75 protein-coding genes, 1 tRNA gene and 1 pseudogene are annotated in these 84,613 nt (G+C 31.4%); 13 read left to right on the plus strand and 64 right to left on the minus strand.

Going from position 1 to position 84,613, the window contains the following annotated elements:
- Position 1 precedes the first annotated feature (1 nt).
- From ccoO to CKA54_RS02385, 9 genes are all read right to left on the minus strand, one after another.
- On the minus strand, positions 2-667 hold the full coding sequence (gene ccoO / locus CKA54_RS02345; RefSeq protein WP_120759659.1) for a cytochrome-c oxidase, cbb3-type subunit II: 666 nt from the start codon (positions 665-667) through the stop codon (positions 2-4).
- 11 nt (positions 668-678) lie between these two features.
- Complete coding sequence (gene ccoN, locus CKA54_RS02350) at positions 679-2,145, minus strand: cytochrome-c oxidase, cbb3-type subunit I (protein WP_120759661.1); 1,467 nt, start codon at positions 2,143-2,145, stop codon at positions 679-681.
- Positions 2,146-2,250: 105 nt separating this feature from the next.
- The gene (locus tag CKA54_RS02355; protein ID WP_120759663.1) at positions 2,251-2,913 is read right to left on the minus strand and encodes a sulfite exporter TauE/SafE family protein; all 663 of its coding nucleotides are present in this window, start codon (positions 2,911-2,913) and stop codon (positions 2,251-2,253) included.
- Positions 2,910-4,028 carry a glutamine-hydrolyzing carbamoyl-phosphate synthase small subunit gene (gene carA, locus CKA54_RS02360; protein ID WP_120759665.1) on the minus strand — a complete coding sequence of 373 codons (1,119 nt, stop codon included), beginning with the start codon at positions 4,026-4,028 and terminating at the stop codon, positions 2,910-2,912. Before carA ends, CKA54_RS02355 begins: the two co-directional genes overlap by 4 nt.
- Complete coding sequence (locus CKA54_RS02365; RefSeq protein ID WP_120759667.1) at positions 4,025-4,576, minus strand: DUF507 family protein; 552 nt, start codon at positions 4,574-4,576, stop codon at positions 4,025-4,027. The genes carA and CKA54_RS02365 overlap by 4 nt, the downstream gene beginning before the upstream one ends.
- Before the next feature lie 61 nt (positions 4,577-4,637).
- Positions 4,638-5,153, minus strand: a complete 516-nt coding sequence (locus CKA54_RS02370) for a MotE family protein (protein WP_120759668.1) — start codon at positions 5,151-5,153, stop codon at positions 4,638-4,640.
- Positions 5,150-5,572 (minus strand): flagellar FliJ family protein, encoded by a 423-nt coding sequence (locus CKA54_RS02375; protein ID WP_120759670.1) that lies wholly within the window; start codon positions 5,570-5,572, stop codon positions 5,150-5,152. Before CKA54_RS02375 ends, CKA54_RS02370 begins: the two co-directional genes overlap by 4 nt.
- Entirely contained in the window at positions 5,569-6,819 is a 1,251-nt protein-coding gene (locus CKA54_RS02380; protein ID WP_120759672.1) for an adenylosuccinate synthase, read from the minus strand. Before CKA54_RS02380 ends, CKA54_RS02375 begins: the two co-directional genes overlap by 4 nt.
- 25 nt (positions 6,820-6,844) lie before the next feature.
- A tRNA-Sec gene (locus tag CKA54_RS02385) sits at positions 6,845-6,942 on the minus strand.
- Between the two features lie 165 nt (positions 6,943-7,107).
- On the opposite strand from CKA54_RS02385, the gene yedE reads away from it, so the two are divergent.
- Positions 7,108-8,319, plus strand: coding sequence for a selenium metabolism membrane protein YedE/FdhT (yedE, locus tag CKA54_RS02390; protein WP_120759674.1), 1,212 nt, complete (start codon positions 7,108-7,110; stop codon positions 8,317-8,319).
- Positions 8,316-8,543 carry a sulfurtransferase-like selenium metabolism protein YedF gene (gene yedF / locus CKA54_RS02395; protein ID WP_120759676.1) on the plus strand — a complete coding sequence of 76 codons (228 nt, stop codon included), beginning with the start codon at positions 8,316-8,318 and terminating at the stop codon, positions 8,541-8,543. The genes yedE and yedF (CKA54_RS02395) overlap by 4 nt, the downstream gene beginning before the upstream one ends.
- A gap of 16 nt (positions 8,544-8,559) precedes the next feature.
- On the opposite strand, the gene CKA54_RS02400 is transcribed toward yedF (CKA54_RS02395), so the two are convergent.
- Both CKA54_RS02400 and CKA54_RS02405 read right to left on the minus strand, forming a co-directional pair.
- Positions 8,560-9,687 carry a mandelate racemase/muconate lactonizing enzyme family protein gene (locus tag CKA54_RS02400; protein WP_120759678.1) on the minus strand — a complete coding sequence of 376 codons (1,128 nt, stop codon included), beginning with the start codon at positions 9,685-9,687 and terminating at the stop codon, positions 8,560-8,562.
- Positions 9,668-11,185: a BCCT family transporter gene (locus CKA54_RS02405; RefSeq protein ID WP_120759679.1), complete on the minus strand. Its 1,518-nt coding sequence runs from the start codon at positions 11,183-11,185 to the stop codon at positions 9,668-9,670. Before CKA54_RS02405 ends, CKA54_RS02400 begins: the two co-directional genes overlap by 20 nt.
- A gap of 253 nt (positions 11,186-11,438) precedes the next feature.
- Between CKA54_RS02405 and CKA54_RS02410 the strand changes: the two genes are divergently transcribed.
- Positions 11,439-12,311, plus strand: coding sequence for a formimidoylglutamase (locus CKA54_RS02410; RefSeq protein WP_120759681.1), 873 nt, complete (start codon positions 11,439-11,441; stop codon positions 12,309-12,311).
- Positions 12,308-13,498, plus strand: coding sequence for a sodium/glutamate symporter (gene gltS / locus CKA54_RS02415; RefSeq protein ID WP_120759683.1), 1,191 nt, complete (start codon positions 12,308-12,310; stop codon positions 13,496-13,498). Before CKA54_RS02410 ends, gltS begins: the two co-directional genes overlap by 4 nt.
- A 28-nt stretch (positions 13,499-13,526) precedes the next feature.
- On the opposite strand, the gene putP is transcribed toward gltS, so the two are convergent.
- The 11 genes from putP to nspC form a co-directional block, all read right to left on the minus strand.
- Positions 13,527-15,008, minus strand: coding sequence for a sodium/proline symporter PutP (putP, locus tag CKA54_RS02420; protein WP_120759685.1), 1,482 nt, complete (start codon positions 15,006-15,008; stop codon positions 13,527-13,529).
- 12 nt (positions 15,009-15,020) lie between these two features.
- Positions 15,021-18,518, minus strand: coding sequence for a proline dehydrogenase family protein (locus tag CKA54_RS02425; protein ID WP_120759687.1), 3,498 nt, complete (start codon positions 18,516-18,518; stop codon positions 15,021-15,023).
- Positions 18,519-18,657: 139 nt separating this feature from the next.
- The gene (selD, locus tag CKA54_RS02430) at positions 18,658-19,689 is read right to left on the minus strand and encodes a selenide, water dikinase SelD (protein ID WP_120759689.1); all 1,032 of its coding nucleotides are present in this window, start codon (positions 19,687-19,689) and stop codon (positions 18,658-18,660) included.
- On the minus strand, positions 19,686-20,264 hold the full coding sequence (gene yedF, locus CKA54_RS02435) for a sulfurtransferase-like selenium metabolism protein YedF (protein ID WP_120759691.1): 579 nt from the start codon (positions 20,262-20,264) through the stop codon (positions 19,686-19,688). The genes selD and yedF (CKA54_RS02435) overlap by 4 nt, the downstream gene beginning before the upstream one ends.
- Positions 20,265-20,312: 48 nt before the next feature.
- On the minus strand, positions 20,313-21,038 hold the full coding sequence (locus CKA54_RS02440) for a winged helix-turn-helix domain-containing protein (RefSeq protein WP_120759693.1): 726 nt from the start codon (positions 21,036-21,038) through the stop codon (positions 20,313-20,315).
- Between the two features lie 53 nt (positions 21,039-21,091).
- Positions 21,092-21,661, minus strand: coding sequence for a formate dehydrogenase FDH3 subunit beta (gene fdh3B / locus CKA54_RS02445; RefSeq protein ID WP_012661101.1), 570 nt, complete (start codon positions 21,659-21,661; stop codon positions 21,092-21,094).
- 10 nt (positions 21,662-21,671) lie between these two features.
- Positions 21,672-24,494, minus strand: a complete 2,823-nt coding sequence (locus CKA54_RS02450) for a formate dehydrogenase subunit alpha (RefSeq protein ID WP_120759695.1) — start codon at positions 24,492-24,494, stop codon at positions 21,672-21,674.
- Between the two features lie 15 nt (positions 24,495-24,509).
- The gene (locus CKA54_RS02455; RefSeq protein ID WP_012661099.1) at positions 24,510-24,713 is read right to left on the minus strand and encodes a twin-arginine translocation signal domain-containing protein; all 204 of its coding nucleotides are present in this window, start codon (positions 24,711-24,713) and stop codon (positions 24,510-24,512) included.
- 175 nt (positions 24,714-24,888) lie between these two features.
- Complete coding sequence (locus tag CKA54_RS02460) at positions 24,889-25,569, minus strand: molecular chaperone TorD family protein (RefSeq protein ID WP_120759697.1); 681 nt, start codon at positions 25,567-25,569, stop codon at positions 24,889-24,891.
- Positions 25,570-25,631: 62 nt separating this feature from the next.
- Positions 25,632-26,561: a formate dehydrogenase subunit gamma gene (locus tag CKA54_RS02465; RefSeq protein ID WP_120759699.1), complete on the minus strand. Its 930-nt coding sequence runs from the start codon at positions 26,559-26,561 to the stop codon at positions 25,632-25,634.
- Positions 26,562-26,687: 126 nt separating this feature from the next.
- Positions 26,688-27,851 (minus strand): carboxynorspermidine decarboxylase, encoded by a 1,164-nt coding sequence (nspC, locus tag CKA54_RS02470; protein ID WP_120759701.1) that lies wholly within the window; start codon positions 27,849-27,851, stop codon positions 26,688-26,690.
- A gap of 136 nt (positions 27,852-27,987) precedes the next feature.
- Here nspC and CKA54_RS02475 point away from each other — a divergent pair, with 136 nt between their 5' ends.
- Genes CKA54_RS02475 through CKA54_RS02490 form a run of 4 tightly spaced genes read left to right on the plus strand, consistent with a single transcriptional unit; the run spans position 27,988 to position 31,399 of the window.
- Complete coding sequence (locus CKA54_RS02475; protein WP_120759703.1) at positions 27,988-29,532, plus strand: multicopper oxidase family protein; 1,545 nt, start codon at positions 27,988-27,990, stop codon at positions 29,530-29,532.
- A gap of 11 nt (positions 29,533-29,543) precedes the next feature.
- The gene (locus CKA54_RS02480; protein ID WP_039662900.1) at positions 29,544-29,765 is read left to right on the plus strand and encodes a molybdopterin synthase, small subunit; all 222 of its coding nucleotides are present in this window, start codon (positions 29,544-29,546) and stop codon (positions 29,763-29,765) included.
- A gap of 3 nt (positions 29,766-29,768) precedes the next feature.
- Entirely contained in the window at positions 29,769-30,215 is a 447-nt protein-coding gene (locus tag CKA54_RS02485) for a molybdenum cofactor biosynthesis protein MoaE (protein WP_039662899.1), read from the plus strand.
- A gap of 2 nt (positions 30,216-30,217) precedes the next feature.
- Complete coding sequence (locus CKA54_RS02490) at positions 30,218-31,399, plus strand: molybdopterin molybdotransferase MoeA (RefSeq protein ID WP_039662896.1); 1,182 nt, start codon at positions 30,218-30,220, stop codon at positions 31,397-31,399.
- Here the strand turns inward: CKA54_RS02490 and CKA54_RS02495 are convergent.
- The 6 genes from CKA54_RS02495 to hsdR form a co-directional block, all read right to left on the minus strand.
- Positions 31,396-32,889, minus strand: coding sequence for an N-6 DNA methylase (locus tag CKA54_RS02495; RefSeq protein WP_120759704.1), 1,494 nt, complete (start codon positions 32,887-32,889; stop codon positions 31,396-31,398). The two genes, CKA54_RS02490 and CKA54_RS02495, sit on opposite strands and share 4 nt — an antisense overlap.
- Positions 32,890-33,960, minus strand: a complete 1,071-nt coding sequence (locus tag CKA54_RS02500; protein ID WP_120759706.1) for a Fic family protein — start codon at positions 33,958-33,960, stop codon at positions 32,890-32,892.
- 120 nt (positions 33,961-34,080) lie between these two features.
- Entirely contained in the window at positions 34,081-35,292 is a 1,212-nt protein-coding gene (locus CKA54_RS02505) for a restriction endonuclease subunit S (protein ID WP_120759708.1), read from the minus strand.
- Positions 35,289-35,921, minus strand: coding sequence for an RloB family protein (locus CKA54_RS02510; RefSeq protein ID WP_120759710.1), 633 nt, complete (start codon positions 35,919-35,921; stop codon positions 35,289-35,291). Before CKA54_RS02510 ends, CKA54_RS02505 begins: the two co-directional genes overlap by 4 nt.
- Complete coding sequence (locus tag CKA54_RS02515) at positions 35,911-37,233, minus strand: ATP/GTP-binding protein (protein ID WP_120759712.1); 1,323 nt, start codon at positions 37,231-37,233, stop codon at positions 35,911-35,913. The genes CKA54_RS02510 and CKA54_RS02515 overlap by 11 nt, the downstream gene beginning before the upstream one ends.
- 78 nt (positions 37,234-37,311) lie before the next feature.
- Positions 37,312-39,624, minus strand: coding sequence for an EcoAI/FtnUII family type I restriction enzme subunit R (hsdR, locus tag CKA54_RS02520; protein WP_120759714.1), 2,313 nt, complete (start codon positions 39,622-39,624; stop codon positions 37,312-37,314).
- Positions 39,625-39,779: 155 nt separating this feature from the next.
- Between hsdR and CKA54_RS02525 the strand changes: the two are divergent.
- A pseudogene (locus CKA54_RS02525) lies at positions 39,780-40,861 on the plus strand (NAD(P)-dependent alcohol dehydrogenase).
- Here CKA54_RS02525 and CKA54_RS02530 read toward each other — a convergent pair.
- From CKA54_RS02530 to CKA54_RS02545, 4 genes are all read right to left on the minus strand, one after another.
- Positions 40,858-41,310: a lipocalin family protein gene (locus CKA54_RS02530; RefSeq protein WP_039627978.1), complete on the minus strand. Its 453-nt coding sequence runs from the start codon at positions 41,308-41,310 to the stop codon at positions 40,858-40,860. The pseudogene CKA54_RS02525 and the gene CKA54_RS02530 sit on opposite strands and share 4 nt — an antisense overlap.
- Positions 41,307-41,636: a helix-turn-helix domain-containing protein gene (locus CKA54_RS02535; RefSeq protein ID WP_120759716.1), complete on the minus strand. Its 330-nt coding sequence runs from the start codon at positions 41,634-41,636 to the stop codon at positions 41,307-41,309. The genes CKA54_RS02530 and CKA54_RS02535 overlap by 4 nt, the downstream gene beginning before the upstream one ends.
- Positions 41,637-41,857: 221 nt before the next feature.
- Positions 41,858-43,579 carry a GMC family oxidoreductase gene (locus tag CKA54_RS02540; protein WP_120759718.1) on the minus strand — a complete coding sequence of 574 codons (1,722 nt, stop codon included), beginning with the start codon at positions 43,577-43,579 and terminating at the stop codon, positions 41,858-41,860.
- A 3-nt stretch (positions 43,580-43,582) separates the two neighbouring features.
- Entirely contained in the window at positions 43,583-44,311 is a 729-nt protein-coding gene (locus tag CKA54_RS02545; RefSeq protein WP_120759720.1) for a gluconate 2-dehydrogenase subunit 3 family protein, read from the minus strand.
- 242 nt (positions 44,312-44,553) lie between these two features.
- Here CKA54_RS02545 and CKA54_RS02550 point away from each other — a divergent pair, with 242 nt between their 5' ends.
- The gene (locus CKA54_RS02550; RefSeq protein WP_120759721.1) at positions 44,554-45,138 is read left to right on the plus strand and encodes an NAD(P)H-dependent oxidoreductase; all 585 of its coding nucleotides are present in this window, start codon (positions 44,554-44,556) and stop codon (positions 45,136-45,138) included.
- Here CKA54_RS02550 and CKA54_RS02555 read toward each other — a convergent pair.
- The 6 genes from CKA54_RS02555 to lgt form a co-directional block, all read right to left on the minus strand.
- Complete coding sequence (locus CKA54_RS02555) at positions 45,128-46,945, minus strand: dynamin family protein (protein ID WP_120759723.1); 1,818 nt, start codon at positions 46,943-46,945, stop codon at positions 45,128-45,130. The genes CKA54_RS02550 and CKA54_RS02555 overlap by 11 nt on opposite strands.
- The gene (locus CKA54_RS02560) at positions 46,935-49,160 is read right to left on the minus strand and encodes a dynamin family protein (RefSeq protein ID WP_120759725.1); all 2,226 of its coding nucleotides are present in this window, start codon (positions 49,158-49,160) and stop codon (positions 46,935-46,937) included. The genes CKA54_RS02555 and CKA54_RS02560 overlap by 11 nt, the downstream gene beginning before the upstream one ends.
- A complete protein-coding gene (locus CKA54_RS02565; RefSeq protein WP_120759727.1) occupies positions 49,138-49,863 on the minus strand; it encodes a fumarate reductase iron-sulfur subunit in 726 nt (241 codons plus the stop codon). Before CKA54_RS02565 ends, CKA54_RS02560 begins: the two co-directional genes overlap by 23 nt.
- Positions 49,856-51,847, minus strand: a complete 1,992-nt coding sequence (locus tag CKA54_RS02570) for a fumarate reductase flavoprotein subunit (RefSeq protein ID WP_120759729.1) — start codon at positions 51,845-51,847, stop codon at positions 49,856-49,858. The genes CKA54_RS02565 and CKA54_RS02570 overlap by 8 nt, the downstream gene beginning before the upstream one ends.
- Positions 51,831-52,610 carry a fumarate reductase cytochrome b subunit gene (locus CKA54_RS02575; RefSeq protein WP_120759731.1) on the minus strand — a complete coding sequence of 260 codons (780 nt, stop codon included), beginning with the start codon at positions 52,608-52,610 and terminating at the stop codon, positions 51,831-51,833. The genes CKA54_RS02570 and CKA54_RS02575 overlap by 17 nt, the downstream gene beginning before the upstream one ends.
- Before the next feature lie 77 nt (positions 52,611-52,687).
- Positions 52,688-53,503 carry a prolipoprotein diacylglyceryl transferase gene (gene lgt, locus CKA54_RS02580; protein ID WP_120759732.1) on the minus strand — a complete coding sequence of 272 codons (816 nt, stop codon included), beginning with the start codon at positions 53,501-53,503 and terminating at the stop codon, positions 52,688-52,690.
- Positions 53,504-53,577: 74 nt separating this feature from the next.
- Between lgt and CKA54_RS02585 the strand changes: the two genes are divergently transcribed.
- Positions 53,578-54,372: a hypothetical protein gene (locus CKA54_RS02585; RefSeq protein WP_120759734.1), complete on the plus strand. Its 795-nt coding sequence runs from the start codon at positions 53,578-53,580 to the stop codon at positions 54,370-54,372.
- Here CKA54_RS02585 and CKA54_RS02590 read toward each other — a convergent pair.
- From CKA54_RS02590 to CKA54_RS02615, 6 genes are read right to left on the minus strand one after another with little or no spacing between them, the layout of a single operon-like run.
- The gene (locus CKA54_RS02590) at positions 54,359-54,898 is read right to left on the minus strand and encodes a hypothetical protein (RefSeq protein ID WP_120759736.1); all 540 of its coding nucleotides are present in this window, start codon (positions 54,896-54,898) and stop codon (positions 54,359-54,361) included. The genes CKA54_RS02585 and CKA54_RS02590 overlap by 14 nt on opposite strands.
- The gene (locus CKA54_RS02595) at positions 54,885-55,436 is read right to left on the minus strand and encodes a hypothetical protein (protein ID WP_120759738.1); all 552 of its coding nucleotides are present in this window, start codon (positions 55,434-55,436) and stop codon (positions 54,885-54,887) included. Before CKA54_RS02595 ends, CKA54_RS02590 begins: the two co-directional genes overlap by 14 nt.
- Entirely contained in the window at positions 55,433-56,398 is a 966-nt protein-coding gene (locus tag CKA54_RS02600; protein WP_120759740.1) for a hypothetical protein, read from the minus strand. Before CKA54_RS02600 ends, CKA54_RS02595 begins: the two co-directional genes overlap by 4 nt.
- Positions 56,399-56,403: 5 nt before the next feature.
- Complete coding sequence (locus CKA54_RS02605) at positions 56,404-57,027, minus strand: lysophospholipid acyltransferase family protein (protein WP_120759742.1); 624 nt, start codon at positions 57,025-57,027, stop codon at positions 56,404-56,406.
- Complete coding sequence (miaB, locus tag CKA54_RS02610) at positions 57,011-58,309, minus strand: tRNA (N6-isopentenyl adenosine(37)-C2)-methylthiotransferase MiaB (RefSeq protein WP_120759744.1); 1,299 nt, start codon at positions 58,307-58,309, stop codon at positions 57,011-57,013. The genes CKA54_RS02605 and miaB overlap by 17 nt, the downstream gene beginning before the upstream one ends.
- Positions 58,306-58,548 carry an HP0268 family nuclease gene (locus tag CKA54_RS02615; RefSeq protein WP_120759746.1) on the minus strand — a complete coding sequence of 81 codons (243 nt, stop codon included), beginning with the start codon at positions 58,546-58,548 and terminating at the stop codon, positions 58,306-58,308. Before CKA54_RS02615 ends, miaB begins: the two co-directional genes overlap by 4 nt.
- A gap of 123 nt (positions 58,549-58,671) precedes the next feature.
- Between CKA54_RS02615 and nusA the strand changes: the two genes are divergently transcribed.
- Complete coding sequence (nusA, locus tag CKA54_RS02620) at positions 58,672-59,763, plus strand: transcription termination factor NusA (RefSeq protein WP_120759748.1); 1,092 nt, start codon at positions 58,672-58,674, stop codon at positions 59,761-59,763.
- Here nusA and CKA54_RS02625 read toward each other — a convergent pair.
- The 3 genes from CKA54_RS02625 to CKA54_RS02635 are packed head-to-tail and all read right to left on the minus strand — an operon-like array spanning position 59,760 to position 62,628.
- Positions 59,760-60,113: a hypothetical protein gene (locus CKA54_RS02625; protein WP_232087566.1), complete on the minus strand. Its 354-nt coding sequence runs from the start codon at positions 60,111-60,113 to the stop codon at positions 59,760-59,762. The genes nusA and CKA54_RS02625 overlap by 4 nt on opposite strands.
- A complete protein-coding gene (locus tag CKA54_RS02630) occupies positions 60,110-61,483 on the minus strand; it encodes a cytochrome P450 (RefSeq protein ID WP_120759752.1) in 1,374 nt (457 codons plus the stop codon). The genes CKA54_RS02625 and CKA54_RS02630 overlap by 4 nt, the downstream gene beginning before the upstream one ends.
- 8 nt (positions 61,484-61,491) lie before the next feature.
- On the minus strand, positions 61,492-62,628 hold the full coding sequence (locus CKA54_RS02635; protein WP_120759754.1) for a DUF829 domain-containing protein: 1,137 nt from the start codon (positions 62,626-62,628) through the stop codon (positions 61,492-61,494).
- Positions 62,629-62,793: 165 nt separating this feature from the next.
- Between CKA54_RS02635 and CKA54_RS07720 the strand changes: the two genes are divergently transcribed.
- Positions 62,794-64,302 carry an SGNH/GDSL hydrolase family protein gene (locus tag CKA54_RS07720; RefSeq protein ID WP_120759756.1) on the plus strand — a complete coding sequence of 503 codons (1,509 nt, stop codon included), beginning with the start codon at positions 62,794-62,796 and terminating at the stop codon, positions 64,300-64,302.
- On the opposite strand, the gene CKA54_RS02645 is transcribed toward CKA54_RS07720, so the two are convergent.
- The 17 genes from CKA54_RS02645 to CKA54_RS02725 are packed head-to-tail and all read right to left on the minus strand — an operon-like array spanning position 64,299 to position 84,425.
- Complete coding sequence (locus CKA54_RS02645; RefSeq protein ID WP_120759758.1) at positions 64,299-65,477, minus strand: capsule biosynthesis protein; 1,179 nt, start codon at positions 65,475-65,477, stop codon at positions 64,299-64,301. The two genes, CKA54_RS07720 and CKA54_RS02645, sit on opposite strands and share 4 nt — an antisense overlap.
- The gene (locus tag CKA54_RS02650; protein ID WP_120759760.1) at positions 65,474-67,501 is read right to left on the minus strand and encodes a capsular polysaccharide biosynthesis protein; all 2,028 of its coding nucleotides are present in this window, start codon (positions 67,499-67,501) and stop codon (positions 65,474-65,476) included. Before CKA54_RS02650 ends, CKA54_RS02645 begins: the two co-directional genes overlap by 4 nt.
- A gap of 32 nt (positions 67,502-67,533) precedes the next feature.
- Positions 67,534-68,787 (minus strand): cation:proton antiporter, encoded by a 1,254-nt coding sequence (locus tag CKA54_RS02655; protein ID WP_120759762.1) that lies wholly within the window; start codon positions 68,785-68,787, stop codon positions 67,534-67,536.
- 11 nt (positions 68,788-68,798) lie between these two features.
- Positions 68,799-69,758: a pyruvate kinase gene (locus CKA54_RS02660; RefSeq protein ID WP_120759764.1), complete on the minus strand. Its 960-nt coding sequence runs from the start codon at positions 69,756-69,758 to the stop codon at positions 68,799-68,801.
- 1 nt (position 69,759) lies between these two features.
- Positions 69,760-70,818, minus strand: a complete 1,059-nt coding sequence (locus tag CKA54_RS02665; protein ID WP_120759766.1) for a sulfate adenylyltransferase — start codon at positions 70,816-70,818, stop codon at positions 69,760-69,762.
- 42 nt (positions 70,819-70,860) lie between these two features.
- On the minus strand, positions 70,861-72,693 hold the full coding sequence (locus CKA54_RS02670) for a DUF2972 domain-containing protein (RefSeq protein ID WP_120759768.1): 1,833 nt from the start codon (positions 72,691-72,693) through the stop codon (positions 70,861-70,863).
- On the minus strand, positions 72,686-73,201 hold the full coding sequence (locus tag CKA54_RS02675; protein WP_120759770.1) for an adenylyl-sulfate kinase: 516 nt from the start codon (positions 73,199-73,201) through the stop codon (positions 72,686-72,688). Before CKA54_RS02675 ends, CKA54_RS02670 begins: the two co-directional genes overlap by 8 nt.
- 1 nt (position 73,202) lies before the next feature.
- Positions 73,203-73,871 (minus strand): nucleotidyltransferase family protein, encoded by a 669-nt coding sequence (locus CKA54_RS02680; RefSeq protein ID WP_120759772.1) that lies wholly within the window; start codon positions 73,869-73,871, stop codon positions 73,203-73,205.
- A complete protein-coding gene (locus tag CKA54_RS02685) occupies positions 73,859-74,464 on the minus strand; it encodes a D-sedoheptulose 7-phosphate isomerase (protein WP_120759773.1) in 606 nt (201 codons plus the stop codon). Before CKA54_RS02685 ends, CKA54_RS02680 begins: the two co-directional genes overlap by 13 nt.
- Entirely contained in the window at positions 74,452-75,468 is a 1,017-nt protein-coding gene (locus tag CKA54_RS02690) for a dehydrogenase (protein WP_120759775.1), read from the minus strand. The genes CKA54_RS02685 and CKA54_RS02690 overlap by 13 nt, the downstream gene beginning before the upstream one ends.
- A gap of 5 nt (positions 75,469-75,473) precedes the next feature.
- On the minus strand, positions 75,474-76,505 hold the full coding sequence (locus CKA54_RS02695; RefSeq protein WP_120759777.1) for a GDP-mannose 4,6-dehydratase: 1,032 nt from the start codon (positions 76,503-76,505) through the stop codon (positions 75,474-75,476).
- Between the two features lie 12 nt (positions 76,506-76,517).
- The gene (locus CKA54_RS02700; protein ID WP_120759779.1) at positions 76,518-77,561 is read right to left on the minus strand and encodes an NAD-dependent epimerase/dehydratase family protein; all 1,044 of its coding nucleotides are present in this window, start codon (positions 77,559-77,561) and stop codon (positions 76,518-76,520) included.
- A 3-nt stretch (positions 77,562-77,564) separates the two neighbouring features.
- Complete coding sequence (locus CKA54_RS02705; RefSeq protein WP_120759781.1) at positions 77,565-78,107, minus strand: dTDP-4-dehydrorhamnose 3,5-epimerase family protein; 543 nt, start codon at positions 78,105-78,107, stop codon at positions 77,565-77,567.
- A complete protein-coding gene (locus CKA54_RS02710; RefSeq protein ID WP_120759783.1) occupies positions 78,107-79,357 on the minus strand; it encodes an NAD(P)-binding protein in 1,251 nt (416 codons plus the stop codon). The genes CKA54_RS02705 and CKA54_RS02710 overlap by 1 nt, the downstream gene beginning before the upstream one ends.
- On the minus strand, positions 79,354-81,171 hold the full coding sequence (locus tag CKA54_RS02715; RefSeq protein WP_120759785.1) for a hypothetical protein: 1,818 nt from the start codon (positions 81,169-81,171) through the stop codon (positions 79,354-79,356). Before CKA54_RS02715 ends, CKA54_RS02710 begins: the two co-directional genes overlap by 4 nt.
- A gap of 12 nt (positions 81,172-81,183) precedes the next feature.
- The gene (locus CKA54_RS02720) at positions 81,184-83,472 is read right to left on the minus strand and encodes a hypothetical protein (protein WP_120759786.1); all 2,289 of its coding nucleotides are present in this window, start codon (positions 83,470-83,472) and stop codon (positions 81,184-81,186) included.
- Complete coding sequence (locus CKA54_RS02725; protein WP_120759788.1) at positions 83,469-84,425, minus strand: glycosyltransferase family 2 protein; 957 nt, start codon at positions 84,423-84,425, stop codon at positions 83,469-83,471. The genes CKA54_RS02720 and CKA54_RS02725 overlap by 4 nt, the downstream gene beginning before the upstream one ends.
- Between the last annotated feature and the right edge of the window lie 188 nt (positions 84,426-84,613).

Consider the following 84,613-nt stretch of genomic DNA (forward strand, 5'->3'; position numbering starts at 1 on the left):
CCTATTTTAAGCTATTAAGATATGCGATTAAAGCTACGATTTCTCTAATTTCACCTCTAGCAAACGCATCTTTAACATCTTGATTTTTCATTTGATCTACTATCGCTTGAGCTTCTGCTTTAACTTCTGCTTGAGCTTCTTCCCATGTTCCAAGTTTTGTGCCATTTTCGGTATCATAAGGCACATTGAAAACTTTTTTCACAGTCAATGCTTCTGCATAAGCTGTTTCAATGTTTGCATTATTGCTAAACATATGTTTATAAGCTGGCATAATAGAACCAGGTACTACAGAAACTGGATCCCACATGTGGTTTTCATGCCAATCTGTAGTTCTAAAATTTCCTACACGTAATAAATCAGGTCCTGTTCTTTTAGAACCCCATAAGAATGGTCTATCATAAGCATACTCACCACTTACTGAATACATACCATAACGGTCTGTTTCTGATTTAAAAGGGCGAATTAATTGCGAGTGACATGCATTACAACTTTCTTTAATATAAGCATGGCGTCCTGCAAGCTGTAAAACTGTGTAAGGTTTTTTACCCTCGATTGGTCTTGCATTTTGCGCAAAATCAGGTAAAACTTCTACAATACCCGCATACGCAATCACGATAAATACGGCTACAGCAAAAAAGAATGGATTTTTTTCTAACCAACTAAACATATTTTTCCTCCTTATGCTGCCATAGGTGAAGCACTTTTTGGCTCTTTATCAAGCACTCTACCCACTGAAATTGATTTGTAAATATTATAAACAAACATGAAAAATCCTACCAAGTATAACAATCCACCTACAGCTCTAATCCAATAATAAGGAATAATCGCTTCTACAGTATCAATGAATGTGTAAAGTAAGTTACCATATTCATCTGTAGCTCTCCACATCATACCTTGAGTGATACCTGCTATCCACATAGAACTAAAGTATAGTACTATACCTGTAGTTTGGATCCAAAATTGAGCTTCCATTAATGATTTACTATAAAGCTCTCTTTTAAATACTCTAGGTACCATATGATAAAGTGCAGCCATAGTCATAAATCCAACCCAACCTAAAGTACCATCGTGAACGTGTCCTGGAATCCAATCTGTAAAGTGTGCTAAAGCGTTAACTGATTTAATAGAAAGAATTGGACCTTCTAAAGTAGAGAACATATAAAAAGTTGATGCTAAAATCATAAATTTAATCAACGGACTTTCTCTTAATTGACTCCATTCACCTTTCATAGTAAGCAAGATATTAATTGCTGAACCCCAAGAAGGCAAAATAAGAACAATTGAAAAAACAGAACCCATAGTTTGCATCCAATCAGGCACAGTTGAGTAAATCAAGTGGTGTCCACCTGCCCATAAATATACAAACATTAGTCCCCAAAACGCAAATAAAGATAATTTATAAGAGAAGATAGGCTGGCCGCTTTCTTTTGGTAAAAAGTAATAAATTTGAGCGATAATACCAACAGTAAATACAAATGCAACTGCATTATGTCCATACCACCATTGTACTAAAGCATCATTTGTTCCTGCATACATAGAAACACTATGCCACCAATCACCCATACCGCTTACAAAATAAGTAGGCACTGCCATATTATTGAATAAATAAAGCATTGCTATACCTAAAAATGTAGCTATATAATACCAAAGTGAAACATATAAAGTTTTTTCACGGCGAATTCCAATAAGACCAAAAATGCTTACACCCCATAAAACCCAAACCAAAACTACCATTATATCAAGTGGCCATTCAAGTTCAGCATACTCTTTTGAAGTGCTAATACCCGCAAACAAAGTAAAAATAGCTATAATCATAGTGATCATATAAAGCCAAAAGTGTAACTTTCCAATAAACATCAAAAAGCTTGACTCTGCCATACTAACTTTTAGCACACGCTGACCAATATAATACCAAGTTGCCCAAATTCCAGAGAGCATAAAACCAAAAATCACACCTGAAGTGTGTAGAGGTCTAAGTCTTGAAAAAGTACCGTACTCACCGGCTAAATAGTTTAAATCCGGATAAGCCATTTGAAAGGCAATAAGCGTTCCAATAGCCATACCAATAACACCAAACAATAAGGTAGCAAACATAAAGTATTTTGCAACCGTATAGTCATAGTTTAATGCATTTCCTGGGTGCATTTCCTCTCCTTAAGTTTTTTTCTGCAATATGCAATCATTATATTATACGACATTTAATATCTTTTTTAGCTTAAAAAAATTTATTATAAACTAATTGTAAATAAATTATCTTGTAAAGATAAATCCCAAATAAGAAAAATACAAGCCATAGCACAAAATCAACCCGTATGAAGCTAAACTAGCAAGCTTTTGAAACCTTTCATTTACAATTTTAGAAAAATAAGAAAAAAACATAAGTGCTGGTAAAGTAGATAATCCAAAAATCAACATGACCAATGCTGATAAATACAAATCTTGTGTACTCATACCAAAAGCGATATAAAAATACACTAAGCCGCAAGGCATAAAACCATTTAAAAAACCAAGCAACAGAGTGCTTGCGAATGATTTTTTTTGAATAAGTTTAGAAATATTTTTTTTAATCAAACTATCAAAAATAAGTGACTTTTCTAAAAATGCTAAAAGCTTTCCTTTAAAAATCAAAGCCAAAGCAAGTAAGATCATAAAATTACCGATTATAAAATACATGATCCCCTTTAAAAATTCACTTGGTGCGATTAAACTTCCAAACAATGCAAAAAGCACACCCAAACATACATAAGCTAAAATTCTTGAAATATGATAAGAAAAGATCAAAAGAAAAAAAGGAAGTTTAATTTGCTTTGAAAGTTGAGTATAAGCCAAAACAAAGCCTCCGCACATTCCATAACAATGTCCAAAGCTTGAAAGAAAAGCTATACTCGCCAAAGCAAAAAAATCTAAATTCACAAAAGCTCTAAAAATTCTTTAAAGATATATTTGCTCTCATGTGGACCCGAAGAGCTTTCAGGGTGATGTTGTACTGAAATGATAGGATAATTTTTGTATTTTACACCTTCTACATTATCACCAAACAAATTTCTATGAGTAATAATAGCAACCTCTGCAATTTCCTCAGGAACATTATAGTTGTGGTTTTGAGCTGTAATTTCTACAGTGTTATTGGTTAGATTAATCACTGGGTGATTTGCTCCATGCTGACCAAATTTCATTTTATATGTTTCATAGCCAAAAGCATTGCTTAGAAGCTGATGCCCCAAACAAATGCCAAGCATAGGAATTTTCGCTTCGGCTAATTTCCTAATCTCTGCAATTTCCTCTTGTAAAATTTTTGGCTCACCTGGACCATTTGACAAAAATACTCCATGAATACCACCTTTTTGATACAAATCAATCAAATCTTTTGCTTTGGTATTGTATGGAAAGACTTCTACTTCTAAACCAACACTAACAAGCTCATTTAAGATGTTTTCCTTTACTCCATAGTCTAGTACAGCTATTTTTTTACCACATGACTTTACCTCTTCATAACTTTTTTTGTTATGATCCCATGCGCCTTTGGTGTGTTGATATTTAGCTTTAGTACTAACTTGAGCTACATAATTAACCTCATCAATCTTAGCACTTGATAAAAGCATTTTTTTAAGCTCTTCTTTGTCTTTGATTTCTGTAGATACAACTGCTCTTAAATTTCCATGATCTCTAATCATTTTGACTAAAAATCTTGTATCAACTTCACAAAGTCCTATTTTTCCATGTTTTTTTAGATAAGCACTCAAAGAATCATTTGCTCTAAAATTTGAATAATCTTCGTTTAATTCTCTTATAATCATTCCACTAGCAAAAACTTCTTTGCTTTCATTATCTTCATCATTAACACCTACTACACCGATCTCTGGCATTGAAAAAACCACAAATTGTCCTGCATAAGAAGGATCTGATAGTATTTCTTGATAACCCGTTAAAGAAGTGTTAAAAACAAGTTCTCCAAAAAAAGTTCCACTTTCTCCAAAAGCTTTAGCACTTAAAAAAACATCATTTTCTATATAAATATATGCTTTCATAAAAGTCCTTTTTTTCTAAGCTCTTCTTGATAAAGTTTTTCAAACACCAACTCATACTCCTCAGAACCTGGGATTAATTTTCTTTTGTAATTTGAAATTTTTTCATATACTAAATCTTCTAATTTTTCATACTCTCTTAAATAAGACATAATACTTGAAAAAATTAAATTTTTTACACGATTTTCTGATACATTGTAGTTGATCAAATCCTCATCAACCAAATTTTCTAAAATTTTATGAGAAAGGTTGTTGTATCGATCTTCGCTATCAAGTATAAATTTAAACTCATTAGCTAATTTTTTCTTGATCATCCAAAACATACTTTTTCTGTCAATTTGCATAAACTCAATCTCATCTTCTTGGCTTTCTAGAAGCTCTTTTGCTTTTTCATCTAGCTTACGCTCATTCAAAACATCTATTTCTATAATCTCTTTTGCAACTTTTAAAAGTTTTTGGCTATCATCTTTGATTTTTACAAAAGAAGAATGCATTAAATCAAGTATAATTTTATTTGCTATATAAGGTATGTGAGCTGGTTTGATACGCATTTATCCACCTTTTTATTTTTATTGAAATAATACTAAAAAAAAGGTAAAAACTGCTTAAAACTTATTGTGAACTTGCATTTTGATCTAAATTTTTCAAAAGCAAGGTTAAATCTGAAGCTTTTTTAGGATCCATCTTAGCCATAATAGATGAAATTTTTCTAGGATCTAGTGAAAGTAAAATTCTTGATGCCTCATCTGGCTCCATCTCGCTTAATATCCCAGCAACTGCTACATCTTTCATTTTTGCGTAAATTTCTGTAATACGACCCATAGTTTTATCATTAATCACTTGAAGATTTTTCTTTGTTGCTTCTAAAATACGCTCATTTTGTTCTTTTAAAGTTTTTATTTGTTCTAAACTTGCATTAATATCTGCTTCTTTTTGCACTAAAGCTTGCATTTTTTCTTTTTGCAAAGCTTCAAAAGAAGCCTTATAAGCTTCTAAACCTTGTCTAGCTTCATCGTATTCTCTGATTTGTTCTTGCATTTGCTCTTTTCTAGCTTCAAAATACTGCTCACAACTTTGTTGAGCATGCAAAACCCCTATAAAAACAAATAAATATATTATCTTTTTCATAATTTGTCCTTATTAAAATGTCTTGTTATAGCAAGTTCATCGATAAATTTTTCTTCTTCTTTTTGTAAAGCTTTTTGGATCTTTTTTAACTCTTCATTTTCTAATACTTTGATTTTTTCAAATTCCAAATGTGCTCTTTTATATAAATGCTGATGATGCGCAAATTCTTTTTTGGTTAAATCTAATTTTTGTTTTATTCTTTGCTTACCTTCTCTTGCGATTTCTTGCATTTTCAAAGAAGATCGCAAAAGCGCCACCGAACCTTTATCGGCTAAAGTTAAGCTCTCACAAGTTCTTGAAGCTTCTTTAAGTTCTTCTTCACATTGCAAAAGCTTCTGTCTTGTTTTAGTTAAATTTGCTTCTGCTTTGTCAAGCTGTTGCTTTCTAAGCTTAATCACAGAAGAGTATTTGCTTTTCATAAAATGATAGTATCATCTCTTTCAGGACTTGTAGAAATATAACCCACTTTTACTCCACTTAGCTCCTCTAAGCGTTTGATGTATTTTTTAGCATTTTCAGGCAATAAATCATAGTCTCTAATTCCTGCAACTTTATCCCAGCCTTCCATTACCTCATAAATAGGCTTAACATTTTCTAAATCACATGGAACATAATCTATCTCTTGCCCCTTATACTCATATGCTCTACAAATTTTTACACTATCAAAACCATCTAGCACATCTAGTTTCATCAACGATAACGAATCTAAACCATTTAATCTTGCAGTGTATTTTACCGCAACCGCATCAAACCAACCACATCTTCTTTTTCTACCTGTGCTTACACCGATTTCTTTTCCGATTAAGCCTATTCTTTCACCATCTTCACCTAAATCTTCACTTGGAAAAGCACCATTTCCTACTCTTGTTGTATAAGCTTTTACTATACCTATAACCTTACCTATTTCTTTTGGATTTAAACCCAAACCACTTAAGGCCCCAGCTGAAATAGTCGTAGAACTTGTAACATAAGGATAAGTCCCATGATCAATATCAAGCATTGATCCTTGTGCACCTTCTAAAAGCACTTTTTTATCCTCATCCAAAGCCTTCCAAAGCATTCTCGTTGTATCTGTGATATAAGGAGCTAGTATTTCTTTAAAACGTTTTAAATCTTTTAAAATTTCATCATAACTAGGCATTGCAATACCCAATGCATCAAAATATGTTTTTTTAAGCTCAAAATCTTTCATTAAGTTTTCGCAAAGTTTTTCAGGCTCTAACAACTCCCCTACTCTATGTCCATTACGACTTATTTTATCTTCATAGCTTGGCCCTATACCTTTGCCAGTTGTTCCTATAGCTTTATCGCCTTTAAGTCTTTCTCTTGCTTGATCAATCAAAGCATGGTGATTTAAATTCAAATGCGCCCTATCGCTTATAAATAATCTTCCTTCTAAATTTTCAAATTGGGCCATTTCGCTAATTAACACATCAGGATTAACTACAACGCCATTCCCTATGACATTAATACACTGTTTATTTAAAACACCTGATGGCATTAAATGTAAAGCATATCTTATACCATCAACCCATATAGTGTGACCTGCATTATGTCCACCTGCACTTCTGCAAACATAGTCATAATTTTCACATAGTTTATCAACTATCTTACCTTTACCTTCATCACCCCATTGGATTCCAACGACAATATCTGCTTTACTCATAACAACTCCATTTTGACTTAAAATTTGGCGAGAAGGTGAGAGAATCGAACTCCCCAAAAAGTAGTCAACTACCCTTTCATCTGATTTGAAGTCAGTGGCCATCACCAGATATGCTAACCTTCCAAAAGCGTATTATATCTTAATATTTTTAATTAAAACAAAAACTAAACGCTCAAAATCTCATTCCACTCTTACAACGGTGGTTTTATTTTTTTATCAAATTTCTTAGCTATAATACATACTTTATTTAGTGTCAAGTTTTGACAATTACAGTACAATGGATATCTTATGCAATCTTTCAAACAATATTTTCTTATTAATTTTTGGGATAATTCTAAAGGTATGATTATACTTGGAATTATAAGCGCTGTTTATTTTGGAATTTTTGGTAGTGTTTGGGCTGTTACAGGAGAGATGACACGCTGGGGTGGAGAACTTTTAGAGCTTTTTGGTATGGATTTAAGCACTTATTCTTACTATCAAAAGCAAAATTTAAACGGAACTCCCTTGACAAGAATTGATGGCATTATGCTAATAGGCATGCTTATAGGCTGTTTAGTAGCTGCATTTTTAGCAAACAAATTCAAATGGCGTCTTCCAGCAAGTAAAATTCGAATTTTTCAAGCTATAGTGGGTGGAATTTTATCTGGCTTTGGCGCAAGACTTGCATTTGGTTGCAACTTGGCGAATTTTTTTACGGGTTTACCTTATTTTTCTTTACATACTTGGGTTTTTACTTTTTTTATGATTTTAGGAATTTTTACAGCGGTTAAAGTATGCAATTTATCTTTCTTTAAGCCAAAAGCCAAACTAGAACGCGTATGCAAAGAATATCATAAACAAAAAACATATGATAACCGCGCAAAGATTTATTTTTATATAGGAATGCTTATATTCATCTTGTTTGTATATTATGTTATCTTCATGACACCTATACAAGATATTCATCTAAATGACAAAAAAAGCTTTCTTCCTTTAGCACTTATTTTTGGCTTTGTTTTTGGTTTTGTGATTTCAAGAGCACAAATTTGTTTTACTTCTTGCTTTAGAGATTTATTTTTATTTGGAAGAGATAATGCCATCAAAGGAGCTTTAATCGCAATGATAGTAGCTTGCTTGATTGTTTTTGCTTTTATCCTACAAGGTCATACTAGTAAAGTTGTAGAAATTTCTCCTGCACTGATGTTGGGATCTTTTTTATTTGGCTTTGGGATAGTTTTTGCAGGTGGATGCGAATGCGGTTGGATGTATAGAGCATGTGAGGGACAAAGCCATTTTATGATAGTTGGTATCGCAAATATCATTGGAACCATGATACTTGCTTTAAATTACGATCATTTTCCTAAAGCGCTTACAGAAGGCATTAAAGTTCATCTTTTAAATGATTTTGGTTATTTTAATGGACTTTTGATCAATCTCGCTTTGTTTGCAATTTTATTTTTACTCATTTTGCAATATAAAAAATTCTTCTTTTTACAATATAACAAAGGGAAAAAATGATCATTCACTATAGTTTAAATTTAGAAGGTGAGGCATGTCCATATCCTGCCATAGCAACTCTTGAAGCATTAAAAGAGCTAAAATCAGGAGAGATTTTAGAAATCTTATGTGATTGCCCACAAAGTATTAATTCTATACCTCATGATGCAACAAATCGTGGTTTTAAAGTTTTAGAAATTGATCAAAACGGCCCTAGTTTAAAATTTTTAATTCAAAAACCATAAAAGATTTGAGTTAAACTCAAATCTTAATATCAATGCGATATTGTTTTATCAACTCTTCATTTAGCTCTACTCCTATACCCACAACATCTTCAATTGCTATAATTCCATCTTTACAAGGAATTAAATTTTTCACCAAATGCGTGTAAAGTGCACTTGTAGATTGGGAGCATTCAATCAAATCGCAATGCTTGCTACTTGCTAAAAATTGCACTGTAGCAGCAAGTAAAATTCCCGTAGAAAAACCATGCGGAACTAAATCACAACCATATTTTAAAGATAATTTTTCAACCTCAACCATAGTATCAAATCCCCCGCACCTTGTAATATCTGGCTGGACTATAGAAACTTTTGATTTTTTTATAAAATTTTCAAATTCATTTTGCGTGTAAAAACCTTCTCCGCCTGTAATTTTACAAGGTAAATGCTCGCTAAGTCTTGCATAATCACAAACATTATTCATACCCACAGGTTCTTCTATCCACTCTAGATTATACTCTTTAATATCCAAAAATCTTTCTCTTGCATAAGAAAAATTTTTCCAAAGCCCAACCAAATCAATACTAAGCTTAACCTCATCTCCAACTGCTTCTCTTATACCTTGTATAATCTCTTTATCACTTAGCGCATTACTTCCAAAACCAGCACCACCAAATTTCAGTAGCTTAAATCCTTCACTTTTTAGATGCTTAGCCTTAACTGCATTTGCTTTTAAATCTTGGCTTGGAATAAAAGTAGCATAAGCATTTAAGTAATCTTTTCTTTTTCCACCAAGCAAAACAGCCACACTAACACCATAAATCTTTCCTAGTAAGTCATACAATGCGATATTAATGGCACTTAATGCACAAATTAGCGCTCCACTATATCCATAATATGCACTTCCTTCAAGTAAATCATCCATAATCTTCTTGATATTTCTTGGATCTTGCCCTAATAAAATTTCGCTTAAATTTCTACAAGATCCATGCGTACTAGGCTGCTCAAACATCATTTTTAACACTGCAGCAGCACTATCACTCTCCCCAATTCCATAAAGATTATTATCAGTATGAATTTTTAAAATAAATGCATCTTCACCCCATTCACAAGGCTCATTAAAAGGTTTTACTCTCAACCATATAGGTTCAACTTTTACAATTTTCATTTTTTATCCTTTTTATCCATTGAATAAGTCCATAAAAACTAATCGCTAGTATAATCAAAAACGGCGCAGCGCTTAAAACCACTGCTACTTTTAAAGTATTTAAATCTGCCTTGATGTAAAGCATTACCAAAGGAATCAACCCAAGCATAATACACCAAAAAACTTTTAGATATTTACTAGGATTTTCACTATTGATTTTAGTGCTTACACAAGAAATCGTAAAAGCAGTTGCATCCATATGCGAGGCTAAAAAAATCATCATAATCAAAAAATAAAAAAGAGCAAAAATACTTCCAAAAGGCAGTGTTTTAATCAACGCCACCACCCCTGCTTCACCTGCATTAGAGCTAATAAAACCAGGAACATCTAAAATTCCACTTTGAAAAACATCTATTGCATAAGAACTTAAAACTCCAAAGAAAAACCAAGTTCCAATGCATCCACCTACAATTAATCCAAAAATTACTTGGCGAATGGTTCTTCCTTTAGAAATTTTAGTTACGAAAATACTCACAGCAGGAGTATAGGTGATCCAATAAAGCCAGTAAAAAACTGTCCAATCTGCATTAAAACTACTTGCACCTGTGATATCATTATATAAACTCATAGAAACATAATTACTAAAAAACACTCCTATACTATTTATGATATTATTCAATATAAAGACACTATCGCCTAAAATAAATACCAATATCGCAAATACAAAACACAATACACAAGAAATTTTAGCAAGTATTGCCATACCCCGTGAAAGCCCTACAAAACTTGAAAAAGTAAACACAGCCGTAATACTAGCAAGAAGTATAAATTTTAAATAAAAATCATCACTAACACCAAAAATTCCAGAAATTCCCGCACTAATAGTTATAATAGACAAAGTAGTAGTAAGCACAAGCCCACCAAAAGTGCTAAATAAAAACACAACATCAATGATTTTATCAAGTACTGCGCTTTGCTTAATATGTAAAATATTTGCTATCAAGCTTGAAATTTTAAGATTTTTATTTTTTAAAATATAAAAATGAAAACACATTGCTATAGAACTTAAAGCATACACAGACCAAGGAGTAATCCCCCAATGCAAATAAACAAAAGAGGTTGCACTTCTTAAAGCTTCTGCTGATTGTGGTGTAATGTTTAAACCAGGTGCTAGATAATAATACGCCCACTCCATAAATGCCCAATACATAGTAGCAGAACCAAGACCTGCACAAATAAACATAAAAATCCAAGCTGTATTGGAGTAAGGATTTTCTCCATCGCCTAATTTGATATTACCTATTTTAGAAAAAGCCAAGTAAATTACAAATACCACACAAATAAACTCAAAAAGCTGTACAAAAGATCCAAAAGTATGAGTTAGTTTACTAAAAAGAAAATTTGCTACTTCTAAAGCTTTACTAGGATTTGCAAGCAATATAGCGATCACTAAAAATACGGCCAAAATAGATGTGATGATTAAAAATAAATCATAAGTTCTTTGATTATTTTTTTGCATGATTCTCCTTTTGGTTGTAAATTATATATATGGTAATTCCTTATCTTAAAAGCAAACTTAAAACTTTTTTTGACTCTATGTAAAACAAAAGCTGATTTTAAAGGCCTACCAAACATTTATTGTTACCAAAAGAATATTTAATAAAAAAATCAATGCTACCAAAATACACAAAAATACATACAAGTTTTTTAAAAAACAAATATATTTAAAAATTAGTCCTATATTAAAATAAACAAGCAAGAAAGGAGGATATATGTGGAAAGGTAGAGATGATGGCAATGAGTTAATACACCAAAGATTATTTAAGTGTTTAAACTCTCAATCTAACAACAAATTGCTAGGTTTTTGCTCCTCGTTAGGTGTAGAAAGAAATCATGGCAGGATTGGAAGTGAATTAGCTCCAAAAATCATAAGAAAAAATATGACAAATTTTGCCGTTCATGATGATTTTAACTTTGATGATTTGGGGGATATTGAAGGTTTTGACTGTCTTGAACTAGGCGATGATATGCTTTATAATAAGTGTTTAGAAATTTTACACAACCAACATTATGGCGTGATTTTAGGCGGTGGACATGAAACTTCTTTAGCGCCTATAAAAGCACTTTTAGATTATAAAAAGCAAGTAGGAGTTATCAACTTTGATGCACATTTTGATGTAAGAAAACAAAATTTACACACTTCAGGAAATTCTTTTTATAAAGCCTATGAATATGCAAAAGAAAATAATTATCATTTTTCCTATCTTTGTTTGGGTGCAAGTCAGCTATCCAATACAAAAGCACTTTTTCAAACCATGAAAAATATGCAAGCAGATTATATACTAGATCATGAATTTGAAAATTCTATAAAAGCTATAAAAGAGTTCTTAAAACAAAATGAAGTGATTTATCTCACAATAGACATGGATGTATTTTCACAAAGTATAGCACCTGCAGTAAGTGCTCCTGCTGTTTTTGGTATAAGTTTAAAAGAAATTTTACAACCACTGAAAGTAATTTTTGAAAGTAAAAAAGTTTTTCTAGCAGATATTTGTGAATTTAACCCTCACTTTGATATAGACAACCACACAGCAAAAGTTGCTGCGTATTTGGCATATTTACTACTAAGAAAGGATGTTGTATGAGTTTTGATAGTTTAAGTGTATTGGCTATTAGCATTGGGGTTTTATTGTTTGGAATGTATCTAAAAAAACATCTTTTAATTTTAGAAAAATTTTGCATTCCTGCACCGGTTATAGGTGGCTTTTTAGTAAGTTTGCTTATTTGGTTTTTGAGTTTTGCCAACATAGAAGTTAAATTTGATACAAGTTTACAAATACCATTAATGGTAGCTTTTTTTACCGTGATAGGACTAAGCGGTAGTTTTAAGCTTTTAAAAGTAGGTGGAAAAATTCTCTTGATCTATCTTGGGTGTTGTTGGTTTATGGCTTTAATGCAAAATTTTATTGGTATTTCTATGATGAGTTTGTTTGATTTAAACAAATTATATGGAATTTTATGCGGTGCTGTTTCTTTAGAAGGAGGTCATGGAAATGCCATAGCTTTTGGAGGTATGGTTGAAGAAATAAGCGATCTTAATAATGCCAAGGTTTTAGCAATAGCAGCAGCTACTTTTGGCTTGATTTCTGGCTCCTTACTTGGAGGCCCTGTGGCAAAATACCTCATCAGTAAACACCAACTAACCATCACAACCAATCAAGATATCAAAGATGTTGATCCTTTAAAACATGAAATTCGTATTGCTAGTTATAAAGATTTTTTAAAATCATTATTTTTGATCTTATGTATTATGTGCGTTGGGTTTTTCTTAAGCTCAAAATTTACACAATATAGCGGCTATTCTTTACCAAGTTATGTTGGTGCTATGCTTATTGCAATTATCACCAGAAATATCAATGATGTTTTTAATCTTTTCAAGCTAAATCAATACACCATAGACACTATAAGTGAACTTAGCCTTGGTATCTTTTTAACTATGGCTATGATGAGTTTAAAAATAAACGAACTTAGTACCGTTGCTATGCCTCTTTTTATCACTTTACTTGTACAGGTTTTAGCTTTATTGCTTTTTGCGGTTTTTGTAGTTTTTAGATTATGCGGGAAAAATTACGACAGTGCAATTATGTGTGCAGGATTGATGGGGCATGGTTTAGGTGCTACACCAAATGCGGTAGCAAATATGAATGCTGTTTGCTCTAGATACAATCTAGTTTCTAGACAAGCTTTTTTGATTGTTCCATTATGTGGTGCGGTTTTAATTGACATCGTTGCGATACCTTTAAATACTTATTTGATTAATCTTTTTTCATAAAGTATTCTCGCAAAATGCGAGAATACCATTAAAGATGTTTTAACATTGTTTCATAAGCTGCTTTAGTTCCTGGGCGTACCTTTGTGAATAAACTCACTAAGATAATCACAATAGAAGCAGCTAAAAATCCTGGGATAATTTCATAAATAGGAAAATCAAGCCACTCTGCTAAGAAATTTTTATATACCACTACCACAACTGCACCGGTAATCATACCTGCAATCGCAGCATATCTAGTCATTCTTGACCAAAACAAAGAAAAGACCATAACAGAACCAAAGCTTGCACCAAAACCCGCCCAAGCATAAGCTACTATACTCAATACACTTGAATTTTTATCTGTAGAGATGATAAAAGCTATCACAGCAACAGCCAAAACCCCAAATCTACCTAGATTCATTACAGTTTTATTTGATGCTTCTTTATTGAAAATTCTTTTATAAAAATCCTCTGCTATGGTTGAACTTGAAACAAGTAATTGCGAACTTGCTGTACTCATAATAGCTGCTAAAATAGCACTAAGTAAAATACCTGCTATCCAAGGATTAAAAAGCAATTGTGACATCACTATGAAAATCTTTTCAGGGTCTTGCAAACTAAGTTCAAACTTACTTACATAAGCTATGCCTAAAATACCTATAAAACAAGCCCCAAGCAAAGAAATAACCATCCAAGAAATTCCCACAAAAGTTGCAGTCGGAATATCTTTAGTTGATCTTATCGACATAAAGCGTACTAAAATATGAGGTTGACCAAAATATCCAAGCCCCCATGAAAGTGCTGATATAATTCCTAAAAAGCTTAACCCCTCACCCATAGAAAAGGTGTTTGGTTTGATTTGTCTTACTATATTCATAGCTTCTTCAATACCACCTAAATGATAAACCATCACAATAGGCACCACAATCAAAGCACCCATCATCAACAAACCTTGAATCAAATCCGTCCAGCAAACTGCTTTATATCCACCTAAAAATGTATATGCTACTATAATCACAGTTCCTGTAGTAAGTGCGTAATCATACTGAATTCCAAAGGTTGCTTCAAAAAGCTTTGCTCCTCCTACAAGTCCTGAAGAAACATAAAAGGTAAAAAACACCAAAATAACAATCGCACAAACCACCCTTAATATATGTTTATCATCATCAAATCTTGTTTCAAAATAATCAGGAATTGTAATAGAATTTGCAATCACACTTGTATAAATTCTAAGTCTTTTTGCCACAAAAGCCCAATTTAAAAAAGCCCCTATGCTAAGTCCTATTGCCACATAACTATCTGCCAATCCACTTACATATAAAGCCCCTGGCAAACCCATTAAAAGCCAACCACTCATATCAGAAGCTCCAGCACTCAGTGCTGAAACTACCGGCCCCATGGAACGACCACCTAAGAAATAATCTTCTGAATTTTTATTTTGCTTATAAAAATAAAATCCAATAAAAAGCATTAATGCTGAATACGCGACAAACATAATCGCAATTTGCGTATTAATGTGTACAACCTCCATTTTTTCTCCTTTTTATTTTAAAGCACGAATGCCTAAATTTCCATAGCGGTGGAAAGATATACTTAGAGCTTTTTCATTGTGATATAAAAGCAACTCAAAACGACCATTCATCAAAGGTTTAGCATTAGCGATGATTTTTGCACAACTAGCAGCTTTTATGAAAATTGCATCATTTACATCTTGAGGTCCAAAATAACGAATTCTTTCATAATTAGCCATTTTACTAATGAAATTTTCTCTACTTTCTTTAAGAAATAAAGTTTTTGAGCTGATTTTTTGATTAACCTTTTGCACAAGATCTATTTTTTCATGTTCATCATAACTAAAAATAAGATCAATATTTAACACACTTGCTGCTAAAATCACCCCTAGCATATCTTTTAAACTGTCATCTTTATGCACCCTATAGGCAATATTTTTTACTTTTGTATATGAGAAAAGATTATCCTCTCCTCTTATATTCACATAGTCTTTTACGCTTGCAAATTCATGTTTTGCATGATAAACATAACTTTTAGCCATAGCTTTGATGATTTCAAAATCTGCTTTGTCTTTTTCATTTAAATCAAGACTTAATGCGTTTATCTTTGAAACCAACTCATTCTCTAACACATTTTGATCAGCTTGACTTTGCTCTATATCCATAAACTGCGTAATATAGTTGTAAATTCCAACCTTTCTACCAAAACCAATAGCTGATTTTTTTATACCACCAAAAGGTTGTCTAAGAACTATAGCGCCTGTTGTTGGTTTGTTAATATAAATATTTCCCGCTTCTATATGAGTGTGAAAATACTCCCATTCTCTCTCATCTAAACTCTCAAATCCCGCCGTAAGGCCATAACCAGTTGAATTAACTATCTCAATAGCTTCTTTTAAATCTTTTGCTTTCATTACAGTTAAAATTGGCGCAAAAAGTTCATTCATATGTGTGAAATCACCTTTTTTGGTTCCATATTTAATCCCCGGAGTTAAAAGATAAGGATTATCATCTATAAATTTAGGTTTTAAAGCCCAACTTTCATATGGAGCTAACTCATCTAACGCTTTTTGTAGTTTCACATCTGGTTTATCTACTAAAGCACCGAGTTTATTTTTAAATACAAAAGGATTCCCTACTGCCATAGAGCTAGCAGCATCGACTAAAGTCTTTTTAAACTCTTCATCATTATAAACTTCTTCTTCTAAAACAAGCAGTGAAGTTGCAGAACATTTTTGACCCGAATTTGAAAATGCTGAATGAATGATGTTTTTAATCGCACTATCACGATCAGCAAATTTAGAAACAATAGTTGCATTTTTACCACCTGTTTCAGCGCTTAAAAGTAAAGTTGGATTTGCTTTAAGCATTGCATAAGCGGTTTCTTCTCCACCGGTTAATACTGAAAATTTCACGCTTTGATCAATAAGCAAGTATTTTGATATATCACTTCCTTTAGCAGGCAAGAAAATCAAAGCATCTTTTGGAATTCCTGCATCCCAAAAACACTTACAAAGCATATAACCTGTTAGCATTGATAAAGATGATGGCTTATAAATCACTCTATTTCCTGCAGCCAAAGGCGCTGCTATAGTTCCTACTGAAATACCCACCGGAAAATTCCATGGCGCAATCACCACACCTATGCCTTTTGCTTTAAAAGTTGTATTAGGGTTTTGCTCTTTTAGTTTTTCCAAAGAGTGTGGATAAAACTCTAAAAAGTCTATAGCCTCACTAACCTCAGGATCAATTTCTAAGAAAGTTTTTCCTACTTCTAAAGCTGCTATGCCTATCAAATCACCCCTACGGTCTCTAACAAGTTGGGCAGTTTTTGCTAGAATTTTATAAATTTCATCGTGACTTAATTCGCTAAAATTTGAACTCTTAGCTACATCTAAAGCGTATTTAATCTCTGCTTGGCCTGCAAGATGTGCTTTACCTATGGTGCGATTATTGATTTTATCTTTTACTTCTATCACTTGTAGTGTTTCATTTTTAATTTCATCTTTAGCAACTGGATAAACATCATAATTTTCTAAATTTTCATATCGAGTGCGTATTGCTTTAGCCCATTCTCTATTAGCTTTTAAGATAAAATCAGTGTCAGCTTCATTTTTAAATTCTTTGCTCTCATAAGAACTTATAGCCTTAACCTCGTTGTTTCTATCTTGAGTTCTATGAGTAGAATTATCTAAACTAGCAACACCCTCTAAAGACTTGATAAATAATTCTTTTTGTTTGTGCCAATTTGTATCATTAATCTTAAGATTGAAAAAATATCGCATGAAGTTATCTTCACTAGTATTTTCATCAAGTCTTCTTACCAAATATGCAATAGCATTATTAAAATGCGCTTCATCACAAACTGGCGCATAAAGTATAAGATCATGCATTTTAGAAAGCTCATAAGAGCATTGTAAGCTCATACCTTCTAGCATTTCAAAAGTAAACGATGATAAAGCTCCAGCTTGTGAAATTCGAGTATAAGCATAAGCTATTTCAAATAAATTGTGACTTGCTATACCTATATTAATGTATTTATAATTATCGCCATCTAGTACAAAATCAAGCATTTTTTTATAGTTACTATCAGTGTCGATTTTTTTATAAAAAGTAGGAAGTGCCCAACCTCTTTGCGAAGCTATGGTTTCTTCACTTTCCATATTTGCTCCTTTTACAAAGCGGATTTTTATAGGCTTCATACCCTTTAAAACCCTCTCTTTTGAAAAAGCAAAAAGTTTTTTCAAATACTCATAAGAATCAGGCAAATAAGCTTGCAAAACAATCCCAGCTTTAATATCGTATTTTGAAACACTTTCCATGAAAGCTTCTACTGTTAGCTCTAAATCTCTAAATTCTTCCATATCAAGGTTGATAAATTTAGATACACCTTGCTTTTTTTCTTCTTCTAAAGCTAATGCGTATAATTTGTCTAATCTTTTTACAATCTCATCTTTAGAGTATTCAAAGTCAATGATATTGATTTGAGAAAAAATAGTAGTAATCTTAATAGATATATAGGTAATATAACTAGTTTTTAAAGCTTCTTCGTATTTTTTCATTCTAAAAGCACTTTCGGCTTCACCTAAAACTTCTTCGCCGATTAAATTAACATTTAAAGTAATTTTATCTTCATCTTTTCTTTTACGCATATGAGGTTCTAAAACGCTAGGATTTGCATCTAAAACCATCGCTTTAGTATCTTCTCTTAAATGCTTGATGAAAAATGGCACACTAAGTGTTGGGGCAAATTTTCCAAAATTTAAAAATGAAAAAAGTAAAAATTTTTCAAAAGCACTGAAAAAATCTGCTATACCATATTTATTTAAAGTGTGTTCTATCAGCTCAAAACTAGCACTTTTGTCTTTACATCTAAAAGAACGATCTAAAAGTTCGATCAACATTACTTTGTTTTTAGGGTTATTTAAAAGTTTTTGCATTTTTGCGTGAAATTCTTTTTCACTTTGAGAGATATTACTTTCTATCTTTCTTTGTAATTCTTCAGCTAATTGCAAAGATTTTTGTACCATTCTTTCCTCCATTTGTTAGTTAACATAATTCTATGATACAAAAATACTCAAAAAATCTTTCGCTTATTTATAAATAATTTAATTATAAGTGTAAAAAAGTAACAATTATAAACAAAAAAATGATTTTTAAAATAAAATATTAGCGTAATAATAAATAATTATGGGTATTTTTTACACACTGTGCGATAATTTTTGCTGTTATACCGTGGTCTTTCAAGATTTTTAAAGCTTCATTGGCGTCTTTTTCACTCATAGCAGCCAAAAGTCCTCCTGAAGTTTGAGGATCAAAGTAAACGATATCCTCATCTTTTTCTTGTGAATTATCTACCCAGGTTTTTAAACTCTCTTTGTTTTTATAAGCACCTTCTGGGATAATACCCATATTTGCCATTGGCAAAACTCCTTCCATAAGTGGAATTTCGCTTTTGTATATTTTTATCATAATGGTTTTATTAAGCATTTCTTTTAAATGCCCTAAAAGCCCAAAACCTGTCACATCGCTCAAAGCACTAAGGCTTTTAAATTCTTTTAAAATACGACTTGCATATACATTTAAAAAACTCATATGCTCTACTGCTTTTAAAATCTTCTCATCTTCCAATAAACCAGCCTTTATAGCAGTGCTAATGATACCACTGCCCAAAGGCTTAGTTAACAAGATCACATCGCCATCTTTTGCACCATTATTGGCTATAAATTTTTTCGGATGCACTACTCCTGTTACACTTAAGCCAAAAATGAATTCATGATTTTCTATGGTGTGTCCACCTACTAATACCGCACCAGCTTCTTCAACCTTAGCTCTTGCACCTTCTAACACTTCCAACAATACATCATTGCTAAAATGACAAGTATCAAAACCTACAATATTTAAAGCATTAATCACTTCTGCACCCATGGCAAATACATCGCTTAAAGCATTTGCAGCAGCAATTGCGCCAAAATGATATGCACTATCTACCACAGGCGTGATAAAATCAAGTGTTTGAACTAATGCAAGCTCATCATTTAGTTTATAAATACTTGCATCTTCGTTATTAACGATACCACTTAAAACATTTTCATGCGGTTTTAGTATGCTAAGAATTTTGTCAAGACCCAACGAGTCTATTTTAGCAGCTCAACCTGCAGCTTTTACATATTGTGTTAGTTTTTGATTTTTATATATCATAAAGATATAATCTTTGCCTTTCCAAAAAGTTCATTTAAAATTTCATAGGCATTACCTATTTTCCCTATTTTTAGTGCATTGCTTTTACCAAAAAATTCTAAACATGCTCCACAGCTATAAATTTCAACCCCTAAATTCTCAAGTTCTCTCATCGCTTCAAATGCCAAATGCGAACTATCTACATTAATCAAAACACTTTCATTTACACATAAAATTTTTTGAGGTCTATTGGGTAAATCTTTTAGCGTTTTTAAAAAGCCTTGCATTAAATTTTTACCCAACTCTCCCTCGCCTACTTTATCACTTTTTAAAAATAAAACATTATATTCTTGAATACTCTCATCTTGTCCTTGTGTTGGCTCAAAACCATTCGCAACGCAAATAATACTCTCATCATTTAAATCTTTAACATCAAAATCCAAATTTAAAGATTTTAAAAATCTCATTACATTTTCTTTAGAAGCTTGGGAATTTAAAAGAATTTCTAAATTTTCATTTTCTTTTAGCTCTTCTAAGGCTTTTTTTGTTTCTATTACAGGGCGTGGGCACGCTAAATCTCTACAATCAATTTTCATTTTTTTACCTTTTTTACTAATAATATATTTTTATAACTTGCATTCAAATTAAGTTTTGTCTTTTTCTTGATTTTTCTTAAAAAATAGCTCTTTAAATCTTTTATTGGTATATTCTTCTACATCTTGTTGTAAAATCTTAAAATTTTGGATCAACTCATATGCCCTTGGAGTAAGTCTACTACCAGCCTCACTTCCTCTTCCTTTTTTTGCAATGAGTAATTCCTCTTTCATATTTTTTTCTAAATCCTGTATATAAAGCCATGCTTTTTTATAGTTAATCCCTAATTGTTTAGCTGCTTGAGAAATACTCCCACACTCTCCCACTAGCTCCAAAATATCTGTTTTGCCTTTACCAAAGAGCAATTCTCCATCTGGATTTTCTATCCATATTTTACTTTTGATATGAAATTTTTTTCCTTTTTTTTCTTCAAAACACCCAAGTTCGCAGTATTTTACATCAATTTTATATGTTTTTAGTGTGGCTCTAACATCAGCTATATTGAAATTTCTAGCACACTCTAAAGCATCTTTGCAAGATATTTTGCGTTTTTGGTCTAGTTTTGCTTCTAAGCATTCTAAAATTTCACTCTTAGCGATATTTTTATCAAGCTTTCCAAACTGCCCTAGCTCACAATCTGAAATTTTTACATTTAAATCTTTAATCGTATTTTGAAAATCTTCTTTAGGATAGCACTTTAAAAGCTCTAATGCTTTTTTGCAAGAAAGTTTATTGTTATCAAGATTTTTTTGAATTTGCAAAGTGAGTTCTTCCATGAATTAACCTTGAATAAGAAGTAGTAAAAAAGGGTGATTATACACCCTTTTTATTATTTTGCATCAAGTCCTAAATTTTGTCCTTTAAGCATTACTCTTTTTCTATACATTGCACTTACTTCAGCTGCATCACCAACTAAAAGTGCATTGGTAGAACAAACCGCAGCACACATAGGTACTTTACCTTCTGCTATACGGTTTTGTCCATAGAGTTCTCTTTCTTCATGAGAGTTTGTAGGCTCTGGACCACCTGCACACATCGTACATTTATCCATCTCTCCTTTAATACCAAATGCACCATCTCTTGGGAACTGTGGCGCACCAAAAGGACAAGCATAAAGACAATACCCACAACCTATGCAGGTTTTTTTATCATGTAAAACAATACCATCAGCTCTAATATAAAAGCATTTAACAGGACAAACTTGTTCACATGGTGCATCAGTACAGTGCTGACAAGCAAGAGTTGTTGAAAACTCTTTGCCTTCTATACCCTCATTTAAAGTGATAACCTTTCTTCTGTTGATCCCCACTGGTACCTCATGCGCACTTGAGCAAGCTACTTGGCAAGCAAAGCAAGAAATACAACGATTATTATCTACATAAAATTTCATTCTAGCCATGACTTACCCCTTACGCTTTCTCAAGTCTGCAAAGTCCTGCGTTAAATTCAGAAATTTGCGTGTTAATATCAAAACCATAGTTTGTAACTGTATTAGAACTTTCACCTATGGTATAAGGTTTAGTACCTTCTGGATAGTTATAACTTAAATCCACACCTTGCATAATACCTGCAAAGTTATAAGGCAAGCAAATTCTATCCGGTGTTACAGAGTGATTATGCACACATTTAACTTTGATCTTAGTGCCTTGTGGTGAATGGATCCACATCATATCTCCATCATTTATGCCGTATTTTAAAGCAAGTTCTGGGTGTACATTTGCAAACATTTCAGGAGTAATTGCTGCAAGATATTTGCTTGTTCTTTCAAGCATACCCGCACCACTTAAATTCACTAAACGCATACTTGAGATAATGGTTGGGAATTCTTTGCTCCAGTCTTTCTTTTGTTGTTCGCTAATAAATTTACTTTCAACCCTAAAGTTTTTCGCTTGATCACCCCAAGTAGGATATTTTTTAACCAAATCCCAGCGTGGTGAATGTAAAGGTTCTCTATGTAGTGGGATTGGATCGGCAAATTCCCAAACCTTCATTCTAGCTCTTGCATTACCTAAACAACAAGCACTTTTTTCTCTACATTTTTCTAAGATGATACCTGAAATGTCTGTACTCCAGCTAGCACCCATTAATTCTTTTTCACTATCACTTAATTTGATATTGAATACTTTTTCGATATTTTCTTTAGTAATTTGTGGATATCCACCTTTTACCTTACAACCTTTTGGTGTAAAGCTATCATCTGCAAGCTGAGAATGCCCATCATGCTCCAAACCAAAACGATTTCTAAAGCCCATCCCACCTTCCTCGTAAGGAATGTCAGTATTCCACATGATAGAAGTTCCTGGGTGTTGTTTATCCCAACAAGGCCAAGGTAAACCATAGTATTCACCTTTAACATCACCGCCAAGACCTCTTTGCGTATCAGGATCAAAATGCTCCCAATTTTGCTGATGTTTTCTTAAACGTTCAGCAGAAATACCTCTTAAACCTATACTCAAAAGACCATTACTCATCTCTCTTGTAGCATCATCAGGCCATACAAAATTATCATCATTATCATCTCTTGTTTGTACAAGCTTATGATCTTTTAATTCCATTTTCATACCACGAGTGTATTCTTTATAGAAGCCAAATTTCTTTGCAAATGCAAACATGATCTCTTGATCTTCTTTGCTTTCATAGATTGGTTTTACTACTTGAGAACGCCACTGCATAGCACGGTTAGTTGCTGTTACATAACCTTCTGTTTCAAACTGAGTTGAAGCAGGAATGATATAAATACCATCTGGACGATCTGCTAAAACCGCAACCTCATTAACAAAAGGTTCAGCGATTACGATCATATCAAGCTTTTTAAGCGCTTCTTGAATTTTTACGGTATGCGCCATAGAGGTGATACCTGTTCCTTGTACCCAAAGCACACGGATTGGAGAATTTGAGTAGGTTTTTTCTTCGTGTAAAACACCTTGCCACCATTTTGCAAGTGAGAAACCTTTTTCATGCATCCATTCTTTAGAATAAAATCTTGAATTTAAGTATTCTCTATCTACATTCCAAAAATTTGAAAAGTGATTCCACGCATCATCACCTAAACCATAATAAGCTGGTAAAGTATCTGCCAAACACCCCATATCAGTAGCACCTTGAACATTATCATGCCCTCTAATGATGTTAGTACCTGCACCAGGCTTACCTATATTACCAAGAACAAGTTGTAAAATAGCCAAAATTCTTGTATTAGAACTACCTACTGAGTGTTGAGTAATACCCAAAGCCCAAAATAATGTAGCCGGTTTGATTGTAGCTAGCATTTTTGTGATTTTTTCAAGTTGAGCCGCTGGAACACCTGTTACATCTTCAACCACATCTGGTGTCCACTTAGCAGCTTCTGCTTTAATTTCTTCAACACCATAAGTTCTAGTTTTGATTAATTCTTTATCTTCCCAACCATTTTTAAAGATCAAATGAAGCATACCATAAACTAAAGCTATATCTGTACCTGGACGAATTCTCACGTATTCATCAGCATGCACTGCTGTTTTTGTAAATACAGGATCTACAACTACTAATTTAGCATTATTGCGATCTTTAGCTTGCAATAAGTGTTTAAACCCGATAGGATTTGCCACTGCGGTATTTGCACCAAAAATAATCATCATTTTTGAGTGTTTAGTCACATCACCAAAATGATTTGTCATAGCGCCATAACCCCATGTATTCGCCACACCGGCGACTGTTGCGCTGTGTCAAATTCTAGCAACGTGGTCTATATTATTAGTACCCCAAAATGCTGCAAATTTTCTAAAATAATAAGCTTGTTGATTGTTAAACTTTGCCGAACCTAAGAACATAACGCTATCAGGTCCATTTTCTTTACGGATTTCAAGCATTTTATCACCGATTTCGTTGATCGCTTGCTCCCAAGTTAAACGCACCCATTTGCCGTTTTCTTTTTTCATAGGATATTTTATACGCTGTTTTGATTTAGTAAGATCGATTTGATCTATCCCTTTACAGCAGTGTGATCCTTGAGAAATAGGATGTTCTATAGCGTTTTCTTGACGCACCCAAACCCCATCTTGAACTTCAGCCTTAATCCCGCAGCCTGCACTACAGATACTACAGATTGTTCTTACAATCTTTGAATCTGGATAAGGATTTGCTACTTCTTGTTCGCTCGCATTTCTAATAGCTTTGTTATCACTACCAAAAGCTGCACTTCCAAGACCAGCAATACCAGCAAGCTTAAGAAAATTTCTTCTTGCTAATGCCATCTTCTTCCTTTCTTATTAATAAGCTATTTTGTAGTATTTTTCCCAATGCATAGTTTTTTTATAAAGCACTTCTTTTTTAGTGCTTTTTCCCAAAACTACTGTATTTTGCTCTTGGTAATCATCCTTAGCTAAAGCATTTACGCTCGCTCCGGCAACTACCCCTAAAGCACCAATTTTCAAAGATTTTTTAAGAAAATCTCTTCTTTGGTTAGCTTCCATGTTCTCTCCTTTGAAATAAAAGTAAAGAATAACTATAAATACTTATTTTTAAAGTATTTACACACTTAAACATCATAACTTTTGCATATTTTCACTTAAGATTTTATTTAATTTCCGTTTTCATAAAAAGATGATTTTGATAATATGTATTTTGGTAACAAAATACATATTAAAATTATAGCTTGCTTAATTCCTCGATATTAGTTTTGCTAAATTTAGTCGGAAGTCTTGGTTCATAAGGAAGTCTTTGTAGTGCTTCATCTGCGATACTTTTACCTTCTTTTTTTACAGGTGCTTGTACTTCTAAGTAAGCCCTTTCACTCACAAAAAATACTTTCATAATATTGGCAATAGCAATATAAAAATTTGAATTTTTATGAATTTGTAGTTTTTCTATAAATTCATCTACCACAGGATTGATCACAAAACGAAACAATTGTTGTGCAACTTTTAAGTCATGTTCAATAATACTTGCCATAAAAGCAAATAAAAATCCAAATTCATCTTCGCTTTGTCTGCATTCTTCTTTTTTTCTAAATTTTGTTTTTCTAATGATCTCACAGGCTTGAAGCTTCATTTTACCATCATCTCTACCCTCATCATAAAAGGAAGCACTAATAGGTACATTTACATAAGAAAAATCAAAAAACACGCTGTTTTGCTCTTCTTTAAAGCTTGCAAAATCACATGCACACAACTTTTCAAAATCAGGCTTTAAACTTTCATCTAAAGGACTTTGGGCTAAGGCTAAAACTTGCTTATGCCAAATTTCAAATTCTTCTTCATCGATAAAATTAAAAGCTTTGGAGAAAAATTCGTAAAAATACTTACGAGAAAGATCGATATCTTGTATCATATAATTTTCCTTGTTATTTTTATCTGATTATAACAAGGAAAATTTAAAAAAATCAAGAGATTTTAAATTTTTGTTTTAGAATCATAAGTAAAAGAAGGATTGATTTGTTTTTTATCGCTTAACTCTTTATACCAATAAGAATGCAAAATATAAACTTCTTCTTCTTCTTTATATCCACTAATCATCGAGTGAATACTTCCTTTGATCGCAAATACAGCCATATAAATATGAATAGCAAAAAACACTGCACATAAAATTCCCAAAATATTATGAATAATAGCAGAAGCTCTTAAAATATCTATATGAGAAATTCCAAAAATAGACTGCAACGAAGTAGAATTAAAATCAAGGAAAAACATAAAAGCACCCGTAGTGATCATCAAAAAGCCACCAAATACAGCGATATAATACCATGACTTTTGACCAAAGTTAAATTTACCCGCAGGTACAGGTTTTTTCTCTTTGCTTAAATACCCTCCAACTATCATCATCCATTTTAAATCATAACTTGCAGGAAGCATTCTTTTGATCCAGCATAAAAACATAGGAATGATAGAAATGATAAATAAAATCGTTGCGATACCATGTAAATTTTTACATAATCTTACAAAAAATCCTCCGCCAAAGTACGATCCAAAAATCATAATAAGACCCGTTGGCACAAGAATGATCCAAGAGATCGCTGCTACAAAGTGAAACAATCTTTCAAAGACCGAAAAAGCATAAATTTTCTTACCATCATGAGAGAATTTCTTAGGACCAATTACCATATAATGCAATGCAAAAGCCGAGATCACAGCAATGAGTATGATCAAAACAGCACTTGCGATGTATTCACCTTGTAGCTTAGTCCACAAAGCACCAAAATTTTGATAACTTTCTATATTCATCACTCTTTGCACATCCCAAATTTGAGTGTTTTTAACTTCAAAATTTTCTTGAGCAAATAGAAAGCTAAAACAGGCCAAAAGAGCTAGTATAACTCTATGCATAAATACTCCTAAATATTACAAACATTATCGTTGTAGTTTTGTTAAATTTCAGTTTCCGTTTTTATTTTAAAAAAAGTTTTATTTAAAAAACATAAATTTCTAAAAAACTACAAAAAAACTCATTTTTTAGTTTCTTTTTGAATAATTCTCATAGCCAAATTCTCTCACCATGGATAATTTTTCATTTTTATCCAAAAGCATTAAATTTGGAAGTCTTACTCCATTAAATGTAGTATTTTTCACTATAGAATAATGAATTTGATCCAAAAATACAATTTTTTGCCCTATTTTTAACTCTTGATCAAAAGCGTATTCGCCCATGATATCTCCTGCTAAGCAAGTATTGCCACCAAGCAAATAAGCAAATTCATTTTCTTTTAACTCGCTATATTTTTCCCCATCGCGACTTGATAAAATTCTAGCATTTAAAACTTCACTAGTATAAGGCATGATGATAGTATCTGGCATATGAGCTTCACTTGAAGTATCTAAAATAGCTATTTTTTTCTCATTTTCCACGATATCAACAACACTTGCAACTAAAGTCCCACACTGCCAACCTATAGCTTCACCTGGCTCAAGATACACTTGCACTCCGTATTTATCGCTAAATTTTTTACAAAGATCAATCAGCTTTTGCACATCATAACCCGCTTTTGTGATGTGATGTCCCCCGCCAAAGTTAATCCATTTCATATTTTTAATAAATTGTGAAAATTTAGCTTCAAAAGCATTTAACACAAGCTCTAAAGAATGCGCACTTTCTTCACACAAAGCATGAAAATGAAGCCCACTTAAAGCACTTAAGTCTTCATTTTCAAAATCAACTGCGCGAATTCCTAACCTTGAAAATCTACCACAAGGATTATAAAGTTCTTTTGGAGCCACTGAAAGCTCTGGATTACAACGCAAACCAAGAGACTTTTTACTTGCTTTATCTTTAAATTTTTTAAACTGATTAAAAGAATTAAATACAATATGGTGTGAAAGATTGATGATTTCATCTATTTCATCATCTTTAAAAGCAGGAGAGAAAGTATGAATTTCTTTATCCATGTATTCTTTAGCAAATTTAGCCTCCCAAAGCCCGCTACAAGTACAGCCTGATAAGTACTCGCCCACTATATCCATAGCACCTGAAAACGCAAATCCTTTGAGAGCAAGTAAAACTTTTGCGCCACTTTCTTCACTCACTTTAGCCAAAAGTTCACAATTTTTTCTAAGTTTGTCTTCTTCTAAAATATAAGCAGGAGTTTGAAAATTTTTATCTAGATGATTTTGGATTAACATTGTTTTTCCTTAATATAATTAAATTTACACATCAATTTTATATAAAATTATATCTAGTTTTTACAATTTACAATCATTAATCAAACAATAGCTATAATCAAAATCTAAACCCAAAAATTATTTAAGGCAAAATTTAATGAATAGAAGATTATTTTTAAAATGGAATGCTTTAGGTTTAGCAAGTATTAGCAGTGCCTATGCAATGGGTGATCACTCTCATCATGATATGCATTCACATCATACAGCAAAAAAAACTCACAAGGTCGATACTTCTTTTATCAAGCTAGAAGATCCAAACATTCAACTACTCGATGCAAAAGACTTTCCTAGCGAAGAAGCATTGGCAAAATTAAAACTTTTAAAAAACACAAGCACAAAGAAAAATTTCTTTAGATCTAGCATAGAAATCAAAGAAAGCCAAATAGAACTTGTCAAAGGTAAAAAAACCCAATGTTTTACCTATAATGGCTCCATACCAGGACCTAAAATCGAAGTTTATGAGGGTGATACAGTTGAAATTTTAGTAAAAAACAATCTAAAAGAGCCAACAACCATTCACTGGCATGGACTTGATATACCACCTGAACAAGATGGCAACCCACATGATCCCATCATGCCTGGTCGAGAAAAGATTTACCGTTTCAAACTTGGAGAAAATTCAGCAGGAACATACTGGTACCATCCTCATCCACACTACACCACAGCAAAGCAAGTTTATAAAGGCTTAGCAGGAGTTTTCGTGGTAAAAGCTAGAAAAGATGCATTGTCGCATTTACAAGAGCAAGACTGGGTGATTAGCGACCTACGCTTGGATAAAAACGCACAAATTCCTGATAATAATTTATTTGACTGGCTTAATGGTAGAGAAGGAAATTTAGTCTTAATCAATGGGCAATTAAAACCAAAAATCACCATCGATGATGCGCAAAGAATTCGCATATACAATCTATGTGCGGCAAGGTATTTAAATTTACGCATTCAAGGTGCTAAATTTATTTTAGTGGGAACTGATGGGGGACTTATAGAAAAAGGTATTGAATTAGATGAGTTGTTTTTAAGTCCTGCTTCAAGAGTAGAAGTGCTAATCCAAGCAAGCAAGGGTGATTTTAAACTTGAAAGCACCTACTATAACCGCGACAAAATGCTTGTCGAAGAAAAACCTTACACACTCACACTAGCTGATCTTAAAGTGGAAAAAACTTTAGAAAACATACCTGAAAAACTACGCGAATTTCCACCTTTAAAAGAAGCTACAAGCTTTAAAGAAGTAATCATGAGTGAAGACCATATGCAAATGCATGGCATTAGCAACAAAAGCGAAGAAGAAATCAAACAAAGTCTTGCCTCTATGTTTTTGATCAATGGTAAAACATTTGATATGAATAGAACGGATTTGACTTCAAAATTAAACGAGGTAGAAGAATGGGTGGTAAAAAACTCTTCTCACATGGATCATCCTTTTCATATACATGGAACACAATTTGAACTCATTTCTTCTCAATTTAAAGGTAAAATAACAAAAGCAAAATTCAGAGCATTGCAAGATACGATCAATGTAAGACCTGGTGAAGAACTAAGACTAAGAATGAGCCAAAATTTCACCGGCATTAGAATGTTTCACTGCCACATTTTAGAACACGAAGATCTTGGAATGATGGGAATTTTAAAAATCAAAGAATAAAGGTAAAAAAAATGGTAAAAGTTGAATTTCTAGGACCAATCAACAAAGAAAGTTTAGAACTAGAAGTAAAAAGCTTAAAAGAATTAAAAGTGATTTTAGGGCAAGATGAAAGCTTAAAAGAATGGCTTGAGCTTTGCGCAGTTGCTTTAAACGATGAAATGGTTTTTGATGATGAAACCACCCTAAAAGATGGGGATAAAATCTGCTTACTTCCGCCGGTTTGTGGAGGATAAGTTATGTTTGAATTACATCAAGGATCTTTGGAAATTCCTAGCATTTACGCTAGATGGTATGAATACGCTAAAGACAAAAACTGCGGAGCTTTGATCACATTTTGCGGTATAGTGAGAGCTGAAGATGGAATCGAAGCTTTAAGCTTTGATATATATGAGCCTTTATTGAAAACTTGGTTTGAAAAATGGTGTCAAAAACTTGCCAATGAAAACGTAAGCTTGATGTTTGCTCACTCTATCGGCGAGGTAAAAGTACATGAGAGTTCTTATTTTGCTGGGGTTTTAAGCAAACAAAGAAAACTAGGACTTAAGCTGATTAACGATTTTGTAGAAGATTTTAAAGCAAGTGCACCTATATGGAAATATGATATCATCAATGGTGAAAAAATTTATGCTAAAGAACGCTCTTTGAAACTTCAAGGAGCAGGAATTTTAAGCACTAAGGACTAAAAATGCTAACTTCTTATAATCAAAGTTTAAATATACTTCATTCGCATATAAAAGCATACGAAAAGATAGAAAACATCGCCTTAACACAGTGCTTAGATAGAATTTTAGCCATAGACATCAAAGCTTCTACCAATAACCCTCAATTTCCCACAGCTTCTATGGATGGCTATGCGATCAAATTTAGCGAGCAAGATGAGGCTTTGTCTATCATAGGCGAAGTACCTGCGGGAGTTTTTCCAAGCTTTAAAATACAAAGCAAAGAATGTGTTAAAACCTTTACAGGTTCTTTAATGAGTGAGGGTTGTGATACCTTAGTACCCGTGGAAAAAGTAGAAGTTAAAAACGGTGTGGTTTACATCAAAGAAAAAGTCCCTCAAGGCTTTGCTGTGAGAAAGGTGGGTGAGAGTTACACCGAGGGTGAAATTTTACTCACTAAAGGCACAAAACTAGGCTATAGCGAGATAGCACTTTTAGCCGAGCTTGGATACTTTCATATTTGCGTTTTTGCTAAACCTATCATAGGCGTGTTAAGCAGTGGAAGTGAGATCAAAGACTTAGGCGAAAGCTTAGAACACCCTGCACAAATTCGCTCATCAAACCATATAGCCATAGCTAATATGGCGAAAAAGCTTGGTGCTGAAGCTAGAATTTTTCCACTTTTAAAAGATGATATGCAAAAAACCCCAAGTGTTTTAAAACAAGCACTTAATGCATGTGATATTTTAGTTACCACCGGTGGGGTTTCCATGGGGGATTTTGACTTTTTAAAACAAGCTGTTAAAGAGTATGAAGTCATCATAGACAAAGTCGATGTAAAACCTGGCAAACACATCAAAATAGCCAAATTTGAAGACAAATTCATCTTTGCTCTACCGGGTTTTCCATACTCGGCTATGGTGATGTTTAACTTATATGTAAGAGAACTTTTAAATGCTTGGCTTTTACAAGAAAAAGACTATGTATTTAAAGCATTTGCAAATACTGACTATAAGAAAAAAAGTTCGCATTTAGAATTTGTAGCTTGTAATGTAGAATTTAAAGATGGAAAAATTTATGCCAATTTAAAAGGCAAAAAACAAGGCTCAAGTGCCATCATCAACAACCTTAACCATAAAGCTGCACTTATGATAGCACATGATGATATAAAAGAAAATGATTTGGTTGATATAATTTTTATGCCTTAAACAAGTGCTTTTTGAATTTTTTCAAAAAGCATTTTTGCTTGTTTTTGATTTTGCTCTAACTCGCTTAAAATTTCCTCTACTTCACGCAAAGTTTTTTCTTCTTTTACGTTTGGGTTTTTAGCACTTAAATCATAATTTCTTTCTTCAAGTTCTTTTTTACTTACCAAATAAGAATTAGCCGTGATTTTTCTTTCTTTATAGCATTTTAAAAATTCTTGCAAATGTGTGTATTCTAAAGGTTTGTTTTTGGTCAATTTAAAAGGAGGCACAAGCTCATAGTAATATACACTTTCATCATTTTCACCACAAATACTTCTTTGTCCTTTAGAGAAAAAAAGCACATTAGTTTTTACCGCACTATAAGGCAAAAACACCCCACTTGGCAAGCTTAAAACACATTCAAGATTAAAATTTTCTAGCAAGTCTTTTTTTACACTCACAAAGGCATTTGAATTTTGAAAAAGCACTCCTTCAGGCACTACTATGGCACATCTTCCATTGTTTTTCAAAGACTTTAAAATATGCTGTAAAAACAAAAGCTCGGTGGCATTTGATTTTACAGGAAAGTTATTTTGAATTTGATCTTTTTCTTTACCACCAAAAGGAGGATTTGCTAAAATCACTTCGTATTTTTCATTTTCAGTTATGTCTGTGATTTTTTTATTTAGAGTATTGGTTTTGATGATATTTGGGGACTTAACCTCATGCAAGATCATATTCATCACACCCATTGCATAACTTAGCGGAGTTTTTTCTTTACCAAACAAGGCATCATTTTGTAAAAATTCAAGTTCTTCCACACTCAAATTTGCTTTTTTCTTTTTTGTCCTATCTTCATAAAGAATATGCAAAAAACTCTCTACTAAAAACCCACAACTCCCACACGCAGGATCATAAATTCTCTCTTTTGCTTTAGGGTCTAGCACCTCCACCATAGCTCTAACCAAAGGTCTTGGGGTATAAAACTCCCCGCTATTTCCCCCATCGCTTCCCATGTCTTTTAAAAGCTTCTCATAAACCTCACCTAAAGCAAATACATCACTTTCTTTGCTAAAACTTAGCTCATCGACTAAATTTATAACTTCTCTTAAAGTATGGCCATTAGCTATGCGGTTGTCTATAAATTCAAAAATTCCGCCTATCTTATACTCTATGCTTTTGAAATTTTCATTATCTTTAAAACTTTTTAGATATGGAAAAAGCTCATCATTCACAAAGCTTAGCAAATCACTTCCACTTAAAGCATTTTTTACATCAAGCTTTCCTTCGCTTGTTTTAGGTGCTGCCCAAGCTCTCCAACTGAATTTTTCTTGCAAAATAGCCTTATAAGGCTTTTCATCTAACTCAGCTTCTAGCTTTAACTCTTCTTCATAATCATCTAAAAATTTCAAAAAAAGCACCCAACTAATCTGCTCACTATAATGCATAGCACCGCTTATGCCATCATCGCGTCTTAGAATATCTGTGATTTTATCGATTTTACCTTGCATTTAAAAAATTCCCTTTCTAAAAAGTCTTAAAAGTTCTATATTAATATAATAATTATTTCTACCCATTTTAATGCACTCTAGCACCCCTAAATTTTCACAAATTTTAAGGTATTTTGAGGCACTTTGCCTAGAAATATCTAATTTATTTATCAAAAAGTCTATCTTTGTATAAGGATGAGAAAACAAAAGCTCCACAAAGTCTTTGCTGTAAAAGTTCGTTTTATTTTGCAAAATTTCACCTACATCAGACATCATTTTTTCTATTATAGTAATGGTTTTTATCGTTTTTATAGCAGTTTGCTCTACACCTTTGAGTATGTATTCTATCCATTCTAAAATTGCACCTTCATCACATACTTTTTGTAAAAGATTGTAATACTCTTCTTTGTTATTTACTATATAAGCGCTTAAATACAAGATAGGCAAATCAAGCAAGCCTTTATAAACTAAATAAAGTATATTGATAATCCTGCCTGTTCTACCATTACCATCGTAAAATGGATGTATGCTTTCAAACTGATAATGAATGATTGCCATTTTTACCAAAAAATCAAGTTCATCTAAAGTATCATCGTTGATGTATCGCTCCAAATTTCCCATAAGTTCTTGTATATCACTAGGATTTTGCGGGGGTGTGTGTTTGATTTCTCCTGTGGTAGGATTTATCAGTGTAGTTCCGCTTTGTTTTCTAAAACCTGCATTATTTCTTTCTAGTCTTTTTTGAATTTCTAAAATATGCGCATTTCTTAATAATTGCTCTTTTTTTAAAAGCTCATATCCTTTTTTTAAAGCATTTTCATAGTCTTTCACTTCTTTTGCCGCTCTTGTAAGTTTACTTTCATCGATTTGAGATAAAAAAAGCTCATCGTGAGTGGTAATAATATTTTCTATCTCGCTAGAATCTTTAGCTTCTTGCAAGATCAAAGCATTGATTAATATATTTGGATTAGGCATGCTTTTGCTAAGTCCATTTAACTCCGCTAATTTTCTCGAAGCCCTAATGATGAGACCATAAATATTTGCATTTAATTCTATATCTAAAGGAAGTTTTGGTGGTATGAATTCTTTCATAATTTTTCCATATGTTAAAATTTTTTAAAATTTTTAACATTATAAAAAAATATGTTAAAAAAATCAAAAATTTTTAACATATCTAGCTAATGTGTTAAAATTTCTAAAAATTTTTAACATTTACAATCTTCCTTGAAAAGCTTTATCTAGCAAGGACTTTTTAAGCTCTTGTAGATTTTTTATCTGCATTTGATAGTTTTGCTTTAAATTTTTTACATGAGAAGAAAGCTCATCTAAATGCGAAGCGATTTGCTCTTGCTCTTGTAAAGGTGGTAGGGGGATTTTTAATTTAGAAAATTCTGTTTTATTTATAATTGGTAAAGTAGTTTGAGAAGCATTTTTTTTAAGAATTTCTTGAAAATAGTTACTTAAGCATACAAAAAATAAATACTTTGAAACAAAAGTAGAATTTGGAACAATGGCATTAATCTGTTGATTACAACTCCCATTAACTCCACTTAATCCTACTTTCCCAATAGAAGCACCTATACAAACTACCAAAATTGTATCTTTTGGTAAATTTCTTGCATTATCAAAGCCTACTTTTGATAAATTATCACTTGCAAATTTTATTATCATATCTCCATTTAAATCACTAGGCTTAAATAGTGGATACTCATTTCCATAAAAATTAGGATTATTTTTACTAGGTGTTGTTCCGGTAATTATTTCTCCAATTTCCCCTAAGCTTTTCCATTCCCAACCTTGTGGGAGTTTGTAGTTTTCCTTAGCATTATCTTTTAAGGGGTTAAAAGCTTTTTGCAAGGCACTTTGCATTAACTCATCTAAATTGAGCAAATCTTGCTCTAAAATTTTTATACTCTCATCTATCTTTGCAAAACTCTCATCTAAAATCCCCACTATCCTTTCTTGCTCTTTAAGTGATGGAAGTAGAATTTCGATTTGCTTAAGTTTTTGTTTATTTAATGTCTTGCCCTTTACTGCATTATCAACATATTTTTCTAAGTCTGCAAATTTTAAAGCATAATCTAAAAAATATTTATTAATATTTTTATCTTTAATAAAAATCGCTGCAATGGCTTCATTTGTATATAAATCACAATCAGCAAAAGCTGTTTTTCCTAGTGTTAATTTGAAGCTCATTAGTAGAGTTCCTTTAGGAACTATTTTCATATTTGTCTTTAAAATTGCATCATTTGAAATTTTTTCATTTGAAGAAGAAACAAATTTACTTTTTAAATCTCTAATACTTAGCCAAATATTTTTGCCTTGAAAAAAATCAATATTATTTCTAGATGGAGTTTTGCCTATTTGAATTTCAACAATATCACCAAGCTTTTTAACTTCCCAACCCTGCGGTAAATTTGTCATTGGTTTATTCTTGCGTTGTTTAATTCTTGAAATTTAAGTGCAAGTTTATCCATAAAAGTATATGAGCTTGTATAGTTATTTTTTTCTGCTTCTTCATTCGCTTTTTGAGCATTTGCAATAGCTGCATTAAGATTTTTTTGTATAATACTTGTAAAATCATAATTTTTAGTATAATCTTTGATATATTTTTTCAAGCAAGTATTGATTAATTCATTACAAGGACTATTTGTGCTAAATGATTTTGTAGTATATGTAAAATGCAAAAGTACCCAAAATTCAAAACAAGGAATTGAGACAATTGCTTCAAAATTACATTGATCGCATTTTTGCTTTGCATCGTTAAAACTTGAGTGCTTATCTTTATCAAATACACAATAAATTTTATCATAAAAATTTTCTTTGCTTTTTTTTTCAGCGAAGTTAACAATTTTTAAAGGATCTGAATCTTTACTTGAGATGATGTTTATACTTACATTAATTAATTCAAAGAAATCTTTTAATTGATTTAAATAGTTTTTTTCCGTTTTTTCACCTTCGCATACTATAAGTATAATTTCATTTTCTTTTCTTCTTGTTTTTCTGCCTCTTATTTTTGTGTTTCTTTTTTTGTGAAAATCATCAGTTCCCATTATCACTCCATGATGATAATATTTCTTTAAAATAAGGTAAAGCCCCAAAACGCCCTAAAAGATAATCATTTTCCAAATTTGTTTTATCTCTTCTCTCTTCACTCTCTTCAAAATCACTCAAAGGATAAAGTTTGGTTGCTTTATTTTGTTTTTCACAAAACCAAATTTGATCTCTTCTAAAGATATCTTGATTTAAAATAGAAGTATCATGAGTGGTAAAAATGAGCTGAGCATTTGATTTGTTTAAACCTTCATTATGAAAAAGATTTACTAAGAATTTTGTCATTAAAGGGTGTAAGTGAGTATTTAGCTCATCTATTATTAAAATATTTCCTCTTTTTAAAGACTTAATCCAAATGCCTATTAAATTAAAAAATTTTTGCGTTCCATCTGACTCATCTTTAAAATTTAAAAATTTTATTTGGTTATTTTGACTTAAGTGCATAAAAGATATATCTTCTAATATTTTTGCATTTTTTAATTCTTGGATATTTTTGATTTCTTTAATGATTTTTTCTTTGACTTCTTGCGCAAGAATTTGAAGATTTGGTAGTAATGAATTTTCATCAATATCGCTTGTTTTAATCTCCACACCTTCTATATCTAAATCGGCTATTTTAAAAAAACTATCAACTAATTCTTTGTCTTTTTTATATTCATTAATCGTGATACTTTTTCCGTTGCCCCAGCCATTTGAATTTGCTATTTGGAGCTTAAGATCAAAAAAATCAAACACAGGTTTTAATTGTTCATTATTCAACTGAATAACTACGGATAAAAATAAGGCATTATCTCTAGTACTATCTTTCCATAACTGTCTATAAATTTCATCAGCTAAAAATTTTTCTCCAAAGGAATAAACATATTTTTCTTCTTTTTTATTATAAATTCTTTCAAACCAATTTTGCTCAGCATCATTTTCATCAAAAGTTAAAAGCCATTCTTCTAAAATTTTTTCAGAATTTAAAATAAAACCATATTGATATTTTTTATTATCTTGTATAAAAATGATTTCAAATTTTGTGGGTTTATTATCTTCGTTTCCTAGCAAAAAAGGTGTTACCGACAATTCATCACCTCTTTGTTTTGTCGCACTAGAAATAACAATGGTTTTCATAGTTTTTAAAGCTTTTATAATATTTGATTTACCCGCAGCATTTGCTCCATAAACCACACTACTTTTTAATAATCTTAATTTTCCATTATTACTAACATGAGAATTTAAAAAAGTATTATCACTACTTGCAACCATACTCAAAACTTGTTCATCTTGAATAGATAAAAAATTCTCCACTCTAAATTCTATAAGCATATTTTTTCCTAAAATATATTAAATAATTATTTCTATAGATTATTTTAACAAAAATTCTCCAATTTAATATTAAAAATTTCACCTCGCATAAATCTCCCTTTGTAAATCATCAATGCATTGTTTTAAATTTTCCATACCTTCAAATTCACTCACTAGCTCTTTTACGCTACCTAAAGAGCTAAGATCTATAAGTGTTTTTAACCCACTATCAAAGTCTTTTATGCCATACTCTTGATACCTATCTAGTAAAAACTCCACAAGCTTTAAGGCTTTTTCTTTTTGGAAGCGTTTTAAAAATGTACTATTTTTTACATTTAGCACGCGTTCATGGCGTGTTTTTATCTCGCTGTTAAAGCTTAAGTGTGCTAGCACATCATACACATCGCAGTCTTTTTGCTCAAAAATCACTGTCAATTCTTCCAAAACCTGCTCGCTTATGCGGTCTTTTTCAAGTTTTTGTAAAAATTCTTTCCTGCTTGCTTGGTTACTCCAAATCTCGCGTAACCTTGTCTCATCGTTATAAAATTCTGCTAGCTTTCCTACTAAAAATTCCAAAAATTCTTTTGTGCTAAGTGGCTTGTCGCTATCTCCTATGTAGCTTGTCGTTATATCAAGCACTTTTAGTTTGGTACCTTTTAAATGCACAGTGACTTCTTTTTGCTTGGTTGCTTCTTTAGGGTTGCTTTGCTCTCTTTTGTTTTGTATAGTTTTTACCTCGGTTTTTTCTTCATCTTTGATCTGCTCGCCATCCCATTTAGGATCATAAAAAAGTCTTGTTACTCCGGTAAAATCTAGTATAGTAAAAAAGTCTTTTCCCTCATACACCCTAGTGCCTCTTCCGATGATTTGCTTAAATTCTATGATAGAACCTATATTTGCCAAAAGCACTATGTTGCGGACATTTCTAGCATCTACTCCTGTGGTTAGCATTTTAGAACTAGTGAGTATCACAGGGTAGCTTTTGTCATTATCTTGAAACTGCTTTAAGTACTCAAGCCCTATTTTACCCTCATCACTTGTAACCCTCGCGCAGTAGTCATCTCTTTTTACACTTTTAAATTTATCAATGGCTCTTTTTACTTCACTTGCATGGGCTTGGTTAGTACAAAAGATGATGGTTTTATCCATAGGGTTGATGAGCTTTAAAATTTCTTTAGCTAGAAAGTCGTTGTATTGAGGTAAGTGAATATTTCTTTCAAATTCATTGATCTTATAAAAGCCTTTTTCTAACTCACCTTCTATGATATCATCAGGGTTGTACACATAGCCTTCACTAAGCGTAGTCGTAACACGCTTAACTTTATAAGGGGTTAAAAAGCCATCTTCTATGCCATCTTTAAGACTATACTCATATATACTCTCACCAAAATACCTATAAGTATCTACATTATCGCTTTTTTTAGGAGTAGCAGTAAGCCCCAAATGCGTAGCCGATGAAAAGTACTCTAGCACCCCTGCCCAGCTACCTTCTTCATTCGCTCCACCTCTGTGGCATTCATCGATGATGATAAGATCAAAAAAGTCTTTGGGGTATTGTAAGTAGAATTTGCTTTCTTGTTCTTCATTAGCATTTTCTTGTTCTTTTGAATTTGAAGCTAGACTTTGATAAATTCCAAAAAACACATTTGCACTTGTAGGCACTCTGCCATTATTTTTTCTCAACTCTTGCGCACTCACTGTCACGCAATCGCCCTCTATAGGATTAAACTCTCCTAAAGCTTGATCTCTTAAACTCACCCTATCACATAAAAATAATATCTTAGGTTTTTTGTCTTGATTTGTTTTATTCCACCTAGCTTCAAGTAAACGATAACACAAAGCAAAAGCTATGGTGGTTTTACCTGTACCTGTAGCAAGAGTGAGTAAAATTCTATTTTTACCGTTGATCAAAGCTTCTATGACTTTATCAACTGCGATCTTTTGATAATATCTTAATTCTTTTTGGGGTATGTATAATTCTCGCTGCGATAAAAGCTTGTGTTGCCATTCTTTTAAATTTCCATAAATCCTAGCAAAAAGCTCACTTGGGGTTGGAAAATTTTCTATGTACTCACCGCTTGAAGTTTTTAAGTTGTATTCATAAATTTTATCGCCATTAGTGCTATATACAAATGCTACGTTTAAAATTCTGGCATATTCTATGCCTTGAGACAAGCCATCTAAAGGATCTTTGCTTTGTTTTTTAGCTTCTATGATAGCAAGATTATTGTTTTGAAATTTCAACAAATAATCTGCAAATTTTCTTTCGCCTCTTTTATTTCCTATAAGCTTACGCCCATCAGTAAAATAATAATTTCTTATGATATTTTCTTCACTCCAAGAGCTAGCGTGAAGTTTTACATCTATGAGTTTAACTCTAGTATCATCTTCTGAAAAATGCTTAAGTTCCATGGCTTCCTTATGGGTAAAAAATTTAAATAATTATACCATAAAAATCAAACCAAAACCCACAAACGTACCTTGAGTATAGTATCTTACTTTATTTTCCCTATTGCAATAAAAACCTAGCTTTATTATAATTAAAAAAACGCAAAGGAGAAAGAAAAATGGATTCAAAAATCTTTTTAGAAAATGGTCGTGTTAAAAGTAAAGGCTATGCTATGCTTAGCAAAGATTCTAAATTCACGCCTTTTGAATTTACACGCCACAAAGTAGGTAAAAACGACATCTTAATCGCTATCAAATACGCAGGAATTTGCCATAGTGACATTCACACCGCAAGAAGCGAATGGGGCGAGGCAACCTACCCTTGTGTACCTGGGCATGAAATAGCAGGAGAAGTCATCGCAGTGGGGAAAATGTAAGTAAATTTAAAGTAGGCGATTTTGCTGGGGTTGGGTGTATGGTCAACTCATGCGGAGAGTGTGAAGCATGCAAAAAATCTCAAGAGCAATTTTGTGAAAATGGTAAAACCATCTACACTTATAACTGTAAAGATGTATTTCATGATAATGAAAACACCTATGGAGGCTACTCAAACAACATCGTAGTAAGTGAAAAATTTGCTATCAATGTGCCACAAAATGCACCACTTGAAAAAGTAGCGCCTTTGCTTTGTGCGGGTATTACTACCTACTCACCGCTTAAATTTTCAAATATCAAAGAAGGCTCAAGTGTAGCCATAGCAGGTTTTGGTGGACTTGGTATGATGGCAGTTAAATACACTGTGAAAATGGGAGCAAAAGTAAGTGTTTTTGCAAGAAATGAAAACAAAAAAGCAGAAGCTCTAGCTATGGGAGTGAGTAATTTTTATACCAGTACCAATAAAAGCGTAGTAAAAGAAAGATTTGACCTCATCATCTCTACCATACCAACTCCTTATGATCCACTAGCTTATATGGACTTGTTAAAATTTGGCGGTGAGATGGCTATTGTAGGACTACCTCCGCATGAAGTAAGCCCTAGTATCAACATTGTTCATTTTGTACACAAAGCAGGTAAAAAAGTATATGGTTCGTTGATTGGAGGCATTAAAGAAACCCAAGAAATGCTTGATTTTTCTTTGGAGCATGGAATTTACCCTGAGATTGAACTCATCAAACCAAGTGAGATTGACAAAGCTTATGAAAACCTCACTTCAGGAAAAGCTAAATTCCGTTATGTAATCGATATGAATGAAGCACTTTAGTGCTTATCAAAAATCACATCACTAGTGTCAAAACCTCTTTGCTTGGCTATTTCAAGCAAAGAGTTTATCTGTTCTTTTTCTAAAATTTTTCTTGATAAAATCCAAAGGTATTTTTTATCAGGACTACCTACGATAGAAACTTGATAATTTGTATCAATGTAAACAATCTCATAATTTGGCTTGTTGAAGATATTCATAAATATACTAAACTTAACCGCTAAAGCTCTTGGAGATTTCACCCTTGCTTTGCCATTTGCTTGTGAAATTTCACCATTTTCTTTGGTGCATATATTTTTGACTTTTATTATAGGCGTAGTACCTTGATACTCTAGCTCGTATTCTGCTTTAGCGCTTTTACAAGTTTTTTGAAAAAAAGCAGGCTTTCTAGCCATTTCTAGCCATGTACCCATGTATTTTTCTAAATCAATACCATCTAATAATTCTATCATTTTTCTTCCTTTTGATTCACTTCGCCCCAACTACACATCGCTTGTAAGATAGGGATCAAACTTTGACCTTTTTTAGAAAGTCTGTATTCTACTTTTGGTGGAATTTGTGGGTATTCTTTACGAATGATCAAATCATCACTTTCAAGCTCTCTTAGAGTATGCGTTAAGGTCTTAAAAGAAATACTCCCAAGATATCTTTTTAACTCATTATATCTTACTACTTCATAACGAAATAAACAATACAAAACACTCATTTTATACTTTCCTGAAATCAAAGATAAAGTATAATTAAATCCGCATTCTGTAAAGTTGCATTTTTCTTTCATAAAATATTTTCCTTAGTTAACTCAAATTATGTCTTTATAAGTTATAATACAAAATTATTAGTTAATAAAACAAAAAAAAGGAAGTAAATAGATTTCATTACAAATCTTATCATTGCTGCTATCGTTGGTGGTGCATGTGGAGTTGCACTTCATTTATGGAAGAAGAAAAAAGAAAAAGATAACAGCGAAAACAAGTGAAGCCAAAAATGCTTCACTTGTTTTTACACTAATTGTCTGCCTATTTGGTGGTATTTTAAAATACCTTCAGCACAACGATAAGCCAAAGCCCCGACTGTATCAGTAGGGTTATATCCGCTATTATGCTGAAAATTTCCTGCACCCACAACAAAAAGATTATCCATATCCCAATGCTGCAAATAGGTATTAACAACGCTTGTTTGAGGATCATCACCCATGGTAGTACCACCTGTATTGTGCGTAGATTGATAAGGTACTATACTATAATCTTTCAAATACGCTCCTTTTTTGATCGACTTCACACCTTGCATTTTTTTAGCAACTTCAGCTGTTTTATCGGTCATAAATTTATGCAAAGCACGATCTTGATCTGTAAAGTTATAAGTAAGTCTTACTAGTGGCATACCAAAAGCATCTTTATAGGTTGGATCCAAACTTAAGTAGTTATTTTTATGTGGTAAAGATGCACCTTGTCCACCCACTGTAATAGCTCTTGTAAAATTATAATTTAAGGCTTTTTTAAATTCTACACCCCAACTTGGAGTTCCTTTTGGTATTGGAGCTGATTGGATAGGACGGTTTCCAAGTTGCACGCTATAAATCATCGCACCATGTAAAAATTTCTCTCTTGAATGGTCAAAATTATCCCCATTAAAATCATCACAAGTTGTACCCAAAGCACCTGAACCCATAAAAGTGTTAAATTGCTCATCAAAAAACGCTGTCGTACCCATGTTGATTTGATAACAATAATTTCTGCCTAAAGTTCCTCTACCTGTATTGGGGTCATATTGTTCGCCTATACCACTTACCATTAAAAGCTTAGCGTTGTTAAACATATAACTTGTAAGCACTACAATATCTGCTGGCTGAATATACTCTTTCATGGTTCTTGTATCCACGAATTTAACTCCGGTTGCTTTTCCATCTTTTTTAAGTATTTCTATAACATTACTATGTGTTCTTATGGTGTATTTTCCTGTGCTCATGGCTTTTGGTATAACTGTGTTAATAGGACTTGCTTTAGCACCATACTCACAGCCAAAACGCTCACAATAAGCACAGTATTGACATGGGGCTAGATCCTGACCATCTGGGTTAGTATAACCACCTTTTGAGTTGGCTGCAGGCAGTCTAAATGGATGCATTTTAAGATCTTTTGCTGCTTTTTCAAAACGCTTAAGCATTTTAGTATTTTCTAAAGGTGTTTGAGGATAAGGACTTGATCTAAAAACACCCATTTTCTCTGCTAGAGGATTTTCCTCTCCACAAATACCGCAAATTTTTTCAAATTTATCATAGTAAGGCTCCATATCTTTATAAGTTAAACCCCAATTTTGTAAAGTATAATCACTGCCTAATTTATTGCCGTATCTTTCAAAACTTTTTGTTTTGATTTCAAAATCATAAGGCAAAAATCTAAAAGTCCATCCATTCCAGTGCACTCCTGCACCGCCAACATTATTACCAAGTAAAAAAGAACCCATTTTTCTATATGGCAAAGCAAGATCTTTTATATGTTGGCGAAAAGTCACTGTGTCTTTTGAGCAATCTTGCATTAAGCCATAGTTAATACCATACCTCCACTCATCATGGATCATTGCAAAATTTTCCGTAGTTTGCATTGCACCACGTTCTAAACTTAACACATTCAAGCCTGCTTTAGTAAGCTCTGCTGCTACTATACCGCCTGTCCAACCTGCTCCTACTGTTACTACATCTACTTTTTTTAATATTTCAGCCATGCTTTATCCTTCCATATCTGCTAAGCCCATAGGCTCCATGTTAAAAAATTCATCACTTGCTATTTTGTCTATATAACTCATTTGTGCCCCTGGATATTGCATCATTCTCCAACCATTTTTATTATCATTACCACCATAAATTGGATCAGATAAAGCTCCAGCTATCGTCATTTCTCTTAAAAGCGTAAAAAATTCAGAAGATTTAAATCCTATGAAATCAATTTTATTTTTTTCCAAATCAATCAAAATTTTGTCCTGATCAGTTCCTTTTAAAGATGAAAAGCTTTTTTTATAACGCTTTTGAGAAATAACCTCTAAAGCTTTAACACCTTCTAAGAAAATATCATTGCGTTTCATAGGAGTTTGATAACCTTGTTCAGGCATACCTTCTATAAAAGGTCCTTGTAGATACTCTCTATCATTATAGCCATATGCTGAGGCTAATTGATTATCGATAAAATAAGGCACACCCAAACCTATAGCGCCCTCTCCTTGTTCATCTTTTGGGTATATTCTCTCGCATGCTGCGCTTAAATTATCAAAATCAGTTTGCACTTGAAAAAACATTCTTCCTCTTACTTTGTTAGATTTATCTTGAGTACTTTTATGTTCATGTGCTAACTCTGCAGCATGTAGTACAGTTCCACCTCCTATAGTGCTAGCAGCGATCACGCTACCTCCCAAAAGACTTAACTTGAAAAAATTTCTACGATCAATGACATTGTCTTGCATATTACCTCCTTTTTTTGTTGACATAATCAACTTATATTCATTCTATTCCTATCTGTTTTAATTTAATCTTAAATATAAAAAATAATACAAATTACGTATGATTTTTAAAAAACACTTCATAAAAAGTAACACTTTGTATTTTTATACTTTCTTTGAGTATAGTATCTTACATTAATTTCTGTATTGCATTTAAATGCTAGTTTATCTATAATTATACTTTCACGCTAGAAAAGGATATTACCATGAAAAATATTTTATTACTTAATGGATCAAAAGAGTTAAAATTTTCAAAAGGCAAGCTAAATACAACCTTACAAGAACTTGCAAAAGAAACACTAACATCACTAGGTTATCATATAAAAGAAACGATTATCGACAAGGGCTACACCATAGAAGAAGAACTTCAAAAGCTCATGTGGGCTGATGTATGGGTATATCAAATGCCTGGCTGGTGGATGGGAGAACCTTGGATAGTAAAAAAATACATCGATGAGGTCTATATACAAGGCAAGGATCAATTTTTCATCAATGATGGACGAACTAGTGCCAACCCTAGCTTAAATTATGGCACCGGAGGTTTGTTAAAAGAAAAAAAATACATGTTTTCTCTCACATGGAACGCACCTATTGAGGCTTTTAATTTAAAGGGTGAATTTTTCGATGGAGTGGGGGTTGATATGGTGTATTTGCATTTACACAAAACACACCAATACATGGGAATGAGTGCCTTACCTACTTTTATATGCAATGATGTATGTAAAAACCCACAAATACCAACATATTTAGAAAACTACAAAAAGCATTTAGAAGCAATATTTAAAGCTTAGCAATTTGTGATTTGATGCTAGAAATCATTGATTTTTTAGCTTCAAATTCATGATGTAAATTTTGTATAAAATGCTTTTTTGCTTCTATTAGTTTTGTAAAAGTTTGTATGTAATTTTGATAAATTTTTAAAACAACGGGCTTATTTAAAAGTAAATCTTCAAATTCATACACATTAAGTTCACTTAAAACCCTTTGATATACCTCACTAGCTTTTGGATAATACAAGCTAAACTCGGTGCTATCTAACTCATAAAATTCCTTACTCGCATTCATTTTAGTACTAAAAAATCCTAAAGCAAGCTTAGTAGCACTTTCATAATTTGCCAAAGCTTTGAGGTTTAATTTTTCCAAAAACAGGTCAAGTTCAAGTTGGCTTTTGAATAACAATTGCTTAAAGTCTTTCACAAAAAATTCTTCACTAGCACTTGCAAAACTTCTAAAACTAGCAAATTCTTCTTCGCTTTCTAATTCGTTTTCTTTTTGTAGATTAGAAAACTGTGCTTTAAATAGCAAAATAGGCTCTTCTAAGGTGCGAAAAAGTTGAAAAAATTCATCTTTGATTTGATTAAATTCCAAAGCAATCTCATTTTTCATTTTTTTAAATTCTTTATTCATCGTTTCAGAATGATAAAACATAGCCAAAAAAGCATCATCGCTTGAAAGATAAGGTGCTTTATAAGTAACCTTTTCATAAAGATTTTTTTTAAACAATCCCTTAGCTTCTTTATAGTAACAACTTTCTTTTTCTTTGATTGATTTTAAAATTTCTTGAGCGATTTTCTCGCCAACAAGCTTCAATTTGTCTAAACAATGATGATTTAAAATTTGGATTTTTCGCTCTAGTTCTTTAGTATAAAAAAACTCTAAAACCTCATCTAGTTTGAGTTTTAACTGTTCTAGTGTATCTTGAAAAAGATCATATTGATTCAGTAAAATTACACACAAAAGATCAAGTTTTTCTCTGATAAAATCTTTTTTAATATTTTCATAATCAAGCCCTTCTAAATACTCATACAATAACGGCAAATTAGATTTTTTTAAATCAGTTTTTGCCTCTTTACATGAAATAGCAATAAGCTTTTTGAAATATTTATCAAAAACTAAATGCGCATAGCTTAGTACATTGTCTAATTCTTCTTGATTTAGTTTATCTTTTTGATTTAGCACGCAAATTCCACCACGCTCTAAAAGCTTAGCATTGGCTTTTATAGCTTCTTCTTCACTTTTTTTACCTGCATTATCAATCAAACTAAGCCAAATCGCACTATGCATAAAAGAAAGTTCTTTATAAGTAGTAAGTGTATCGATATCATTTGCGTTAAGTCCTGGAGTGTCTATAAGCGTGATATTTTTTAAAAGTTCAACAGGCGCAAAAAGATGTAAGCTTTTAGTTTCTTTTAATTCATTTCTTTGATCGCTAAAATGCGAAAGCTTACTTATATCTACAATCTCATCACTTCCATCTTCATACTCTACTCTTAAAAAATACTCCTTAGCATAACGTAAAAAAGTCGGTTTAAAAGTCACTGGCACCACACCTGTTGGTAGACATTCTTTTTTTAAAATCAAATTTAAAAGCGTAGATTTTCCGCTTGAAAACTGCCCTATAATAGCTATATTAATCGGCTTTTTATAACTTGCTATAATCCCTTCAAGCTCTTTTAAAAAAACCCCATTTAAACGCAAACTTGGCTCTAAAAAGGCATTTTTAATCGAAAGAATTTTTCCCTCAAAACTATCATCGAAACTTTTGCAATAAGTCTTCTCATAAGCTTTTAAAAAATCTTCAATCAAATCATTTTGCATTTAAAAGCTCCATTTTCAAAGTCTTTAGTTGATTAAGTTTGATATTGTTTTTTTCTAGAAGTTCTTTGGTATTTTGCTCATTTTGCTCCATTTGTAAAATCAAGTCTTTTAAATCTTTAAGCTGTTCTTCTTGTTCTTTTTCATATAAATTTAAGCTAAGCTCCAAATGAGCAAAAAACTCTTGATTGTGTTTTAATTCATTTGCAATTTTTTCTATACCAAAATTTTGCAACTGCTGTAAAATTTGCTCTTCTAGTATAGTCTCTAGTTTATAAATATCCTTATTTTGCATAAGATTTTCTAAAAGATCTGATTTTAACTTAGCAAAGAGTTTACCACTGAAAATATTTTCGATTTTTGTCTCAACCTTATTTTTAAAATCATCACAATTTTGCGCTAAAACACCTTTTAAAAAGTCATACTTCATACTTAAAGTGTTTTTAATTTCGCTGATTTTACACTCGCTTTGGTATTTTAACTCCCTTAAAAGATCAAAAATTCCATCTTTTAAAGTTGTATCGATAATGGTGCTTAATCTTTGGAAGTTATTTTTGATTTTATTGTTTTGGTTGTACTTTAACTCATCTATGAGTTTTTCTTTTAGCTTCTTAGCTAGTAAATGCGAAAGCGTTGTAACTTCTTGTGTATTTTCATCTTTTGCATTAAAAAGAGTATTTAGCTCTATTTTTATCTGCTTTAATTTGTCCTTTTTTGCTTTAAAATCATCAATAATGAGTTTATTTTGTTGGTCTAATTCAAAATTTTCATAACTTAGCAATTTATTGGAAAGATTGGTTTTTTCTTCAAGTTTTTCTACATGCAAAAGCAATTCTTTTTTATAAGCATTTAGGGCGATTTTATTTTTATCATACAAACTTTTAGCTATAAGCTCTTCTAGAGCTAAAATATTACTTTGTTCTAAATTCCCACCTTTGTTTTGATAAAAATCATTTGCGAGTTTAGAAGAAATACATACAAACTCTACATTTTTTACTAGCTCTTGATCAAGCTGTCTTTGGGCTAAATTTTCTTTAACTTTCTTTTGAGTATAACTAATCACTTCTTGTAGATCTTTTTGATCAAGCAAATCTGCTTTGGTAAGTACAACCAAAAGCTTGCTTACTCTTGATGTTAATAAACATTCTATGATAAATTCCGTATCTTTTTGACTAAGACTTTGAGAAGCATTCATAAGATGGATCAAAAAGTCAGCTTTTTGGATATAACTTTTTGTTAAAAGCTCTCTTTGGATAATCACATCATCAAGACCTGGGGTATCAACGATGTAGACATTGTCTTTTAAAAAATCAAGCATAGAAAAGAGTTCTATTTTTTTAATGAGTGTAGAAATTTTATTTTTTGCACTAGTATAATCTTTAAGTGAATTAAAATCAACTTCTAAAGTTTTACCATCTTTTTCAATGTACTTAGATATATTAAAATTTTCTTCAAGTTGCGTGATAAGATCTTTCATATCTTGATTATCTCTAGAGCTTTTTAAGATCTCCTCCCATTCTTCCTTGTTCCAAAAATATATCTTTGCCTTATGTTCTTGACCATATTTTAAAACACTCAAATTTGCAGTCTCTGGCACATTTGATACCCCTAAAAAGTCTTGCTTTAAAAGCGCATTTAACATGCTTGATTTACCTGCATTTACAACACCTGTTACCGCGATAGAAAAATCAATACTACTAAATTTAAGCAAAGCCTCTTGCAAAAGCTTTTGGACTTTATCATCATCACAAATTTTTTGTATGCTTTGATTGATATCATCTAAAGCTTGATGAGAATTTTTACTTTCTTGTTTATAATCTTTTTTAATTGTCTTTTGTTTAGATATAAAGGTATAAATTAAAGTGTTATCTGTAATTTTTTGAAGTTTTTCTAAGTCTTTTAAAAGTTCGTTTTTATCCAAAATTCCTAAAATCAAAGCATTAATAAAACAAACTTGCGCATACTGTATGCCATAAAGATCTAAACGTAAATTCAAACTTTTCATCAAGTTTTTAAATTCACTTAAAGCACTAAATCTTTCATAATTACTAAGATCAGTACTTAAAATAATCGCAGCTTTTTGAGTATCCACCATACTCTCATCAAGCAATGCATGAGTATCAAGATAGACGCTGTGGTTTTTCCAAATTTGTTCTAGTAATGCTTTAATAGCCCCCTTTTCTTGGGGGCTAGGATTATTTATTTCTTTGGGCGACAAGCTGTCTTCTCATATAAGCGATTTTACTTTGTAAAGGAAGCTCTTTTGGACAATTATCCTCACACGCAAGCAAAGACATACACCCAAATACGCCATCATCATCACCCACTAACTCATAAAAATCTTCTATACTTCTGTGATCATGTGGATCTTGTAAGTATCTAGCTGTTCTTAAAAGTCCAGTAGCTGCGATAAAATCAGGTCTCATTAGTTTAGTTGCACACGAAGCAACACAAATTCCACACTCTATACAACGATCAAGCTCGAAAGTCTCATCAGCAACTTCTGGCTCAATACGCTCTTCAAGTTTAGAGATATCTGTTTCTTTTTCATTATGTACCCAGCTCTCAACACGCTTACACATACCATCAAACCACTCGCCTGTGTTAACACTTAAATCTTTAATATGTCTAAATGCAGGCAAAGGCATAAGCTCTATAACACCATCTGGATAATCTTTTGTCAAAGTTTTACAAGCTAATTTTGGCTTACCATTAATCATCATCGCACAACTTCCACAAATCCCTGCTCTACATACAAAGTCAAAGCTCAAATCTGCATCCATTTTTTCTCTAATTTGAGTTAAGCACACAAAAATTGTCATAAATGGAGTTTCTTCAAGCTCATAAGTAACAAAATGAGGCTTAGAAATTTTACTTAATGGGTTGTATTTAAATGCTCTTATTGTTAATTTTCTACTCATAATCAACTCCTATTCTTTGATTTGGTGCTTTAAATTTAGCTTGCAATTCATAAGGCATTAAAGCATGCTGAATTTCATATCTACCTTTGCCTTCTGCTTCCATTTTCTCGCGGATCGCATCAACTTCAGCTTGACGTTTTTCGCTGAGTGGATTTTCTATGATATTTCCTTTAGCACCATAACCTCTAAATGCTGGTGGAATTTCCATTTTCATAATGTCAAGATCTTCATACTCAACCCTAGGCATGCTTTCACCCTCTACCCAGTAAGTATTTGTTCTTTTCATCCAGTTTAAATCATCTCTTTTTGGATAATCTTCTCTATAATGAGCCCCACGACTTTCTGTTCTTAAAAGTGCTCCATAAGCAACACATAGAGCGATTTTTAGCATTCTTGGAACCCTGTAAGCTTCTTCTAGTTCTGGATTTGCACATTTTAATTCTTTATCATGTACTTTCAAATCAAGTGATTTATGATATAGCTCTTCGAGCTCTTTCACCGCTTCTTCAAGACCTTGACCTGTTCTAAAGATAGCTACTTTTTCCCACATGATATCTTTCATTCTATTTTTAATTTCAAATACATCATGTTTTCCTTCTTTACTTACAAGAGATTTTAAGTAATCATACTCTTTAGAAAGGAAAGATTTAACAATATTAGTATCAATCTCACTGCCATTTTCTTTGCAGTATTGTGCAAAATAATCCCCTATAATCATACCTGCAACAACAGTTTCAGAGCATGAATTTCCACCCAAACGGTTAAAACCATGCATATCCCAACAAGCTGCCTCACCACATGCAAAAAGACCGCTTAACCATTGGCTTTCACCGGTTGGCTTTGTTCTAATACCACCCATTGAATAGTGCTGCATTGGTAAAACTGGTGCCCAACCTTTTGGACCCTCATCAGCAGGATCAATACCATTAAATGTCTTACAAATATCTTGAACATCACGAAGATTTTTTTCAACATGAGCGCGACCAAGGATCGAAATATCAAGCCACAAATGATCTCCATAAGGACTTTTTACACCTTTTCCTTTTCTAATATGCTCCATCATTCTACGACTTACAACATCTCTACTTGCAAGTTCTTTTTTCTCAGGCTCATAATCAGGCATAAAACGGTAACCATCTACATCTCTTAAAATACCACCATCACCTCTACAACCTTCAGTTAGCAAGATACCACTTGGTACGATTGGAGTTGGGTGAAACTGCACTGCTTCCATATTTGAAAGTCTGCAAAGTCCGGTTTCTAAAGCAATTGCAGCTCCTGTACCTTCACAAATTACCGCATTAGTAGTTTGCTTATAAATTCTACCATAACCACCTGTTGCGATCATAGTTCCTCTAGCAACATAAGCAATCAACTCTCCATTGGTTAAATCTCTTGCTATAGCTCCTAAACATTTTTTACCATCGTGGATAATTCTAACCGCTTCCATTCTATCGATGATTTTAACCTGATGTTTAATCGCTTCATTTGCCACACCATATAGCATACAATGCCCTGTTGCATCAGCAATATAGCATGTTCTCCATTTTTTAGTACCACCAAAGTCTCTTGCATTGATTAAACCATGTGCTTCTTCTTTTTCTTCAATCGTTGTTTTTTGTGCATTGATAACAACGGTTCTAGGTCCTTTTGTAACTCTAGTCCAAGGCACACCCCAAGCAGCAAGCTCACGCACAGCTTTTGGTGCAGTTTGTGCAAACATTCTTGCAACTTCTTGATCACAACCCCAGTCAGATCCTTTTACAGTATCAGCAAAATGCACATCTTCATTATCGCCTTCGCCTTTAACACTATTACCCAAACTCGCTTGCATACCACCTTGTACAGCAGCTGAGTGAGATCTTTTAACTGGACAAATACTTAATAAAGTTACACTTTGACCACTTTTTGCAACTTCAATAGCAGCTCTTAAACCCGCAAGACCACCACCGATAACTAAGGCATCACTATATTGTATGTTCATATTTAGCTCCATCATAAGTTTTTACTATTTGTGCTATAGAATTATTTTGATTATTTTTTAAACCTATTTTTGCAAAAGCAGCTAAGCTTAGTAAACCTAAAACTAAGAAGAAAACACTAATAAACCATTTTGCTTTTTTCAGTTTTTTACGGCTTTCTTTTGCGTCTTTTCCTTCAAACCAACCCCATTTTACACACAATCTATAAAGACCGATACTTCCATGAAGTTCAACACAAATTAATAAAGCAAGGTAAAATAACCACATAAAATGGCTCACTACTCTATCACCTGACATATCAGCACTGATTTTATCTGCATTAGTTATTACAAAGATTAAGTGTGCAGAACCCAAGAAAAACATCACAAAACCTGTTGCAGCTTGAACCCACCATAAAGATGAATCACCATGATTCATATATTTTAAATGCGTTCTGCAAAGTTGATATTGTCTAAAGTTGATAGGAAATTTTCTCATAGCAAGAGCAGCATGCACAAAGAAAATCACCAAAACACAGGCAGCTAAGAAAGAAGTGATGTAGCTCATCATAGGGCTATCAATGATAAATTTTAGTTCTAAAAAATGAACCACTGAATCAAAAAAATCATCACTAACCAAAATGGTAGAAACGAAAAACATATGTGCCCACATAAACAAGCCCAAAAATAAGCCTGTTGCACTTTGAATATAGTCAAGCTTTGCTGGCATTTTGCTTTTTTTGCCATCAATACTCTTGCCTAGAAAACCTTCAATGAGTTGGCTCATACTTTACTCCTTTAAAAGTTGATAAGTTTTAATATCGGAGCAATTATAGAACTTTTATTCTTAAAATAAATAAAAATTTATAAACTTTTTTTAACAATTCTTAAATAAAAAGATAAAATAAGTCCCAATAACAACATCAATAAACTTAAAATTTGCCCCATGCTCAAACCAAGAGCAACAAAGCCTATACCATAATCAGGCTCTCTATAAAACTCGCAAATAAAACGAGCTATGGCATAAAAAATCGTATAATATGCGATCAACTCGCCGTTGTATTTTTTATATTTTTTTATCAATAATAAAAGAATAAAAACAACAAAACCTTCCAAAAACGCTTCATAAAGCTGAGAAGGATGACGCAATGCCCCGTCTACATAAATACCCCAAGCCACATCGGTGCTTCTACCGAATAATTCTTGATTTAAAAAATTTCCTATACGTCCAAAAATATAACCACAAGGAACACTAATAGCAACTAGATCAAGATATTTCCATAAATTTTGTTTATTTTTTTTACAAAAAGCATAAGTAGCGATCAAAAAACCCACAACCGCGCCATGATAACTCATACCTCTAATCCCTACAAATTCTCCATTATAAAAAGGATTAAAAATTTGCCAAGGGTGAGTAAGATACCAAAAAGTGTGCGCATCATAGATTAAAATATAACCCAATCTTGCACCCAAAATCACACCGATTTCAACCCAGATAAAATAACTATCAAGCATTGCTTTTGAAATTCCCATTTTATCTTTAATAGCATAGTATTTTGCCACCATTAAAGCAACTAGCAAAGCCAACACATACATAATGCCATACCAATGCACTTTTAAACCAAAAATTTCAAAAGCAACTACATCAAAATTTGCATAAATATTTTGCCAAAATTCCATAAACTTACCTCTATTATAAAACTTATAAATATAGCAAAAAATTGTTATAATTATAAAAATTACAAGGAGATAAAATGAAAAAAATACTACTATTTTTGATCATGACTTTGTTTTTTAGCGCATGTACAAGCAATCCAAAAACTTACTATATTTCTATGCCTCATTTTAATAGCTCTTATGAAGAACACAATAACACCGATCATCAAGGACCCAAAGTCAAGATTAATGATATTGAAATAATCAAAAACACTTTTTATAGTTCTTATTTTGAACAATCAACTCTCAATCAAAGAATCAATAAAAGCTTAGAACTATTAAAACAGCAACTCCTTAAAGATGCACAAGCACTGCTAATAAGCAAAGGCTACACAATAGACAATCAAAATCCAGACTATGCTTTTAACATTACCATTAGTGCTAACTTGTATGAAGATAAAGTAACAAGAAATTCAAATTTTGGTGGAAACAATGTTGAATCTTCTTTTATGATTATTCTAGAAGCTCAAAGCAATTTAAATCATTTACACCAAAGCGATACTTTTCAAACAGCAACAAGTTCAGCTAAGCTTAATGATCCCATCGTTTTAAATTATCCTACTAAAGGAGATACAGGTTTAGAAAGTTTTAGACAAGTTTATAGTGCCGTTCCTACACAAGTTAATGAAAGTATCGCGGCTAGTGCTTTAGAGGTTGACAAAGTTTTTATCGCTTTTTACAAAGAAATCACTTCGAGTTTAAAGACAAGTATACAAGAAGTCAAAGAAGAATCTAAACCCTTAGAAAATCCACCTGCACAAGAAGAACCCGTGCAAGAAAATGAAGAAAAATCAAATCCTTATCAAAATAACGAAGTAATCATTTTTGAATAGCATCAGCATAAAACACTTTGATCTTAAATTTAAGATTGATGTGTTTTTCCTCTGACTTAAATTCCACAGGTGTTGAAATTTCGATTAAATTTTTATACTTTTGTAAATCATTCAAAAAAGAATAAAACGCTTGTGGTTTTTTCATTTTTACATTTGCTTCAAATTGATATTTTAAGTATTTTTGTTCTTTTTTTATAGGAATGAGATTTATCTTTACATCATCAAAATAGTTCTTCATAAAACTTAATAAATCTTTTTGTGAAAACTCTGTATTAATTTGAGTAAGTTTTTTGGCATTAGCTTTTTGAAAATCATCAATCACTTTTTCCAAGGCTTTTAATTCATTTAAAGCTCTTGTATTTTGAATTTGCTGCGTGGCTAGTCTTGAATATTCGATTTTATAATCTTTTAAAAAAGGCACAATTAAAAATAAAATCAAGATCGCACAAAGCGCAACAAAAGAAAAAGAATAAATCAATATCCTTAATACATCTGCTTCTTCTAAACTTTTATCATTTTTGTTCATACATTTCCTCTGGTATGGTGATATTAACACTAACAAAGCGATACCAACCATTTTCTAATTGATAATAACTTGTTTGAGAGTTAGAAAAAATACTTCTTAATGGAGCTTCCAATAACAAAGCAAACATTTCCTTAGTAGGCGTAATACCTCTTAAAATCAATGATCTATCTTCCATTAAAACTTCATCTAAAGATATGCTTTTAGGCACCAAAGTGAAAAGATTTTGAATGCTTTTTAATAAAACCTTATTTTTTCCATTGTCTTGATTTTGCCCCTCATCACCCAAGATCAATTCAGCTTTATCATTTTGTCTTAGTAGCTCATGGTATTTAAGTTTATTTGCATTGATTTGAGCAATAATTTGAGCTAATTCTTCTTTTTTGTTATTTAATTGTATCGAAGCATAATAACTTTTAAAACTCACCACAACAAACACAACAAAAATCAAAGCCACACTAATACTTGTAAAATATATCCAAATTCGAGTGAAAAGATTGAAAACTGGTTTTATTTTAGGTTTGATTAGACTGTATCTCATAATCTCAAATCCTTCACCATAAGTTCATTCATCAAATTTAAAGTGTCTATAAGCTCTACTTTTGGTTTTATAAAAAGTTCATTTTCTAAAAAATTCAAAGAACTCGCGCTAAAGCTTTCCTCATCAAAAATCACAATTTCTTCTAAAAAACTATTATCATATAGAGGATTTTGATAAAATTCTTTTACACTTGAGATGATGTATTCTATCATTTTCATATCAGAACTAAAACCTTCTAAAGAATCAATGTTAATTTCCTCTTGTTCGCTTTCCATCTCTTCAAGCTTTTCAAGCTCTTGACTCATTTCTTCTAGACTTTTTAAATCAAAGTTTTCTTCATGTTCTTCATCTTGATTTTCATCATCAATTTTTAAGTCAAATTCTTCTTGAATATCATCAAAAAAATCAAGCTCTTCATAAGTTTGGCTAGCGATATTAAAATAACTTCCAAATAAAATCATCTCTTTTTTGCAAATTAGCAATGCAACTACTTCATGGTATCTATAAACATAAAGTCCTATTTTATCTTCAAAACCTTTACTTTCGATACAATGATACAACAACGAAAAAGGCGAATACAACAAATCCAACCCACCAAAAGGCTCATAGTCTTCTTTGTAAACCCCAAGCGATTCATTAGAAGCATATAATAAAGCATTTTTAAAAGGTATACTTTTTACACTATTGACATCAACTCCAAATTGAGAAAGTTCTTTTAAGTTTAAGCTTGGTACCACACCTTGAGCAATAGGCGTGAAAAAAGTACTAATATAATAAATCTGAAAATCTTTTGTTAAATTCTTAATGTATTCTATGGCTTTTTCTTTATCTTCAAAACTTTTTTCAAAAGTATCAATGGCTTGAGATTTTTTCCATGTATGACATCTTATAATGTATTGTTTTTCATCATAACAAATGCAAACTAGAAGTTGTAGAATGTATTTTCTAAAAAAAGATAACATCGTGTTTATCCTTTATCTATTTGACTTATGATATCAAATTTTTCTTTTATCATTACTTTAGCTTCTTCTAAATTTAGATTTTGTATTTGGACTTCATCACTAAGTCTATAGGTAATCTTAGAAAAAGGCTTAGGTAAAATCATCTTATCCCAACTTTTAAATTCCCAAAAAGAACTTGCTTCATAATTTAATAAAAAAAGCGGGGTATTTTTTTTCAAAGCTATCATCACAGACCCATCTGAAACACTATGATAAGGACCTCTTGGTCCATCTGGTGTGATAATCACATCATCACCTTGATCTAAAACCTTAAAAGATTGTTTTAACAAAGTCAAAGCACCTTTGCTTGTACTACCTCTTAAAGTATTTAAACCAAACAAAGCAATGTTCCTAGCAATGATTTCTCCATCTTTATGGTACGAAATCATCACATAAGCCTTTTTTCCTTTAATGCCCATTTTGCGATATGCAAAAGGCATTAGAGCAAGTCTTCCGTGCCAAAAAAGTATCACGCAAGATCTGCTTGGAAGTTTTTGCCCTAAATAAACCTTCCTACAAGTTAAAAAGATCAACCATTGTAGTAAAAAAATTCCAAAAGCGAGTAGATTAATCTTAAAGGATTTCACCATTTAACACCATACGCCTAGGATTGGTGATTTTCACTTTTTTCATTTGCCCTAATAACTCTTCACTACCTTTAACTTGTACCAAAAAGTTATTGTCGCTTCTACCGGCTACAAAGCCTTCGCTTCTTAGTTCTTCAAATAACACTTCAATTTCTCTATCTTTTTGCTTTGCAACAATCTCATCTAAAATTTCTGTATGTCTAGCTTGTAAAATACTTAGACGTTTTGAAGCGATATCATCAGGAATTTGATTTGGCATAGTTGCAGCTTTGGTTAGCGGTCTTTTGGAGTATTTAAAAGAAAACATTTGCTCAAAACGCACTTTTTCAAGCACATCCATGGTGTCTTCAAAGTCCTTACCGCTCTCACCAGGAAAAGCTACAATTACATCTGTAGAAATACTTACATCTTTACACATAGAACGTAGTTTTAACGCTCTATCTAAATACCACTCTTTCGTATAACCTCGCTTCATAGCTTTTAAAATTTCGCTAGATCCGCTTTGTAAAGGCATATGCATAGACTTACATACTTTAGGATTTTTAGAAAAAACCTCTAAAAATCTATCATCCATATGTAAAGGATGCGGGCTTGTAAAACGGATACGCTCCAAACCTTCTATCTCACTTAATTTTTCTAAAAGATCTGAAAAATTAATCTTTTCGTGTGCATTAGAAAATCTTTTACCATAGTTGTTGACATTTTGTCCTAGTAGAAAAATCTCCTTAGCTCCCTTAGAAACGGCTTTTAAAGCTTCATTTTTAATGATCTCAAAAGGTATAGAAATTTCATCACCTCTTGTGTGAGGCACAATACAATAAGTACAGTGTTTATCACATCCTATAGAGATATTAATATAAGTTTTATAAAGACTATTTCTAAAATCTGCAAAAGCATAATTACTCTCATCAAAATCGATATCATTACCCAAAAATTTTGGAGTATTTACTGCTTTTGTAATCTTTGAAACATTTCTAGCACCCAAAACAAAGTCAACATTAGGAGCGCGCTTAAAAATTTCATCTCCTAAATGCGAAGCCGTACAGCCGCAAACACCTATTTTGGCACCATTTTTTTTGATTTTTTCAAAACTTCCAACTTCTGAAAAAAGTTTGTGCACGGGTTTTTCGCGCACTGAACAAGTATTGATCAAAATCAAATCTGCCTCTTTGGCATCTTGAGTTAACTCGTAATTTTCTTTTTCTTTTAGTTCAGCTATCATGTGCTCAGAATCACGCACATTCATAGCACAACCTAAAGTCTGTATAAAAAGTTTTTTACTCAAAGAATGTGTACCTCATACATAAAATCTGCATCATCTAAACCATACTTGATTGTTCTATGATAAACACACTTTCCTTTTTTTTCAAAATGCTCCACCAAAGCGATTAGTTGCTTGTGAGCATTATCCTTATCAAAATAAAAAAATTTCTGACCTTCTTTATCCACAGCCTTTTCAATACTCTCTAAACTTATACTTTTTGGCTTTTCTTCAACAGAGGTTCTTGCTATTTTTAAATCCATATCATCATCCTCAAGTTTTTTTAATCTAAAATTATAACAAATTTTACTTTTAATTAAACTTATTAAAGATATAATTTTAATCTTCAAAGTTTAAAAATCCAAAATTAAGGTTGTATTGTCACTATGGAAAAAATCACAGATATTATTGAGTCCATTGCTAATGAAAAAAATTTGCAAATAGAAGATGTAAGAGAAAGAGTTAAAAAAGCACTAATTAATACTGCTAAGAAAATTTACGGCGATAAATATGAATTTTTTGTAGATTCTAGTAAAAATTTACAACTTTATCAAAAAATCATCGTTGTAGCAGATAATGATGAAAGGTTAGAAAGCGAAAATGAACATTTTATCGCCTTAAGCAAAGCAAGAGCTGAAGCTAAAGATGTAGAAATTGGTGATGAGTTAACCTACGAATGTTCTTTGGAAAATTTAGGCCGCACTGCTGTAAATATTTTACATAAAGAACTAGAATATCACATTCAAAAACTTTTGGAAGAAAAAATTTACGAGAAATACCAAAAAATGGTAGGTCATATGGTTTTTGGTAGTGTTGTTAGGGTTGATAGTGAAGAAAATACTTATGTAGAAATCGATGAGTTTCGCGCATGCTTACCTAGAAAAAATCGTATTAAAGGTGAGAAATTTAAAGTTGGCGATGTAATTAAAGCTGTGATTAGACATGTATATATTGATAAATCGGGTATGAGAATGGAGCTTAGCAGAACTAGTCCTAAATTTCTAGAGGCTTTATTAAAAGCTGAAGTACCTGAAATCAAAGATGGTCTTATTAATATTTATGCAAGTGCTAGAATTCCAGGTGAGCGTGCAAAGATTATCCTGCAGGCTAATAGTCCAAGCGTTGATGCAGTAGGTGCAACTGTGGGTGTAAAAGGTGTTAGAATTAACGCAGTAAGTAAAGAATTAAAAAATGAAAATATCGACTGCATTGAGTATTCTAATGAAATGGCGATTTTAATCACAAGAAGTTTAGCTCCAGCGATTATTAATTCTGTTGGCATTGAAGATAAAAAAGCTATCGTAACGCTTAATAGCGAACAAAAAAGTAAAGCTATAGGAAAAAGCGGGATCAATATACGCTTAGCAAGTATGCTTCTTGGATATGAGATAGAACTCAATGAAGTAAACAGTGAAGAAAAAACTAACAACCAAGAAGAGGCATTTAAAAATCTTAAAGCCTTATTTGGAGAAAATTAAAGTTGCTTACCGACAGTTTGCTCGGTAAGCTTTCTTGCTAAAACTAAATCCACTATGGGTTGTTCTCTTTTGTTAGCTTTTTGGCAATGATTTTTATCAAAAAAATCCGTAATTTTTATGACTATTTTAGCCCATCGTTTATCGCGTTCTCTCCACGCATGTGAAGACAAAGACTCCCACGCATAGCCATTAAACAAAGTTGCATTAACAAAATGATCAAGCGCTCTTACACCCTGTCTAACTCTTGCAGGATTACCAAAAGTACCCACCACAACAATAAAAAGATAACTAATCACCGCCAAAGGAACAATGGCACAAAGTAGTATCGTTCCTGCTAATTTTTCTTTCATTTTTCCCTTTTTATAAATCTAATATTCATACCATTAGCTGATCTTATAGTCAACCTTCCTACAACATCAGGTACAAAATTTTCTTCTAATTCTAACCTATAAGTCCTTAAAATATTTGCTAAAATCAAAACAGCCTCTTGCATAGCAAAACCCTGCCCTATGCACACACGCTCACCCATACCAAAAGGCATATAAGTGTCTTTTTTAATCTTGCTTTTATCTTCATGGCGACTTGGATCAAACTCATGTGGGTTTTCCCAAAAGCTATCATGTCTATGGATAAGCCATGGAGCTACCACTACGCCAGAACCTTTTTTAATGAGCTTATCTCTCATTTTGCTTTCATGTTTTGCTTCTCTAGCAAAAAAACCAACTGGTGGATAAAGCCTTAGACTTTCTTTAAACACATTTGCGACATATTTCATCGCTCTAATGTGTTCTATTTTAAACTCCTCATTGCCTGCAACTTGCATAATTTCTTCATAAGCTTTTTGCTGCTCTTTTGGAGAAATACTTAAAATATACAATGTCCAAGTTAATGAACTTGCAGTTGTTTCATGGCCTGCTAAAAAAAGCATAGCAACTTGATCTAAAATTTCATTAAATGAAAATCTTTCATTAGTATCTGCGTCTACTACTGCAAGCAGTGAAGATAAAATATCTTCGTATTTTCCTTGATCATTTAAAGCATTATCATACCTTGGCTTTATAATATCTGATAAAACTTGACGTATGGTTGCTCCTGCCTTAAGTCTTTTTCTTTCTCCTAAAAGATTTGAAAGCCAAGTTGGAAAACGAAACATTCTTCGCATAGCCGTTTTAACTGTTTCTTCTTGTACAGTTACAAAAGCATCTAAAACAAGCTTGCCTTTTTGCTCATCAAGTTTTGAAGACATAATGGTTCTAAAAATTACATCTGCAGTTACAAAAGTCATAGCCTCATCTACTTCCACAACTGCTCCATTTTCATGCTTTGCAAATCTTGCCATCATATCAGATGCTGCTTCATTCATTAAATTAAAAACCTTAGAAATCCTTGTCATTTCAAAAGATGGCCTTAAAAGCTCTCTTTGTTTTTCCCATACTCTATCATTTGTAGTAAATATACTTATACCCAAAAGTGGCTCTAAAAGCTCATGCAAAAGTTGGCTTTTTGGGTATTCTCTAACCTCATCTACCATAATGCGTCTAACTTCTTTTGGATCATTTACCACATAAAGATCAAATCCGGGCATTTTCACTCTACCCATCATCATTTTATAACTTCTTTCGTAAAGACCATCAAGCCACGATCTTCTTTTGAGCAAAAAAGTAGTAAGCGTAGAAGCTTTATTTTTATAAGGTTTTGGATGAAAAGGACACTGACCCATGATTTCTCCTATTTGATTTTTTCTTCTAGTTTGTTTTTTCCTATGATAAATTCAAAAAAGTCATACACCCCTTGAATTTGCGTTGCAAATAAATACAAAAAATGGGCTTTGTATTTGTCTTTTTTGATTTTTCTATAGTCTTTATTTGGATACAAAGTATGAAATTTAGCAGAAAGGTATCTAGGGCTAAATTGTGCTTTTACTCCACTTGTGCGTATGAAATCAACCTGTGCAAAACAAGCCCCATCAATAATAGAAGTAAAATCATACCATATTAAATTTTTACTTCCCAAATATTCTAAGTCTTTTCTAAACTCAAATGATCTTTTTTGATAACTTACCAAAGGTATGCACTCGCCTAAAGTCAAGACTTTTAAATTTTTAAAAGATATATTTTCTTTTTCGCATTGTCTAAGTACTTTTGCTAAAACATTTATGCAAAGCACTGTTCCTACGCTATGTGCACTTAAAATAAGTTCGTAGTTTTTATCTTTTGCGTTTTCTTTGATTTTTTGAAAAATTACGCTGGCAAAGTTTTCCATTCTTTGCTCTAACTCTCCTTGGGAATTTTTCTCCCAATTTGCACAAAAAGAACAAATTCTAGCTATCCAAAAAACAGCCAATTTCTTACCTAATTTATAAAAAATTCTTGGTAAAACCGCTAATGATAAAATAAAAGTCAAAATCCCCAAAACAATATGAAAATTTTGTAGATAAAATAAACTTCCAAAAGCACAAGCTAAAGTAAAAATCAAACTCAAAAGCACATAAAAAAACGGATAATAACCCGTGATGAGTTGATGTGGGGATTCTTTACCAAATTTTAAAAAAAGCCCAGTGATAGTATAAATTCTAAAAAAGCTATAACAATCGCTCAAAGCATCTTTGATGCCTTCTGACCAATTTTTTTTCACTATATCATTCCAGCTCAAAAAAGTATAATGGGTATGTGTATGGGGAGTTTGGATTTCCCAAAATGGATAAGCATTGTCTTTGACTTGACTTTTTGATAAGGTATAATCATACTTTAAAAGAACATTTTGTGCGGCAAGATTTTTTTTAAACATAGTATAATAATGCCTATAACCCCTAGGATCATATCCAGCAATATAAAAAACATCTCTTTTTTGACACATTTTATCCATCAAAATCCTAAACAAATGAAAATGAATTTAAAAATATAGCTAAAGTTAACATCTTTGTCAAATGCTGAAATACAAGGGATAATAAGGTATTTTTACTCTGAAATTATTCGTTAAAAAACATTTTATAAAATAAATAAAAATTTCTTAAAGCATAGAAAGTTTTAAATGAATATAATCTTACTTGGTGGTAGCAATAGCGTAGTTAAAAATGGACTTCGGATAGGTCTTGAAAATGAAAATATTACTTTACACAATTACGCCTTAGGACTTAGCACTTCTTTGCAAAATCTTTATGAGCTAATACGCCATAAAGATAATATACACAAAAGTGATTACATTATCAGTGAATCTAACATTAATGATTATTTAAGTCCTGTTAGTTTAAAAATCATTCTTCGCAATATTGATTATTTTTATGAGGAACTTTATAAAGCCAACAAAACCACCATAGTACTTATACTCCCCATACCAGCTTGCAATGATAAATCAAAAGCTATCAACGAAGCACACCGAAAAAATTGTGCTTACTATGGTTTTAATCTAATCGATGTAGATCTTTACTACCAAAAAAATCACCTGTATGATTTTGATCAAAACTATAAATTTCACCCTATGCCACTAGCTATGCAAGAACTTGGAAAAAACATTATCAAAAATTTAAACAATTTTAAAAGCTCTAAGACAAATATTTCCTATTCTAACAACCAATTTTATATCTTTAAACCATCAGACTTTGACATACTAGAGCATAAAAATTCATTTTTTCATGAAAAAGTTGCAAGAATTAAAGCTAAAGAAAAAATCATTTTTCCAAAAAATCTTTGCGGTTATCAAATTTTAGGCATTCACACTTGGAATCAAGCCAATCTTGCAAGCCACACCATATCATCTATAAGTATCGAAAATTCTTTCTTTAAGCTAGTAAAAAATTTTGGACTTATCAATACTTTTCAAGATATACAAAATGAAAATGCACTTTGCGATGATCAAACTTCTTTATACCTCAACACTCAAGCAATTAAACAAAGCGAAGAAAGCTCAGGCTTAAGCATGGCAAATGAAAAAACGCCTAGGCTTGATTATATAGACTTGATAGGAATTTTACTGCTTAAAAACGATGAATGTAAAAAGCTTGACTTTAAAAATCATCTTACCAATACTCATGAGTTTTTAATCCCACCTATAGTTTTTTATAAAGAATTAGCACTAGAATATCATGAGCTAACTAGGCTTGATACGCAAACATTTTTACAAAGCCAAAACCATAATCTTTTGCGTTTTTTAAATCATAAAAATTTACAAAAAGAATACGAAACATTTATCCACCAAAATAACCAGCTTTATGGAGCAAGCTTAAGAATCAAAGAAAGATTAAGTTATAAACTTGGGGAGGTGATTATGAAAAATAGCAAAAGCTATCTAGGATACTTCAAAATCCCTTTTGAGTTAAGAAAAGTTAAAAAAGCTCACTTTAAGCAACAAAAAGATGTTAAAAACCTACCACCACTTAAATCCTACGCAGACTATAAACATGCTCAAATAGCCAAAACACATTTGCCTTACCTTTTAGGTAATGCACTTTTGCAAGCTTCAAGAACTCCTTTTAAGCTAGGCTATCTTACCCTACCCTTTAAACTGAAAAAAATTGCACAAAACTATAAAAAGAAATTTTAATCCAAGCTAGTATTTTTGAAGAAATTTCCATTAACTTGGGTTTTATATATCACATAGTTTCTAAATTTAGCATGCAAAACTACATCAGGCTTATAAGCTCTACACTCTTTCCAAAAGGTATGCAAGCTTTTTTGATACGTTAGGCCTTCTATATCATAAAAGGCTTTTCCCATAACCTTTAAAGGACTATTGTGATATAAGGCAGAAAGTCCTACTGTGCTATTTATGACTATAGTGCCTCTTGCATTGATCAAAAGTGTAGGTAAATGCAAATCATGCACATATAAAATTCTACCCTCGACATTGTATTTTAAACTCAAATCTTCTATAAGCTTAGTGTAATCCCTATAGCCACGGTCCATAGGGTGATGTTTAAAAACCAAATAAGACTTTGCTTTAGCATGATTAGCAAAAGAGATAATCACCTCTTCTATAAATTTTTCTGTAGTTTTTTTATAATGATGAGACAACTGGGTATCATTATGCACTTGCAAAATAGCTAAAAAATACTTTTGTTTTAGGGAAAGAATTTTTTCATTAAGTTTTTTTTCGCTGATTTTGTATTTATTTTTTCTATATACTGAACAAAACCAAGGCAAAAAGTCAAATAACTTTAAACTTCTATGGTGCAAGGAGTTGTTAAAACGCCAAGAAAGTAAAAAAGCAAAAAGCCAGTATAAAAACGAAGCAAAGGCCATATTTTTAAATGTGCTTGAAAAAGTTATAAATTTATGCTCTTTATCAAATTTTTTCTGACTTAGATAAAATTCTTTATTTCTTGGTAGAGTTGAGTTTGCATTCACTCCATCTTTTTCAAAAGTAATGAAGTTTGGCCTTATATAACCTTCTTCAAAAATCCACACTTCAATACCCATTTGCTTAGCTACATTAATGGCGATTTCATGTACTTTTCTACAGTCATTGTACATCAGCACTACTTGAATTTGTTTTTCTTCAAAAAGTTTTTTATAAAAGTCTTCAAGCTCGGCTAAGCTTTTGGTATAATTAATACTATTAAAAGGATAAAAGAAAAAATCCCCGCCATTAAAATTTACTTTATATACTTTAGCTTGTGGAATTCTTGTAGCAATTTTACGGAAAAATCCCCCCACAGGACCCTGAAGCAATAAAACATTTTTACCGGAAAATTTTTTTAACTTCTTACTTAAATTCATCGACCTAAAATAAATTCTATGATTCTTCTTATTTTTCTTAATGTATAAATTCTTATATTCATAAACCAACGCAAATAAAATTTAGAAAAATAATCTTTTTGCATTTTTAGCATTATATCTAAAGCAAGCTCAACTTCACATAAATTTTTACTTTTTGGGTGGATGTATCTTGGATAAAGGATCAAAACTCCCGCAACCAACTCTTCCAAACTAAGCACTCTTGTGCGTCTTGGAATTTGATGTAGATCTATAGTTAAACCCCAACCTGCATAAAAAGGCTTGCCATATACTACTACTTTTTTACCACGCAAAAGAGCATCAAAACCGCTCGTAGAAGTGATAGTATGTACTTCATCGCATGCATTGATAGCGCTGTCTATGCTGACATTTTCTATAATTTCATCACAGTGTTTTAAAATAATGCTTTTATCTTTTAAACCTTTACGGTTACCACTTAAAACATCAGGATGTGGTTTAAACACTATAAAAGCATTTTCATTGGCCTTTCTCACACTTTGTAAAAGTTTTAAAGTATCAAAGCCTGCTCCACCTAAGATCATAGAAGCATCATCTTCTACTTGAGCAGGAATTAAAATAATTTTTTTATTGGTGTTAAAATTTAGCTTTTCATGCTTTAGGCCATTATACTTTGAAAATTTATTTTGCGTGATGGTAACAATGAGTTTTTTAGCTCTTTGTTTTAAACTTTCATCAAAGATGTGATTTTGCAAAATATCTTCTAAATCACTTGGCTTACTTGGATCAACATACAAGCCTTTGCTATCTACTATCAAAGAAAAAGGGCGTGTAAGATCTGAACCTAAAAAAACCGAGCGTAAAAAGCCATCTTCTACTAGAAAAATTGCATTTTTAAAATCTTTAGCTAACAAAACTTTATCATGCTTTTTGCCCCAAATGAAAATTTTATCATCAGGATTTAAATTCGCTTTATAAAGTTCACCTAGTGAGTTTAAAAAAATGATTTTGTTGTTATTAGCTTTAAAAAATGGTCTTGTAAATTCTCTTTTCCATTTAGAAAAACCTAAAAAACACAAAGTGTTGGAATTAGCTTGTTCTATCTTTTTATACTTTGCTAAAGTATGGATAGTATCAAAGATGTTGCTTTTTTGATTTAAGTAAGGATTAAAATACTCACTATATAAAATATAAGCAGCGTAAAAGATTTCCTCTAAAGTTCTTTTTTTAAACCTTCTTTTACATTCTAATTTATCTTGGGTTAAACCCCAACCTGCATAAAAAGGCATACCATAACACACGCATTCACTTCCTAACATCAAAGCTTCAAAACCCATACCAGAAGTTTTAGTATAGACTTTTTTAAAATGACTTAGCAATTCTATAGGATTATAATTTTCTTTTATGACAACACATTTACTTGGCAAATCTTGCACATCAAAATCACTTTGCTTTTTACCACTAAGCACATCAGGGTGAATTTTAATATATACTTTAGCATTTGGATTTTCTTTGATCACATCATTTATCATATCTTGAGTTGAAAAACTATCAGCTAAACCAAATTTTAATGAAGCATCATTTGCTACTTGAGTGATGATCAATACACGTTCTTCATTACCACCAAAAAGCTCTTTTGGTATGCAAAGGTTATTATTATACTTGCTAAGTTTTTCTTTTTTTATAAGCTCTATGGCTTTTTTTGCTTGCTCTAGTTCTTCGGTACTAAACTCATAAGAATTTAAAATATTTTCAAGTTTAGATGGCGCCGTGGCATCGTAGTAAATTCCCACATCATCTTTAACGATAGAAAAACTTGGGCTATTTTCTACACCTAAATTTAATGAACGCAAAAAGCCATCTTCTAAAAGTAAAAATTTTGCATCATATTTTTTGGCCAATTCTATAGCTTTTAAACCCGATTTTTTCCTACCCCAGCCCACAAAAATATCTTCTTTTGCGATGTTTTTATAGAAATAGTACAAAGTTATCTTATAAAAGTTTTTAACATTTTCTTTTAGTTTTTTAGATACAGTATAAAATTTCATAATCTCTCTTTAGAATTTAAAGAGAGATTATATCAAAACCTATAAAATATTTCACTATTTTTATTTTTTTGATACCTTAACCAATATCCAGCCAACATTGAAGAAAATAATGTAGTTAAAATCAAGGTTGTAAAAAACCCAGTATTAATAATTTGATAATAAAACGCAACACTAGCTAAAACAATCCCGGGTCCTCCCCTAGCATTCATAGTAATAGCGAAATTCACTCTTGAAATATTTGAAATTTTTAAACTCAAAAGAGAAACATAGCTTCCAAAAAATTCTAAAACACATGCTAGCAAACAAAACATCACAAACATTACAAATGAGAATTCATGGATGACATTTAATTGTATACCAATTAACGCAAAATATATTGGAATAAAACACGAAAAAGAAAAATCGGATATACTTGTAATTTTCTCTTTTAATTCCAAGTTATTCTGTAATGTATTCTTGATTAAAAATCCCACTAAAAAAGAGGTATACATAGGATTAATATGAACGATATTCAACAATGCTATAGCTAAAAACAACAATACAAATGAAAGCGTAAAGAAATCTATCGATTCAAATCGAAAATGAATCTTATTAACAATATTTGCCAAAACCTTTACCAAAACAAAAAGAGCAATAGTTACAAATGCTGTCCATAAATTATTTTCAATTGAAAAAGAACTACTTGTTGCAGCATTAATAGCAATATTAAGCAATATCCACAAAAATAAATCTTGTATGGTTGAAGTAGTTAAAACTATACTAGCAAACCTTGTTTTTATAATACCTATATCAAAAAAAATCTTTGAAATAACCGGAATTGAAGTAACTGCTATTGCAATTAAAAAAACTAAGCTAAAAGATAAATCATTGCCTTTTTCACCAATAAAAGCATCCTTAAAATAATCAATAAAAAAATATCCTAGTATAATAGGTATAAATGTTGCTCCGAAAAACAATGTAGATATAATTTTAATATTCTGTTTTTCAAAATTAATTTGCGTATTGAAACCCGCAATAAACATTAAGAATATAAGACCTAATTGATAAAAAGTATTTAAAATTTTTCCTTGTTCTTGAAAACTCAAAAATATTTGCGTAATCAATTCTGGTGCTATAATGTAAATTCCACTTGCACCCAGTATAAACCCACCTGCAATTTCCCCAATAACTTTAGGTGCTCTCAAAAAAGTAAAAATTTTGCCAAAAACAAAAGCAGATAATAATAAAATACCTAGAGATAAAAATACAGCCGTAAGGTTATCAGGACTCAGAGATTCTATTTTCATTGTACAACCCTTTATAAAGTTATTTTTTCAGAGTTAATCTCATTTTTCATTAAATCCAAAATTTTTACACACTCACGCACATATTTTCCAACAGCAGTTTCCTCGGATAGTTGGATTCCATAAACGCCACTTTTTGATATATTGTACAAATCATCGATTTCAGCTATAGTAGGTATAGGTTTATCTTCCATATTTTTGAGAATCTGAGTTGCCAAAAACACTTTCACGCCGTTGTGATTAGCCATTTGGATAATATAATTTTGAAATCTAGGAATTTTTTCAATACCAATTTCTGTTGACAAATCCCCCCTATCTATTAATATAAATTCTACTTCATTTAAAATTTCATACAAATTCTCTACAGCTTCTAAAGTTTCTATCTTTGAAATAATTTTAGTATCGGAATTTAGAACTTGTTTTAACTCACATACATCTTGCGCCTTTCTTACAAAAGATGCTCCAAGATAATCAATTTTAAATTCATTACATAGTTTAATTAATTCTCTATCTTTTTCAAATAAAAAAGGGATATTTTCATGAAGGTTTCTTATATGCATGCCTTTATTATTTAATAACAAGCCATCACTCTTAGAGGTAAATACTATTTTTTCAGCATCAACAGATTTAACAATAAATAAAAAAACGCTATCATTCGCATATACATTCATACCTGGTTGAATTAGCTTGTAAAAATCTTTAAAGTTAAATTGCGTAGTTTTTAAGGCAAAGTCTTGTTCTTTAGAAATTTTTATAGGTTCCACAATATTAGCAGTTCTAATTTTATTACCAGGAAGATCAATTAAAATTTTAGCTGATTTATTTTGATTTCTTATATTCAAAACAGTGTTTTTTATGTCATCTAAGCTACCATGAGCTCCATTTATTCTATAGATAAAATTATCATGATGAATTTCATTAATTTGAATCTTACCACCTAAGCTAGGTCCCACTGTTAATATATATTTTTGCATTTTAATCCTTTATAAAAATATTGCTTACTCCAAGATTTATGAGTGTTTGAGCAACCTCTTTTCTCATAAATCTCTCATCTGGAATTTCTCCTGAAATTAAGGCTTTTCTAATTTTGGTACCACTGATAGAAATTTTATGAGTATCTTTGTGTGAACATACCTTCTCACTAACTATCTCTTGACATTTAGTACAAAAATATGGCTCTTTTAAAAGTAATAGCTCTACGCCAAGCTCATTTGCAGAATTTAATTCTTTTGCAAGCTTGTGCGCTTCGTACACTCCATAATAATCACCCACACCAGCATGGTCTCTACCTATAATAAAATGGGTACAGCCTGCATTTTTACGAACTATTGCGTGAAAAATAGCCTCTTTGGGACCAGCATAACGCATATTGGTTTCTAAGCCTTGTATGAACACTCTGTTTTTCGGATAAAACTCTTCAAACATTATATTATATGCACTCATAACCGCTTCTTGAGTAAAGTCACCTTCTTTTTTCCATCCAATCAAAGGATTAATAAACAAAGCATCACAAAGCTCTAAGGCGATTTTTTGCAGATGTTCATGGGCTTTATGTATAGCATTTCTTGTTTGAAAACCTGCAATAGTTTTAACTTCTTTATTTTTTTTATTAAAAACATCTTGTAGTATATTTTTATATAAACTGTCCTGATAAATTTCTTCTCTAAGTTGTATTTTTCCGGCAATCTTAAATGGAGATTTTAACTTTTCTTTTTTTATACCAGGATGATTTAGATCTTTAGTTTGGTAGATTTCAAACAAATCTTGATCTTGTACTTGAAATTTATCTTCTATATATATATTTCCTATTAATTTATTTTGATAATACAAATCTCTTGTACTACCTATAGTGTAAAAATTTAAATTATCTACTTCTAAAGTTATAGGCAAGGTCCAAATCGAACCATTTGAAAGCTTCATATTATAAACCACACTTTTAAAATCTTCATAGTTCATAAAACCTTCTAAGGGATCAAAAATTTTTGATGCAAGATATTTAAGATCTAAAAGATTTTCATGGTTGATGTTTATCATTGTTACCCTTAAAGTTTAAAAGTTAAATTATAACAGATTTTCTTAATCATTTTCACATAATTTTTCAAATTCTTGATAATACTTCCATTTTTGCAAATACTCAGGGTGTTTTTCTCTAACATAGGTTAAGTCTTCATCTAGTATGTTTTTTAATTTTACTCTTAAATCTTTTTTATCTTTCAAATAATCAAGAATTTGTTCTTCTGTTATGAGATTATCTTTTATTTTTTGCTCATGTTCTTCTAGTGCGTTCATATATTCATTAAGATACTTTTTACTCGCTAAAAATAATTCTTGATTATTTTTTAGTATTTCATACTCATTAGATTTAACCAATAATACAATATTATCAAACATTAATTTTCTTTTACTAAAAATTTCACAAGTTATATCTGTAAATCCTTCTTTTTTTGGATGAATTTGGTGCGTTGTTATGATAATACTTACCCCACCCTCTAAACCAAATGAAGTATCATCTTCTGTATTAGGATTGGTTAAATCATAAGGATGTGCATATAATGTTACCGGTAAGCAGATTAAGTCACCTTGGTTTCTATTAACTCTTCCTTGAAAAGGTATAGGATCACTTGGGGGTGTAAAGCCATATTTTTTAGCTAATCTTGTAAAAGTATTAAAGGCATTTTCTTTATTTATATCTGCCATTTCTAAGCATTCAATATTTTCTATTTTATTGTATTTATTTAATATATTTAAACGTTTTTGGGTTTTAAAATATACTCCGTTTGGTTTTGAATGACACATGATAACCACATCGACAAGACCAAGACTTGGATAATTTTTACAGTTATAATAATATGGTTTTGCGAATTCTAATTTTATACATTTAAGATTTATATTTTTGTTTGGAATCATCATTTTATTCATAATTTCATTATTCGTATGATTGACAGCATGCTTTATTATGGAAATTGGATCCCTAGCAACAAACATGCAATATCTACAAAAACACATCAAATGTAATATTTTATTATTTTTATAAAATTCAGAACACACTGGTATTATATTAAAATCATTTTCATTGCTATCGTATATATTTCTATATACTTCAGAGACGCTTAGTGAAATATTGACTTTTTTATTTATTCCACAACTTGGAAAAAAAACACTACTTATAGCAACCAATCCACTTGAAGAGTTAACCAACCACACTAATTTATAATTATTTGGTAATGGTAAATTCATCTCCCAAGCTAATTCTGATGAGATATTGTTATAATTTAACTTTTCACTATCTTTTTTAAGTTTTTCTGGATCTAACAAGGAAGGGTAAGGATGGTTATCTTTTTTATATCTATGATAAAAATCATCTGATAACAACCAAGGCTTAATAACATCTAAATGCTGAATAAAAAAATCAAAATTATGAAAGATATTATTTAATATAGGCTCATAATCTTTATGTGAACTTAAAATTTCTTTTATCAAACTATAGTTTTTTAAGATCTTTTCTTTGTTTTTAAAATCTAACCTATCTATGTGCAATTTTTTAATGATTTCATAATCTTTTTTTGCTTGTATGATATTCTTATATAGAAAAAAATATCCACCTTTATACCAATCTCTATGAGCTTTAATCAAAACACTACCAATCATATACGATAAATGAAAAGTATATCTCACACTGTCTTCATAGTCCTTGCAGTCTTTTAATTTCGGATAAGTTAATTGCGGAAAAACCTTAACAGTTTGTTTGTAGATTTTTATCTGCAAAGAATGCTCTTTTTTTATTGTATATAATTGATGCAATAATTTTGCATATCCTTTTCTTTTCTTCTTACATTCTAAAACAGCAAAGCCGAGTTTATAGGCTAATTGGTTTTTAATTCTATCTACCGCACTATATGGATCAAACATTTACATCTCTTAGTTTTTCAATAATCATTTGAACTTTTTCCTCTAATTTATCTTGACATGAATTTTCAATCACCAAATCAGAATTTGGAAAGTCAAACTCGATATCAACACCAACCACATTTTGTATTTCTTTTCTTAATGCCTTGCTGTAAAGATTTTTTTGATCTCGCTTTATCAGCTCTTCCATGTCACATTTTACATAAACTTCAAAATAATGCTTAAGATTTTTTCTATTATAAGCATAAATTTCATTAAACATAGATATGGTTGCAACAATAACTATCATACCTTGATCATTTAAAAATTTAGCAAATTTAGACCGTTTTATAGCCAACTCTATACGACTTTGTTTATCATAGTCGTATACTCCTAAAACATCCCTAAATTCATCTCCATCAAGATAAATAACATTTGTATGTTCTTGTTTAAGTGTGTTATATAAAGCTTTTCCTATAGTGCTTTTGCCACTTCCTGCAAGGCCTGTTAGAGTTATAATAAAATTCTTCATTTTACCCCTTATATTTTACAAAAAACTTGTAATCTTGTGGTACCCCAATATCAATAAAATAATCATCAAAAATTTGGGTTTGTATTTTTAGCAATTTAAAATTTTCTTGCAAAAATTCTTCAAAAGAAAATTTTTTCTCCAAATCAAATTCATCAAAAATATCTTTTTTCAGTAAGTATATACCACCGTTGATTAAACCTTGTTTTTTAAATACTTTCTCTTCAAAAGATGTTACAATACCTTGATCATCAACATTCACAGTGCCATATCGATCAAAATTTTGCATTTGTTTAAGTGCAATACAAATTTTACCATTATTTAAAGCAAGCTTTTTTAGATCAATATCAAATATAGTGTCACCATTTAAAACATAAGCTTGATTTTGTATCAACTTCAAGGCATCTTTTATAGCTCCACCTGTACCTAAAAGCTCTTTTTCAATGTTATAGCGTATTCTCATACCTTCAAATTCTTCTTTAAAGTACTCTTGGATGAGTTCGTATTTATACGAAACACTTAAAATAACTTCAGTAATTCCTTGTTTTTTTAAATACTCTAAAACAAAGGTTAAAAATGGCTTTCCATTAATCGGCGCCATAGGCTTTGGGAGATCTTGCACTACGCTTTTTAATCTCGTGCCAAGACCTCCTGCTAAAACTATAGTTTGCAATCAAACCCCTTGCCAAAAAGCTCTTCTTCTACTATAGCACAGATGATATGTCCTATCAAAATATGTGCTTCTTGAATTCTTGGTGTACAAGTTGATGGCACCTTAATACAATAATCACAAAGTTCATCCATAGCACCACCGCTAGCTCCGGTTAAGCCTATGCTTAAAATTCCTTTTTCTTTACAAATTTCTAAAGCTTTTAAGATATTTTTACTATTTCCGCTTGTAGAAATTCCTATAAATACATCCCCATTCACACCTTGAGCTTGTACTTGTCTTGCGAATAAATTTTCATAACCATAGTCATTGCCAATAGCTGTTAAAATACTCGTATCAGTACTTAAAGCAATACTTGCAATACCAGGTCTGTCAAAGTAAAATCTACTCACAAACTCCCCAGCTATATGCTGTGCATCGGCTGCACTTCCTCCATTGCCTGCTAGTAAAGTTTTATTGCCATTTTTATAAGCGTTAATCACTTTTAAAGATACCTCTTTAATTAAGCTGATCATATCATTATCATTTAAAATCTTAGTTTTAATATCAATTGAATCGCTAAAATGAGATTTTATATATAAATTTAAATTTTCCACGATTTTGCTCCTTCTTTAGTGAAGTAGAACTCTTGCACATATCCCTGTTGTTCATTTAGAATTTTTTTAAGTTTATATTTTTTTACAGGATCAACCATAAAAAACATAAATCCTCCAGCGCCCGCTCCACTTGTTTTGCCACTATAGGCACCATTTTCCATGGCTAAATGATAAATTCTTTCAAGTTCATCATTACTTACTATATCAGAAATGATCTTTTTTGACTGCCATGACTTACCTAAAATTTGAGCTATTTTGTCAAAATCAGCTCTAAATAATGCTTCTTTCATATCTAGCGCATCTTGCTTTATCGCATGCATAGCATTAAGAGAGTTTTCATCTCCTAGTTTTCCTTTTTTATGTTCTTCTATATCTTTAGCGTCTCTAGTGATATTTGTAAAATAAAGCAAAACTCTAGCCTCAAGCTCACTTGCTATCCAATTTTTAATGCGTAAAGGATTAACTATAACTCTTTTTTGATCATAAAATTCCATAAAGTTAAACCCGCCAAAAGTTGCAGCGTATTGATCTTGTGCACCACCTACGATGGCCATATCCTCTCGTTCAATCTCATACGCTAAACGTGCGATCTCATACTCACCCAAAGGCAAATTCAGCCATTCTGCAAATGCTTTGATGATACCCACCACCAAAGTAGAACTACCACCAAGTCCACTACCACTTGGTACATCTGAATAAGTATGCAAAGAAAAACTTAAAGGTTTTTTAACATAATCTTTTACCAAACGATTATAAATTGCTTTATAAAGATCTAACTTGCCATCATTTTCTAAAAAATCTTTGCTTTTATACTCTACTTTTAAATTCGTATCTGATGAATCAAAAATGATTTTTCCATCATCTCTTTCTATCAAAGTACAATGCACATATAAAGATATAGTCGCATTTAAAACATAACCTGTGTATTGATCACAATATAAATTTATATCAGTACCCCCGCCGGCTAAACCTAAGCGCAAGGGAGTTTGAGAACGAATTATCATAACTACTACCTATTAAGCGGGATTCTACCCATAGAAATTTCTTTTCTCCAATGATTTAGCAAATCTTCAAACATCTGCCTAGCTGGAATTTCTGGCTTCCAATTGATATAGCTTTTGATTTTAGTATTATCAAACATTTGATAGTCTGCATCAATAGGACGCAATCTTTCTTCATCTTGCTCTACTTTGATATCTTTTCTTGTAGAAAGACTCAAAAGTATATCGATAACCTCAGGAAGCTTAAAAGCCTCTTCACCCGCTATATTAAAAGCTTCACCGCAAGGAACTTTTCCTTTTTCACTTTCTAATGAAAGCAAATAATAAGCCCTTATCGCATCTCTAGCATCTTGAAAAGTTCTTACACTTGATAAATTTCCTACTTTGATAACAGGCTCTTGGTAACCCGCTTCAATCAATGCGATTTGCTTTGCAACTGTACTTTCAAAAAACACATCAGAACGTCTTGGACCACTATGAGTTCCCATCCTAGTGACATAAGTTTTTATGCCATAAGCCTCACCGTAAAATCTTCCCAAATAATCTGTACCGATTTTACTTATACTATAAGGACTTGCGCCATGAAAGGTTGTATCTTCGTTTAACTTAACACCTACTTTTGCTCTACCATAAACCTCACTAGAAGAACACACATGCACTACAGGATCATAACCATCTTTGGCTTTTAATAATCTAATATTTTCTAAAATATTTGCTGTGCCTATGATATTAGTTTGTAAGGTTTCTATAGGTATATCAAAAGAAGTTTTTGGGTAAGACTGTGCAGCCAAATGAAAGATCACATCCGGTCGTTTGCTTTCAAAAAGCTTTTGGATACTCGAATAATCATTCAAATCAGCATAAAAAATGCTAATTCTATCTTTTTTATTAATCCTATCACTTAGATGATAGATATTATCCATAGGTTCTTGCCAACGCATCATGCCTATAACATCATGGTCAGTATTTTCTAGTAAAAAGTCCGCCATTTGCGAGCCGACTTGACCTGTAAAACCTGTAATCAATACTGTTTTTTTCATATCAAAACCCTCTTAAGCTTTTTTACTATTTTGAAGGTAATCTTCATACATCATCTTAATACCTTCTTCAAGCTCTATTTTATGTTTCCAACCCAAAGAATGAATTTTAGAACAATCAAGTAGTCTATTCATAGAACTATCCGGTTTGCTTATATCAAATTTTATTTCACCTTGATACTGTGTAATTTGTTTTATTAAATAAGCTAATTCTGCAATAGACAAATCGCTACCTGTGCCCACATTAATATGTGTATTTTTTATATTATTTTTAGATAGATCGCTAAAATTAATATTATTCATTATATATATACAAACATCTGCCAAATCATCTGAATGTATAAATTCCCTCCTAGTCTTACCCGCACCCCAAAGCTCTATATGCTCTCCATAGATTCCATTAGCATTAAGATAACTTATCGCTTCATCTTGATCTTGCAAGTTAAGATCTAATAAAATTTCATCATATCTCTTTTCATTAAGAAGTTTTGCTAAATGAAATTTTCTAAGCATCGCTGGTAATACCCTAGCTGTTTTTAAGTTATAATCAGCTGTTTTTCCATATAAATTAGTCAATGCAACTGAAATAAAATTAGTATTATATTGCAAATTATAAAATTCACACATTCTAACTCCAGCAGTCTTTGCTAAAGCATATGGTTCAGCATTATACTCCAACTCACTTGTAAGCAAACTTTCTTCTTTGATAGGATTATCTGCACGCTGAGGATACATCCAAGAACTACCAAAAAAAATTAATTTTTTTACATTTGAACTATACGAATTGAAAAATATATTATTCTGAATTGTTAAATTTTCGTATAAAATATCAGCTGGAGCTTTTACACCCAAAGCACTCATTTTTGCCGCTGCAAAAAAAACATATTCTGGTTGATTATTGTCAAAAAAATTTTTTACAGCACTAAAATCAAGTAAGTTTAGCTCTTCTCTTGTTGCATATATTAGATTATTATAACCTAGTTTTTGCAATTTTTCCATTATAGCACTTCCGGCAGATCCGCGGTGTCCTACTATATAAATCTTTGAATTTTTTTCCATAAATCACTCCTTGCTTACAGCTAAAATATCTCTTTCTGAAAGGATTGGAGATTTTGTTGGCCAATCAACTCCTATTCTCTCATCATTCCAAGCATAGGTGAATTGTTCATTTGCGTCCACATATTCTCCTTTATATGCACATTTGTAGTAATACACTGCACTTTCGCTACTCACATAATGTGCATTTCCAAATCCAGCTGGAACCAAGATAATTTTTTGGTTATCTTGATTTATTATAAATTTTTCATGTTTTAAATAAGTAGGCGAATCTTGTCTACAATCAACCACAACCTGATGGATTTCTCCATAAACACAAGTAGCTAGTTTATATGTTTTATGATCCCCGTGTATACCTCTTATAACATTATGTCTAGAGTGAATAAATTTATCATGTATAAATTGAAGATTATCTGGCAAAAGTTTATCTATAGCTTCACTTGTAAAAGCTGTCCATATTTCTCCACGCAAATCTCTAAATTTATTAGGAGTTATTATATATACTCCTTTTAAAATTTTTGATTCTTGTATATCAAATTCTATTGCCATTATTTTCCTTTATATTTTTCTTTTATACTTTGAGCTAGATCAATAGATCTCTTAATACATACATCCATATTATAATACTCCCATTCGCCAAATCTACCATGTGAGAAAATTCCAAGTGAATTCAAATATGAAATTGCACCTGTTTTTGCTTGAGTATAATTTAGATCAAAAAAAACATAAGCATGTTCTGTAACATTATAATCAATTGGTTTTTTCAAAAATGGTATTTTTTTTCCTTCTCTCACTAGTTTATCATAAGCAATTTCACCTATCGCCTCTGTTGTACAAAATTTTCCTTTTGGTTGCACTATAGAGCCAGTATTAGAAATTCTATGGAAACCTATACTTGAATCTGGAATATAACCCCAAGTAATATCTAGACTTCCATCTGTTTCCCAAAAAATATTTGTAACTTTATTATATTTAAGTTTTTTAAAGCAACTTAAAGCTTCAGCAGGAATATCCTTTAAAATTTTAGGTACAAGATCCAATGGACTTGTATTTATCAGTATATCATATTTTTTTTCACCATTAACAACCCATTGGTTGTTTTCTTTTTTAAGATCTTTTACCTCATAATTCGTAAGAATATTTACATTTTCCCCTATAGCTTCTATAAAAGTATTTTGATTATTTGTTTTTGGATAATAAAAAGCAGCGTGAGACATTTTATCGGTTGTTTTATCAATCAATGACTTATAAAAACTCTCCTTTGTTGGAACAGGAAGTTTCATTTGCTTTTCATCTTCTATCCATACATTATCCATATTTTTTGGCGCTATGCCCCAAATTTTAGTATTATACGGTATAAAATATTCTTTTGCCAAAGTTGGGCCAAAATGATTTACAAACCACTCTTCGAGATTGTTTCCTTTCTCATATGAAGCATTAAACATTTCATTTGTTATTTTAAAAGCCAAATTTGTATCAAAATTGTCTATTTCTTTGATTGAGAATTCTATAGGATATGTAATCCAATTTTCTTTAAACAAGATTTCAGCTTTTCTAGGCAAATAATTCCATTTATCTTTACTTAATACAGTATTAAACACAAAATCCAAAACATCATCAAATTTAGAATTAAAACAATGTCCACCATTTACATGGTATGGCTTACCATCAACATCTTTTGTTCTAGCGATACCGCCTACAACATTAGATTTTTCTAAAACCTCTACTTCAAAGTCATCTTTTAGAAGTCTTGCAACAGACATACCAGATATACCAGCACCAATAATACCTATTTTCATTCTTCACTCCTTGATTTCATTTTGTTTTTTAGCTTATAAATATCAAACATCATTTTAATATAACCACCCTTATACCAATTTTTATGAGCACTGATTATTATTTCTCCGAGTTTGTAATTATAACTGTCTTTTTCTATTAAGCTTTCATTATAATCTGGATAATTTTTTAAGCACGGTATTCCTAATTCTAAATTTTCTAATATTTTTTTTCTCCTCATCATTTTAATTCGTTTATGTTCTTTGCTGATATATATTAATATAATAGGCAACATTAACTTATTAAACAAACCTTTGGAATAAATATTATATGCTAAACCCAATTTGTATGCTAAATGATCATATATGTATTTTTTTGCTGACTCAGATTGTATAGCATAACGATCAATAGACTTTATTATTTCACTCTCTAAAAGCAAAATAATCTTTTCATGATTATTTAAAAAAAGACAACTAGATAACACTTTTTTATCAAAATAATTATACCTTAAAAAAAAGTCTATTTTATCTTTAAATTTCTTATTGTTGGTGGTTATTAGCTTGTAGACCAAATAATATGTCACGCAATAAAGATTTGGATATTTTGCTATATTTTTTATATTTAAGTAACTTAAAAAAACAAAATCATAAAGAAAATATTCAGGACCACCCCATCCGTTATACAATAAATTTTCAAAAAATTTATCCATATTGTTGATATTTGCAACAAAAAATTCCTCAGCAACATCAGGCTGATCATTTTTTAACAATAAATCAACATAAAAGACCTTAAAAACAAATGCGTCATCTCTAACTAGCATTGCTTCTTTTATATTTTCAATTTGCTCTGATATTGGCATATTTAATTCTTTAGCATAAATATATAAATGAATAAATGCAAAAGATTTTTGATAATTATCGAAATCAAATTTTTGCAGATTACTTTTTATTATATTATACTTTTCTTGCAAAGAATACATATCATAAACACAAATTCTTTCACAATTTCCTATCAAGTAAGACAAATTAGAAAAACCACTACTTCCGCTCAAATATAGCTTTTTCGAGTTAGCCATTAAAGTAATATCAAAAAACATTCTTTGCGTACTATCAAAACCATCATCAATTAAATCTTCAGAAATGTATATATTTTGACTTTTTGTTGCTTTGGTGCAATACTTTTTAATTTCGTAATTTAAATTAAAGTCATCTCCAATAATAATAAGTTTTTGATTTTTTAAACATTCCAAAATTAGTTGCATAACAATAAATACTGTTAATCCTTTATTGTAACACAAATACATGTCAATGCCGTTTTTTTGCTTTATTATATCTGCTGATCGAATATGAAATACCACATAATCACCTAATAATTTTACTTTATCAGCGCACCCTATTGCTGTTTTAATATGATCTGTAAAACCAATTTCTCTCCACTTTTTCTGTATTACATTTTTATAATCTAAATCATCTATCCCATCAACCCCGTGCAAAATAAAATTACCCTGAAAATCAAACAAGCTCGTTTGCAAACTAACACAGTATTTATTGTTTTTTATGTTTTCAATAATCATTTTTGGATTATTCCACCAAATACTATAATTAGGGTATTGTATATCATGCTTAAAATAGTGTTTCTCAATAAATTCTGATGTAAAAAAATATTCCTTATTTTGTATATTTGGAAAGCTTACTTTTTCATCTGTAGTTGAGCGAATAACATGCCACAAGAAATAAAATTTTAATTCAAACTTTTCACTAAGATACATTGCATTTAAAAATGCCAACATTCTTTCACCCAAAGCATCTTTGCGACTTGCAACTATAATTTTATCCATCAAATCCGCTCCTTATTCAATATCTCTATTTAACCAATTTATCACTTCATTCTTCATATAGTTTAAATGCAAATATCTGTCATTATTGTATTGCATATAGGTTTCATATTCACGGTTAAAACTTTGGCATGAATTTTCAAAAAAATTCTTCATAAATTTTTCCTTTCTATTTTCCATAACGTATTTTAAAAGTTCTTCTGCTTTCTGATATTGTTTGGTTTGAAGATAGAAATCAATTATATATATTCTATATGCATCATTCTCAAAATCATATTTTAAAGCTTGCTGAATCATGCTAAATGATTTTTCAGCGCTTTCGCCAAGCTGCTTTGATAAAGAATACAATCTAAAATACGCCATAGCGGTATACAAATCATGCAAACCTAGTTTATATAAATTTTTTTCAATAATATCATACTGCTTTTTTAAATTAAATAAACTGTGGTAAGAAATCAAGTTATTTTTTCCAGATATCATCATCGATACTTTAGAAAAAACAGATTCTCTAGCTGAATAAATTTTTTCAGCCTTTGACATTAAATTCATATCAAAAAAGCTTCTTTCCATATCAGAGTATTGTTTAGTAATAAAATCATCCACACATTTAATAGCCTCATGATTACCAATTTTTGATGAAACATAACTAGATAATAGAGCATTTGATTTCAAATCTTGACCAAAAACAATTACAAAGTTACCGTTTTGAACCTCTTTTAGTATAATCTCTAATGCAATTTCATAAGGAAAATATCGTTCTTCAACCACACACCATCCAGGTACTTTTCTAGAATCAGAAAAGATAATTTCTCCTCCTCTTATATGTATAGCAACAAATTTCTGACTCATTTTTTTATAAATCGTATTTACATCGTTAATAATTTCCTTAAAAGAACCCGAAAAACCAATAGTTTGGTAGATTTCTGATATATCTTTCAATGCTTGTTTTTCATCACAACCCTTAATCCACTTGCTTGGCAAAATATCTGTTGAATACCACCCCCATGCTTCATCACTTTTGTTGTATTTTAAATCATACAAACTTCTTTTATTAAATCCTAAATTATGACCCCAACTAGGCATAGCACATTTAGAAGGTATCATATACCGTTTAATAAATTTGTCATCAAACACATGCGTTACATCCTCCATAGCATTTCCCAAATAATGCACTTCGTTAGTTTTAACACTTTTTTGAACATTTAAAAAATCCACATCGATACTATTTTCCCATGTGAAAGCAAATTTAAAGTTGATTTGTCTAGAAAGATACATACCTACCAATATACCAGCTAATCTCATACCAAATGCATCCGGTTTTGCAGAGACAACATATCCTTGTGTTTTTCGCACTAGAATCTGCAATTTTTTTAATTCTATTTTTAGATCTTGTGTAAAAACTTTAACACCTTTTACTTCCATGCATTCAGATATATTAATATAATACTCATCAGGTTTATCTGTGTTAAAAATTAAATCATTCTCCACTAAAATAGCTTGCCAATCATTATATAGATATACTTTTAATTTCTCCTTTTCTATTTGTCTATCAAAAGCTAGTTTAACCCCTTCAGCTAAAACACTATACCCAAGATCACATAGCCAATATAAATCTTTATTTTTATCAAGCAAGCATTTTTTTAAAACATCTGTTTTTGAACTTATATTTACCAAATCAAAATCTTTAAAAATCGGATATATTTTTTTATTTATATCACCCCAATCATTAATCTTTTTAGTATGAAATCTTGTATTTTTTTCTTTTTTCCATCTCCTAAAAGTATCCATCATTTTATACATTGTATAAATGAAAGTTTTATTATCTTTGCGGCAAGAAACAAAACAACAACCTATTCTATATGATAAAAATCTTTGAATTTTCATGACATCCAAATAATCAGGATATGCTTCATAGGGCAAATCAGAAGCGAGATAATCAAACTCTTCTATTTTTTTTGATTGCTTAAAATTGCTATAAATTTTACACAAAGTTTTAAAAAAACTATCATTTTTAAAACTATCTATGATTTTAACTCCAAGCTTATACTCCAAGCTTTCCTTTATCCTCTGAACTCCAGTTCCATTTTCAACATAAAAATAAAATTCTGGATATCGTAGCGAGTGTTCAGAAAAAATTATTTTTAGTGCTTTTAGCTTGCCAATCATTTGCAAGGGATCTTGTTTCATTTCATATAAACCAAAATGAAACATATATAAAAAGTAAAAAAACTTTTTTTCTATTTGTTTAGCAAAACCAATATCTTGCTCCTTTTTTATATACTCAATAATTTTCAATGCATTCATAAAATACTACTTAACATGTGATATCTTTTTGCTAAAGAGATATCACCAAAAACTTCTATATAGTGTTTAATATGAGAAGGAATATTTGTAACCTCATTATCATATGAGCAAGTTGTATTTGAAACTATACGATAATGATATAACTCCTCATTGAAAACATAAATATAACGAGCTTGTAAAAATAATAAAATCCCAAAATGGTGATCCTCATGTATAAAATAATCTAAAAATCTTAAATCAATTTTTTGTAGAAATGAAAAATCAATCATTCCGGCCCAAACAAAAGCGAAAATAGAATTTGTATTATCAACCGATTCTAACCATTCTTTATTTGTAATAACCTGTGGATATATATAATTGTATAATTTAATAAAACTTTTTTTAAGCTCATGTCTTTGATGATAAAATTTTTCTTCGATTTCATAATTAAAAGTATTATCAAACCAAACCACATCTACCCCATCCATTCTAGGTACACATTCTTCTATACAGTTTAATTCCCAATAATCATCAGAATCTAAAAAGATAATATAATCTATAATAGGATAGGTAAAGTTTGTTAAATCTTGTTCACTATCAAAAGCTTTATAGCTTTTATATACAGTGTATATTTCATAAGGATTATTACCTTCTACATTAAACTCTATCAAAGAATTTTCTTTTATAGTTTGAGTTTTGTTTTTGAGTTTATATTCTCCGCTAAAATACTCTATACCTACATTTCTTGCTGTGCTTTGTCCACCATTTTTTTTATCAAAAAGAGTGATTCTTTTATCTTTTAAAGTGTATTCTTTTGCAATATTGAGTGAGTTTTCATCTGTGCTACCATCATTTACTAGTATGATTTCTAAATTAGTATAAGTTTGATTGATTACACTATCTAAACATTCTTTTAGATATTTTTCTACATTGTATATGGGGATTACTACGCCTACGGTTTTATTATCTTTCATTTGCACCTTTCTTTATGTATTATTTTTCAACTTCCTAACTTCAAATAGCAACTTGATATACCCCCCCCCCATACCAAGTTTTATTAGCTTGTATAAGAGCTTGTCCAAGTTTATAAGAGAGATGATTTTTAAACTTTAAGGCTTCTTGATAATCAGGATAGCTTTCTAATGGAGGTAATGCTAATGAT

This window comes from Campylobacter sp. P255, from assembly GCF_003627915.1.
Taxonomy (GTDB): domain Bacteria; phylum Campylobacterota; class Campylobacteria; order Campylobacterales; family Campylobacteraceae; genus Campylobacter_D.

Excerpts from the sequence above, each read along its gene's own strand:
- ccoO (WP_120759659.1), bottom strand. The coding sequence starts at position 667 with ATGTTTAGTTGGTTAGAAAAAAATCCATTCTTTTTTGCTGTAGCCGTA.
- ccoN (WP_120759661.1), bottom strand. The coding sequence starts at position 2,145 with ATGCACCCAGGAAATGCATTAAACTATGACTATACGGTTGCAAAATAC.
- carA (WP_120759665.1), bottom strand. The coding sequence starts at position 4,028 with ATGAAAGCATATATTTATATAGAAAATGATGTTTTTTTAAGTGCTAAA.
- CKA54_RS02365 (WP_120759667.1), bottom strand. The coding sequence starts at position 4,576 with ATGCGTATCAAACCAGCTCACATACCTTATATAGCAAATAAAATTATA.
- CKA54_RS02370 (WP_120759668.1), bottom strand. The coding sequence starts at position 5,153 with ATGAAAAAGATAATATATTTATTTGTTTTTATAGGGGTTTTGCATGCT.
- CKA54_RS02375 (WP_120759670.1), bottom strand. The coding sequence starts at position 5,572 with ATGAAAAGCAAATACTCTTCTGTGATTAAGCTTAGAAAGCAACAGCTT.
- CKA54_RS02380 (WP_120759672.1), bottom strand. The coding sequence starts at position 6,819 with ATGAGTAAAGCAGATATTGTCGTTGGAATCCAATGGGGTGATGAAGGT.
- yedE (WP_120759674.1), top strand. The coding sequence starts at position 7,108 with ATGCAATCTTTCAAACAATATTTTCTTATTAATTTTTGGGATAATTCT.
- yedF (WP_120759676.1), top strand. The coding sequence starts at position 8,316 with ATGATCATTCACTATAGTTTAAATTTAGAAGGTGAGGCATGTCCATAT.
- CKA54_RS02400 (WP_120759678.1), bottom strand. The coding sequence starts at position 9,687 with ATGAAAATTGTAAAAGTTGAACCTATATGGTTGAGAGTAAAACCTTTT.
- CKA54_RS02405 (WP_120759679.1), bottom strand. The coding sequence starts at position 11,185 with ATGCAAAAAAATAATCAAAGAACTTATGATTTATTTTTAATCATCACA.
- CKA54_RS02410 (WP_120759681.1), top strand. The coding sequence starts at position 11,439 with ATGTGGAAAGGTAGAGATGATGGCAATGAGTTAATACACCAAAGATTA.
- gltS (WP_120759683.1), top strand. The coding sequence starts at position 12,308 with ATGAGTTTTGATAGTTTAAGTGTATTGGCTATTAGCATTGGGGTTTTA.
- putP (WP_120759685.1), bottom strand. The coding sequence starts at position 15,008 with ATGGAGGTTGTACACATTAATACGCAAATTGCGATTATGTTTGTCGCG.
- CKA54_RS02425 (WP_120759687.1), bottom strand. The coding sequence starts at position 18,518 with ATGGTACAAAAATCTTTGCAATTAGCTGAAGAATTACAAAGAAAGATA.
- yedF (WP_120759691.1), bottom strand. The coding sequence starts at position 20,264 with ATGAAAATTGATTGTAGAGATTTAGCGTGCCCACGCCCTGTAATAGAA.
- CKA54_RS02440 (WP_120759693.1), bottom strand. The coding sequence starts at position 21,038 with ATGGAAGAACTCACTTTGCAAATTCAAAAAAATCTTGATAACAATAAA.
- fdh3B (WP_012661101.1), bottom strand. The coding sequence starts at position 21,661 with ATGGCTAGAATGAAATTTTATGTAGATAATAATCGTTGTATTTCTTGC.
- CKA54_RS02455 (WP_012661099.1), bottom strand. The coding sequence starts at position 24,713 with ATGGAAGCTAACCAAAGAAGAGATTTTCTTAAAAAATCTTTGAAAATT.
- CKA54_RS02460 (WP_120759697.1), bottom strand. The coding sequence starts at position 25,569 with ATGATACAAGATATCGATCTTTCTCGTAAGTATTTTTACGAATTTTTC.
- CKA54_RS02465 (WP_120759699.1), bottom strand. The coding sequence starts at position 26,561 with ATGCATAGAGTTATACTAGCTCTTTTGGCCTGTTTTAGCTTTCTATTT.
- nspC (WP_120759701.1), bottom strand. The coding sequence starts at position 27,851 with ATGTTAATCCAAAATCATCTAGATAAAAATTTTCAAACTCCTGCTTAT.
- CKA54_RS02475 (WP_120759703.1), top strand. The coding sequence starts at position 27,988 with ATGAATAGAAGATTATTTTTAAAATGGAATGCTTTAGGTTTAGCAAGT.
- CKA54_RS02480 (WP_039662900.1), top strand. The coding sequence starts at position 29,544 with ATGGTAAAAGTTGAATTTCTAGGACCAATCAACAAAGAAAGTTTAGAA.
- CKA54_RS02485 (WP_039662899.1), top strand. The coding sequence starts at position 29,769 with ATGTTTGAATTACATCAAGGATCTTTGGAAATTCCTAGCATTTACGCT.
- CKA54_RS02490 (WP_039662896.1), top strand. The coding sequence starts at position 30,218 with ATGCTAACTTCTTATAATCAAAGTTTAAATATACTTCATTCGCATATA.
- CKA54_RS02495 (WP_120759704.1), bottom strand. The coding sequence starts at position 32,889 with ATGCAAGGTAAAATCGATAAAATCACAGATATTCTAAGACGCGATGAT.
- CKA54_RS02500 (WP_120759706.1), bottom strand. The coding sequence starts at position 33,960 with ATGAAAGAATTCATACCACCAAAACTTCCTTTAGATATAGAATTAAAT.
- CKA54_RS02505 (WP_120759708.1), bottom strand. The coding sequence starts at position 35,292 with ATGACAAATTTACCGCAGGGTTGGGAAGTTAAAAAGCTTGGTGATATT.
- CKA54_RS02510 (WP_120759710.1), bottom strand. The coding sequence starts at position 35,921 with ATGGGAACTGATGATTTTCACAAAAAAAGAAACACAAAAATAAGAGGC.
- CKA54_RS02515 (WP_120759712.1), bottom strand. The coding sequence starts at position 37,233 with ATGCTTATAGAATTTAGAGTGGAGAATTTTTTATCTATTCAAGATGAA.
- hsdR (WP_120759714.1), bottom strand. The coding sequence starts at position 39,624 with ATGGAACTTAAGCATTTTTCAGAAGATGATACTAGAGTTAAACTCATA.
- CKA54_RS02530 (WP_039627978.1), bottom strand. The coding sequence starts at position 41,310 with ATGATAGAATTATTAGATGGTATTGATTTAGAAAAATACATGGGTACA.
- CKA54_RS02535 (WP_120759716.1), bottom strand. The coding sequence starts at position 41,636 with ATGAAAGAAAAATGCAACTTTACAGAATGCGGATTTAATTATACTTTA.
- CKA54_RS02540 (WP_120759718.1), bottom strand. The coding sequence starts at position 43,579 with ATGGCTGAAATATTAAAAAAAGTAGATGTAGTAACAGTAGGAGCAGGT.
- CKA54_RS02545 (WP_120759720.1), bottom strand. The coding sequence starts at position 44,311 with ATGCAAGACAATGTCATTGATCGTAGAAATTTTTTCAAGTTAAGTCTT.
- CKA54_RS02550 (WP_120759721.1), top strand. The coding sequence starts at position 44,554 with ATGAAAAATATTTTATTACTTAATGGATCAAAAGAGTTAAAATTTTCA.
- CKA54_RS02555 (WP_120759723.1), bottom strand. The coding sequence starts at position 46,945 with ATGCAAAATGATTTGATTGAAGATTTTTTAAAAGCTTATGAGAAGACT.
- CKA54_RS02565 (WP_120759727.1), bottom strand. The coding sequence starts at position 49,863 with ATGAGTAGAAAATTAACAATAAGAGCATTTAAATACAACCCATTAAGT.
- CKA54_RS02570 (WP_120759729.1), bottom strand. The coding sequence starts at position 51,847 with ATGAACATACAATATAGTGATGCCTTAGTTATCGGTGGTGGTCTTGCG.
- CKA54_RS02575 (WP_120759731.1), bottom strand. The coding sequence starts at position 52,610 with ATGAGCCAACTCATTGAAGGTTTTCTAGGCAAGAGTATTGATGGCAAA.
- lgt (WP_120759732.1), bottom strand. The coding sequence starts at position 53,503 with ATGGAATTTTGGCAAAATATTTATGCAAATTTTGATGTAGTTGCTTTT.
- CKA54_RS02585 (WP_120759734.1), top strand. The coding sequence starts at position 53,578 with ATGAAAAAAATACTACTATTTTTGATCATGACTTTGTTTTTTAGCGCA.
- CKA54_RS02590 (WP_120759736.1), bottom strand. The coding sequence starts at position 54,898 with ATGAACAAAAATGATAAAAGTTTAGAAGAAGCAGATGTATTAAGGATA.
- CKA54_RS02595 (WP_120759738.1), bottom strand. The coding sequence starts at position 55,436 with ATGAGATACAGTCTAATCAAACCTAAAATAAAACCAGTTTTCAATCTT.
- CKA54_RS02600 (WP_120759740.1), bottom strand. The coding sequence starts at position 56,398 with ATGTTATCTTTTTTTAGAAAATACATTCTACAACTTCTAGTTTGCATT.
- CKA54_RS02605 (WP_120759742.1), bottom strand. The coding sequence starts at position 57,027 with ATGGTGAAATCCTTTAAGATTAATCTACTCGCTTTTGGAATTTTTTTA.
- CKA54_RS02615 (WP_120759746.1), bottom strand. The coding sequence starts at position 58,548 with ATGGATTTAAAAATAGCAAGAACCTCTGTTGAAGAAAAGCCAAAAAGT.
- nusA (WP_120759748.1), top strand. The coding sequence starts at position 58,672 with ATGGAAAAAATCACAGATATTATTGAGTCCATTGCTAATGAAAAAAAT.
- CKA54_RS02625 (WP_232087566.1), bottom strand. The coding sequence starts at position 60,113 with ATGAAAGAAAAATTAGCAGGAACGATACTACTTTGTGCCATTGTTCCT.
- CKA54_RS02630 (WP_120759752.1), bottom strand. The coding sequence starts at position 61,483 with ATGGGTCAGTGTCCTTTTCATCCAAAACCTTATAAAAATAAAGCTTCT.
- CKA54_RS02635 (WP_120759754.1), bottom strand. The coding sequence starts at position 62,628 with ATGGATAAAATGTGTCAAAAAAGAGATGTTTTTTATATTGCTGGATAT.
- CKA54_RS07720 (WP_120759756.1), top strand. The coding sequence starts at position 62,794 with ATGAATATAATCTTACTTGGTGGTAGCAATAGCGTAGTTAAAAATGGA.
- CKA54_RS02645 (WP_120759758.1), bottom strand. The coding sequence starts at position 65,477 with ATGAATTTAAGTAAGAAGTTAAAAAAATTTTCCGGTAAAAATGTTTTA.
- CKA54_RS02650 (WP_120759760.1), bottom strand. The coding sequence starts at position 67,501 with ATGAAATTTTATACTGTATCTAAAAAACTAAAAGAAAATGTTAAAAAC.
- CKA54_RS02655 (WP_120759762.1), bottom strand. The coding sequence starts at position 68,787 with ATGAAAATAGAATCTCTGAGTCCTGATAACCTTACGGCTGTATTTTTA.
- CKA54_RS02660 (WP_120759764.1), bottom strand. The coding sequence starts at position 69,758 with ATGCAAAAATATATATTAACAGTGGGACCTAGCTTAGGTGGTAAGATT.
- CKA54_RS02665 (WP_120759766.1), bottom strand. The coding sequence starts at position 70,818 with ATGATAAACATCAACCATGAAAATCTTTTAGATCTTAAATATCTTGCA.
- CKA54_RS02670 (WP_120759768.1), bottom strand. The coding sequence starts at position 72,693 with ATGTTTGATCCATATAGTGCGGTAGATAGAATTAAAAACCAATTAGCC.
- CKA54_RS02675 (WP_120759770.1), bottom strand. The coding sequence starts at position 73,201 with ATGAAGAATTTTATTATAACTCTAACAGGCCTTGCAGGAAGTGGCAAA.
- CKA54_RS02690 (WP_120759775.1), bottom strand. The coding sequence starts at position 75,468 with ATGATAATTCGTTCTCAAACTCCCTTGCGCTTAGGTTTAGCCGGCGGG.
- CKA54_RS02695 (WP_120759777.1), bottom strand. The coding sequence starts at position 76,505 with ATGAAAAAAACAGTATTGATTACAGGTTTTACAGGTCAAGTCGGCTCG.
- CKA54_RS02700 (WP_120759779.1), bottom strand. The coding sequence starts at position 77,561 with ATGGAAAAAAATTCAAAGATTTATATAGTAGGACACCGCGGATCTGCC.
- CKA54_RS02705 (WP_120759781.1), bottom strand. The coding sequence starts at position 78,107 with ATGGCAATAGAATTTGATATACAAGAATCAAAAATTTTAAAAGGAGTA.
- CKA54_RS02710 (WP_120759783.1), bottom strand. The coding sequence starts at position 79,357 with ATGAAAATAGGTATTATTGGTGCTGGTATATCTGGTATGTCTGTTGCA.
- CKA54_RS02715 (WP_120759785.1), bottom strand. The coding sequence starts at position 81,171 with ATGGATAAAATTATAGTTGCAAGTCGCAAAGATGCTTTGGGTGAAAGA.
- CKA54_RS02720 (WP_120759786.1), bottom strand. The coding sequence starts at position 83,472 with ATGAATGCATTGAAAATTATTGAGTATATAAAAAAGGAGCAAGATATT.
- CKA54_RS02725 (WP_120759788.1), bottom strand. The coding sequence starts at position 84,425 with ATGAAAGATAATAAAACCGTAGGCGTAGTAATCCCCATATACAATGTA.